The 112357-nt window shown below is 67.2% G+C and carries 104 protein-coding genes, 1 tRNA gene and 1 riboswitch (2 of these 106 cut by a window edge); of the genes, 66 read left to right on the plus strand and 39 right to left on the minus strand.

The window, feature by feature from the left end:
- From WJ12_RS03525 to WJ12_RS03540, 4 genes are all read left to right on the plus strand, one after another.
- Positions 1-4192, plus strand: the 3' portion of a protein-coding gene (locus WJ12_RS03525) for a type I polyketide synthase (RefSeq protein WP_059557304.1). The gene continues 3437 nt to the left of window position 1, outside the view; 4192 of the gene's 7629 nt are visible here — the last part of the coding sequence; the start codon falls outside the window, past its left edge; it ends in the stop codon at positions 4190-4192.
- Entirely contained in the window at positions 4189-5106 is a 918-nt protein-coding gene (locus WJ12_RS03530; protein ID WP_034187198.1) for a UDP-3-O-acyl N-acetylglycosamine deacetylase, read from the plus strand. Before WJ12_RS03525 ends, WJ12_RS03530 begins: the two co-directional genes overlap by 4 nt.
- Before the next feature lie 64 nt (positions 5107-5170).
- Positions 5171-6499 (plus strand): aminotransferase class I/II-fold pyridoxal phosphate-dependent enzyme, encoded by a 1329-nt coding sequence (locus tag WJ12_RS03535; RefSeq protein WP_059557302.1) that lies wholly within the window; start codon positions 5171-5173, stop codon positions 6497-6499.
- Entirely contained in the window at positions 6496-7170 is a 675-nt protein-coding gene (locus WJ12_RS03540) for a GNAT family N-acetyltransferase (RefSeq protein WP_059557300.1), read from the plus strand. The genes WJ12_RS03535 and WJ12_RS03540 overlap by 4 nt, the downstream gene beginning before the upstream one ends.
- Positions 7171-7191: 21 nt before the next feature.
- Here WJ12_RS03540 and WJ12_RS03545 read toward each other — a convergent pair whose 3' ends face one another.
- Together WJ12_RS03545 and WJ12_RS03550 are read right to left on the minus strand one after the other, a co-directional pair.
- On the minus strand, positions 7192-8025 hold the full coding sequence (locus WJ12_RS03545; RefSeq protein WP_059557298.1) for a class II glutamine amidotransferase: 834 nt from the start codon (positions 8023-8025) through the stop codon (positions 7192-7194).
- Between the two features lie 195 nt (positions 8026-8220).
- Positions 8221-8550: a carboxymuconolactone decarboxylase family protein gene (locus WJ12_RS03550; RefSeq protein WP_034187202.1), complete on the minus strand. Its 330-nt coding sequence runs from the start codon at positions 8548-8550 to the stop codon at positions 8221-8223.
- 130 nt (positions 8551-8680) lie between these two features.
- Here WJ12_RS03550 and WJ12_RS03555 point away from each other — a divergent pair, with 130 nt between their 5' ends.
- The 5 genes from WJ12_RS03555 (at position 8681) to WJ12_RS03575 (ending at position 13782) form a co-directional block, all read left to right on the plus strand.
- Entirely contained in the window at positions 8681-9628 is a 948-nt protein-coding gene (locus WJ12_RS03555) for a cupin domain-containing protein (protein ID WP_034187203.1), read from the plus strand.
- A 103-nt stretch (positions 9629-9731) separates the two neighbouring features.
- On the plus strand, positions 9732-10175 hold the full coding sequence (yiaA, locus tag WJ12_RS03560) for an inner membrane protein YiaA (protein ID WP_034187204.1): 444 nt from the start codon (positions 9732-9734) through the stop codon (positions 10173-10175).
- 236 nt (positions 10176-10411) lie between these two features.
- Positions 10412-10732: a hypothetical protein gene (locus tag WJ12_RS36710; RefSeq protein ID WP_231750635.1), complete on the plus strand. Its 321-nt coding sequence runs from the start codon at positions 10412-10414 to the stop codon at positions 10730-10732.
- A gap of 3 nt (positions 10733-10735) precedes the next feature.
- The gene (locus WJ12_RS03570; RefSeq protein ID WP_051700952.1) at positions 10736-11122 is read left to right on the plus strand and encodes a fatty acid desaturase family protein; all 387 of its coding nucleotides are present in this window, start codon (positions 10736-10738) and stop codon (positions 11120-11122) included.
- 851 nt (positions 11123-11973) lie between these two features.
- Positions 11974-13782 carry a coiled-coil domain-containing protein gene (locus tag WJ12_RS03575; RefSeq protein WP_156444761.1) on the plus strand — a complete coding sequence of 603 codons (1809 nt, stop codon included), beginning with the start codon at positions 11974-11976 and terminating at the stop codon, positions 13780-13782.
- A gap of 477 nt (positions 13783-14259) precedes the next feature.
- Here the strand turns inward: WJ12_RS03575 and WJ12_RS03580 are convergent.
- From WJ12_RS03580 to WJ12_RS03620, 9 genes are all read right to left on the minus strand, one after another.
- A tRNA-Lys gene (locus WJ12_RS03580) sits at positions 14260-14336 on the minus strand.
- 108 nt (positions 14337-14444) lie between these two features.
- Complete coding sequence (gene ybgF / locus WJ12_RS03585) at positions 14445-15194, minus strand: tol-pal system protein YbgF (protein ID WP_034187206.1); 750 nt, start codon at positions 15192-15194, stop codon at positions 14445-14447.
- Between the two features lie 19 nt (positions 15195-15213).
- The gene (gene pal / locus WJ12_RS03590) at positions 15214-15726 is read right to left on the minus strand and encodes a peptidoglycan-associated lipoprotein Pal (RefSeq protein ID WP_011883386.1); all 513 of its coding nucleotides are present in this window, start codon (positions 15724-15726) and stop codon (positions 15214-15216) included.
- A 17-nt stretch (positions 15727-15743) separates the two neighbouring features.
- Positions 15744-17039: a Tol-Pal system beta propeller repeat protein TolB gene (tolB, locus tag WJ12_RS03595; protein ID WP_034187207.1), complete on the minus strand. Its 1296-nt coding sequence runs from the start codon at positions 17037-17039 to the stop codon at positions 15744-15746.
- Positions 17040-17147: 108 nt separating this feature from the next.
- On the minus strand, positions 17148-18215 hold the full coding sequence (gene tolA / locus WJ12_RS03600) for a cell envelope integrity protein TolA (RefSeq protein WP_059557295.1): 1068 nt from the start codon (positions 18213-18215) through the stop codon (positions 17148-17150).
- Entirely contained in the window at positions 18212-18661 is a 450-nt protein-coding gene (tolR, locus tag WJ12_RS03605) for a protein TolR (RefSeq protein WP_006484943.1), read from the minus strand. The genes tolA and tolR overlap by 4 nt, the downstream gene beginning before the upstream one ends.
- Before the next feature lie 10 nt (positions 18662-18671).
- Positions 18672-19349 carry a protein TolQ gene (tolQ, locus tag WJ12_RS03610; protein WP_021157170.1) on the minus strand — a complete coding sequence of 226 codons (678 nt, stop codon included), beginning with the start codon at positions 19347-19349 and terminating at the stop codon, positions 18672-18674.
- Between the two features lie 131 nt (positions 19350-19480).
- A complete protein-coding gene (ybgC, locus tag WJ12_RS03615; RefSeq protein WP_034187209.1) occupies positions 19481-19966 on the minus strand; it encodes a tol-pal system-associated acyl-CoA thioesterase in 486 nt (161 codons plus the stop codon).
- 107 nt (positions 19967-20073) lie between these two features.
- A complete protein-coding gene (locus WJ12_RS03620; protein ID WP_034187210.1) occupies positions 20074-20820 on the minus strand; it encodes an SDR family NAD(P)-dependent oxidoreductase in 747 nt (248 codons plus the stop codon).
- Between the two features lie 180 nt (positions 20821-21000).
- Positions 21001-21102, plus strand: a riboswitch (ZMP/ZTP riboswitch).
- 137 nt (positions 21103-21239) lie between these two features.
- Between WJ12_RS03620 and glyA the strand changes: the two genes are divergently transcribed.
- The 7 genes from glyA (at position 21240) to WJ12_RS03655 (ending at position 26031) form a co-directional block, all read left to right on the plus strand.
- Positions 21240-22487 carry a serine hydroxymethyltransferase gene (gene glyA / locus WJ12_RS03625; RefSeq protein WP_034187211.1) on the plus strand — a complete coding sequence of 416 codons (1248 nt, stop codon included), beginning with the start codon at positions 21240-21242 and terminating at the stop codon, positions 22485-22487.
- Positions 22488-22493: 6 nt separating this feature from the next.
- The gene (gene nrdR, locus WJ12_RS03630; protein WP_006476792.1) at positions 22494-22973 is read left to right on the plus strand and encodes a transcriptional regulator NrdR; all 480 of its coding nucleotides are present in this window, start codon (positions 22494-22496) and stop codon (positions 22971-22973) included.
- A 153-nt stretch (positions 22974-23126) separates the two neighbouring features.
- On the plus strand, positions 23127-23690 hold the full coding sequence (locus WJ12_RS03635; protein WP_069245543.1) for a GspH/FimT family pseudopilin: 564 nt from the start codon (positions 23127-23129) through the stop codon (positions 23688-23690).
- A complete protein-coding gene (locus WJ12_RS03640) occupies positions 23687-24097 on the plus strand; it encodes a type IV pilus modification PilV family protein (RefSeq protein ID WP_034187213.1) in 411 nt (136 codons plus the stop codon). Before WJ12_RS03635 ends, WJ12_RS03640 begins: the two co-directional genes overlap by 4 nt.
- Entirely contained in the window at positions 24081-24920 is an 840-nt protein-coding gene (locus WJ12_RS03645) for a PilW family protein (protein WP_156444760.1), read from the plus strand. Before WJ12_RS03640 ends, WJ12_RS03645 begins: the two co-directional genes overlap by 17 nt.
- Positions 24921-25114: 194 nt before the next feature.
- Positions 25115-25588, plus strand: a complete 474-nt coding sequence (locus WJ12_RS03650) for a pilus assembly PilX family protein (RefSeq protein WP_264169511.1) — start codon at positions 25115-25117, stop codon at positions 25586-25588.
- Positions 25585-26031 carry a type IV pilin protein gene (locus tag WJ12_RS03655; protein ID WP_059557293.1) on the plus strand — a complete coding sequence of 149 codons (447 nt, stop codon included), beginning with the start codon at positions 25585-25587 and terminating at the stop codon, positions 26029-26031. The genes WJ12_RS03650 and WJ12_RS03655 overlap by 4 nt, the downstream gene beginning before the upstream one ends.
- 54 nt (positions 26032-26085) lie before the next feature.
- Here WJ12_RS03655 and WJ12_RS03660 read toward each other — a convergent pair whose 3' ends face one another.
- The 3 genes from WJ12_RS03660 to WJ12_RS03670 form a co-directional block, all read right to left on the minus strand.
- On the minus strand, positions 26086-26529 hold the full coding sequence (locus WJ12_RS03660) for a DUF3318 domain-containing protein (protein WP_034187215.1): 444 nt from the start codon (positions 26527-26529) through the stop codon (positions 26086-26088).
- 43 nt (positions 26530-26572) lie between these two features.
- Complete coding sequence (locus WJ12_RS03665) at positions 26573-26962, minus strand: phage holin family protein (RefSeq protein WP_034187216.1); 390 nt, start codon at positions 26960-26962, stop codon at positions 26573-26575.
- A 123-nt stretch (positions 26963-27085) separates the two neighbouring features.
- Positions 27086-27388, minus strand: a complete 303-nt coding sequence (locus WJ12_RS03670; RefSeq protein WP_006494044.1) for an ElaB/YgaM/YqjD family protein — start codon at positions 27386-27388, stop codon at positions 27086-27088.
- A gap of 317 nt (positions 27389-27705) precedes the next feature.
- Here WJ12_RS03670 and WJ12_RS03675 point away from each other — a divergent pair, with 317 nt between their 5' ends.
- Positions 27706-28344 (plus strand): peroxiredoxin, encoded by a 639-nt coding sequence (locus WJ12_RS03675; RefSeq protein WP_034187217.1) that lies wholly within the window; start codon positions 27706-27708, stop codon positions 28342-28344.
- Positions 28345-28467: 123 nt separating this feature from the next.
- On the opposite strand, the gene WJ12_RS03680 is transcribed toward WJ12_RS03675, so the two are convergent.
- The gene (locus WJ12_RS03680; RefSeq protein WP_034187218.1) at positions 28468-29655 is read right to left on the minus strand and encodes an acyl-CoA dehydrogenase; all 1188 of its coding nucleotides are present in this window, start codon (positions 29653-29655) and stop codon (positions 28468-28470) included.
- A 115-nt stretch (positions 29656-29770) separates the two neighbouring features.
- Between WJ12_RS03680 and WJ12_RS03685 the strand changes: the two genes are divergently transcribed.
- Complete coding sequence (locus WJ12_RS03685; protein ID WP_034187219.1) at positions 29771-30562, plus strand: IclR family transcriptional regulator; 792 nt, start codon at positions 29771-29773, stop codon at positions 30560-30562.
- A 143-nt stretch (positions 30563-30705) separates the two neighbouring features.
- Entirely contained in the window at positions 30706-31116 is a 411-nt protein-coding gene (locus WJ12_RS03690) for a GFA family protein (RefSeq protein WP_059557289.1), read from the plus strand.
- 144 nt (positions 31117-31260) lie between these two features.
- On the opposite strand, the gene WJ12_RS03695 is transcribed toward WJ12_RS03690, so the two are convergent.
- Positions 31261-32064 carry an EAL domain-containing protein gene (locus WJ12_RS03695; RefSeq protein WP_034187221.1) on the minus strand — a complete coding sequence of 268 codons (804 nt, stop codon included), beginning with the start codon at positions 32062-32064 and terminating at the stop codon, positions 31261-31263.
- A 352-nt stretch (positions 32065-32416) separates the two neighbouring features.
- On the opposite strand from WJ12_RS03695, the gene WJ12_RS03700 reads away from it, so the two are divergent.
- From WJ12_RS03700 to fahA, 5 genes are read left to right on the plus strand one after another with little or no spacing between them, the layout of a single operon-like run.
- Entirely contained in the window at positions 32417-34078 is a 1662-nt protein-coding gene (locus WJ12_RS03700) for an FAD-dependent oxidoreductase (protein WP_059557287.1), read from the plus strand.
- A gap of 27 nt (positions 34079-34105) precedes the next feature.
- A complete protein-coding gene (locus WJ12_RS03705) occupies positions 34106-34336 on the plus strand; it encodes a DUF2783 domain-containing protein (protein WP_034187223.1) in 231 nt (76 codons plus the stop codon).
- Positions 34333-35694, plus strand: a complete 1362-nt coding sequence (locus WJ12_RS03710; protein WP_059557285.1) for an MFS transporter — start codon at positions 34333-34335, stop codon at positions 35692-35694. Before WJ12_RS03705 ends, WJ12_RS03710 begins: the two co-directional genes overlap by 4 nt.
- Before the next feature lie 15 nt (positions 35695-35709).
- The gene (hmgA, locus tag WJ12_RS03715) at positions 35710-37044 is read left to right on the plus strand and encodes a homogentisate 1,2-dioxygenase (protein ID WP_059557283.1); all 1335 of its coding nucleotides are present in this window, start codon (positions 35710-35712) and stop codon (positions 37042-37044) included.
- Complete coding sequence (gene fahA / locus WJ12_RS03720) at positions 37041-38345, plus strand: fumarylacetoacetase (protein ID WP_069245544.1); 1305 nt, start codon at positions 37041-37043, stop codon at positions 38343-38345. Before hmgA ends, fahA begins: the two co-directional genes overlap by 4 nt.
- Before the next feature lie 78 nt (positions 38346-38423).
- Here the strand turns inward: fahA and WJ12_RS03725 are convergent, their stop codons facing one another.
- The 5 genes from WJ12_RS03725 to WJ12_RS03745 form a co-directional block, all read right to left on the minus strand.
- Complete coding sequence (locus WJ12_RS03725) at positions 38424-39584, minus strand: MFS transporter (protein WP_034187227.1); 1161 nt, start codon at positions 39582-39584, stop codon at positions 38424-38426.
- A gap of 93 nt (positions 39585-39677) precedes the next feature.
- Positions 39678-40847 (minus strand): MFS transporter, encoded by a 1170-nt coding sequence (locus tag WJ12_RS03730; protein ID WP_059557280.1) that lies wholly within the window; start codon positions 40845-40847, stop codon positions 39678-39680.
- Between the two features lie 243 nt (positions 40848-41090).
- A complete protein-coding gene (bluB, locus tag WJ12_RS03735; protein WP_059557278.1) occupies positions 41091-41840 on the minus strand; it encodes a 5,6-dimethylbenzimidazole synthase in 750 nt (249 codons plus the stop codon).
- 111 nt (positions 41841-41951) lie between these two features.
- The gene (locus tag WJ12_RS03740; RefSeq protein WP_059557276.1) at positions 41952-42950 is read right to left on the minus strand and encodes a 2-hydroxyacid dehydrogenase; all 999 of its coding nucleotides are present in this window, start codon (positions 42948-42950) and stop codon (positions 41952-41954) included.
- Between the two features lie 30 nt (positions 42951-42980).
- On the minus strand, positions 42981-43964 hold the full coding sequence (locus WJ12_RS03745; protein WP_034187231.1) for a LysR family transcriptional regulator: 984 nt from the start codon (positions 43962-43964) through the stop codon (positions 42981-42983).
- 753 nt (positions 43965-44717) lie between these two features.
- Between WJ12_RS03745 and WJ12_RS03750 the strand changes: the two genes are divergently transcribed.
- Positions 44718-45929, plus strand: a complete 1212-nt coding sequence (locus WJ12_RS03750) for a pyridoxal-phosphate-dependent aminotransferase family protein (protein ID WP_034187452.1) — start codon at positions 44718-44720, stop codon at positions 45927-45929.
- A 27-nt stretch (positions 45930-45956) separates the two neighbouring features.
- Here the strand turns inward: WJ12_RS03750 and WJ12_RS03755 are convergent, their stop codons facing one another.
- The gene (locus tag WJ12_RS03755) at positions 45957-46892 is read right to left on the minus strand and encodes an AraC family transcriptional regulator (RefSeq protein ID WP_034187232.1); all 936 of its coding nucleotides are present in this window, start codon (positions 46890-46892) and stop codon (positions 45957-45959) included.
- Positions 46893-47026: 134 nt separating this feature from the next.
- Here WJ12_RS03755 and WJ12_RS03760 point away from each other — a divergent pair, with 134 nt between their 5' ends.
- Positions 47027-47917, plus strand: a complete 891-nt coding sequence (locus WJ12_RS03760; RefSeq protein ID WP_034187233.1) for a DMT family transporter — start codon at positions 47027-47029, stop codon at positions 47915-47917.
- Between the two features lie 108 nt (positions 47918-48025).
- On the opposite strand, the gene WJ12_RS03765 is transcribed toward WJ12_RS03760, so the two are convergent.
- Positions 48026-49240: an MFS transporter gene (locus WJ12_RS03765; protein ID WP_034187234.1), complete on the minus strand. Its 1215-nt coding sequence runs from the start codon at positions 49238-49240 to the stop codon at positions 48026-48028.
- Between the two features lie 338 nt (positions 49241-49578).
- On the opposite strand from WJ12_RS03765, the gene xdhA reads away from it, so the two are divergent.
- The 4 genes from xdhA (at position 49579) to WJ12_RS03785 (ending at position 54619) form a co-directional block, all read left to right on the plus strand.
- On the plus strand, positions 49579-51123 hold the full coding sequence (xdhA, locus tag WJ12_RS03770) for a xanthine dehydrogenase small subunit (RefSeq protein WP_059557274.1): 1545 nt from the start codon (positions 49579-49581) through the stop codon (positions 51121-51123).
- 18 nt (positions 51124-51141) lie between these two features.
- A complete protein-coding gene (gene xdhB / locus WJ12_RS03775) occupies positions 51142-53505 on the plus strand; it encodes a xanthine dehydrogenase molybdopterin binding subunit (protein WP_034187236.1) in 2364 nt (787 codons plus the stop codon).
- A 1-nt stretch (position 53506) separates the two neighbouring features.
- Positions 53507-54124, plus strand: coding sequence for a xanthine dehydrogenase accessory protein XdhC (gene xdhC / locus WJ12_RS03780; protein ID WP_034187237.1), 618 nt, complete (start codon positions 53507-53509; stop codon positions 54122-54124).
- A gap of 93 nt (positions 54125-54217) precedes the next feature.
- Positions 54218-54619, plus strand: coding sequence for a hypothetical protein (locus tag WJ12_RS03785; RefSeq protein ID WP_059557272.1), 402 nt, complete (start codon positions 54218-54220; stop codon positions 54617-54619).
- A gap of 11 nt (positions 54620-54630) precedes the next feature.
- Here the strand turns inward: WJ12_RS03785 and WJ12_RS03790 are convergent, their stop codons facing one another.
- From WJ12_RS03790 to WJ12_RS03800, 3 genes are all read right to left on the minus strand, one after another.
- Entirely contained in the window at positions 54631-55578 is a 948-nt protein-coding gene (locus WJ12_RS03790; RefSeq protein ID WP_034187239.1) for a LysR family transcriptional regulator, read from the minus strand.
- 69 nt (positions 55579-55647) lie between these two features.
- The gene (locus tag WJ12_RS03795) at positions 55648-56286 is read right to left on the minus strand and encodes a DsbA family protein (RefSeq protein WP_034187240.1); all 639 of its coding nucleotides are present in this window, start codon (positions 56284-56286) and stop codon (positions 55648-55650) included.
- Between the two features lie 94 nt (positions 56287-56380).
- Positions 56381-57826 carry a TAXI family TRAP transporter solute-binding subunit gene (locus WJ12_RS03800; protein ID WP_059557269.1) on the minus strand — a complete coding sequence of 482 codons (1446 nt, stop codon included), beginning with the start codon at positions 57824-57826 and terminating at the stop codon, positions 56381-56383.
- Between the two features lie 439 nt (positions 57827-58265).
- Between WJ12_RS03800 and WJ12_RS03805 the strand changes: the two genes are divergently transcribed.
- From WJ12_RS03805 to WJ12_RS03815, 3 genes are all read left to right on the plus strand, one after another.
- Complete coding sequence (locus WJ12_RS03805) at positions 58266-58631, plus strand: BON domain-containing protein (RefSeq protein ID WP_059557268.1); 366 nt, start codon at positions 58266-58268, stop codon at positions 58629-58631.
- Positions 58632-58769: 138 nt separating this feature from the next.
- Positions 58770-60860, plus strand: a complete 2091-nt coding sequence (locus WJ12_RS03810) for a D-(-)-3-hydroxybutyrate oligomer hydrolase (protein ID WP_059557266.1) — start codon at positions 58770-58772, stop codon at positions 60858-60860.
- Positions 60861-61472: 612 nt separating this feature from the next.
- Entirely contained in the window at positions 61473-63308 is a 1836-nt protein-coding gene (locus WJ12_RS03815) for a S10 family peptidase (RefSeq protein ID WP_049029236.1), read from the plus strand.
- Positions 63309-63466: 158 nt separating this feature from the next.
- Here the strand turns inward: WJ12_RS03815 and WJ12_RS03820 are convergent, their stop codons facing one another.
- From WJ12_RS03820 to WJ12_RS03840, 5 genes are all read right to left on the minus strand, one after another.
- Positions 63467-64255 carry a sulfite exporter TauE/SafE family protein gene (locus WJ12_RS03820; protein WP_034187453.1) on the minus strand — a complete coding sequence of 263 codons (789 nt, stop codon included), beginning with the start codon at positions 64253-64255 and terminating at the stop codon, positions 63467-63469.
- Positions 64256-64547: 292 nt separating this feature from the next.
- Positions 64548-65987 (minus strand): DHA2 family efflux MFS transporter permease subunit, encoded by a 1440-nt coding sequence (locus WJ12_RS03825; protein WP_059557264.1) that lies wholly within the window; start codon positions 65985-65987, stop codon positions 64548-64550.
- A 138-nt stretch (positions 65988-66125) separates the two neighbouring features.
- The gene (locus WJ12_RS03830; protein WP_034187246.1) at positions 66126-66857 is read right to left on the minus strand and encodes a DsbA family oxidoreductase; all 732 of its coding nucleotides are present in this window, start codon (positions 66855-66857) and stop codon (positions 66126-66128) included.
- Positions 66858-67039: 182 nt separating this feature from the next.
- Positions 67040-67834, minus strand: coding sequence for a helix-turn-helix transcriptional regulator (locus WJ12_RS03835; RefSeq protein WP_059557262.1), 795 nt, complete (start codon positions 67832-67834; stop codon positions 67040-67042).
- Positions 67831-68793: an ornithine cyclodeaminase family protein gene (locus WJ12_RS03840; RefSeq protein ID WP_059557260.1), complete on the minus strand. Its 963-nt coding sequence runs from the start codon at positions 68791-68793 to the stop codon at positions 67831-67833. The genes WJ12_RS03835 and WJ12_RS03840 overlap by 4 nt, the downstream gene beginning before the upstream one ends.
- A gap of 381 nt (positions 68794-69174) precedes the next feature.
- Here WJ12_RS03840 and WJ12_RS03845 point away from each other — a divergent pair, with 381 nt between their 5' ends.
- From WJ12_RS03845 to WJ12_RS03885, 9 genes are all read left to right on the plus strand, one after another.
- Entirely contained in the window at positions 69175-69954 is a 780-nt protein-coding gene (locus WJ12_RS03845) for an ABC transporter substrate-binding protein (protein WP_034187454.1), read from the plus strand.
- Between the two features lie 67 nt (positions 69955-70021).
- The gene (locus WJ12_RS03850) at positions 70022-71266 is read left to right on the plus strand and encodes an NAD(P)/FAD-dependent oxidoreductase (protein WP_059557258.1); all 1245 of its coding nucleotides are present in this window, start codon (positions 70022-70024) and stop codon (positions 71264-71266) included.
- 537 nt (positions 71267-71803) lie between these two features.
- Positions 71804-74080, plus strand: a complete 2277-nt coding sequence (locus WJ12_RS03855; protein ID WP_059557256.1) for a beta strand repeat-containing protein — start codon at positions 71804-71806, stop codon at positions 74078-74080.
- A gap of 284 nt (positions 74081-74364) precedes the next feature.
- Entirely contained in the window at positions 74365-74724 is a 360-nt protein-coding gene (locus WJ12_RS03860) for a COG4315 family predicted lipoprotein (RefSeq protein ID WP_059557254.1), read from the plus strand.
- Between the two features lie 33 nt (positions 74725-74757).
- Positions 74758-75273, plus strand: a complete 516-nt coding sequence (locus WJ12_RS03865; RefSeq protein ID WP_059557251.1) for a sigma-70 family RNA polymerase sigma factor — start codon at positions 74758-74760, stop codon at positions 75271-75273.
- Positions 75270-76052 carry an anti-sigma factor family protein gene (locus WJ12_RS03870; RefSeq protein WP_059557249.1) on the plus strand — a complete coding sequence of 261 codons (783 nt, stop codon included), beginning with the start codon at positions 75270-75272 and terminating at the stop codon, positions 76050-76052. The genes WJ12_RS03865 and WJ12_RS03870 overlap by 4 nt, the downstream gene beginning before the upstream one ends.
- Before the next feature lie 26 nt (positions 76053-76078).
- Complete coding sequence (locus WJ12_RS03875) at positions 76079-76501, plus strand: cupredoxin domain-containing protein (protein ID WP_059557364.1); 423 nt, start codon at positions 76079-76081, stop codon at positions 76499-76501.
- A complete protein-coding gene (locus tag WJ12_RS03880) occupies positions 76498-77130 on the plus strand; it encodes a LolA family protein (protein ID WP_034187254.1) in 633 nt (210 codons plus the stop codon). Before WJ12_RS03875 ends, WJ12_RS03880 begins: the two co-directional genes overlap by 4 nt.
- A gap of 44 nt (positions 77131-77174) precedes the next feature.
- Positions 77175-77690: an SRPBCC family protein gene (locus WJ12_RS03885; RefSeq protein ID WP_034187255.1), complete on the plus strand. Its 516-nt coding sequence runs from the start codon at positions 77175-77177 to the stop codon at positions 77688-77690.
- Between the two features lie 28 nt (positions 77691-77718).
- Here the strand turns inward: WJ12_RS03885 and WJ12_RS03890 are convergent, their stop codons facing one another.
- The 6 genes from WJ12_RS03890 to WJ12_RS03915 all read right to left on the minus strand — a co-directional run bounded on the left by WJ12_RS03890 (position 77719) and on the right by WJ12_RS03915 (position 85489).
- Complete coding sequence (locus tag WJ12_RS03890; RefSeq protein ID WP_059557246.1) at positions 77719-78768, minus strand: ABC transporter ATP-binding protein; 1050 nt, start codon at positions 78766-78768, stop codon at positions 77719-77721.
- 27 nt (positions 78769-78795) lie between these two features.
- A complete protein-coding gene (locus WJ12_RS03895) occupies positions 78796-80394 on the minus strand; it encodes an ABC transporter permease (protein WP_156444759.1) in 1599 nt (532 codons plus the stop codon).
- Between the two features lie 2 nt (positions 80395-80396).
- Positions 80397-81431 (minus strand): iron ABC transporter substrate-binding protein, encoded by a 1035-nt coding sequence (locus WJ12_RS03900; RefSeq protein WP_059557244.1) that lies wholly within the window; start codon positions 81429-81431, stop codon positions 80397-80399.
- A 61-nt stretch (positions 81432-81492) separates the two neighbouring features.
- Positions 81493-82800, minus strand: coding sequence for an iron uptake transporter deferrochelatase/peroxidase subunit (gene efeB / locus WJ12_RS03905; protein WP_059557242.1), 1308 nt, complete (start codon positions 82798-82800; stop codon positions 81493-81495).
- An 11-nt stretch (positions 82801-82811) separates the two neighbouring features.
- Complete coding sequence (locus WJ12_RS03910; protein WP_059557240.1) at positions 82812-83945, minus strand: NHL repeat-containing protein; 1134 nt, start codon at positions 83943-83945, stop codon at positions 82812-82814.
- Positions 83946-84022: 77 nt separating this feature from the next.
- On the minus strand, positions 84023-85489 hold the full coding sequence (locus tag WJ12_RS03915) for a carbohydrate porin (protein ID WP_034187259.1): 1467 nt from the start codon (positions 85487-85489) through the stop codon (positions 84023-84025).
- A gap of 669 nt (positions 85490-86158) precedes the next feature.
- Between WJ12_RS03915 and groES the strand changes: the two genes are divergently transcribed.
- The gene (groES, locus tag WJ12_RS03920) at positions 86159-86452 is read left to right on the plus strand and encodes a co-chaperone GroES (protein WP_004186661.1); all 294 of its coding nucleotides are present in this window, start codon (positions 86159-86161) and stop codon (positions 86450-86452) included.
- A gap of 46 nt (positions 86453-86498) precedes the next feature.
- Positions 86499-88139, plus strand: a complete 1641-nt coding sequence (groL, locus tag WJ12_RS03925) for a chaperonin GroEL (protein WP_021163332.1) — start codon at positions 86499-86501, stop codon at positions 88137-88139.
- A 186-nt stretch (positions 88140-88325) separates the two neighbouring features.
- On the opposite strand, the gene WJ12_RS03930 is transcribed toward groL, so the two are convergent.
- Entirely contained in the window at positions 88326-89192 is an 867-nt protein-coding gene (locus WJ12_RS03930; RefSeq protein ID WP_034187260.1) for a hydroxymethylpyrimidine/phosphomethylpyrimidine kinase, read from the minus strand.
- Positions 89193-89444: 252 nt separating this feature from the next.
- On the opposite strand from WJ12_RS03930, the gene WJ12_RS03935 reads away from it, so the two are divergent.
- The 8 genes from WJ12_RS03935 (at position 89445) to WJ12_RS03970 (ending at position 96057) form a co-directional block, all read left to right on the plus strand.
- Entirely contained in the window at positions 89445-89615 is a 171-nt protein-coding gene (locus tag WJ12_RS03935) for a rubredoxin (protein ID WP_004186709.1), read from the plus strand.
- 104 nt (positions 89616-89719) lie between these two features.
- Positions 89720-91030 carry a FimL-related protein gene (locus WJ12_RS03940; RefSeq protein ID WP_059557238.1) on the plus strand — a complete coding sequence of 437 codons (1311 nt, stop codon included), beginning with the start codon at positions 89720-89722 and terminating at the stop codon, positions 91028-91030.
- A gap of 182 nt (positions 91031-91212) precedes the next feature.
- Positions 91213-91791, plus strand: a complete 579-nt coding sequence (locus tag WJ12_RS03945; RefSeq protein WP_034187262.1) for a YqgE/AlgH family protein — start codon at positions 91213-91215, stop codon at positions 91789-91791.
- The gene (ruvX, locus tag WJ12_RS03950) at positions 91788-92237 is read left to right on the plus strand and encodes a Holliday junction resolvase RuvX (RefSeq protein ID WP_011351144.1); all 450 of its coding nucleotides are present in this window, start codon (positions 91788-91790) and stop codon (positions 92235-92237) included. Before WJ12_RS03945 ends, ruvX begins: the two co-directional genes overlap by 4 nt.
- Entirely contained in the window at positions 92224-92736 is a 513-nt protein-coding gene (gene pyrR, locus WJ12_RS03955) for a bifunctional pyr operon transcriptional regulator/uracil phosphoribosyltransferase PyrR (RefSeq protein ID WP_059557236.1), read from the plus strand. The genes ruvX and pyrR overlap by 14 nt, the downstream gene beginning before the upstream one ends.
- A gap of 73 nt (positions 92737-92809) precedes the next feature.
- Positions 92810-93841 carry an aspartate carbamoyltransferase catalytic subunit gene (locus WJ12_RS03960; RefSeq protein WP_006476735.1) on the plus strand — a complete coding sequence of 344 codons (1032 nt, stop codon included), beginning with the start codon at positions 92810-92812 and terminating at the stop codon, positions 93839-93841.
- A gap of 52 nt (positions 93842-93893) precedes the next feature.
- A complete protein-coding gene (locus WJ12_RS03965) occupies positions 93894-95180 on the plus strand; it encodes a dihydroorotase (RefSeq protein ID WP_034187264.1) in 1287 nt (428 codons plus the stop codon).
- A 19-nt stretch (positions 95181-95199) separates the two neighbouring features.
- A complete protein-coding gene (locus tag WJ12_RS03970; RefSeq protein WP_059557234.1) occupies positions 95200-96057 on the plus strand; it encodes a lysophospholipid acyltransferase family protein in 858 nt (285 codons plus the stop codon).
- Positions 96058-96089: 32 nt separating this feature from the next.
- Here the strand turns inward: WJ12_RS03970 and WJ12_RS03975 are convergent, their stop codons facing one another.
- Positions 96090-96929 carry a symmetrical bis(5'-nucleosyl)-tetraphosphatase gene (locus WJ12_RS03975; protein ID WP_059557232.1) on the minus strand — a complete coding sequence of 280 codons (840 nt, stop codon included), beginning with the start codon at positions 96927-96929 and terminating at the stop codon, positions 96090-96092.
- Between WJ12_RS03975 and WJ12_RS36300 the strand changes: the two genes are divergently transcribed.
- The 14 genes from WJ12_RS36300 to WJ12_RS04035 form a co-directional block, all read left to right on the plus strand.
- Positions 96885-97136 (plus strand): hypothetical protein, encoded by a 252-nt coding sequence (locus tag WJ12_RS36300; protein ID WP_167361857.1) that lies wholly within the window; start codon positions 96885-96887, stop codon positions 97134-97136. The two genes, WJ12_RS03975 and WJ12_RS36300, sit on opposite strands and share 45 nt — an antisense overlap.
- A 136-nt stretch (positions 97137-97272) precedes the next feature.
- Positions 97273-98334 carry a dTDP-glucose 4,6-dehydratase gene (rfbB, locus tag WJ12_RS03980; RefSeq protein ID WP_059557230.1) on the plus strand — a complete coding sequence of 354 codons (1062 nt, stop codon included), beginning with the start codon at positions 97273-97275 and terminating at the stop codon, positions 98332-98334.
- Positions 98335-98345: 11 nt separating this feature from the next.
- Entirely contained in the window at positions 98346-99239 is an 894-nt protein-coding gene (gene rfbA, locus WJ12_RS03985) for a glucose-1-phosphate thymidylyltransferase RfbA (protein WP_059557228.1), read from the plus strand.
- Complete coding sequence (rfbC, locus tag WJ12_RS03990) at positions 99224-99775, plus strand: dTDP-4-dehydrorhamnose 3,5-epimerase (RefSeq protein WP_011544743.1); 552 nt, start codon at positions 99224-99226, stop codon at positions 99773-99775. Before rfbA ends, rfbC begins: the two co-directional genes overlap by 16 nt.
- Positions 99768-100667: a dTDP-4-dehydrorhamnose reductase gene (gene rfbD / locus WJ12_RS03995; RefSeq protein WP_059557227.1), complete on the plus strand. Its 900-nt coding sequence runs from the start codon at positions 99768-99770 to the stop codon at positions 100665-100667. Before rfbC ends, rfbD begins: the two co-directional genes overlap by 8 nt.
- Position 100668: 1 nt before the next feature.
- Complete coding sequence (locus WJ12_RS04000) at positions 100669-101568, plus strand: glycosyltransferase family 2 protein (protein ID WP_082744667.1); 900 nt, start codon at positions 100669-100671, stop codon at positions 101566-101568.
- Positions 101569-101614: 46 nt separating this feature from the next.
- Positions 101615-102397, plus strand: a complete 783-nt coding sequence (locus WJ12_RS04005) for an ABC transporter permease (protein WP_034187271.1) — start codon at positions 101615-101617, stop codon at positions 102395-102397.
- 10 nt (positions 102398-102407) lie between these two features.
- Positions 102408-103160 (plus strand): ABC transporter ATP-binding protein, encoded by a 753-nt coding sequence (locus WJ12_RS04010; RefSeq protein ID WP_034187272.1) that lies wholly within the window; start codon positions 102408-102410, stop codon positions 103158-103160.
- A gap of 42 nt (positions 103161-103202) precedes the next feature.
- Positions 103203-105080 carry a glycosyltransferase family 2 protein gene (locus WJ12_RS04015; RefSeq protein WP_059557223.1) on the plus strand — a complete coding sequence of 626 codons (1878 nt, stop codon included), beginning with the start codon at positions 103203-103205 and terminating at the stop codon, positions 105078-105080.
- Between the two features lie 97 nt (positions 105081-105177).
- Complete coding sequence (locus WJ12_RS04020) at positions 105178-106620, plus strand: mannose-1-phosphate guanylyltransferase/mannose-6-phosphate isomerase (RefSeq protein ID WP_059557221.1); 1443 nt, start codon at positions 105178-105180, stop codon at positions 106618-106620.
- A 113-nt stretch (positions 106621-106733) separates the two neighbouring features.
- Complete coding sequence (gene gmd / locus WJ12_RS04025) at positions 106734-107768, plus strand: GDP-mannose 4,6-dehydratase (protein ID WP_034187275.1); 1035 nt, start codon at positions 106734-106736, stop codon at positions 107766-107768.
- Positions 107769-107772: 4 nt separating this feature from the next.
- Positions 107773-108663 (plus strand): NAD-dependent epimerase/dehydratase family protein, encoded by an 891-nt coding sequence (locus WJ12_RS04030; protein WP_059557220.1) that lies wholly within the window; start codon positions 107773-107775, stop codon positions 108661-108663.
- The gene (locus WJ12_RS35750) at positions 108660-108797 is read left to right on the plus strand and encodes a hypothetical protein (RefSeq protein WP_154233728.1); all 138 of its coding nucleotides are present in this window, start codon (positions 108660-108662) and stop codon (positions 108795-108797) included. Before WJ12_RS04030 ends, WJ12_RS35750 begins: the two co-directional genes overlap by 4 nt.
- Before the next feature lie 6 nt (positions 108798-108803).
- Positions 108804-112357 carry the 5' portion of an FkbM family methyltransferase gene (locus WJ12_RS04035; RefSeq protein ID WP_034187277.1) on the plus strand. Its footprint extends 1381 nt past the window's final position, so the window shows 3554 of its 4935 coding nt (coding positions 1-3554); the start codon lies at positions 108804-108806; its stop codon lies beyond the right edge, outside the window.

Genomic DNA, 112357 nt, shown 5'->3' on the forward strand with positions numbered 1-112357 from the left:
CGCTCGCGTGCTCGCGCGGATCGACCGGCGCAGCCCGCATTCGGTCGTCGCGCATTTCGAATTCCTCGACGCGCAAGGCGCGATCGTCGCGCGGCTCGGCGCTTGCCGGTTCCGGCGCGTCGACCTCGTCGGCCGCCGGCAGAACCTGCCTGCGCGCTTCGTGTACCGCCTCGAAGAGGCGCCGCTGCCGGGCGATGTCGATGCGGCCGGTCTGCCGGCGCCCGACGCGCTGCTTGCGCAGGCGGTCGCCCGGCTCGAGACGGCCGAGGACGACGGCCGCCGCACGCGGCATCTGACCGAAATACTGCCGCTGCTCGACGTGCTCGCGAGTCTCTACGTGCTGCGCGCATTCGATGCGCTCGGCGCGTTCGCCGACACCTGGCAGCCGGCGCCCGGGCGTGCGGCGCTGGCGGCGCGTCTTGCCGACATGCTCGTCGAGGACGGCCTGGCCCATCGCGACGGCGCGCACCTCGTACGCGACGACGCGGCATGCGCGGCGTTGCCGCCGCTCGACGAGCTGTGGCGCGGGCTGCTGGCCGAATCGCCGGCGCACGTGGCCGAGCTGACGCTGCTTGCGCATTGCGGCGCGGCGTTGGCCGACGTGCTGAGCGGCGCGAAGGATGGCGCACGCTGGCTGTCGCCGACCGGCCACAGTCTGGTCGAGCAACTCCTTGCCGCGTCGCCGACCTGGCAGCACGTGCACGCGCTGCTGACGGCCGGCGTCGGGCACGCGGTCGACGCATGGCAGCCGGCACGCCGGCTGCGCGTGCTCGAACTCGGTGCGACGGACGGCGACGTGCTGCAGACGCTCGGCATGCATCTCGCGGCCGCACGTTGCGATCACACGATTGCCGCGACGGCCGGCCAGCTGGCCGGGTTCGACACGGACGCGGAAGCGGCGGTGCGCACGGTGGCGCTGCAGTCGGGCGAGCGATTGTCGCTGTCGGCCGACGACGCCGGGCCTTACGACCTGATTGTCGCGAACCGCGCGCTGAGCGGCCGTCACGACGTGGCCGACGCGCTGCATGCGATGCGGTCGTGGCTGGCGCCCGGTGGATTGCTGCTGCTGGCCGAGTCGCGCCGCGGCCGTTTCTCCGACATCGTGTTCGCCGCGCAGGCGGCGTCGACGGAAGCCGACACGCCCGTGCCGCTGGCGCCGGCCGATCTCGAGGCCGCGCTCGCGCGCGCAGGCTACGTCGACGTTGTGCGGCACGTCGAGCAATCGCTCGACCTGGACGGCACGCCGACGTTCGTCGTCGCGCGCAATCCCGCGAGCACGAAGGCCGCCCAACATGGCAGCGACCCGAGCGATCTCGATACGCTCGCACGCAACGAACACTGGCTCGTGATGCACGCGCCGGGTGCGGTCGGCGGGTTCGGCGGGCAACTGGCCGATACGCTGGTGCGGGCGGGCTATCCGGCCGATATCGTCGACCTCACGCATGCGGCCGACGCGATTGCGTCGTTGCCGGCCGGGCAGCCGGCGCACGTCGTGTTCTGCGCACCGGAAACGCCGCTCGCCGAGGCCGCGACGGGCGACGTCCTGATGGCCGCGCAGCGTCACGGCGCGATCGCGCTGGCGGCACTCGTGCGCGCGCTCGGCGCGCAGCCGAACGCGGCCACGCGGCTGACCGTCGTCACGCGCGGCGGCGCGCCGTTTGCCGGGGCCGCGAATGCGCACCCGGAACAGGCGACGCTGTGGGGCCTCGGTCGCGTGCTCGCGAACGAGCATCCCGAACTCGCGTGCCGCCTGATCGATGTCGACCAGACGGCGGACGGGATTCCCGATGCGCTGATTCGCGAGCTGACCGGCTCGGCGGTCGAGGAGGAAGTCGTCCTGAGCGCACACGGGCGGCGGGTGCCGCGCATGCTGACGGCCGCGCAAGCCGCGGCGCGCAGCAATGGCGCGATCGCGCGCGCGTCGGTGCTCGCGTTCGACGCGCCGGGCTCGTTGCGCAATCTCGAATGGTTTGCGTTGCCCGAAAGCCCGTTGGGCGAGGACGAGGTGGAAATCGAGCCGGTTGCCACCGGCCTGAATTTCCGCGACGTGATGTATGCGATGGGGCTCCTGTCCGATGAGGCGGTCGAAACCGGCTTCGCGGGCGCGTCTATCGGCATGGAGCTGTCCGGCCGCGTCGTCCGGGTCGGCCGCGCGGTGAAGGCATTTGCGCCGGGCGACGCGGTGCTCGGCTTCGCGCCGGCATCGTTCGCGACGCGCGTCAGGACGCGTGCGCAAGCGATCGCGCCGAAGCCCGAACGCCTGTCGTTCGAGGAAGCGGCGACCGTGCCGACCACGTTCTTCACCGCGTATTACGCGCTCGTCGAACTCGCGCGGCTGCGCCGCGGCGAACGCGTGCTCGTGCACGGCGGCGCGGGCGGCGTCGGGATCGCCGCGATCCAGCTCGCGCGCCACTTCGGCGCGGAAGTGTTCGCGACGGCCGGCAGCGACGAGAAGCGCGAATTCGTGCGCCTGCTTGGCGCCGATCACGTGCTCGATTCGCGCAGTCTCGCGTTCGCGGACGAGATCCGCGCGATGACGGGCGGGCAGGGCATCGACATCGTGCTGAACTCGCTGGCCGGCGAAGCGATGGTGCGCAGCATCGACACGCTGCGTCCGTTCGGTCGTTTCCTCGAGCTCGGCAAGCGCGATTTCTACGAAAACAGCCATATCGGGCTGCGGCCGTTCCGCAACAACATCAGCTATTTCGGCATCGATGCCGACCAGTTGATGGGCGCGTTGCCGGAGCTGACCGAACGCCTGTTCGGCGAAGTGATGGCGCTGTTCGCGGCAGGCGTGCTGCATCCGCTGCCGTATCGCGCGTTCCCCGCCGAACGGGCCGAGGATGCGTTCCGCTACATGCAGCAGGCGCGCCAGATCGGCAAGGTGCTCGTGACCTATCCGTCCGGCACGCCGGCGCCGACGCGCGGTGTGACGGGCGCGGGCTCGCTCGCACTCGATCCGCGGGGCGCGTACCTGGTGGTCGGCGGCACGGGCGGGCTCGGCTTCGCGAGCGCGCGCTGGATGGTCGAGCGCGGCGCGCGCCGGATCACGCTGGCGAGCCGCTCCGGCGAACTCGCCGCCGCGGCGCGCGACGAGGTCGCGTGCTGGCGCGACACGCTGGGCGTCACCGTCGATGTCGTGTCGTGCGACGTGACCGATGCCGCGGCGGTCGACGCGATGATCGCCGCGATCGTCCGGCGCGACGTGCCGCTGAAGGGCGTGCTGCATTCCGCGATGTCGATCGACGATGGTCTCGTGCGCAATCTCGACGATGCACGCATGGCCGCGGTGCTCGCACCGAAGGTGGCCGGCGCGTGGAACCTGCATCGCGCGACGCGCGCGCTGCCGCTCGACCTGTTCGTGGTCTATTCGTCGGCGACGACCTATCTCGGCAATCCGGGGCAATCGAACTACGTCGCGGCCAACACCTTCCTGGAAGCGCTGGTCGAACATCGCCGCGCGGCAGGGTTGCCGGGCACGTTCATGGCCTGGGGGCCGCTCGAGGACGTCGGTTTCCTCGCGCGCCACGCCGATACGCGCGAAGCGTTGCAGTCGCGGATCGGCGGTGCGTCGATCACGTCCGACGAGGCGATGGTCGCGCTCGAGCGCACGCTGGTTGCAGGCGCGGCCGGCGAAGCCGTGGTCCGGCTCGACTGGCACGCGGTGGCGCGCGGGATGCCGGCCGCGAAGGCGCGCCGGTATGCGCTGCTGCAATCGCACGCGAGCGGCGGCGATGCGCGCGACGGCGGCACGCAGCTGCGCGAAGAGGTGCTCGCGTTGCCGCGCGACGAAGCGATCGCGCTGGTGGCGCGGACGCTGCAGGCGCAGATTGCGCGGATTCTGCACATGACGCCCGACCGCATCGCGCTCGACAAGTCGGTGCTCGACATGGGCATGGATTCGCTGATGGGGATGGAGCTCGGCCTTGCGGTCGAGGAAGCGTTCGAGGTCAAGCTGTCGGTGATGGCGATTGCCGAAGGCGCGTCGGTGACGACGCTGGCCGGGCGCATCGTCGATTCGATCGGCGCGTCGGCCGATGCCGACGCAGGCTCCGCGACCGATGCCGCGCAGGAGGCCGTCGCGGCGCTTGCCGCGAAGCATGCGATCGACGGTGAAGCGCGCGCGATGCTCGACACCGGGCCGGCGGCCGTTGCCGGTCATGCGTCGCCGCCGCTGGAGGTTGTCCGATGAGCGCACCGGCAGGCTGGGCGACGCGCCAGGGTACGCTGGCACAGCCGCTGACGATCGACGGGCACGGGCTGCACACGGGGCGCCGGGTGGGCGTGCGGATCCTGCCCGGACGCCCGGAAGACGGCGTGACGGGCATTGCGTTCCGCCGCGTCGCGCACGGGCGCGCACTCGCGACGCTGCCGGTCGATCCCGCGCTGCGCCGCGCGCAGCCGCTCTGCACGATGCTGCGCAATGCCGACGGCGTCGGCGTGCGCACCGTCGAGCATCTGCTTGCGTCGCTGCTCGCGTGCGAAATCGATCACGCGATCGTCGAGCTCGACGCGGAGGAGGTGCCGATTCTCGACGGCAGCGCAACGCCGTGGGTCGATGCGATCCGCGCATGCGGCCGCGTCGCGCTCGATGCGCCGAAACGCTTCATCCGGGTGCTGCGGCCCGTCGTCGTCACGGACGGCGAGGGCGACCAGCGGCGTGAAATGCGGATCGAGCCGGCGCCGCGCTACGAACTGAGTGTACGCAACGACCTGCGCGGCTTCGGCGACATGCACTGGGACGGCGCGCTGACGCCGGCCGCATTCGCGACCGAAATCGCGCCGTCGCGCTCGTACGGGCGCGTGAAGTGGGCCGTGCCGGCGATCGTCGCCGGGTATCTGCGCGGCGTGCCGATCCTGCGCGGCGCGCGGCCGTCGTGTACCGCGTCCATCGTCGGCAATCGCGTGCTGGGCGGGATGCGGCTGCCGGAAGAGTTCGTCCGGCATCGCGTGCTCGATCTGGTCGGCGATCTCGCGCTGGCCGGTGCGCCGCTGCTGGCGCGCGTGAGCGCGCTGCGGCCGAGCCACGAAATGAACTTTCGGCTGGTCGATGCGCTGCTCGCTACGCCCGATGCGTGGCAGTGGGCCGACTTTTCCGAGACTTGAAACCACGCTTTTTCAAAATACGCAGCGTAACATAGCGCCTTTTCAGGATACAGCGAAGGAAGCGATGGCACTGGGAGAGCATCTTCGCCAGCAACTGGCGGCGAAAGCCCTGAAACGGCAACTGGAACGCGCGACCGATGCCGCGGCGGCGCCCGGCGTGCCCGGCACGCCAGCTGCGCAGACCGCGTCGGCGCGCAGCCGCTTCGAATCGATGCCGCAGTATCAGCAGGTCCGGATCATGCGCGAGATGGGCGAGAAGCTGCGCGTCGACTCGCCGTTTTTCCGCGTGCACGACGGCGTCGCCGGTGCGACGACGCAGATCGGCGGCCGCGAATACCTGAACTTCGCGAACTACAATTACCTCGGCCTGGCCGGTGACCCGGACGTGTCCGCGCGTGCGAAAGCCGCGATCGACCGCTACGGCACGTCGGCATCGGCAAGCCGCATGGTCGCGGGCGAACGCCCGGTGCAGCGCGACCTCGAACGCGCGCTGGCCGCGTTCTACGAGACCGACGACTGCGTTGCGTTCGTGAGTGGCCACGCGACCAACGTGACCGTGATCGGCGCGCTGTTCGGCCCGGGCGACCTGGTCGTCCACGATGCGCTCGCGCACAACAGCATCGTGCAGGGCGCGCAGCTGAGCGGCGCGAAGCGGTTGAGCTTCCCGCACAACGACTGGCAGGCGCTCGACGAACTGCTGTCGCGCGTGCGCCGCGAATATCGGCACGTTCTGATCGCGATCGAAGGGCTGTACAGCATGGACGGCGATTTCCCCGACCTGCAGCGCTTCGTCGACGTGAAGACGCGCCACGGCGCGTTCCTGCTGGTCGACGAGGCTCACTCGCTCGGCGTGCTTGGCGCGACCGGCAAGGGTATCCGCGAGCATTGCGGCGTCGCGCCCGACCAGGTCGACATGTGGATGGGCACAATGAGCAAGACGCTGGCCGGCTGCGGCGGTTTCATCGCCGGCTGCCAGCCGCTCGTCGACATGCTGCGTCATCTGGCGCCGGGTTTTCTGTACAGCGTCGGACTCGCACCGACGCTCGCCGAAGCGTCGCTGGCCGCGCTCGAACGCCTGCAGGCGGAGCCGGCGCGCGTCGCGCAACTGCAGGCGCGCGGGCGGCAGTTCCTGACCGAGGCGCGCGCCGCCGGGCTGAATACGGGCACGAGTGCGGGTTATGCGGTCGTGCCGGTGATTACCGGGAGCTCGCTGAAGGCCGCGCAATGGGCGAATGCGATGTTCGATGAAGGGATCAACGTGCAGCCGATCTTCTATCCGGCCGTCGAGGAAAAGGCGGCGCGGCTGCGTTTCTTCATCTGCTCGACGCACGAACCGGAGCAGATCAGCCGGACGGTTGGCGTGTTGTCGCGGCTGGCGGGGCGGAGCGCATGACGCAGGCCGCCGCGTTCCCGCGGGCGGTTCCGCGCGCCGGCGAGCCCGCGCGGTTTCGCGCGGCCGATGCGGATGATGCGGCGGCGTGCGGGCCGCTCGTGTTTGCGTCCGGCGTGGCCGAATTCGGGTTCTTTCTCGGCGAAAGCGACGCGCGCTGCATCGCGTTCCTGCAGTGGGCATTCCGCTCGCGTCACGGGCGCTTCTCGTGGCGCCGGCACCGCGTCGCGGTTGCGCAAGACGGCACCGTGCTTGCCGTGATGGCGATTCACGACGGGCATCGGACGATGTTCGACGACGTGCATGTCGTGTGGGCCCTCGCGCGTTTCTTCGGCGTGCGCCGCACGATCGGCCAGTTGCTGCGCGGGCTGATCCTCGAAACGGAACTCCCGGCGCCGAAGCGTTCGCAGATCCTCGTCGCGCATTGCGCGACCGACGAGCGGCAGCGCGGCACGGGTATCTTCAGTGCGTTGTTCCGCGATGCGCTGGACGCCGGTGCGTTGCCGGCCGACGGCAGCCGCGACGTCGTGCTCGACGTGCTGACCCGCAATGGGCGCGCCCGGGCGCTGTACGAGCGGCTGGGGTTCGCCGCGCTGCCGCGGCGGCGCGAGCGTTCGCGCCGGCTGCCGGCCGAGCTCGATTCGATCCGGATGCGGTTCTCGCGCCGCGGCTGACGGCGCGCACGGCGCCGCCCGCTACTTGTGCCGCGGCGCGAACGGCTGCTGCAGCACATCCGCGCCATGCGCGACAATCGCCATCCCCTCCGGCACTTCCTCCCATGCACCGCGCAGGTCGACGAGCGGTTCCGACACGACCATGAACGCGTCGTCGCCGGCTTCGGCGATGCGCGGGTTATGTGGATACAGCTCGTGCAGGTGCTTGAACGACGTGCTGTGGAACAGCGAGCGTGATTGCCGTTCGCTCGAATAGCGCACCGCGATGATCCGGTCGCCGTCGGTCGCGCAGACCGTCATGTTGAGCGGATTGGCCACGCGATGCCGCGTGGCGGTTTCCTCGACCACGCCGACCATTCGTTCGAGTGCCGGCAGCGGCGTCTGTTCGAGGCCGTAAGTCAGCGCCAGGCGGAACATCAGCTCCGAATCGGTCGAGCCTTCGAGCGTCGGGAACCGCGCGGGATCGACCTTCATCGTCAGGTCGCGGCGCAGCTTGTGGAAGTCGCGGATCAACCCGTTGTGCGCGAACAGCCAGCGGCCGTGGCGGAACGGGTGGCAGTTGGTTTCCTGTACCGGCGTGTCGGTCGCCGCGCGGATATGTGCGATGAACATTCGCGAGCGGATCGCGCGCGCGGCTTCGCGCAGGTTGCGGTCGTTCCATGCCGGATGGACGGACCGGTAACGGAACGGGAGCTCGTCGGGGCGCCCGTACCAGCCGATGCCGAAGCCGTCGCCATTGGTGGTCGTGGCGCCGAGTTCCGAATGCAGGCTCTGGTCGATCAGCGAATGTTTCGCGCGGAACAGCACGGTTTCCAGATGGATCGGATTACCCGTATAGGCGAGCCAGCGGCACATGGAACGCTCCTTTACGATGGATCGTTCGCGCATGGTAGCCGACTTCGCGGCATGCCCGCGCCTGCGCGCGGCGCAGCGGCGGCTGCCGGCGCGAGCACGCCGGCCAATCTTCAACCATCGCGAGGTGCGTGGCCACCCGGCCGGACGGCCGGGCGCCACGCAGCAGGGTGGCCCGCGACGGCACTGCGGTGACGGTCAGTCGCCGAGCGCGTCCATCACGCGCGCCGAATAGACGAGCGCCGCGCCTGCATTCAGTGCGATCGCGACGCCGAGCGCTTCCGCCACTTCCTCCTTGGTTGCGCCGTGCTTCGTCGCCTCGGCGGTGTGAACGGCAATACAGCCGTCGCAGCGCGTCGTGACGGCCACCGCGAGCGCGATCAGCTCGCGCGTCTTTGCGTCGAGATGGCCGGTCTTGGCGCCGGCGCCGGACAGCGCCTTGTACCCGGCCAGCGTATCGGGCGACAGCTTGGCGATGTCGCCGATGCGCGTCGAGAGTTCCTTCCGGTATTCGTTCCAGTTCAGCATGATGCGTCCTTTTCGAGAAGAGGTGAGGAGGGCGGCGGGCGCCGCGATCTCGGGCGATGCAGACCTATTCTGATCGTTCGCGCTGAGGGTTTCGATACGCTAGAGTGTCAATTTTTAGCGCAATCGTCTCATGGATGCCTTGAGTCAACTGCTGTCGCTGGGGCGCAGCCATGTCGAGCTCGACGTGCGATGCCTGCTCGACGGGCCATTCGCGATGCCGCACGACCCGCTGCCGCCCGGCGAGGCGGCGTTCCATCTGGTGCTGACCGGCACGTGCCGGCTGCGCACGGCCGACGGGCGCATGCTGCAGCTCGCCGAAGGCGATTTCCTGCTGTTGCCAGCCGGCGGCGCACACGACTTGCTCGACACGGGGCGCGACCGGTCGCAGCCGGTCGTGCCGCTACGCGATTCGGGTGCCGGCGACGGCGCGGTGCTGCCGGTCAAGTCGAATCTCGATCCGGCCGCGCCGCACAGCGCGAGTGTGGACCTGCTGTGCGGACGGTTCGTCTACGCGCGTGGTGCAGGCGAATTGCTGATGCGCGCGTTGCCGCAGGTGCTGCACGTCGGATTGCGTGAGGCCTCGGGGTTCGAGCCGCTCCAACTGCTGACGAGCGTGCTGCGCACCGAGGCGTCGAACGTGCAGCCGGGCGCCGGCGCGATCGTGAACGCGCTCGGCCAGGCGCTGCTCGCGTATGCGTTGCGTGCCTATGGCCGCGGCGCGAGCGTGCCGTCCGGCTGGCTCGCGCTCGCGGCCGACGCGCGGCTCGGCCCGTCGGTCCAGGCCGTGCTGCGGGCGCCGGAGCAGCCGTGGACGGTCGAGTCGCTTGGCGACGCGGCGGCCATGTCGCGCGCGACGTATGCGCGGCATTTCCGCGAGAAAGCCGGGATGAGTGTCGGCGCGTTCGTCGCGCAGATCCGGATGATGCATGCATGCGCGTTGCTGCAGGACACGCAGCGCGGTCAGGCGGAGATCGGGCAGGCGGTCGGTTACCAGTCCGAGGCTGCCTTCGGCAAGGCGTTTCGCGCGGTGCTCGGCATGACGCCCGGGCGCTGGCGCCGCGCGCAGCGCGGCATGTAAGACTGCACCGGCGGCTGTCGTCTCGCGGACCAAAGCTGCTACCATGCGCAAAACGCAGTTCAACGAAAACGATTTCGAACAAGAAGAGAGAGAGGGCAAAGCAATGAACCAGACCACCATCCATCAGCCGTCGTTCGCGTTCGTGGCAGCATCGTGGGCCGCGCTGCTCGCCGGCTTCGCGGCATTCCTGATCGGCCTCTGGAACGCCGGCATGCAGCTCAACGAGAAGGGTTACTACTTCACCGTGCTGGTATTCGGCCTTTACGCGGCGATCTCGCTGCAGAAGAGCGTGCGCGACCGCGCGGAAGGTATTCCCGTCACCGGCATCTACTACGGCCTCAGCTGGATCGCGCTGCTGCTGTCGATCGCGTTGCTGATCGTCGGCCTGTTCAATGCCACGCTGCAACTGAGCGAAAAGGGTTTCTACGCGATGTCGTTCGTGCTCGCGCTGTTCGGCTCGGTGGCCGTGCAAAAGAACACGCGCGACCTGCAGAACGCGAAGCCGCGTTTTGCCGACGCAGAGTCCGCGCCGTCGATCCAGGAGTGATGCTGCGCACGGCGGGCGCCTGATCGGGCCGCCCGCTTCGCGACGAGGGTCGCGGCGGCCCGCTTTCGTCGGCGTGCCACAAGCCTCCTTACTGTCGGTTCATCCATACCGCTGCGCATGACGGCGGAGATATTCCGGATGCCTAACTTCAATGAAGCCGCACCGCGGTCGCTCGTTCCGTGGCGGCGAAGACCGCGCTCGTGCTGGAGACGAACAGCCTGCGTGGCGGCGCGGGCATGGCGCAGACCGTCGACAGCCTGAAGCGCCTCGTGTCTGCGCTGTTGCAACAGACCGTGCCGCCAGCGGCACTGGTGCAATGGGTCATCACGCACCACGGCTTGCCGGCGGATGCATGCGCCGAAATCACCGCGCTGGCCGGCCGCCCGATCGACTTCGTCGAGATCGGCGCAAATACCGCTAACTACGATGCGAAGAACGGCCGCTTGCTCGCTTTTGCGTGCGGGATCGGCTGTGTGACGAGCGTTGTGAAGCTTGCGCGCAGCAAGTTCGCGCATGTGTTGCCGAAGGCCGGAAATTCGCGCGCGTATGCGGCGTGAGGGGTGGCGTTGATGCTGGCCTGCGATGGCTTGCTGTTCGGCGCGCTCGCGTTCGCCGGACGCCCGCTGCTGTATATCGCATTGTGGATCGTGCCGTTCGTCACGCTGGTGTCGCTTGCCGGGCGGGTGCGCGCGATCTTCGAGCGCGCGGGGTTGCCGGCTGGCGAGGGCCGGAGCTGCAACGCGCGCACGATCGTCGAGCGTTCGTGGCAGACGTTCCTGTTCGGCCCGCATGTACGATTCATTTTCATATCGAACGTCACTGTTCGCGCGGATGCAGTTTCATTGCCTGCACGATCGCGCATCGGCAACTCTCGCAGCGGCTGCTGCTGCCTGAGGGCATCTGTGCACGGGATATGGGGTGGGCTGCGGGACGTGAGTGAGCGCTGACGTTTTGTTCGGCAAACTCGTTTCTATTCAAAAAAGCGCGCGAGTCGATTTCGAGTGACGGGTACTGAATCCGGCGCTACTTTCGTTGACGCCTGGGATGAGAGTAGCGGGGCGTGCCTGTCCGCATCCGGCCTAATGCGAGCGGCGGCGCATGCACAAGCGACGGCAGCAATCATTGACATTTGCAGATCGATACGAGGAGCAATGCGTGATGACCATAGAGCAGCAGGGGGGGCGGCATTTTGTGTTACCGAAGCGCTGGATCGTCCGAATGGATTGTCGTCGCGCAGCAGGCGAACTGCTTGTCGGAACCGGAAAGAAGCAAGTCTTGCTATCGCGCGCGAGCCTGGAGCGCCGGCAGCACAGGTGCCGGTTGCGGTGATAGAACTGGAGTCCGCAATGACCGCGGGCGCATGCAGTAGCTTGTGGACTGCCCGTGTTGGCTGTTCCAGTGATTCTGCTTTGAACATAGGCCGATTTTTCGTAACCGTCGCTGCCTCAGTGTGAAGCGTGCATTTGCCCCTTTTTCCTTGATGGCTTGTTGCCCGTCCAATTTCGTCAGCGGATATTCGACCTGCCGAATGGATGAATTTCGTGGAGAAGTGCAAGGAAAGGCAGTAAGATTGCGGTAAGCAAGCGTGTTGGTTTCAGTGCGCGAATATTTACATTGAGAATTCGAATTTGGTTGTTGCAAACCATCGCGAGTGAGGCGGCCTCAGCTTACCCGGGGAGGTGGGTTGATAAAAGGCATGAAATTGAAGAAATTTTCATTGATGTACGGATATTTTATTTCGGCGGGAAGTGGGTCGCAATTCGCGCAACTCAAGTCGATCTGAGTCGGTTATAAAAACATGAAATCTACATTGTTCTTGCATGCGGGTGGCCCTAAAACAGGATCGTCTGCGCTGCAGAGTTTTCTTGAATTCAACTCCGAAAAGCTCGCTGCGCGCGACATAGGGTATCTGAATAAAACCGGGATGGCGTTCGAACATCAGATTTCGAGCGGAAATGGTGAGATGTTGCGTGAGGCCATTTGCGATGAAAGAAATGATGTTTCGATAATTGCTGCTGTAATTAGGTCTTATTTTGTTGAGTATTCAAACGCGATTTGTTCATCTGAATTGTTCAGTGAATTTTCTTCCGAAAATTGGCGTTTGTTAGCCGATGTTTGTCGAGGAGAGGGCATTCGTCTGCGTGTGGTTTTCTACGTGCGAAACGTGATCCCGTTCATGAAGTCAGTCTATGATCAGCTCATCAAGCGTCACGGATTGTGTGAGGATTTCGAGGTATGGGTCGATACGGCTGAATGGTTGCATATATCCACACTCAGATCCCTCTCCGAAGTGTTATCCAGCGATGAAGTAACTGTCGTCAGCTACGAGGCAATCAAAAAGCGGGTGGTTGATTCCTTTGTTGACCTGATTGGAGTTTCTACCCTTGAGAATCAGGATCGAATTGTCAATCGATCCCTGACTGGCGTGGAGCGTAGCCTTCTTCGTAGAATTAATCGGGAGTTTGGTGCTTCGTTCTCCGAGGAAGTTTCGGATCGAATGATTTATGCGGAGCCGTTTGCCAAATCAGAGTCTGTCGAGATGACTGACGAGGTCGAGGGAGGGCTCGAGAAGCGGTATAGGGCCGATATCGACTGGGTCAATAGTCATTTCTTTGGTGGCGCTGATGTTGTTTCGCTTTCCGGCGAGCGTAACAAGACCGATCGCCAAGCCTTAGCCGTTGAGACCTCGCTGAGTATAGAAGGCGAGATGGTCGGCCACGAGGCACGCGTGCGCGATCTGGTGCTGAACTGGGCGTTGGAAAAAATTGCGCTGACTCAGCAGTCCGGCGCCTCGCACGTAGCGAGTGCCTTGTTGAACATCGATTGGCATCTGGCAAATGATCCGTTGATCCCGCAGGATTTTGATCCAATTGCTTACTTGCTTAATAACACCGACATTCTTGCGGCGGGTACGCCCCCCTATGCCCATTTCATTGCCCATGGCCGGTACGAGACAGGACGGATCTGGATGGCAGGGGCGAATGGTGGCTGGTCGAAAGCCAAAGAGGGATTTGCAGAGAAGTCGCAGGAGTTGAATGAACTCAAGGAAGAGTTGGCTCGCGAACGTATCAAATCGGACGCAGAGTGCGCGAAGGTAACGGTGAGCATCCGCGGCGAGGTCGAAGCATTGCTGCGGCAGCAGGCGGAAAGAGAGCGAAAGTACGCAGAGGAACTTGCTCATGCACATTCGAGAATCGATCGAGAGCGCCTTGCTTCGATCGAGGCCGCCGAGAAAACGTACACGCCGCTGATTGAAGAGCATGTGAGGCGCACGAGTGCCCTGGAGAAGCGTCTGCTGGATGCGCAGGACCAGTTGCATAAAGCGCGTCAGGAGATTGAGCTGCTGCTTCGTCAGCAACTGGAGCGCTCGCAAGCCCACGCAGAGCAGATTGCGCGGTTGCATTTGGGTATGGATGAGGCGCGTGCCGTAATGATCGACGCCGCCAATAAGAAGCAGTCGATCTTGGTGGATGAGTTTGAACAGCGGGCCAGCATCCTTGAAAGCGAACTTTCAAGGATGCGAAGTCAATTCGAAGCGTCACGGAGCGAGATCGAGGCGCTGTTACGTAGAACGGCGGACCTTGAGCGGCAATCGACCCATGAATAGACGACGGCCTTGAGTGCCGGATCTGAGTGCCGAGACGCGTTTTAGGGCGTCTCGCGCTCTTGCTATCGAGAATGATCGGCGACCTGCTCGGGGTCGTGTTTGGCCAACGCGGGTTAGGTGGTTCGGGATATGTCAGTGCCGATCGGATCTGGCGGCCCGAGAGGTCGCTCGCCAGCTGATTCGCCGTTGAGCGTAACTAGGTGCTGGATTTTTTACCTCAGGGAATTTGCTGGCGCGGCGAGCGCGGGCTTGCTGATCTCGATAGCCTTTGATACGGCAGTCTTCAAGCGAAAATCGCGTGCATGCGAGCACCGACTTGAAATGAACTGGCGGGCGGCGGAGCTAACCCCTGAGTGGGGCGCGCGTGGCTCGAACGCGCACTCCGCGCAGGTAAGCAGAAATGTCGGATTCGGCACAGGAGCGACAGACGCAAAAAAGCCTCCACGCGGGAGGCTTGAATGCACTATCAAAGATAGTTGGTAGGGTGGGAGGGACTCGAACCCTCGACTCTCTGATTAAAAGTCAGATACTCTAACCAACTGAGTTACCACCCCACGTTCTTGAAACCTGTTGGTTCGTTGCTTTAACAACTTGGCAAGCGACCCAAAGAGCAAAAGATTATAGCGGCGGATTGATGGGGTGTCAACAACCCGCCGCGATAATTATTTGATCGTTTCGAGCTTGCCCTGCGCCGTCTGCGCCGCGTTCGACCCGGCGTACTGCGACACGACTTGCTCGAACGTCTTCTTCGCGGCCGCCTTCTGGCCTTGTTCGAGCTGGTTCGTCCCGATCGCCACGAGGGCATCGGCCGCGCGCGGGTGCTGCGGGAACTTGCTGACGATCCCTTGCCACGTCGCGGTCGAACCGCGGTAGTCGCGCAGCGCGTATTGCGCATTGCCGTACCAGTACTGCGCGGTCGGCTGGTAGGGGCTCTGCGGATACTTCGCGATGAACGCGCGGAACGAAGCCGCGGCCGCCTTGAAGTTGCCGTTGCGGAACTGCTGTTGCGCCGCATTGAGCGCATCCGTTTCACCCGGCTGCACGGTGCCTTCGACACCATCGATCGTCGCCTGCTGCGGCTCGAACTTCTTGAGCCGCGTGTCGAGATCCTGGTAGTACTCCTTCTGCTGCCGCTCGAGCGTCGTCAGCCGGTTCGTCAGATCCTCGTTCTCGCCGCGCAGCGTCGCGACCTGCTGGTTCAGCTGGTCGAGACGGCCGGATTGATCGAGGATCGTACGCTGGGCGGCCGACAACTGGTTCGCCAGGTTGTCGGTTTTGCTACGCAGGTCGAGCACGGCACGGCGCGCTTCGTTGTCGTCGAACACGCCGGCGTGCGCTGGCGCGGCCGACCACGCCGCGCCGGCGACGCAGAGAGCTGCGGCTGCACGCAGCCAGGTTACACGGTGCGTCATACGGCGATTCTTCCGTTACTTACTGTTGGTAGACGAGGTCGGCGCGACGGTTCTGCGCCCACGATGCTTCGTCGTGGCCCGTTGCCTGCGGCTTTTCCTTGCCGAGGCTCACGGCTTCCATTTGCGAGTCGTTCACGCCGAGCAGTGCCATCGCGCGGCGGACGGCTTCCGCACGCTTCTGGCCCAGCGCGAGGTTGTACTCGCTCGTGCCGCGTTCGTCGGTGTTGCCCTGGATCAGCACGTGACGCTGCGGGTGGCTCTTCAGGTACTGAGCGTGCTGCTGCAGCAGCGGCTGGTACTCGTCCTTCACCGAATAGCTGTCGAAGTCGAAGTAGATGCTGCGCTTCGCGAGCGGGCTGTTCGGGTCGTTCAGCGGGTCGACGTTCACTTGCGCGACGTTGTCGGCGCTCGGTTGCGTGCTGACGGCACCCGCGTTGTTCGCCTTGTCGTCGAGCTTCACGCCCGACTTACATGCGGCGAGCGCGCTGATCATCATCACGGCCAGGGCCAGACGAGCTTTATTCGACATCATGGTTACTCTCCTTGTGGTCATTGCATGAAGGGCCCCCACGACGGCTCGCGAACGGAGCCGCCCTGGACGGACAGGATTTGCGGCGGCGCGCTGCCGTCGGAAGGCACTGCGGCCAGAACATTGCGACCACCCGACTGGGTAGCGTACAGAACGTACTGGCCGTTTGCCGCGAAGCTCGGCGATTCGTCGCGATTGGTATTCGTGATGGCGTTCGCCGCGCCGGATTGCAGATCCTGAACGTACAGCTTGAAGCCCCCGCCCGTGCGGGAGATGTAAGCGAGCAGCTTGCCGTCCGGGCTGATCCGCGGACTCGTGTTGTAGCTGCCGGTGAAGGTCACGCGCTGCGCGGCACCGGCGCTTTCGCCCTGTGCGGGCATCCGGTAGATTTGCGGCGCGCCGCCGCGATCGCTCGTGAAGTAGATCCAGCGGCCGTCCGGCGAGTAGAACGGCTCGGTATCGATCGAGCTGCTCTGCGTGAGACGGCGCAGGCCGCCGCCATTCGCGTTGACCGTGTAGATTTGCGTATTGCCCGTCAGCGACAGCGCGACGGCGAGCGTGTTGCCGTCCGGCGACCACGCCGGCGCACTGTTGTTGCCCTTCTGGTCGGAGACCATGTAGCGGCGGCCGGTCGGCAGGTCATGGATGTAGACGATCGGCTTCTTGCGCTCGAACGACACGTACGCGACCTTCGTCCCGCTCGGCGACCACGCCGGCGAGATGATCGGCTCGGTGCTCGACAGCGCGATGCGCGCGTTCTGGCCATCCGAATCGGAGATCTGCAACTGGTAGCGATTACCGGTCTTGATCACGTACGACAGGCGCGTGGCGAATACGCCGCGCACGCCGAGCAGCTTCTGGTAGATGTAGTCGGCGATCTTGTGGCCGGCCGTGCGCAGCGTGGTGTCGGTCGCCGTCAGCGACAGGCCGCCGAGGCTTTGCTGCTTCACGGTGTCGTACAGGATGAAGTTGACCTTGTACTGGCCGTTCGCGTCGCGGTTCACGCTGCCGGCGACGAACGCGTTCGCGCCCTTGGCCTTCCATGCGCCGAGATCGACCGACGCGGTCTCGGGCACGGGCGTGCTGCCGGCGTCGATGTTGGTGAACTTGCCGCTGCGGGCGAGGTCGGCACGAACGATCGACGTGACCTGTTGCGGCAGGCTCGCCTCGTTCGTGAAATTCGCGGTGGCGATGGGGAACTGGGTCGACCCGACACCGGTGATCAGCACGTTGACCTGGGCGTTAGCGGCGCTGCCCGCCGTAATCAGACACGAGGCCACGAGTGCCCTGAAACCTAGCTTTGTCATCAAACTCATGCTTCTGCTTCCCATGTGACTTGGATCGCTGCGCAACCGCAGAGACAGTAAAAATACCCGATTCGTTCCCGTCCGGCAGCGACGCACGGAGTTTAAGCGCATTTGCGCTCACTCCGCCGCCTTGAAGGTAATCGTAATGCTCGACGGGGTATGACCGTCAGTATCGGGCGGTAACGGAACCGACGCCTGGATCGCATTGACGACCGCCTGATCCCACCCGGAATTGCCGCTCGATCGCGAGACCGACACGCTCAGCAGGTCGCCCGAGGGCGTACAGCGGATCTTGACGATGGTCGTGAGCCCCGCGCGCTCGCCGCCCCAGACGATGTTCGGCTTCACGCGGCGGCGCACCTTGTCGGCGTAGCCGGGCGATGCGGCGTTGCCGCCGGAACCCGTGCCGGTGCCGCTTTTCGCGAGGCCCTGGCCGCCGCCTTCACCGGCACCCGCGAGGCCCTGCATCTGCGCGAGGCGCGCATTTCGTTCCCGGTCGAGCTTCGCCTTGGCGGCCGCGTCGGCCTTCGCGTGCGCAGCCGCTTCGGCCTTTGCCTTCGCCTGCGCTTCCGCCTTCGCTTTCGCGGCGGCGTCCGCCTTGGCCTTCGCTGCCTGCTGTGCTTCGAGCTGCGCCTGCTTCTGCTGTTGCAGTTTTTGCTGCTCGAGCTTCTGCTGTTCGAGCTTTTGCTGCTCGGCGAGCTGCTGTTGCTTCAGTTTCGCCGCCTGCTTCTGCTTGTCGCGTTCGGCGGCCCTTTCCGCGGCGAGCGCGGCGGCCTGCTGCGCGGCGAGTTGCGCGCGGCGCGCTTCCTCTTCCTGTTGCTTCAACTGCTGCGCGCGGCGCTGCTGCTCGAGCAGCGCTTCGCGCGCGGCCGCTTCCTGCTGACGTTTCTTCTGTTGCAGCGCGATGTCGGCCTGCTCGTCGCGCACCGGTGGAGCGGGGGGGGCGACCTTCGCGGGCGGCGCGGGCGTGACGACGGGCCGCGGCGCGGGCACGTCGGGCACCTCGGTCCACAGCTCGGCTTCGGCGCCGGCCGGCGTGCTGTTCTGCCACTGCACGCCGTGATAGAGGAACAGCGCGAGCAGCACGTGCATCAGCGCGGCGAGCGCGAACGCGCGCCAGGTGCCGCGCTCGCGGGGAGGCTGAGGCGGGTAGGCGGCGCTGCGCGTGGATTGCTGCCGGTTCATTGCGATTTGACGAGGAGACCGACGCGCTTGACGCCGCGCGCCTTCAGATCCGACATCACGGTCATGACGGCATCGTACTGCACGGTCTTGTCGGCCGCGATCACGACCGGCTGGTCAGGGTGATCGGCCTGCCGGGCCGAGATGAAGCTGTCGAGCTCGGCCTTCGTCATCGTGTCTTCCTGGGTCGCGCCCGAGTCGCCCTTGTACTTGACGCTCATCGTGCGGTCGGCCTTGATGTTGACGACGACGGGCGGCGTCTGCTCCTGCGGCGCGGCATTGCCGACGGTCGGCAGGTTGATGATCGACGGGGCGACGAGCGGTGCGGTGACCATGAAGATCACGAGCAGCACCAGCATCACGTCGATGTACGGCACGACGTTGATGTCGGCCATCGCACGGCGCGAGCGGCCGCCGCGCATGCTGGATCGGATGGGACTTCCTGCCATGGCGCGCTCCTTACTGGGCCTGACGCTGCAGGATGTTCGAGAACTCTTCGATGAAGGTCTCGAAGCGGATCGCGAGGCGGTCGATGTCGTGCGCGTAGCGGTTGTACGCGACCACCGCCGGAATCGCGGCGAACAGGCCGATCGCGGTGGCGACGAGTGCCTCGGCGATGCCCGGTGCGACGTTCGCGAGGGTCGCCTGCTGCACGTTCGCGAGGCCGCGGAACGAGTTCATGATCCCCCAGACGGTGCCGAACAGGCCGATGTACGGGCTGACCGAGCCGACCGACGCGAGGAACGCGAGGTTGGCTTCGAGCACGTCCATCTCACGCTGGAACGACGCGCGCATCGCGCGGCGCGCACCGTCGAGCACGAGGCCCGGATCGCTGATGCGCTTTTCCTTCGCCTTCAGGAATTCGCGCATCCCCGATTCGAAGATCCGCTCGAGCGCGCCGATCGTGTGGCGGTTGTTGGCCGCGCTCTGGTACAGCGCCTGCAGGTCGCCGCCCGACCAGAAATCCTTCTCGAAGCGTTCGGTCTGCGCGCGCGCGCGGCGGATCGCGAACCACTTGCGGAAGATGAAGGTCCACGACATCAGCGACAGCAACAGCAGCAGTCCCATCACGGCCTGGGCGAGCACGCTCGCATTGAGGACGAGGGAAATGATCGACAGGTCTTGAGAAGTGTTCATAGAGGTTTGAGTAACGGCCCTTCGGGGGCGCCCGGTATGCGTGCGGCGCGGCGCGCCGGCCATGCCTGACGCCGAACCTTGCTTAGTATCGAATCAGAACCGCAAGTTCATAGGCTTTGTCTAAACGGCGCTCATGCGAGCTTCGTTGACAATGGAGTGTGCCCGGCGTCGATGACGGGCCCGCGTTGCAGCGCGTCGAGCACGGCCGGCGGGATGGCCGCGGGCCGGATACCGTCGCGGTCGACGCAGCCGAGGCGAATGTGTCCGGCCACGAGCAGCGTGTCGCCGCACCAGGCTTCCTGCGTGAAATCCACCGACGCGCGGCCGATGCGTCCGGGCCGGCTCGTGATCGTCAGCGTGTCGTCGAGTCGCGCGGGCGCGCGGTAGTCGAGCGACGTGCTGCGGACGATGAAGATCGCGCCGGTATCGTCGGCGAGCTGGCGCTGGTCGATGCCGCACGCGCGCAGCCACTCGGTGCGGGCGCGCTCGAAGAACTTCAGGTAGTTGGCATAGAAGACGATGCCGCCTGCATCGGTATCCTCGTAGTACACGCGCACCGGCCAGGTGAAGCCGGACGGCGCTTCCGGGGAGCGGGTAGGCTGAGTCATGGCGCGCATTCTACCGGAAGGCAAAGGCCGGATTCGTAACCGTTTCGTAACGGAATGTAGTGCGTCGTGGCACACCGGGGCCGGCCGCGGGCGGGCCTGCGGCCGCGGGCGACGTGTCAGCCGCGATGGATCGTGAGGCCCGCCGGAGCTTGCGCGACCGGCATCATTTCGATCGTATTGATGTTGACGTGCGCGGGACGCGTGGCGATCCAGTAGATCGTATCGGCGATGTCCTCGGCCGTGAGCGGCTGGACGTTCTCGTAGACGTTCGCCGCCTTTGCGTCGTCGCCGCGGAAGCGGACGTTCGAGAATTCCGTGCCGCCGCACAGGCCCGGCTCGATGTCGGTTACGCGCAACGGCGTGCCGATCAGATCGGTACGCAGGTTCAGACTGAATTGTCTGACGAAAGCCTTGGTTGCGCCGTATACGTTCCCGCCGGGATACGGATAGGTGCCGGCCACCGAGCCCAGATTGAAGATATGGCCGCGACCGCGCGCGATCATGCCGGGCAGCAATGCGTGCGTGACGGTCACGAGGCCCGAGCAGTTCGTGTCGATCATGGTCTGCCACTCGTCGAGGCTGGCCTTCTGGGCCGGCTCGACGCCGAGCGCGAGGCCGGCGTTGTTGACGAGCACGTCGAGCGCCGCGAATTCGGCGGGGAGGGCGGCCGGTACGGCTTCGACGGCCGCGCGATCGCGCACGTCGAGTTCGAACGGCAGCAGCGCGTCGCCGAGTTCGGCCGCGAGCGCGTCGAGGCGATCCTTGCGGCGCGCGGTGGCGACGACGCGATGGCCGCCCTTGACGAAGGCGCGGGAGATGGCGGCGCCGAAGCCGGCGGACGCACCTGTGACGAACACGATCATTGCTGCTCCTGGTCGGTAACGGAATAGCGGGTGGAATCCCGCAAGCCTACTGAGAATGCCGCACCGCGGCAAGACGGCGAAGTGTTTCGGCACGGGCGCGTAGAGTCTGGCCCTTATCGTTTGGAGGCCACTGCCGTGCGGTTGCCTAATCATGACGCATCCAATACACTAATGCGCTCATCACCCCTGCGTGACTGGCGATAGAACCCTTTCGGGGTCAAGGTGGAGCATCCCACCGTGAAGCGCGGGGCGCCGTTTTTGCCGTTCGCCTGGGCAGCCGTTGTGCGCCGTCGCGTGCATCGCCGGTGGCTGTCCTGCCTCGCGTCATACGGATTCTTCCGCCACGTCGAGCTGGTCCCGCCAGCAGCGCACCGTACTAGGCCGCCCCGGTCAACCTGTACACACTTAACGGAAACCGTATGTTTGACAGAGCCCAAAGCACCATCGCGAACGTCGATCCCGAAGTCTTTGCAGCGATCGAGCAGGAAAACCGCCGCCAGGAAGATCACATCGAGCTGATCGCGTCGGAAAACTACACGAGCCCGGCCGTGATGGCCGCGCAAGGCTCGCAGCTCACGAACAAGTACGCGGAAGGTTATCCGGGCAAGCGCTACTACGGCGGCTGCGAGTACGTCGACATCGTCGAGCAGCTCGCGATCGACCGCGTGAAGCAGCTGTTCGGCGCGGAAGCAGCGAACGTGCAGCCGAACTCGGGTTCGCAGGCGAACCAGGGCGTGTTCTTCGCGATGCTCAAGCCGGGCGACACGATCATGGGCATGAGCCTCGCGCACGGTGGTCACCTGACCCACGGCTCGCCGGTGAACATGTCGGGCAAGTGGTTCAACGTCGTGAGCTACGGCCTGAACGAAAACGAAGACATCGACTACGAAGCGGCCGAGAAGCTCGCGCAGGAACACAAGCCGAAGCTGATCGTCGCGGGCGCATCGGCATTCTCGCTGAAGATCGATTTCGAACGCCTCGCGAAGATCGCGAAGTCGGTGGGCGCGTACCTGATGGTCGACATGGCGCACTACGCAGGCCTGATCGCGGCCGGCGTGTACCCGAACCCGGTGCCGCACGCGGATTTCGTGACGACGACGACGCACAAGAGCCTGCGCGGCCCGCGCGGCGGCGTGATCCTGATGAAGGCCGAGTACGAGAAGCCGATCAACTCGGCGATCTTCCCGGGCATCCAGGGCGGCCCGCTGATGCACGTGATCGCGGCGAAGGCGGTGGCGTTCAAGGAAGCGCTGTCGCCGGAGTTCAAGGCATACCAGGAGAAGGTGGTCGAGAACGCACGCGTGCTGGCTGAAACGCTGGTGAAGCGCGGGCTGCGGATCGTGTCGGGCCGGACGGAAAGCCACGTGATGCTGGTGGACCTGCGTGCGAAGAACATCACGGGCAAGGCAGCGGAAGCGGCACTCGGCGCGGCACACATCACGGTGAACAAGAATGCGATCCCGAACGACCCGGAAAAGCCGTTCGTGACGAGCGGGATCCGTCTGGGCTCGCCGGCGATGACGACGCGTGGCTTCGGCCCGGCGGAAGCGGAGCAGGTGGGCAACCTGATCGCCGACGTGCTGGAGAACCCGGAAGATGCGGCGACGATCGAGCGCGTGCGTGCGCAGGTCGCCGAGCTGACCAAGCGTTTCCCGGTCTATCGCTGATCGACGATGCGCTGCCCGTTCTGCCGGCATGACGACACGCAGGTCGTAGACTCGCGCGTGTCCGAGGATGGCGCCGCGATTCGCCGGCGCCGTCGCTGCTCGGCTTGCGACAAGCGCTTCACGACGTACGAGCGGGTCGAGCTGTCGCTGCCGTTCGTCGTGAAGAAGGACGGCAGCCGCACCGAATTCGACCGTCGCAAGATCGTCGCCAGCATGCAACTCGCGCTGCGCAAGCGGCCGGTTGCTGCCGACGCGATCGACGCGGCGGTCGCCCGTATCGAATATCAACTGCTCGCGACAGGCGAGCGTGAAGTGCGTAGCGAGAAGCTCGGCGAACTCGTGATGAACGAGTTGCGCGGCCTCGATACGATCGCTTATGTCCGCTTCGCATCGGTGTATCGCCGCTTCGAGGACGTTTCCGAATTTGCCGACGTGATCGAAGAGTTCCGTCGCGCCTCTCCCGCCAAGACCCCGCGTAAGCGCTGACGCGCTGCGTCCGTTCATCGTTTCCTCCGTTGGTCCAGTTCGCGCCGATTGTGTCGGCCGCGATCGTTTGTCGCCAGTCGGCCGTTCGGCAAATGGCGCGCGTCCGCACGCGTCGCTACAGTCGTCGTCTCATCCTGGTGGAGGACGATTGCGATGGAACTGCGCGCTCATCCCTTTAAAAGTTCGGCGCGACTCGCGGGCGGGTTCACGCTCGTCGAGCTGATGGTCGCGCTCTCGCTGGCGGCCGGGCTCGCGCTCTACGCGGCGCCTGCATTCGACCAGTGGCGCATGCGCGAGCGCGTGGATGCACGCTCGCGTGCGCTGCTCGGCGCGCTGTCGTTTGCGCGTACCGAAGCGACGCGTCTCGGCACGCGTGTCACGCTGTGCCGGGCCGGGAACGACGGCACCTGCCTGCGTGCCGGCGAGCAGGGCGACGCGGCTGAATGGTCGTGCGACTGGATCGTCAGCGGGCAGGTCGACGGGCAGTCGCGCGTGCTGCGACGCGACCCGCGCGATGCCGAAGTGGTCGTCGCGGGCGCCGCGCACGATCTGGCTTTCGCACCGCCGGCCGGTCAGGCCATCGGCGGAATCCGGCGTTTCGAATTGCGACCGCGGCGCGGCGTGTCCGACGCGGAAGACGCACGCGTATCGCGTTGTGTACGGATTGCGGCAGGCGGCCGGGCGCGGGTCGTCGCCGGTCGCTGCGGCTCGGCATGAGCGCGCGGCGCAACGCCATGCGCGGCACGTCGCTGATCGAGGCGACGCTGGCCATCGCGCTGCTCGCGACCGTGATGCTGGCGGTGGCAGGCAGTCAGCTCGCGATGGCGCGCGCTCAGCGAGCGACGATCTGGCGCGAGCGTGCGTTGTGGCTGGCCGATGCGCGTATCGAGCGCTCGTACGCAGGCGCAGGGGCAAACGACGGCCTTGCGGCGCTGGCGGCTGCGTCGTTGCCCGGCGGCACGATGACACTCGACGCCGGGCCGGGCGGTGCCCGCTACGCGGTCGTCGGCTGGCGCAGCGGCAACACGGCTGCGTCGCCGCGTTGCGAAGCCGCGGGCGCGTCGGCGCAGCCGCCCTCGTGCGTCCGGATTCCATTTCGGGAGACTGATGCCGATGCACGCTGATCGTCGTATGCGCGCACACACCTTGCTCGAGGTGCTGATTGCGATGACCGTCGGTTTCCTCGTGCTGGCAGCGGCCGGCGCGCTCCATCATGCACAGCGCATTGCGCAACGGCGTGCGGAAGACGGATTCCGGATGCGCGATGCGGCAGGCACCGCGCTGTTGTTGATCGGCCAGCAGATCCAGATGGCGGGGTTCCGGCCGCTCGATACGGATGGTGCGTCATCGTTGCCGCCGGTGTTCGGCTGTTCGATGGCGCGTGTGCGGGGTGAGGGCGCACTGGCGCAGTGCGAGTCCGCGCGCGCTGCATCGGACGCCCTTCTGGTCCGGTATGTCGGCGATGCGGTGTCGACGTGGTCGACGGTGAACGGCCAGGTGTCGGATTGTCTCGGGCAGGGCGTAGGCGCGCCCGGCGAACGGCCGCAGGTGGAGAACCGCTTCGACGCACATGTCAGTCCGTCGACGGGCGAGCCCGAGCTGTATTGCGAAGGTAGCGGCCGTCCGGGGACGCCGCAGCCCGTCGTGTCGGGCATCGATCAATTGCGCGTGCGCTATTTGCGTCGCGGCGGCGCGCAGTTTGTCGACGCAGACGCGATGCGTGTCGACGACTGGCGCGATGTCGTAGCCGTGCATGTCTGCGTGCGGGCACGCGGCGAACCGATGCGCGAGCCGGCCAGCCATGTCGACTGCAACGGTCGTGTTGTCGTTGCCCGGGACGGCCGCGCAGGTTTGACGCTCGATCGCATCGTCGCGTTGCGGAACGTCGCGCTCGGCTTCGACGCGGCGTTGCCAGATGCAGCGCACACGCGTGAGGTGTTGCGATGAGCGGAGCCGATCGATGCACGCGGGCAATAGCGCGATGCGTTGCAACAGGCAACGCGAATGGGTGTGTCGCCGCAAGCGGCGACGAACGAGGACAGGCTGCGTGCACCAGCGCCGTGGCCGCGAACGCGCACGAGCTACCGCGCATCCGCGTCCGATCAGCACACCGGTCCTGGCGTCGCGACGCAGGGCTCGCATTGCCGGCAGTCATTGCGGTCGGTGCGGCCATTGCAGCGCTGACAGGCACGTGGTTCGAAGCCGCGCTGACGGAAGCGCGCCGTACGCGAGCGCTGTCCGATCGGCTGATCGCATTCCACGCAGCCGATGTCGCGCTGGCGGCGTGCACCGCGCGATTGCTCGGTGGCTCGGCACCCTATGTGAGGGAGCGCGAATCGCACGTGGAGCCGGACAGCTGGCGGCGCATGCCGCCGCTCGCGTCCGCCGAAGCATTCACGCCGTTCGCTGGATGGCCGATGGCCGCAGGGCCGCCGCGGTGTTTGATCGAGGCATGGCGCGGAGCGGGGCCGCCCGGTAGCCGTGCTTATCTCGTCACCGCGCGCGGCATCGGTGCGCACCCATCGAGCGCGGTCTGGTTGCAGCACCAGGTCGCGATACGCGACGCGCGTGTCGTCGCGCTGCGCTGGCGTCGGGTCGCGACTGTGCTGCAATGAACGGTCGCTCTATCGTCTTCCGATCGACGGGATTCACGCTGGTCGAGCTGATGATCGTGCTCGCGATCGTCGCGGTGCTGGCGGGATGGGCCGTCCCGTCGTATCGCGAGCATGTCGCGCGCGTTCATCGCGCGTCGGCGGTCGCCGCGCTGTACCGCGCGGCCCAGTATCTCGAAACGCTGCAGGGTTCTCCGCCTTCGGCGTTACCGGACGCGCTCGCGTTGGCACCGCCGGACGGGCGAGCCGTGTATCGCTTGACGCTGCGGCGGCCGGATGGCGACGATTCGCCGGTGAGCTACGAACTGGAGGCCAGCCCGTTGGACACAGGCCCGATGCACGACGATACCTGCGGTACCTTCACGCTGGATTCGGCCGGAACGAAAGGCAATGCGCGGCGCGATGACGTGGACGAACCGGGCACGGCGTGCTGGGGTGCGCGTTGACTCTGCAGGAACGGCGCGCGACGGCGCATGGCCGCGCGCGCGGGATGCCGGCGGTCAGTCGTCGTGCGTGTCGAGCCCGCGCTCGTCGCGGGACTGCTTCCAGATCCGGTAGACCTCCCATGCGGCGAAGCCGAGCGTGCCCCACTTCAGCGCGGGACCCGCGCTCGCGCGCAGCAGCGAGCGAACGGGCTTCGCCAGCACGAGCGACGCGAGCGAACTCAGCATCGGATACTGGTTGACGAGATTGCCGAGGCTCGCGTTCAGGTTCTTCGCGGACTGGCTGAACTTGTTGGTGGAAAGGCCGGGGATGAACACCTTGAGCCAGCTGAAGCGCGTGACGGCGTGGCGCATCTCGCCGGCGGCTTCCGCGAGTTCGAGTCGCTCGACGTCGGATCGCAGGATCAGCAATTCCTTGCGGAGCGCGCGATGCTGCGACGCACTCCAGTTCGATCGCGACGAATGGGAGCGGGGTGAATTGCCCGTGACGTTCTGGCTCATGGCGCGTCGGCGAAGTAGGTGGATGGGGCGAGCGCGATGGCGCTCACGGCTTGCCGCGGAACAGCTCGCGGTCTTTCTCGAGTTCGGCGAGCGTCGCCTCGAACACGGTCGGCGCATCGCGCAGGCCCGAGCGTGCCTTCAGCGCGCACGCGATGCCGCCAACGGCATACAGCGCGGTGATCGCCGCGAGCGCTTGCCAGCGATAGGTATCCCAGAACGCGATCGCGACCAGCACGGTCAGGCTGATGAGCGCCATCGTCGCGAGCATCATCGCGGCGAGCCCGAGGAACAGCACGCCCATCAGGCGCTCCTTCTCCTCGGCAAGCTCGATGCCCACCAGTTCGAGGCGCGTCTGCAGAAGTCCGATCGCGGAGCCGACGAGGCGGCGCAGCGGTCCTTGGCCGGACGGCTGCGAGGTGGTGTCTGTCGTCATGGATGAGGTGCGTGCGCGTGCAGTGAGCAGCTAGAACAAAGCCGGCCGGCGGATTCCGCAGGCTGGCTTCGACGCCCGCGAGCCGCGTGACGCGGCCCGCGGGACGAAACGGCGCAGAGCCCGTTACTTGCGGTTGATCAGCAGGCCGATCAGCACGCCGACGCCGGCGGCCACGCCGATCGACGTCCACGGGTGCTCGTGCACGTAATCGTCGGTGGCGCGTGCGGCCTTCTTGCCTTTCTCGACCACCACGACCTGGACGTCGGCTGCCTTTTCCTTGGCCTGCTTCAGGCGCGACATCGCCTTCTCGCGCAGCTCGGCCGCACGGTCGCCCGTGCTGCTCGCCGCTTGCTTGAGCAGGTCTTCGGCGTCCGAGAGAACGGTTTTGATATCCGACATCAGTTTCTCCTTGTTGATTTCCGACATTGCAACTCCCTTCATGCTGTCATGCTGCAGGTTCACATCGTAGCGAAACCCCTGCCTGCTGGCGAGCCGGGAAGACACACGGCGGCAGTGCAAGACTGCATGGTAAACGACTTGTAATCATGAACAGAGCGGCAAACGGGGTGAAAAGTTTCCCTCGCGGCCGACTGTCCCGCTCGACACAGGGTAAAAATGACAAAAAAGTATGTATATCAAACGGAATAATCGTTCGCACGGCCCATTGCTTCCCGTAAGCTGATGGACTGTTCCGCGCCGTCAAGCGCGCGGTTTCAACCAGCATCGTTCGAGGAGGGAACATCATGAGTCTGCGTCTTGGCGACATCGCACCGGATTTCGAGCAGGAATCGAGCCTGGGCACCATCAAGTTTCACGACTGGCTCGGCAACAGCTGGGGCGTCCTGTTCTCCCATCCGGCCGACTATACGCCGGTGTGCACGACGGAACTCGGGCTGACCTCGAAGCTGAAGGGCGAATTCGAGAAGCGCAACGTGAAGGTGATCGCGCTGTCGGTCGACGGCGTCGAATCGCACAAGGGCTGGATCAACGACATCAACGAAACGCAGTCGACGGTCGTCGGCTTCCCGATCATCGCCGACGCGGACCGCAAGGTGTCGCAGCTGTACGACATGATCCATCCGAACGCGAACGAAACGCTGACGGTGCGCTCGCTGTTCGTGATCGACCCGAACAAGAAGGTGCGGCTCACGATCACCTATCCGGCCAGCACGGGGCGCAACTTCGACGAAGTGCTGCGCGTGATCGACTCGCTGCAGCTGACCGACAACTACAAGGTCGCGACGCCCGGTAACTGGAAGGACGGCGACGACGTCGTGATCGTGCCGTCGCTGCAGGATCCGGAAGAGCTGAAGAAGCGTTTCCCGAAGGGCTTCAACGCGGTGCGTCCGTATCTGCGCCTGACGCCGCAGCCGAACAAGTAAGCATCGGCGGCCCGCAACCGCGGTTCCGATGAACGACGGCCCGCCCGGCAGTGATGCCGGGCGGGCCGTTTGCTTGGGGAGCGCACACGCGGCACCGCTGCCGCGTGCGTCACGCCCGGATGATCAGAAGAATGCCTGGATGCCCGTCTGCGCGCGGCCGAGGATCAGCGCGTGGATGTCGTGCGTGCCCTCGTACGTGTTGACCACTTCGAGGTTCACGAGGTGGCGCGCGACGCCGAATTCGTCGGAGATGCCGTTGCCGCCGAGCATGTCGCGCGCGAGGCGGGCGATGTCGAGCGCCTTGCCGCACGAGTTGCGCTTCATGATCGACGTGATCTCGACGGCCGCCGTGCCTTCGTCCTTCATCCGGCCGAGGCGCAACACGCCTTGCAGGCCGAGCGTGATTTCGGTCTGCATGTCGGCGAGCTTTTTCTGGATCAGCTGGTTCGCGGCGAGCGGCCGGCCGAACTGCTGGCGGTCGAGCACGTACTGGCGCGCGGTGTGCCAGCAGGACTCGGCGGCGCCGAGCGCACCCCACGCGATCCCGTAGCGTGCCGAGTTCAGGCACGTGAACGGGCCGCGCAGGCCGCTCACGTTCGGCATCAGGTTCTCCTCGGGCACGAACACCTCGTCGAGGACGATCTCGCCCGTGATCGACGCGCGCAGCCCGACCTTGCCGTGGATCGCGGGCGCCGACAGGCCCTTCCAGCCCTTCTCGAGGATGAAGCCGCGGATCGCGTCCTTGCCGTTCTCCTCGAGCTTGGCCCACACGACGAACACGTCCGCGATCGGCGAGTTCGTGATCCACATCTTCGCGCCGGACAGCGCGTAGCCGCCGGGCACCTTCTTCGCGCGGGTGACCATGCTACCCGGATCGGAGCCGTGGTTCGGCTCGGTCAGGCCGAAGCAGCCGATCCATTCGCCGGTCGCGAGCTTCGGCAGGTACTTCTGCTTCTGCGCGTCGGAGCCGAATTCGTGGATCGGCACCATCACGAGCGACGACTGCACGGACATCATCGACCGGTAGCCCGAATCGACGCGCTCGACTTCGCGCGCGATCAGTCCGTAGCTTACGTAATTGAGGCCGGGGCCGCCGTATTCCTCGGGAATCGTCGGGCCGAGCAGGCCGATTTCGCCCATCTCGCGGAAGATGGCGGCGTCGGTGCGCTCGTGGCGGAACGCTTCGGTGACGCGCGGCGCGAGCTTGTCCTGTGCGTACGCCTGCGCCGCGTCGCGGATCATCCGCTCTTCTTCGGTCAACTGCTGGTCGAGCAGCAGCGGATCGTCCCAGTGAAAAGTTGCAGCGGTCATCGTTTCATCTCCTGTTGGCCCGGTCTTCCAGCCGGGCCCCATGCCAAAAGTTCGCTTGACTGCAGTTCCGCTGTGCGGAACAATGTTTTGCAAATCGAGCCAAGTGTAGCACCAGATGACACTTTCAACCATCGACGAAACCACGATCGACGAGCGCAAGTTCGTCGTCGCGCTCGCACGCGGGCTCGACCTGCTGCGCGCATTCCGGCCCGGCGAGACGATGCTCGGCAACCGCGACTTCGCGGAGCGCACGGGATTGCCGAAAGCGACCGTGAACCGGCTCGCCTACACGCTGACCGTGCTTGGTTACCTGCGCTACGACGAGACGCTCGGAAAGTATGCGCTCGACGCCGGCGTGCTGTCGCTCGGCTACGCGCTGCTGGCGGGTTCGGGGACGATCGACCTCGCACGCCCGCACATGCAGGCGCTCGCGCGCGAGATCGGCGCGGCCGTGTCGCTCGGCTGCCGCGACGGGCTCGACATGATCTATCTGGAGACGATCCGCAGCGAGACGGCGCTGACGCTCGGGCTTGCGCCCGGTTCGCGGCTGTCGATGCTGACGAGTTCGATGGGGCGTGCGTACCTGGCCGTGCAGCCGGAGGACGTGCGCCGCGCGCTGTACGCGGAACTGCACCGCGCGGCCGGCGGCGCGGCCGATGCCGATGCGCTCGTCGCGGCCGCGCAGCACGCGGTGGCCGAGTTCTCGGCGGGCGGGTGCTGTTATTCGTTCCGCGCGTGGCACATGGACGTGAACGCGGCGGCCGTTCCGTTTCGCGAGCCGCGCGAGGGGCGCTGGCTGATCCTGAGCTGCAGCGGCCCCGCGTCGTCGATGGGCGAGGACGTGTTCCGCACGCAGGTCGGTCCGAAGCTGAAGGCGCTCGCGCAACGGCTCGGGCCGACGGCCTGAGCAACGCGGCGCGCGGCGCTCGCCGTCGCTCCGCAAGCGCGCCTTCCGCGTCGTGCGTGAGGGCGGGCGACGGCGCTGCCACTTGTACTGTGGCCGGAGCGCGCTCATCATCGTTCGCCTGCTTCCCGACGACGAGGTGTGCGATGCCCGACCCGGAACCGATGGAAGGCGGATGCGCGTGCGGGGCGATCCGCTACCGTATCGCCGACGTGCCGACCGATGCCGGTTTCTGCCATTGCCGGCTCTGCCAGCGCACGACCGGTGCGGCGGTCGTCGCATCGGCATCGGTGCCGATCGGCGCGTTCGAATACCTGCAAGGCGAACCGACCGTCTACGCGTCGAGCGCGTGGGGCGAGCGACGCTTCTGCGGCCGGTGCGGCGCGCAACTCGAATACCGGCTCGCCGAGGCGCCGCAGACGGTCGAGATCAATTACGCGACGCTCGACGAGCCGGCGCGGCTGCGTCCGGCCTGGCACGTCTGGTATCGGGACCGTTTCCCGGGCATCGAGATCGACGACGCGTTGCCCAAGTACGACGATGATGGCGTGCCGTAAGCGGTAACCGTCGACACGGGCGGACAGGCGCGAGTCGACGGCGCGCGCCTGACGGCCTGTTTCTCCCCCGGCCCGCGCGCCACGCGACATCCGGGCCCGGCATCCCGCGCGCCGCTGCCCGCACGCGCGGTCCCCGCCTGCCGATCAGGCCGTCACGACCTTGGCGAACACCGGCCCCTGCATGAACCGCACGTCGTACTGGCGCAGCAGCTCGCACTGCGTCTCGTCGACGACGCCGTCGAAGATCAGCGGAATCCGCACGCGCTGCGCATAGGCGACGAGCGCCTTGACCATCCCGTCGCGCAATGCGATGCCCGCATCCATCTTGATGAAGTCGGGCCGCGCCATGTCCGATTCGACCGCCAGGATACGACCCGGATCGGGCAGCTTGTCCGCGACCTTGAAGCCGTGATGCTGGTAGCTGCGCGTCAGGTAGCCGAGGAAGGTCTTGTGCGCGACCGCGACCGCCGGCAGCTCGATCACGATCCGCTCCGGCGGCAGCCCGAAGCGCTGCAGCACCGACGAGAAGTGCTTGCCGTGGTCGTACTTCACGCTCTTCAGCAGCCGTTCGTGCACGCGCAGGAACAGCAGCCCGTGGCGCTGCGCGCCGAAAAAGTTGATTGCATGCAGCGCGCGCGACAGGCGGTCGATCGCGACCAGCGTCTGGTCGTCGACGGCCGAGTCGACCGGATCGTGCGCCGCCCCCGTGACGACGGTGACCGCCTGGAAGCCGAGCTCGTCGCCGTAGCGCTCGATCGCGTCGGCGAACGACGTCGATTGCGGCGCGCCGGGCATCGTCACGTCGTAGATCGGTTCGTACGCGCTGGCGAGCGTGCGCTCGGGCAGATTCGCGCACGCGGTGCCGCCTTCGGCCAGCGCGAGGTGTTCCCGCAGATACGGCAGTTGCCCGGCACGGGCGACCAGCTCGGGGATGGTGGGCGGAATCATCGGCGTGAAAAGGAAAAATGGCGGCCGAAAGGGCCGCCTCGTCTCTTGATATTAGCAGCGCGCGCCGCGCTCGGCTCGCCGTTTCATTCATATGGTTATCCCATCCCGGGGGCAGCGTCTAGGGTTTACGTTGATTTCACTATTCGTAATTGGTTTTACTATTCGTAAATCCAGAATTTGTCGCCGATCAAGAAATGCGGCATGCGGGCGCCGCGGGACGGCGCCGTTCGCGAATCAACAGGAAGCAAGGAGCGAGACGTGGCGGATGACAACACAGGCGGGCGGGCACGCCGGCAGGAGACGAAAGGAACGACGGGCGCGCCGGTGCGCGCACGGCAGGGTTGACGAGCGGATGGCGACCATGAGCATCGATTACCAGACGCTGAAGTTCGAGTACCGCGCGCGCGCCCATGACGCGGCCGTCCATCCGGTGATCGTCGTCGGCGCCGGCCCGGTGGGCCTCGCGGCCGCGATCGACCTCGCGCAGCAAGGCGTGCCCGTCGTGCTGCTCGACGACGACGACACGCTGTCGACCGGCTCGCGCGCGATCTGCTTCGCGAAGCGCACGCTCGAAATCTTCGACCGGCTCGGCTGCGGCGAGCGCTTCGTCGACAAGGGCGTGAGCTGGCACGTCGGCAAGGTGTTCCTGCAGGACGAGCAGCTGTATGCGTTCGACCTGCTGCCCGAGGAAGGGCATGCGCGCCCCGCGTTCATCAACCTGCAGCAGTACTACGTCGAAGGCTATCTGGCCGACCGCGCGTTCGAGCTGCCGAACATCGACATCCGCTGGAAGCACAAGGTGACGGGCATCGAGCAGTCGGCCGAACACGCGGTGCTGACGATCGAGACGCCGGACGGCGTCGCGACGCTGCGCGCGCGGTACGTGATCGCGGCCGACGGCTCGCGCAGCCCGATGCGCACGATGATGGGGCTCGAAAGCCGCGGCCGCACGTTCAAGGACCGCTTCCTGATCGCCGACGTGAAGATGAAGGCGGAGTTTCCGACCGAGCGCTGGTTCTGGTTCGATCCGCCGTTCCACCCGAACCAGTCGGTGCTGCTGCATCGCCAGCCGGACAACGTGTGGCGCATCGACTTCCAGCTCGGCTGGGACGCCGACCCCGTCGCCGAGAAGCAGCCGGAGCGGGTGATCCCGCGCGTGCGCGCGCTGCTCGGGCCGGATGCCGAGTTCGAACTCGAATGGGTGAGCGTCTATACGTTCCGCTGCCAGCGGATGGACACGTTTCGCCACGGGCGCGTGCTGTTCGCGGGCGATTCCGCGCACGGCGTGTCGCCGTTCGGCGCGCGCGGCGCGAACAGCGGCGTGCAGGACGCGGACAACCTCGCGTGGAAGCTGAAGCTCGTGCTCGACGGCCGCTCGGCCGACAGCCTGCTCGATACGTATGCGAGCGAACGCGAATTCGCGGCCGACGAGAACATCCGCAACTCGACGCGTTCGACCGACTTCATCACGCCGAAGAGCGCGGTGTCGCGCGTGTTCCGCGACGCGACGCTGAAGCTTGCGCGCGACTGCGAGTTCGCGCGCAAGCTCGTGAACAGCGGCCGCCTGTCCGTGCCGGCGGTGCTCGCCGATTCCCCGCTGAATACGCCCGATCGCGGCGGCGACGCGTTCGCGTGCGCGATGCGGCCGGGCGCGGCGGCAGCCGATGCGCCGGTGCGCGTGCAGGGCGCGCCGGGCTGGCTGCTGCAGCGACTGCGCGATGGCTTCACCGGCGTGCTGTTCGGGTTGCCGGGCGATGCGCCCGCGCTCGCGAAGGCCGTCGACGGCCTCGCGCTGCCGGTGCGGCCCGTGCTCGTCGTGCCGGCCGGGCATGCGCGGCCGGCGGCCGGCGTCGACGTCGTGGAGGACGTCGACGGGCTCGCCGCGCAACGCTACGACGCGCAGCCGGGCACCTTCTACCTGCTGCGTCCCGATCAGCACGTCTGCGCGCGCACGCGCACGCTCGACCGTCAGGCGATTGCCGACGCGCTGGCGCGCGCGACCTGCGCACGCTGAATACGATAAAGACACCGGAGACCCGTCATGCCTTCACTCGACACCCGCCCGCGCCTGACCGACCCCGACGCGTTCTATGAAGCGCTGATCGACATGCATCGCGACTTGTCCGACAGCGACAGCCAGCTCGTCAACGCGAAGCTGATCCTGCTGCTCGCGAACCAGATCGGCGATGCCGACGTGTTGCGCGAAGCGATGGCGCTCGCGCGCCAGGGCGTGACGCCGCCCGTGCACCCGGCCGCCGAGGTGGCGCAATGAGCGCGGCGCCGGCCGACGCGCGCGTGCTCGAAGTCGAGCGCGTGATCGACGAGACCCATCGCCCGGGCTTTCACTGGATGCTGCTCGCGTTGTGCGGGCTGTGCCTCGTGATCGACGGTTTCGATGCGCAGGCGATGGGCTACGTGGCGCCGAGCGTGATCGCCGAATGGGGCGTGCCGAAGCAGGCGCTCGGCCCGGTGTTCAGCGCGAGCCTGTTCGGGATGCTGCTCGGCGCGCTCGGGCTGTCGGTGCTGGCCGACCGGATCGGGCGCCGCCCGGTGCTGATCGGCTCGACGCTGTTCTTCGCGGTGACGATGCTCGCGACGCCGTTCGCGGGTTCGATCCCGGTGCTGATGGCGCTGCGCTTCGTGACCGGGCTCGGCCTCGGCTGCATCATGCCGAACGCAATGGCGCTGGTCGGCGAGTTCAGCCCGGCCGCGCATCGCGTGAAGCGGATGATGATCGTGTCGTGCGGCTTCACGCTCGGTGCGGCGCTCGGCGGCTTCATCAGCGCCGCGCTGATTCCGGCGTTCGGCTGGCGTTCGGTGTTCTTCGTCGGCGGCGCGGTGCCGCTCGTGCTGACGATCGCGATGCTCGCGCGGCTGCCCGAGTCGCTGCAGTTCCTGGTGCTGAAAGGGCGCGTCGCGCAGGCGCGGGGCTGGCTCGCCCGATTCGCGCCGCGGGCCGGCATCGACGCGAACACGCGGCTCGTCGTGCGCGAGCGCGCGGCGAGCGGCGCACCGGTCGCCGAACTGTTCAGCCACGGCCGCCTGCCGGTCACGCTGCTGCTGTGGGCGATCAGCTTCATGAACCTGATCGACCTGTATTTCCTGTCGAACTGGCTGCCGACCGTGATGCGCGACGCCGGTTATTCGCCGGGCACCGCGGTGATCGTCGGCACGGTGCTGCAGACAGGCGGCGTGATCGGCACGCTGTCGCTCGGCTGGTTCATCGAACGTCACGGCTTCGTGCGCGTGCTGTTCGTGTGCTTCGCCTGCGCGGCCGTGTCGGTGGGGCTGATCGGCTCGGTCGCGCACGCGCTGCCGTGGCTGCTGGTCGTCGTGTTCGCGGGCGGGTTCTGCGTGGTCGGCGGGCAGCCGGCCGTGAACGCGCTCGCGGGCCAGTATTACCCGACGTCGCTGCGCTCGACGGGCATCGGCTGGAGCCTCGGCATCGGCCGGATCGGCTCGGTGCTCGGGCCGCTCGTCGGCGGACAACTGATTGCGCTCAACTGGTCGAACGGCGCGCTGTTCCACGCGGCCGCGGTGCCCGTGCTGTGCTCGGCGCTGTTCGTCCTCGGGCTCGCGGGCGTAACGCGGCGCAACGGCGTGCAGGCGCCGACCGCCGCCACGAATTGAGGGAGAAAGGAAACGATGACGCTTGACCTGTCGAAACCGGCGAACGCCGGCTACCTGAGCGGTTTCGGGAACGAATTCGCCACCGAGGCACTGCCCGGCGCGTTGCCGCACGGCCGCAACTCGCCGCAGCGCGCGCCGTACGGGCTGTATGCGGAGCAACTGTCGGGCACCGCGTTTACCGCGCCGCGCGGCCACAACCGCCGTTCGTGGCTGTACCGCATCCGCCCGGCGGCCGTGCACCGGCCGTTCGAGCCGTACGCGGGCCCGCAGCGGCTCGTGGCGGAATTCGGCGATTCGGCCGACGTGCCGCCGACGCCGCCGAACCAGTTGCGCTGGGATCCGCTGCCGATGCCGGTCGAGCCGACCGATTTCGTCGACGGGCTCGTGACGATGGCCGGCAACGGCTCGGCCGCCGCGATGAACGGTTGCGCGATCCACCTGTACGCGGCGAACCGCTCGATGCGGGACCGCTTCTTCTACAGCGCGGACGGCGAGCTGCTGATCGTGCCACAGCAGGGGCGGCTGCATATCGCGACCGAATTCGGCCGGGTCGACGTCGAGCCGTTCGAGATCGCGGTGATCCCGCGCGGCGTGCGTTTTTCCGTCGCGCTGCCGGACGGCGACGCGCGCGGCTATATCTGCGAGAACTTCGGCGCGCAACTGCGCCTGCCGGATCTCGGCCCGATCGGCTCGAACGGGCTCGCGAACCCGCGCGACTTCCTGACGCCGCAAGCCGCGTACGAAGACCGCGAAGGGGCGTTCGAACTGATCGCGAAGCTGAACGGCCGCCTGTGGCGCGCGGACATCGGCCATTCGCCGCTCGACGTCGTCGCGTGGCACGGCAACTACGCGCCGTACAAGTACGATCTGCGCCTGTTCAACACGATCGGCTCGATCAGCTTCGACCATCCCGATCCGTCGATCTTCCTCGTGCTGCAGGCGCAAAGCGACACGCCGGGCGTCGACACGATCGACTTCGTGATCTTCCCGCCGCGCTGGCTCGCGGCCGAGGATACGTTCCGCCCGCCCTGGTTCCACCGCAACGTCGCGAGCGAGTTCATGGGACTCGTGCACGGCGCGTACGACGCGAAGGCCGAAGGCTTCGTGCCGGGCGGCGCGAGCCTGCACAACTGCATGTCGGGCCACGGGCCCGACGCGGACACGTTCGAGAAGGCGTCCGCGAGCGACACGACGAAACCGCACAAGGTCGACGCGACGATGGCGTTCATGTTCGAAACCCGCACGCTGATCCGGCCGACGCGTTACGCGCTCGACACCGCGCAACTGCAGGCCGACTACTTCGAATGCTGGCAAGGCATCAAGAAACACTTCAATCCGGAGCAACGATGAGCGACACCCAAGACTGGCGCGCGACGCTCGACCCGGCTCGCAAGAGCTGGCTCGACACCGCGAACGATCCCGCCTGCGATTTCCCGATCCAGAACCTGCCGTTCGGGATCTTCAGCGATGCGCAGCAGCCGGCGCGTCGCGCGGGCGTGGCGCTCGGCGACCAGATCGTCGATCTCGCGGCGCTCGCGCGCGCGGGCCTCGTGACGCTGCCGGCCGGCGCCGACGCGTTCGCCGCGCCGACGCTCAATGCGTTCATCGCGCTCGGCCGCGACGCCTGGCGCGGCGTGCGCGTGCAGCTGTCGGGCCTGTTCTCGCGCGACAATGCGACGCTGCGAGACGATGCGGCGCTGCGCGCGCAGGTGCTCGTCGCGCAGCGCGACGCGACGCTGCATCTGCCGGTCGAGATTCCCGGCTACACCGATTTCTATTCGTCGAAGGAGCATGCGACCAACGTCGGCTCGATGTTCCGCGATCCGAAGAATGCATTGCTGCCGAACTGGTCGGAGATGCCGATCGGCTACAACGGCCGTGCGTCGTCGGTGGTCGTGAGCGGCACGCCGGTGCGGCGGCCGAACGGGCAACTGAAGCTGCCCGACCAGGAACGCCCGGTGTTCGGTGCCTGCCACAAGCTCGACATCGAGCTGGAGACGGGCTTCATCGTCGGCCAGGGCAACGCGCTCGGCGAGCCGATCGCGTGCGAGGATGCGGAAGCGCATATCTTCGGGATGGTGCTGCTGAACGACTGGAGCGCGCGCGACATCCAGCAGTGGGAATACGTGCCGCTCGGTCCGTTCAACTCGAAGGGGTTCGCGACGACGATCTCGCCGTGGATCGTCACGCTCGACGCGCTCGAACCGTTCCGCACCGCGCAGCCCGAACAGTCGCCGCGGCCGCTCGCGTATCTGCGGCACGCGGGCCGGCATGCGTTCGACATCGCGCTCGAAGTGACGCTGCGTGCCGAAGGCGCGGCCGACGCGACGTCGATCTGCCGCACCAACTTCAAGCACATGTACTGGACGATGGCGCAGCAGCTCGCGCATCACACGGTCGCGGGCTGCAACACGCGCGTGGGCGACCTGATGGGCTCGGGCACGATCAGCGGGCCGACCAAGGATTCGTTCGGCAGCCTGCTCGAACTGACGTGGAACGGCAAGGAGCCGGTCGCGCTGAACGGCGGCGGCAGCCGGACGTACCTCGAGGACGGCGACGAGCTCACGCTCGCCGGATGGTGCCAGGGCGACGGTTATCGCGTCGGCTTCGGCCCGTGCGTCGGGAAGATCCTGCCGGCGCGTAACGTGTAACGTGTAACGTGTAACGCGTCGCACGGCAAGACCGAACGGCCCGCATCGTGCGGGCCGTGGTCGTTTCGTCGATACCAATCAGACCGCGCGTTGCAACGCGGCGCGGCGTTCCCACAGCGCGGCCGCGACGAACGCCGCGACGCAGGCGAGCAGCACGCCGACCAGCGCATGGCTGCCCAGTTGCTCCATCAGCGCGCCGGCCACCAGCGGGCCGCCGAAGCTCGCGGCGCTCCACGATGCCGACACGAGCGAGCTCGCGGTGACGAGCGCCGCGCCGCGGAAGCGTTCGCCGCACGCGACGAGCGACAGCGTATAGATGCTGCCGGCCGCCGCGCCGAGCACGAACAGCAGCGGCCAGCACAGCCACGGATTCGCGATGACGAACGGCAGCAGCGGCAGGCCGGCCAGCACGATCCAGCCGGCGCCGAGGTGCACGCGTTCGCGGCCGAGCCTGTCCGCGAGCCAGCCGATCGGGAACTGCATCGCGGTATCGCCGAACAGCATGATCGACGCGAGCAGCACGGCGGTCGCGCTCGCGACGCCGTGATCCATCGCATAGAGCGGCAGCAGCGACAGCGCGAGCGTGTCGAACAGCGCGAAGAAGCCGGTGCCGATGATCAGTGCGGGCATGCGCGGCAGCACGTCGAGCCAGCGGCCGTGCGCTGCGTGATGCGCGTCGTCGCCGGCGAGCGGTGCGCGCCGGATCGTCGCGAGCGTGGGCAGCGCGAGCAGGAACAGCGCGCCGCACAGCGCGAAGCGGATGTGCGTCGCACCGGCGATCTGGCTCACGAGCACGGGGCCCGCCATCTGGAACAGCGTGAAATTGGTGGCGTAGATCGCGACGACGCGGCCGCGCGTCGCATCGTCGGCGAGCTGGTTGACCCACGCTTCGCCGATCGTGAACAGCAGCATCAGCGCGGCGCCGCACAGCACGCGCAGTGCGCCCCACACGATCAGGTTCGACGTGAACTGCATCAGCGCGGTGGCGGCCGCGAGCAGCACGACCGACACGACGATCGCGCGCCGCGAGCCGATATGCCGCGCGAGCGCGGTGACGAACGGGACGATCGCGAGGCCGCCGAGCGCCTGCGCGGCCGTCAGCATGCCGACGACGTTGGTGCCGTGCCCGGCTTCGGTCAGTGCGAGTGCGGTGAGCGGCAGCGTGGCGCCGGTGCCGAGGCCGACGACCGCGACGCTCAGGATCAGCGCGAGGAAATCGCGATTGAGAATGGCTTTCATCGGCCGGGATGCTACACCGCGGCCCTTGAAAGGTCCATGAAGGCCATCAGGATCGAATGGGGTTGTGTCCGCAACGATTGCGGCAGGGTTGCGTTATACGTAGTGGGTCGGCACCGCCACGGGGCGGCGTTCGAGCGATGCCGACCACAGCGTGAGCGCGAGCGCCGCGACGGCCATCGCGACCCCGACCCACGGCAGGTTCACGAGCGAGACGCCGGAGCCGATCGCCATCCCGCCGAGCCATGCGCCGGTCGCGTTGCCGAGGTTGAACGCCCCCTGGTTCAACGTCGACGCGAGATTCGGCGCATCGCTCGCGCGATCGACGATCATGATCTGCAGCGGCGGCACGATCGCGAACGCGAGGATGCCCCACACGAAGATCGTCGCGAGCGCGGCGAACGGCACGTGCATCGTGCCGGCGAACAGCGCGAGGACGATGCCGATCAGCGCGAGCGTCGCGATCAGCGACGGCATCCGGCGCCAGTCGGCGAGCTTGCCGCCGAGCGTGCCGCCGACCGTCAGGCCGAGACCGAACAGCAGCAGCACGTAGGTGACCTGATGCGGCGAGAAGCCCGTCACGTCCTCGAGGATCGGCGTGATGTACGTGAACACGCTGAACAGGCTCGCGGATGCGAGCACGCTGATGCCGAGCACCATCAGCACCTGCGGGTGCTTCAGCACGCTGAATTCGCGCGTGATGCTGGTGTCGGGCATCGCGAGGTGCTTCGGCAGGCACACCGCGAGCGCGGCGGCCGCGACGATGCCGATGCCGGTGACGGCCCAGAACGTCGCGCGCCAGCCGAATGCCTGGCCGAGCGCGGTGCCGAGCGGCACGCCGAGCACGTTCGCGAGCGTGAGGCCGGTGAACATCAGCGCGATCGCCTGCGCGCGGCGGTTCGGCGCGACGAGGCTGCTCGCGACGACCGAGCCGATCCCGAAGAACGCGCCGTGGCAGAACGCGGTGACGACCCGCGCGGCCATCAGCACCGCATAGCCCGGCGCGATCGCGCAGAACAGGTTGCCGGCGATGAACAGCCCGATCAGGCCCATCAGCGCGCGCTTGCGCGGCATCTTCGCGGTGACGACCGCGAGGATCGGCGCGCCGATCGTCACGCCGAGCGCATAGCCCGACACGAGCATCCCGGCGGCCGGAATCGACACACCGAGATCGCGCGCGACATTGGGCAGCAGCCCCATGATCACGAATTCGGTGGTACCGATTCCAAAGGCGGCGACGGCAAGGGCGAAAAGAGGCAAGGGCATCGCGGTAGGCTCGGGAAAAGCCGCCGCTCATGCCGGGCGCGGGATGCGCGGGACGGGCGGACGGTAAGACGGTCGACAGCCGCGATTCTACTTCAGTGAAAACCCCTACGCTCGGGGCCAAAACGGTTGTTGCCGGCGTGCGACGGGGCGCGATGCCGAAAGCTCACAGTGTGGGATCGGGCGGCGATTTTCCGCGTCGGGCCGTATCGGGGCCAGAGCGTAGCCAATTGCGAGGCGCCGCCGTCACGCGATGCGTTCGGGCGCGCCGCCGGGGAGGGCATCGGACGTGTTCGTCACGTCGGCATCCGATTCCGCATTCACGGGAGACGAGGCTGCGCGGGCGCCGTCGATGGCAGCCGGGTCGTCCCAGCCGTTCTCGAACAGGCATGCCTCGATCGGCATTCGCGCGGCCCAGCGCTCCTGTTCGAGCATCGGTTTCGCGTAGAACGCGTCGACGTGCCCGATGCACAGCACGGCGATCGGCTTCGCGCCGTCGGGCATGCGCAGCAGCATGCGCAGCGCATCGACGTCGAACAGCGATACCCAGCCCATCCCGAGCCCTTCCGCGCGTGCCGCGAGCCACATGTTCTGGATCGCGCATGCGGCGGATGCCAGATCCATCTCCGGCAGCGTGCGGCGGCCGAACACGTGGCGCTCGCGGCCGTCGGCGAGCGCCACGACCAGCAGCTCGCCGCATTCGCGCACGCCCTCGACCTTCAGCCGCATGAATGCGTCCTGGCGTTCGCCGAGCGCATCGGCGGTCGCGCGCCGCTCGGCCTCGACCAGCGCGTGGATCGCGGTGCGCAGCGCGGGATCGGTGATGCGGATGAAGCGCCAGGGCTGCATGAAGCCGACGCTCGGCGCATGGTGCGCCGCGCGCAGCAAGCGCGCGAGCACGGCTGGATCGACGGGCGCCGGCGTGAAGTGGCGCATGTCGCGCCGTTCGAAAATGGCGCGGTAGACCGCGGCGATGTCGGAGTCGTCGAAACGCATGAGCGGCAGGAGCAGGGAAGGACGTCGGCGCAACGATAGCAGACCGCGCACGTGCCGCGTTACGTCAGTCGAAACAAAAGGCGGGATTGTTGAGGGGGTGCGTGCGATGCGTCAGCGATTCGCGCTCACGACGTTCGCGGGCGTGCCCGCGTGCCACGCCTCGATGTTCAGCAGCGTCGTATGCGCGATCTCGGCCAGCGCCTCGCGCGTGAAAAACGCCTGGTGCGACGTGACGATCACGTTCGGGAACGTCAGCAGGCGCGCGAGCACGTCGTCCTGCAGCGGCAGGTCGGAGTGATCCTCGAAGAACAGCCCGCTTTCCTCTTCGTACACGTCGAGCCCGAGGTGGCCGAGCCGGCCGCTCTTGAGCGCGTCGACGAGCGCCTGTGCATCGACGAGGCCGCCGCGGCCGGTGTTGATCAGCATCGCGCCGTGCTTCATGCGCGCGAGCGTCTGCCCGTTGATCAGATGGTGCGTCGACGGCAGCAGCGGGCAGTGCAGGCTGACGATATCGGCGTGGCGCAGCAGCTCGTCGAGCTCGACGTAGCGCGCGCCGAACGCGATCAGCTCGTCGTTGTACGGCGGCACGGAGTGCGCGAGCACGTGCATTCCGAAGCCCATCATGATCTTCGCGAACACGCTGCCGATGATGCCGGTGCCGATCACGCCGACGGTCTTGCCGTGCAGGTCGAAGCCGAGCAGGCCGTTCAGCGAGAAGTCGCCCTCGCGGGTGCGCGCGACCGCGCGCGGCAGCCGGCGATTGAGCGCGAGGATCAGCGCGACCGCGTGCTCGGCAACCGCATGCGGCGAATACGCGGGCACGCGCACGACCGTGATGCCGAGCCGCGCGGCGGCCGCGAGGTCGACATGATTGAAACCGGCCGAGCGCAGCGCGATCAGCCGCGTGCCGCCGTCGGCGAGCCGTTCGAGCACGGCCGCGTCGACGGTGTCGTTGACGAACGGGCACACGACTTCATAGCCGTGCGCGAGGATCGCGGTTTCCGCGTCGAGGTGCGACGGCTGGAAATGCAGCCGATAGCCGAACTGCCGGTTGGCGGCGGTAAACGAATCGTCGTCGTACTGCCGGCTGCTGAACAGGATCACGCGCACGCTGCACCTCCGATGGCTGACGCGCGCAGTTTACTGCAGCCCCGTGACGATGTCGGGCCGCTCGGGCCCGCGCGGCGGCCGCAGGAAGCCGTAGTCCGTCCGGTCGCGGGGCGTCGGTGCGCTGAAGTGGTCGAGCGCGTGCTCGACGAAGCTGCGCGTGCGGGCCGGCACGTACTGGCGGTTCGGGTAGACGAGCGACAGTTGCGTGTCGGGATCGTCGATCCGGTAGCCGGCCAGCAGGCGCACGAGGGTGCCGCTGTTGAGCGCGTCGGCGACGCACGGCTCGGGCAGCACCGCGATGCCCGCGCCGGCCACGGCGGCGGCCTGCACCAGCGCGAGCTGGTTGACCGTGCATGCCGGGCGCACCGTGACCGAATGCGCGACGCCGTCGTGGCCGACCAGTTGCCACGATGGCGCATGCTGGTGCGGCGCGAGCGTGACCCAGTCGTGGCCCGGCAGGTCGTCGGGCGCGCGCGGCTCGCCGCGCCGGTCGAGATAGGCCGGCGCCGCGCATGCGACGAACGGGTTCGGCGCGAGCGCATGGCCGATCAGCGACGGATTGCCGTCGAACCGGTTGCCCGTGACGATGCCGACGTCGTACCCCGAATCGAGCACGTCGAGCGGCCCCTCGGCGACGGTCAGCTGTACGCGCAGCTCGGGGTAGCGGAGCCGGAAGCTGCTGACGAGCGGCGTCAGCGCCAGCGGCGACAGCAGCCCCGACGCCACGACGCGCAGCGTGCCGGCCGGCTCGCGCACGGCATGCGTGACGGACGACTCGAGGTGGTCGAATTCCTCGAGCAGCGCGCGGCAGCCGTCGAGGTAGCGCACGCCGGCCTCGGTGAGCGACAGGTTGCGCGTGGTGCGGTGGATCAGCCGTGTGTTCAGGTGGCCCTCGAGCATCGCGATCGAACGCGTGACGAGTGCATTGGACACGCCGAGATGGTGCGCCGCGCGCCGGAAGCTTTGCTGCTCGGCGACGCAGACGAATACACGCATGGTCTGAATCTGGTTCATGGCTTGCGTATTTCTGGCCCGGTTGATTGATTATGGTTGTGATTTTTCGCCATGCGACCTCGAAAGCCTATCGCACGACCCCAGTTCTCCCTCGTATCGAAAAATCGTTTTTTTCGATTCCGCAGACGATTGTTCAATACTGAACCTATATTCGTCAACCTGAGAAAATGGGCGGGTTGCGGAAAATCGAAATCACGGGTAACGGTTAAACGTTGCAATGCAGCATTTGCGTACCGCGCAAAACTGACGCGGTATTGGAATATGCGCCAAGGTGGCGAATATTATCTATGTTAATCAATGGCTTGTCGGGTGATAAGGTGGCCTGGTTTCGTTAATTTGCGGAGTCGTTCCCCAATACATGCTGCGGTAATGGATGTTTTTCGGGTGGGGGCGATATTGCATGCCGCATTCCGGGCGGCGGTTTTTATCGGGCAGCCGGTCTATTTCGACTGACGCGAAAGTCGTCGCATGCCACTGGTATCGGCGAATCGCGGCGTTATTGACGAAGAAAATCACGCGAGGCGGAAGCCGAATGGAACCGTTTCACGACCGGTCCGCCATCCCTTTTCAATCGGGATGGCCATCGCGCGATACGCACGCGGCCGGCTGGCCCGGTCCGGCGACCGGGCCACCGTCGCGCTGTCCGGCCGCGCGTGCCTCTTGCGCGAGGCCGCGGAACGCGGAATGATCGATCAGTTCGCCATGCCGTGCGGCGAGCGTCCGAGCATGTCCTTTCCTCACCTCTTGCCAGCCATGTCCATCGATTACTCGCCGATTCCCTGTCCCGTCGTCGTGCCGCTCGACGCGATCCTGCCCGAAGAACCGCTGCTGATGATGGGGGCCGGCCCGGTTCCGATCCCGGCCGCCGTCGCGAAGGCGAACACGATCGTGATCAACCACCTCGGCGCGACGATGGCGAAGATCATCGAGCAGGTGAAGGAGATGGCGCGCTACGTGTTCCAGACCCGCACGAAGTGGGTGCTCGGCGTCGCGGGCCCCGGTTCGGCGGCGATGGAGATGGCGATCTCGAACCTCGCGTGGCGCGGCACGCGCGTGCTGTCGATCCGCAACGGCTTCTTCAGCGCGCGGATGGCCGAGATGGCCACGCGCGTCGGCGCCGACGTCGCGACGCTCGAGGTGGCCGACCGCGCGGTCGCGAGCCTCGACGAGATCGCGGATGCGATCGCGCGCGAGCGGCCCGAGATCGTCACGATCGTGCAGGGCGAGACGTCGAACACGGTATGGAACCGCGACCTGCGCGAAATCGCGGCGCTCGCGAAGGCGGCCGGCGCGCTGGTCGTCGTCGACGCGGTGTGCACGTTGTCGACGATGCCGCTCGAGATGGACGCGTGGGGCATCGACGCGGTGATCACCGGCGGCCAGAAGGGGCTGTCGTCGATCCCGGGCGTGTCGCTGATCGCCTTCTCCGACGCCGCGTGGGAGCGCATGAAGCATCGCCCCGAGCCGAACGCGCACTGGTGCCTCGACATGGCGCTCGCGGAGAACTTCTGGCACAACGCCGGCTATCACTACACGGCGCCCGTGTCCGGCGTGCTGGCGCTGCACGAGGCGCTGCGGCTCGTCTGCGCGGAGACGCTCGAAAGCCGCTTTGCGCGCCATCTGCGCTGCTCGCTCGCGCTGCAGGCGGGGGTCGAGTCGATGGGGCTCAGGCTCTACGCGCCGAAGGACTGCCGGCTCAATTCGGTGGTCGGGATCGAGACGCCGGAAGGGCTGACGCCCGGCATGGTCTGCGGCCATATCTCGAAGCAGTACCAGGTCGAGATCTCGGGCTCGTTCGGGTTGCCGATCGTACGGATCGGGCAGATGGGCGAGCAGTGCCGCGAACACAACCTGTTCCGCACGCTGCATGCGTTCGGCCGCACGATGGTCGACCTGAAGGTGCCGGTCGACCTGCCGGCCGGTGTCGCGGCGCTCGAGCAGGAACTGTCCCGGCGCGGCGCGTAAGCGGGAAAGCGTGAAAACGGGCCGCGCTCAGCGGCCCTGCATCGCGCGCCGGTACGTATTCGGCGTCGTGCCGTGCGCGTCGCGAAAGCGGTGGCTGAAGTGGCCGGCGTTCGCGTAGCCGCAGTCGGCCGCGACCTGCGCGAGCGGCAATGCCGTCGTGCGCAGCAGCTCGCGCGCCCGTGCGAGGCGCTGCTCGGCCACCCACGCGTGCGGCGCGCGGCCGAACGACAGCCGGAACATCCGCGAGAAGTGGTATTCGGACAGCGCGGCGACCTCGGCCAGTTCGCCGAGCGTCAGCGGTTGCGTGAGATACGTGTCGATGTAGTCGCGCACGCGGCGGCGCACGGCCGGCGCGAGCCCGCCGCGGAACGTCGTGTCGGTGCGCGTCGTGCTCTGCCCGCGCAGCAGCAGGCTCAGCACCTCGTGCGCGGTCTCGTTCACGCGCAGCCGCTCGTCGGCGTCGTCCCAGCCGTCGAGCGCGAGCGAGCGCAGCAGCGCGGCGACGCGCGCATCCTCGAAATAGGTGCGATCGGCGAGCTTCAGCTCGCGCGGCTCGCGGTCGAGTTCGCGGATCGCGCGCTGCGTGAAGTGCTCGGGCAGGAAATACAGGTGGACGAAGTGCATCTCGCCGCGCACCCACCAGCGCGATTCATGGTCGCCCGGCAGCGCGCACAGCAGGCTCGGCGCGCCGTAGCGCGGCACGCGCTGGCGCTCGGTCCGGTAGCCGCCGTCGAGGTAGCACGACAGCGTGTGGTGGCCGGGCTGCTCGTAGACCGTCTCGCTTTCGTCGGTGATCCGCGTCCATTCGGCGATCGCGAGGTGGTCGCCGAGCCACGCGAAGCGCTCGAGCGTCGCGTTCGCCTCGGCGAGGGTGCGGCAGACCGACTGCAGGCCGAACGGCAGATCGCCGCCGGCCAGGGCGGCGGCGTGGTCGACGGGTGGGGCGGAGAGGGAGAGGCTCATGATGGGCCGAGTATAAGCGGGCGCGCGGCAGCGCGTGCGGCGTCCCGAAAAAGACCGCAATTCCGGACAATCGTCCCACCCCGCGCGGCGGCATAGTCGGGATCCCGATTCACCCGATTTTCCGGATTGCCGCCATGAACCTGTCGCTTTATTTCGTCACCGTGCTGATCTGGGGCACCACCTGGATCGCGATCAAGTGGCAGCTCGGCTCGGTGCCGCCGCCCGTGTCGATCGCATGGCGCTTCTGGCTCGCGGCCGTCGTGCTGTTCGCGCTGCTGCGCGTGATGCGCCGGCCGGTGCGCCCGCCGCGCGACGCGTGGCGTTTCCTCGTCGCGCAGGGTTTCGCGCTGTTCTGCGTGAACTTCCTGTGCTTCTACTATGCGGAGCAGGTCGTGCCGAGCGGCCTCGTCGCGGTGATCTTCTCGACCGCGCCGCTCTTGAATTCGATCAACGGCCGGCTGTTCATGGGCCGCCCGCTGCGGCCGTCGGCGATCGCCGGCGCGTTGCTCGGGCTGACCGGCATCGCGTGCCTGTTCTGGCAGCAGATGGCCGGCCATCTCGACGATCATGCGACCTGGACGGGGCTCGCGATCGCGTTCGCGGGCACGATGTGCTTCTCGATCGGCAACCTGCTGTCGAGCCGGATGCAGTCGATGGGGCTGCACCCGCTCGTGACCAACGGCTGGGCGATGCTGATCGGCGCGGCGATCCTGACCGTCGGCAGCGTGGCGGCCGGGATGCCGTTCACGCTCGATACGAGCCCGCGCTATCTGGGGGCGCTCGTCTACCTCGCCGTGCCGGGCTCGGTGATCGGTTTCACCGCGTACCTGACGCTCGTCGGCCGGATCGGGCCGGAACGCGCCGCGTACTGCACGGTGCTGTTCCCGATCGTCGCGCTGGCCGTGTCGACGGTGTTCGAGGGCTACCAGTGGTCGCCGCTCGCGGTGATCGGGCTGCTGCTCGTGGTGGCCGGCAATCTCGTCGCGTTCGACCTGACGCGTCGGCTGTTCTTGCGGACGGCCTGAGCGTCGCGGTCGCCGACGAATAAAAAACGCCTGCGCGATGCAGGCGTTTTTCTTGAGGCGCCGGCGGCGCGACGGGCGCGACCGGCTGCCGTCCGACGCACGACATGGTCAGGCCGCGGCGCCGCTCCCCGCCACGCGCCCCTGCCGCTGGTACAGCATCATCGACAGGGCGACGCCCGCGGCGGCGGCCACCGCCGCGAACAGGAACACCTGCGGATAGCCGAACGCGCCCGCGACATAGCCCGCGAGCGGGCCCGTGATGCCGAGCGACAGGTCGAGGAACACCGAATACGCGGACAGCGCCGCGCCGCGGCTCGCGGGCGGCACGAGCGCGACGGCCTCGACGCCGAGCGCCGGGAAGATCAGCGCGAAGCCGAAACCCGTCAGCGCGGCGCCGACGAGCGCGATGTGCGGTACCGGCGCGAGCCACAGCAGCAACAGGCCCGAACATTCGAAGGCGAACGACACGATCGCGACGCGGAAGCCGCCGTAGGTCTTGATCGTGTTCGCGAACAGCAGCCGCGCGCCGATGAACAGCGTGCCGAACACGGTCAGCGACAGCGCGGCGTTCGGCCAGTGGCGCGCCGCGTAGTACAGCGTGACGAAGGTCGCGATCGAGCCGAAGCCGGCCGAACCGAGCGCCAGGCCGAGGCCGTGCGGCAGCACGCGCGTGAACACGCTCGCATACGACATCCGCTCGCCGTGCACGAGCGGCACCGGGGCGATCAGGCGCGCGAGGTAGAAGCCGCTCGCGGCCAGCGCGATCACGATCACGCCGATCAGCGCCGGGTTCAGCGTATTCGCGATCGCGACGCCGACCGGCGCGCCGAGCGCGAGCGCGCCGTAGGTCGCGATGCCGTTCCACGAGATCACCTTCGCGTTGTGCGCGACGCCGACGCGGCCGATGCCCCACAGGATCGCGCCGGTGCCGCACAGGCTTTCGCCGACGCCGAGCACGAGCCGGCTCGCGACCAGCAGCACGAGGCTCGCGACCGGCCAGCGCGCGAGCAGCAGCGCGACGAGCAGCAGCACGCCCGACGCGCCGCAGCCGATCAGCCCGCGCAGCACCGTCTGCTTCGGGCCGAGCGTATCGGCCAGGCGCCCGGCGAGCGGCCGCGACGCGAGCGTCGCGAAGTACTGGACGCTGATCGCGCCGCCCGCGACGATCGCGGAAAAGCCGAGGTCGCCATGGACGAAGCCCGGCAGCACCGCGAGCGGCAGGCCGATGGTCAGATAGCAGATGAACGTGAAGCAAACGACGGACACGATTTGCAGCGTGACCGCGAACCCGCTGCGCGGCGGTGTGGCGGAATCGGAGGACATGGGGTCGGAACGAATGAACGAAGCAGACGGAAGACGGCGAAAAAGGGAATCGGGATTTTCCCATGGAACCGGTTTTCCCGCAGGTACCATTTAGTTCATCGCGACCTGTTTTCGGCGATGGCGGATGGCTGCGGGGGCGTCGGGCACGGGCGCGGAGTACCGTGCGGAAAGGGCCGCGGGCGGCCCCGGCGCTCATATCGCGGCAGTTATATGGGCCCCATGCGTGATGGGCTATGGGTTGCGAAATTTGATGGTGATAGCGTGCAAACTGTCAGAAAAACGTCGGTCGGGCGCTCCGCGCAGGCCGCCTTGCCCCCCAATTGAAGAACCATCGAGACATGAGTGAGCCGATCCGCTTCTACCATCGTCACGCGATCCGCGAAGTCAGCGGCGCGGACGTCACCCGCACCGTGCTGCAGTACCTGCGCGAGGACGCGCATTGCACCGGCACCAAGGAAGGCTGCGCGGAAGGCGACTGCGGCGCGTGCACGGTCGTCGTCGGCGAACTGAACGACGCCGGCGCGGTCGAGTTCAAGGCCGTCAATGCCTGCATCCAGTTCCTGCCGACGCTCGACGGCAAGGCGCTGCTCACGGTCGAGGACCTGCGCCAGCCGGACGGTGCGCTGCACCCGGTGCAGCAGGCGATGGTCGACTGCCACGGTTCGCAATGCGGGTTCTGCACGCCCGGCTTCGTGATGTCGATGTGGGCGCTGTACGAGAAGCATGGCCACGAAGGCTGTGCCGGCGCGTGCACGAAGGCGAAGGACGTGCCGACGCGCACCGAGATCGCCGATGCGCTGACCGGCAACCTGTGCCGCTGCACCGGCTATCGCCCGATCGTCGATGCGGCCGTGCAGATGTTCGATGCGCCGGCGCCGTCGGCACCGGTCGACACGGCCGCGCTGGCCCGCACGCTCGCGTCGCTCAAGCGCGACGACACGTTCGACTACACGACGAGCGACGGCGCGCGCTTCGCGGCGCCGCGCACGCTCGACGCGCTGGCCGCGCTGAAGGCCGAGCGTCCCGACGCGCGCATCCTCGCGGGCAGTACCGACATCGGCCTGTGGGTCACCAAGCAGATGCGCCGGCTCGACGACCTGATCTACGTCGGCCGGATCGCCGAATTGCAGCGCCTCGCCGAACGCGGCGACTGGATCGAGATCGGCGCGGGCGTGACGGTCGAGAAGGCCTATGCGGCGCTGGCCGGCACGTACCCGGAACTGACCGAGATGTGGAAGCGCTTCGCGTCGCTGCCGATCCGCAACGCGGGCACGATCGGCGGCAACGTCGCGAACGGCTCGCCGATCGGCGACTCGATGCCGGGCCTGATCGCGCTCGGCGCGCGCGTCGTGCTGCGCGGCGGCGACACGGTGCGCGAGCTGCCGCTCGAAGCGCTGTACACGGGGTACCAGCAGAAGGACATGGCGCCGCACGAATTCGTCGTCGGCCTGAAGGTGCCGACCCGCACCGGCGCCCGCGAGAAGCTGCAGTTCCGCACGTACAAGCTGTCGAAGCGGTTCGACTCCGACATCTCGGCCGTGTGCGCGGCCTTCGCGTTCATCGCGGACGGCGACACGATCCGCGAGCCGCGCATCGCGTTCGGCGGGATGGCCGCGACGCCGAAGCGGGCGACCCACACCGAAGCCGTGCTCGACGGCGCGCAATGGCACGAAGCCACCGCGCAGGCCGCGATGCAGGCGCTCGAGCGCGACTACCAGCCGCTGTCCGACATGCGCGCGACGAGCACGTACCGCCTCGATACCGCGAAGAACCTGATGTACCGATTCTGGCTGGAGACGCGCCCGCACGACCCGCTGCCGCCGCAAGCCCTGAATGTGCGTGAAGTGGCCGCCGAAGCCGGCGCCGGCGCGGCGCGCGTCTGAAGACGGAGAACCCCGACAATGAACCAGCAAGCAGAACCGTTCCTGAGCACCCTCGACCCGCAAGCCGACGCCGCGCAGGTCCACGTGTCGCGCGCGCACGAATCCGCGCACCTGCACGTCAGCGGACGCGCCACCTACACCGACGACATTCCGGTCGTCGCGGGCACGCTGCACGCGGCGCTCGGCCTGTCGGCGAAGCCGCACGCGAGGATCGTGTCGATGAACTTCGACGCGGTGCGCGCGACGCCGGGCGTGGTCGCCGTGTTCACGGCCGACGATATTCCCGGCGTCAACGATTGCGGCCCGATCATCCACGACGACCCGGTGCTCGCGAAGGGCATCGTGCAGTTCGTCGGCCAGCCGATGTTCATCGTCGTCGCGACGTCGCACGAAATCGCGCGGCTCGCCGCGCGCCGCGCGCAGGTCGACTACGAGGAGCTGCCGGCGATCCTGACCGCGCAGGAGGCGCGCGCGGCCGAAACCTACGTGATCCCGCCGCTGAAGCTCGCGCGCGGCGACGCGGCCGCGCGGCTCGCCGTCGCGCCGCACCGCGAGTCGGGCGAGATGCTGCTCGGCGGCCAGGAGCAGTTCTATCTCGAAGGGCAGATCGCCTACGCGGTGCCGAAGGACGACGACGGGATGCACGTGTACTGCTCGACGCAGCACCCGAGCGAGATGCAGCACCTCGTCGCGCATGTGCTCGGCGTCGCGTCGCACAACGTGCTCGTCGAATGCCGCCGGATGGGCGGCGGGTTCGGCGGCAAGGAATCGCAGTCGGGCCTGTTCGCGTGCTGCGCGGCGCTCGCCGCGTGGAAGCTGCTGTGCCCGGTGAAGCTGCGTCCGGACCGCGACGACGACATGATGATCACCGGCAAGCGGCACGACTTCCATTACCGCTTCGACGTCGGCTACGACGACGACGGCCGCATCGACGGCGTGGCGCTCGACATGACGTCGCGCTGCGGTTTCTCGGCCGACCTGTCGGGCCCGGTGATGACGCGTGCGGTATGCCACTTCGACAACGCGTACTGGCTCGGCGACGTCGCCATCGCCGGCTACTGCGGCAGGACCAACACGCAGTCGAACACCGCGTTCCGCGGCTTCGGCGGCCCGCAGGGCGCGTTCGCGATCGAGTACATCCTCGACGACGTCGCGCGTTCGCTCGGCCGCGATCCGCTCGACGTGCGCTACGCGAACCTGTACGGCAAGACCGAACGCAACGTGACGCCGTACGGGCAGACGGTCGAGGACAACGTGCTGCAGGAGCTGCTCGGCGAACTCGAGGCGACGAGCGACTACCGCGCACGGCGCGCGGGCGTGCGCGAATTCAACGCGCGCAACGCGGTGCTGAAGAAGGGCATCGCGATCACGCCGGTGAAGTTCGGCATCGCCTTCAACGTCACGCACTTCAACCAGGCCGGCGCGCTGGTGCACATCTACACCGACGGCTCGGTGCTCGTGAACCACGGCGGCACGGAGATGGGGCAGGGGCTCAACACGAAGGTCGCGCAGGTCGTCGCGCACGAGCTCGGCATCCGCTTCGGCCGGATCCGCGTGACGGCGACCGACACGAGCAAGGTCGCGAACACGTCCGCGACGGCCGCGTCGACGGGCTCCGACCTGAACGGCAAGGCCGCGCAGGATGCGGCGCGCCAGCTGCGCGAGCGGCTCGCGGTGTTCGCGGCGAAGCAGTTCGGCGACGGCAAGGTCGAGGCGGCCGACGTGACGTTCGGCAACGACGTCGTGTCGGTCGGCGGCCACGGCGTGCCGTTCGGCGAAGTGATCGCGAAGGCGTACCTCGCGCGCGTGCAGCTGTGGTCCGACGGCTTCTACGCGACGCCGAAGCTGTACTGGGACCAGTCGAAGCTGCAGGGCCGGCCGTTCTACTACTACTCGTATGGCGCGGCCGTGTCGGAAGTCGTGATCGACACGCTGACGGGCGAGATGCGCACGCTGCGCGTCGATGCGCTGCACGACGTGGGCGCGTCGCTGAACCCGGCGCTCGACGTCGGCCAGGTCGAAGGCGCGTTCATCCAGGGGATGGGCTGGCTCACGACCGAGGAGCTGTGGTGGAACAAGGGCGGCAAGCTGATGACGCACGCGCCGTCGACGTACAAGATCCCGACGGTGAACGACACGCCGCCCGAGTTCAACGTGCGGCTGTTCCGGAACCGCAACATCGAGGACAGCATCCACCGTTCGAAGGCCGTCGGAGAGCCGCCGCTGCTGCTGCCGTTCTCGGTGTTCTTCGCGGTGCGCGACGCGGTCGCGGCCGTGGGCGACTACCGGGTGAACCCGCCGCTCGACGCGCCGGCCACCGGCGAGTCGATCCTGCGCGCGATCACGGCAGTGCGTGCGGCCCGCGCCACGCAGGCAGGCTGACATGAACGGCCCCGCACGTTCGCTTCGCACCGCGCCGGCCCCGGCGTTCGCGCAGGGCACCGGCCAGCGCAACCGCGCGAGCGGTGCGCCGGCGCCGATGCACATCGTGCTGTTCGGCGCCGGGCACGTCGGTCACGCGCTCGTCACGCTGCTCGGCGCGCTGCCGTGCGTCGTGCAGTGGGTCGACACGCGCGACGAGCTGTTCCCGGACGAATGTCCGCCGAACGTGCAGCCGGAGCCGACCGACACGCCGGAGGCCGTCGTCGACGCGGCGCCGCCGGGCGCGTACTTCCTCGTGATGACGCACAACCACGCGCTCGACTTCTCGCTCGCCGCGCGGATCATGCGGCGGCGCGACTACGCGTACTTCGGAATGATCGGCTCGCGCACCAAGCGCGTGAAGTTCGAGCGCCGGCTCGCCGCGCGCGGCGTCGATCCGGCGCGGCTCGTGGAGATGGTGTGCCCGATCGGCGTCGCGGGTATCGTCGACAAGGCGCCGGGCGCGATCGCGGTGGCCGTGTGCGCGGAGCTGCTGCAGGCGCGCTCGGGCATGCCGGTGGCCGACGCGAAGGCGCTGGCGGCCGGCCGCGCATGCGACGAGGTGTCCTGCTCGCGGTAGCACCGCGCGGCCGGCGCAGGGCCGCGCGTTTTTGCATACACTGCACGGCAACGCGCGGCATCGGGCTGCGCATCCCGTCACCGTGCACATGCCATGTCCGATCACCCGATCTATCTCGACGCGCTCGATGCGAGCGTCGCCGCCATCGAGCGCTGGCTGTCCGGCATCGACACCGCGCCCGCGGCGCTCGACGCGCTGCTCGCCGCGTTTTCCCCCGGCTTCACGATGATCCTGACCGATGGGTGCGTGGTCGACCATGACGGCACGCGCGCGCTGTTCGCGAAGCTCGTCGGCGCGAAGCCGGGGCTGCGCATCACGCTGTCGGAGATCCGCGTGCTCGCGGCCGACGCATCGCATGCGGTGATCACCTATCTCGAAGCGCAGCACGCGGCGGCGGGCGCGCTGCCTGCGCGCCGCGCGACGGCCGTGTTCGAGCGCGACGCGGCGGGCGTCGTGCGCTGGACCCATCTGCAGGAAACCTTCTGCACGGCCTGAGCGGCCGCGTATCAGCGCTTGCGCGTGCGGGCGACCGTCAATTCGTCGGACACGCTCTGCATCAGCGCGCCCAGCCACGCGATGTCGGTCGGCCGGTCGGGCTGCGGATGCGTGAGCAGGTAGCTCTTGATGCGCGGGAACGGCACGGGCGGTGTGACGACGACGAGCGGCAGCAACTGCGCATAGTGCGTCGCGAAGCGGCGCGTCGTCGTGAAGATCAGGTCCGACTGCAGCAGTACCTGCGGCACGATCCCGAAGTACGGCAGCGTCGTCACGATGCGCCGCGTGAGGCGCGCACGAGCGAGGCCGATCTCGATCGCGTTGCGCTTGTCGCCGGTGTACGGCGTCGGCGCGACGTGCGCGGCCGACGCATACGCTTCGCGCGTGAGCGGCACGTGCGCGAGCGGATGCGTATCGCGCATCAGGCATACGATCGTGTCGGAGAAGAGATCCTGGCGCACGAACCGCGGGTCGGGCTTCGGCCAGTTGCCGATCACGAGGTCGAGCGCGCCCGATTCGAGCGCGCCCGCGTGGTCGAGCGCGGGATTCAGCGAGTCGATTTCCAGATGCGCATGCGGCGCCGCGTCGCGAAAGCGCTCGATCAGCGTCGGCATGAAGAAATCGTTCAGGTAGTCGGGCGCCGCGACGCGGAACGTGCGCCGCGCGGACGACGGATCGAAGTCGCCGTGCGGCGTCGCGATGAAGTCGACCTCGCGCAGCGCGCGCGACGCGGCCTCGAGCAGCGATGCGCCGTATTCGGTCGGCACCATGCCGGATTTGCCGCGCACGAGGATCGGGTCGTTCAGCGTCTCGCGCAGCTTGCGCAGCGCGGTGCTGATCGCGGGCTGGGTCTGGTTCAGCCGCAGCGCGGCCTGCGTGACGCTGCGCTCAAGCAGCAGCGTGCGCAACACGCGCACGAGCCAGATATCGAGCGAGGCGGTACGGTCGTCGTCTTCCATCGGATGGGGGTGATTCGGGTGACGCGTAACCTTACCGCAGCCGCGCGTTGGCGTGCGTGATACCGGCCATCACGCGCGACCCTTCGGCAGCGCACTGATCCGCTTGACCTCGCGCGATTCGAGCCAGTTCGGCGTGCGTGCGCAGTACAGCACCATCGGCAGCGCATCCTCGCCCCAGAACAACTGCTTGTTCATCCAGAACGTCGGCACGCCGAACACGCCGAGCGCGATCGCATCGGCGTTGTTACGGGCCAGTTGCGCGCTCGTTTCCTCGAATTCGATCAGCGCATCGCCATGGCCGACGCCGACGCGCTCGCACAGCGCCGCGAAGCCTTCCGGCGTCGACGGATCGTTGCCCTCGCGCCAGATGAAGCGGAACATTTCCAGCACGGTCGCGATGTCGGCGCGCAGCGCGATCGCGAGGCGCAGCAGCTTGTCGGAATCGAACGGGTGCGCGGGCGGCATCTTGAAGCGAATGCCGAGCTGTTCCGCGCGAAACAGCGCGTGACGGTACGTGAACACGCGCTTGGCCGGCACGTCGGCGCTCGGGCGCTGCCCCCAGTGGCGCTGCAGGTCGAGCAGCGAGACGGCGACGGGTTCGAACGGCACGTCCGGCCATTTGTCGTGCTGCTCGAGCAGCAGATACGAGAACGGCGACACGAAGTCGAAGAACCAGGCAGGTTGGGCGGTATCGAGGCCGGTTGTCATGTCGTTCTCCAGAGGGTGGGGCGTGCGGCGCCTGGCGGCGGCCTCCATGTTACGCGGCGGCACGCGCATGCAGCAATGATCGCGGATCGTCCGCTCACGCGGAACCGGGAGTCGCCCGGGGGGCGCCGTCGGCCGGCGGCGGCGCGGCTTCGGCGCGTGCCGGCGGCGGCCCGCCCGCGCCGGGCGGGGCCGCCGGCGTATCCGGGTCGTGCGACGTGAGCCGCTCGCGCACGAAGCCGATGTGCTCGCGCAGCACGTAGAACTGCCCGGCGTACGCGAGCGGCATCTTCATCCGGTTCACGGCTTCCTCGATGTCGTCCAGCTGGTCGAGCAGCTGGACGCGTTCCTCGGCGGTGTGCTCGCCGAGCGCGCTGCGCTCGAGCGCGATCAGCGCGCCGTACCAGCGGTAGATGCGCGAGCGCACGCGCCAGCCGTACAGCGACGGCACGAGCCGCAGCCCGGGAATCAGGACGACGATCAGCGGCACGACCACCACCAGCAGCCGGTCGACCAGGCTCGCGACCCAGAACGGCAGCCGCCGGTACAGGAAGGTCTTGCCCGACTTGTAGTAGCGCGCGGCGTCGTCGGACAGCGGGAATCCGCGCGTGACGGACGACGGGAACTCGCCCGCGTGCTGCAGGATCGTCGCGTGGCCGTGCACCTCGCGCGCGGCCTCGATCAGCAGGTCCGACAGCGCGGGGTGCAGCGAATCGCGCGCGACGAGTTCGATCGTCGGTGCAACCGTGTGGATGTCGGCCGGCGGCAGGTTGCGGCCGAGATCGTAGACGCCCATCGGCAGCGTGATCGCGGTCAGGTAAGGAAAGCGCCGCGCGTACGCCTCGGCCTGCGTGAACGAGTACACGTGCACGCCCGGCGCACGGAACAGTTTCGCCATCACCGGGATCTGCGTCGAGTCGCCGGACAGGAACGCCGCGTCGATCTTGCCGTCGAGCAGCGCGGTTGCCGCGTCCTCGCCGGCGGTCGGCAGCAGCTCGGTCGAGCCGCCCGGCACGATGCCGTTCATCTTCAGCAGCGCGAGGCTCAGCTCGCGCGCGCCGCTGCCTTCCGCGCCGAGCGCGAGCCGCTTGCCCTTGAAGTCGGACAGGCGCGCGACCACCGGGCCGCGGTACATGATCGCGAGCGGCACGTAACCGATGCTGCCGAGCGACACGAGGTGCTCGTCGCGCTCCTTCGGGCCGATGCCGCTCTGCACGAAACCGACGTCGACCGGCGCGTTCGGGTTGGACAGCCGCGCGATGTTCTGCGCGGATCCTTCAGACGACTGGACGTCGAGCGTGACGCCGTTCTTCGCGAGGATCGTCTTGTACTTCTGCGCGGCGTTCCAGTACGTGCTGCCGGGCGGGCCGGACGAGATCACGAGCGTGGACGGCGGCGCCGGCTGGATCAGCCTGACGGCGAGCCAGACGGCCGCGGCGGCGAGCAGGACGGTCGGGCCGATCGACAGCGCGAGATCGCGCCACGACACCGCGACGAAGCGGGCGAGGATGCGACGAGGCGGACGAGGGCGGGCAGGCTTCATGGGGTCGACGGATGACGCTGGCGTGACGCATCGATGACGGTCGGGCGATTGTCGCGGGCGATGCGGATGCTCGCGGCGATGGTACCCGGTTTCACCGTGCGTGCGCGAATCGGGCAGCCCGGCGCGGCGCGGCGGCGACAGCGGCGGGCGGCCCCGCGTCAAAAGCTTTGCGCTTCCGCGGGCGCTGGATTACATTGTGCGACGCAGCCGCGCCCGATTCGCGCGCGACCCGGCACGCAATGAGACCGGGCGCGTCCGGCCGGCGGCTGTCCGGCCCGGCCGGCCCGCTATCAGCGTGCGCCGGCCGCCGGCCCGTGTCGCCTCTCTCGTATCGCCGTGGAAAACACCGGCTGTCCCGCCCGTTCGCGCGCGGGCCGGCTGTTTTTGGGGGTATCCGGCCGTACTGTGCACGGCCGTTCCGGAGTGATAAGGAGATAGCATGAAGTCGATCGTGTTGAGAGCGTTGGGCGTTGCCGCCGTGGCGGCCTGCCTGTCGGGCAGCGTGTATGCGCAGTCGAGCGACGCAGCGGCAACGGAAGCGCCGGCGGCCGCGACCAGCTCGCCGAAGGCCGCCGCGAAAACCGCGAAGAAGGCCAACCGCAAGCTCGGCTACGCGGTGCGCAAGGCCATTTCGAAGGAACAGGGCGTGAACGTGTCGAACCTCGTCGTTCGTTCGAAGGGCGGCGCGATCACGCTGGAAGGCACGATGCCGGCCCAGGACCAGATCGACAAGGCCGAAGCCGCGGCGAAGGACGTGAAGGGCGTGACGTCGGTCACGAACAAGCTGACGGTTCAGCAGCAGTGACGCCGGGCGGCGGCGCGCGAGCGCCGCGCGCGCCCGTTTCCAGGCGGGCCCCGGCATGCCGGGGCCCGTTTGCGCTTCAGAGGCCGCGGGCCGCGCGCGACGCGGCGGCGGACCGATAACGAAATCGAGGGGGCGGCGATGACGAGACTCGGGTGGGGCAGGCGGATGGGGTGGGGCGCGGTGCTGGCAGCGCTCGCGATGCTCGGTGCGTGCAACGGCGACGATACGGCCGAGCGCAATCGGCTGCCCGGCTTCGTGTCCGGCAGCGTGCGCACGACGGCCTACGACGGCGCGAGCGACGACCTGCTGACGGCCGGCCTCGGCAAGACGGGGCTGGCGGCGGCGAGTGCGCCCGGCTTCGCGAATCCGGCGCGGCCGACGAGCGCCGAGTTGCGCCGCCTCGCGATCTGGTCGAACTACCGTGCGCTCGTCGACATGAGCGCGAACGGCGGTTACGGCCGCTTCTGGGGGCCGAACGTCGATCTCGACGGCAACGACACGCTCGGCGAAGGCAAGATCCCCGGCACCGAATACCTCGCGTACTCCGACGACGGCAGCGGCACCAGGAACGTGACGCTGCTCGTGCAGGTTCCCGCACGCTTCAATCCCGCGCAGCCATGTATCGTCACCGCGACGTCGTCGGGCTCGCGCGGCGTGTACGGCGCGATCTCCGCGGCCGGCGAGTGGGCGCTCAAGCGCGGCTGCGCGGTGGCCTACAACGACAAGGGCGGCGGCAACGGCGCGCACGAGCTCGGTACCGACACCGTCACGCTGATCGACGGCACGCTCGCCAACGCGGTGCTGGCCGGCACCGCGAGCCTGTTCACCGCGAACGTGACGAGCGGCGATCTCGCCGCGTTCAACAACCGCTTTCCGAACCGCTACGCATTCAAGCATGCGCATTCGCAGCAGAATCCCGAGCAGGACTGGGGACGCGTGACGCTGCAGTCGGTCGAGTTCGCGTATTGGGCGCTCAACGAGCAGTTCGGGCCGCTGATCGACGGTTCGCATCACGGCGTGCGCTATCGCGCGGGCGACATCACGACGATCGCCGCGTCGGTCAGCAACGGCGGCGGCGCGTCGCTCGCGGCGGCCGAGCAGGACAGCCGCGGCTGGATCACCGCGGTCGTGGTCGGCGAGCCGCAGATCAACGTGCGGATGTCGCCGAATGCGGTCGTGCGCACGGGCGGCCAGCCGGTGCCGTCGTTCGGCCGGCCGCTGGCCGACTACGCGACGCTCGCGAACCTGCTGCAGCCGTGCGCGGCCGCGTCGGCGTCGCTCGCCGGCGCGCCGTACCTGAGCGCGCTGCCGGCCGCGACCACGCAGTCGATCCGCACCCAGCGCTGCGCGACGCTCGCCGCGGCCGGGCTCGTGTCGGGCGCCGACACGCAGAGCCAGGCGGCCGACGCGCTCGCGCAGCTCCATGCGGCCGGTTATCTGGCCGATTCCGACCTGCTGCAGGCGCCGATGTGGGATTCGCAGGCGATTCCGGCGATCGCGGTCACCTACGCGAATGCGTACACGCGCTCGCGCGTCACCGACAACCTGTGCAACTTCAGCTTCGCGACGACCGATCCGGCGACGGGCGCGGTCGCGGCGCCGGCTGCCTCGCCGATGCCGGCCGTGTTCGGCGTCGGCAACGGCGTGCCGCCGACGGCCGGCATCAACCTCGTGTTCAACAACGGCGCGGGTGTCGACCACCGGCTCGCGACGCCCGATGCGAGCTTCGCGGGCGCGCTGTGCCTGCGCCAGCTGTGGACGAACGGGATGCTCGGGATGCCCGCGAACGTCGATGCGGTACGCGTGAACGCGAACCTGCACGGCAAGCCGGCGATCATCGTGCAGGGCCGCAGCGACGCGCTCGTGCCGGTGAACCACGCGTCGCGCGCATACGTCGCGCAGAACGGCATCAGCGAAGCCGGGCGCAGCCAGCTCGTGTTCTACGAGGTGACGAACGGCCAGCACTTCGACGCGTTCCTGCCGGTTGCGGGCTTCGACACGCGCTTCGTGCCGGTCCACTACTACAACCTGCAGGCGCTGAACCTGATGTGGCAGCACCTGAAGAACGGCGCGCCGCTGCCGCCGTCGCAGGTGATCCGCACGGTGCCGCGCGGCGGCAGCCCGGGCGCCGCGCCGGCGCTGACGAGCGCGAACCTGCCGCCGATCTCGGCCGCGCCGGGCGCGAACGCGATCACGACCGGCGCCGGCGCGATCGACGTGCCGCTCTGACGGCCGCCGCCGCGCCGCCCCCGCCAGGCCGGACAGTCGTCCGGCTTTTTTCCTTTCGTCGTCTGGAATCGGTCCCGTATTGCCTTTTGTCGGATTGGCGAGCGCCGTAACAAATTGTTACTTTACGGCGGAAAATCCGGAACCTATTATGCGCCGGTATTTTCAATTAATTTAATAAATTCCATATACGAGAATATTCCTTTCCGTTTGGTTAATCGATCCTTTCGATTTTGTTAAATCGGCTCGGGCTGCGCTTGGTCGCCGTTTGGCGATTAATCTGCATCTCGCCGAGGGGGTTCGTTCGTCTATCTGAAGCGAAGGTGCCTTGCCGGGCATGCTTTGCGGGGCGTCTTATTGCCGTCGATTTTGTGCAAATGCGGATTGGCGGAATGAATCCGAATTGCTGCGGATTATTGAATTGTCGTTTGCAATGGAATTGCTTCCATTGTGCAGTCGCAAAAAATGGGTGGGGTAAATCATGCCGGTCGATATTCGTCGACCCGGTAAAAAACTCGGAGTGCGTCGCATAACGAATGCATTCCCGGTGCGGAGCGCCGGCGCAAATGATCCTTTGCGGCCGGCGGTATTTATCGTTCTGTTCGAGAGGCAATAATGACGACACGGAAGTCCTTGAAAGACGGTTTCGCGCTATTCGGAACGACCTTGAGCGTGCCGCTCGCCGCCGCAGCGGCCGCGGCGCTGCTCGTCACGGGGTGCGGCGGCGACGACGGGCCGAGCCCGACTGCTTCGGCCGCCGCGGCGGCCGCGACGTCCAGCGGCAGCACGCAGGCCAACACCAATGCGACGGCCGCCGCCGCGGCCGACCAGCCGTACGTCGACACCGACGTGTACGGCACCGGGCCGAACGACGCGGTCACGGATTCGACCGAAGGCGCGGCGGTCGTGCACCGCCAGGTCACGATCGGCGGCAAGACGATCAAGTACACGGCCACCACGGGCCACCTGACGACGATCGATCCGGTCACGTCGGCGCCGAACGCGAAGATGTTCTACGTCGCGTACACGCAGGACAACCCGGATCCGTCGAAGCCGCGCCCGGTCACGTTCTTCTACAACGGCGGCCCCGGCTCGTCGTCGGTCTACCTGCTGCTCGGCTCGTACGGGCCGAAGCGCCTGCAGTCGTCGTTCCCGAACTTCACGCCGCCCGCGCCGTACAAGCTGCTCGACAACCCGGACAGCCTGCTCGACCGCACCGACCTCGTGTTCATCAACCCGGTCGGCACCGGTTATTCGACGGCGATCGCTCCGGCGAAGAACAAGGATTTCTGGGGCACCGACCAGGACGCCCACTCGATCGACCGCTTCATCCAGCGCTACCTGACCAAGTACTCGCGCTGGAATTCGCCGAAGTTCCTGTACGGCGAGTCGTACGGCACCGCGCGCAGCGCGGTCGTGTCATGGGTGCTGCACGAGGACGGCATCGACCTGAACGGGATCACGCTGCAGTCCTCGATCCTCGACTATGCGAACGCGCTGTCCGCGCCGGGCACGTTCCCGACGCTCGCGGCCGATGCGTTCTACTGGAAGAAGACGACGCTCAACCCGACGCCGACCGATCTCGACGCGTACATGATCCAGGCCCGCAACTACGCGGACAACACGCTCGCGCCGCTCGCGCAGAAGCCGAACCCGCAGGACGGCGGCTTCGTCAACGTGCGGCTGAACCTGAACCTGCAGACCGCGCAGCAGATGGGCGCGTACATCGGCACGGATCCGACGTCGCTGATCCAGACGTTCGGCAACCCGGCCGCGCTCGGCAACGTGCCGTCGTCGGACGACAACCCGCCGTACACGTTCTTCCTGACGCTCGTGCCGGGCACGCAGATCGGCCAGTACGACGGCCGCGCGAACTTCACGGGCAAGGGCATCGCGCCGTACATCCTGCCGAACTCGGGCAGCAACGATCCGTCGATTACGAACGTCGGCGGCGCGTACACGGTGCTGTGGAACAGCTACATCAACACCGACCTCAAGTACACGTCGACGTCGTCGTTCGTGGACCTGAACGACCAGGTCTTCAACAACTGGGATTTCAGTCACATCGACCCGACCGGCGCGAACAAGGGCGGCGGCAATACGCTGTACACGGCCGGCGACCTCGCGTCGACGATGAGCGTAAACCCGGACCTGAAGGTGCTGTCGGCGAACGGCTATTTCGACGCCGTCACGCCGTTCCACCAGACGGAGCTGACGCTCGCGCAGATGCCGCTCGATCCGACGCTCAAGGCGCAGAACCTGACGATCAAGAACTACCCGTCGGGCCACATGATCTACCTGAACGACGCGTCGCGGACCGCGCTGAAGGGCGATCTCGCCAACTTCTACGACGGCATCCTCGCGAACCGTACCGCACTGCAGCGCGTGCTGAAACTGCAGGCGCGCACGCAGCAGCTCAAGCAGCAGAAACTGCAGCAGCAGGGGCAGTAAGCGGCGCGGGCGGCACGTCGCCGCCCCGGATGGACGACAGCCCGATCGGCGCAGGCCGGCCGGGCTGTTTTTTCCTGGGTCGCGGAGGATGGGCGGCGTATCGGAGGCGCCCGCCGGGAAAAGGCGCAACCGCGAGGGAAGGGCGACGCCGGAACCGCTTACGCGAGCACGAGCCTGACGCCGACCGCGACGAGCGTCGCGGCGAGCAGGTTGCGCAGCAGCCGCTCGGGTGCGCGCGCCGACAGCAGGCTGCCGATCACGATGCCCGGCAGCGAGCCGAGCAGCAGCGACAGCAGCATCGACCAGTCGACCGAGCCGAGCAGCCAGTGGCCCATGCCGGCGACCAGCGTGAGCGGTACCGCGTGCGCGATGTCGGAACCGACGATGCGGGTCGTCGCGAGCAGCGGATACAGCAGCAGGAGCACGGTGACGCCGATCGCGCCGGCGCCGACCGACGTCATCGACACGAGCACGCCGAGCACGGCGCCCGTCAGCACGGTCGACCACAGCGTGCGCGCGGGGCTCGGCGCGAGCGGGTTGCGCGCGGCGAACGCGGTGAGTTGCGGCCGGAAGATCAGCGCGATCGACGTGAGCAGCAGCGCGATGCCGAGCACGAGCTGGATCATCCGCGCGGTGCCGGGCGCATTCATCCCGTGCGTATGCAGCCACCACAGCGTGATGGCCGCGGCCGGCACGCTGCCCACCGCGAGCCGGCCGGTGATGCGCCAGTCGATCGACCCTTTCAGGCCGTGGACGAGCGTGCCGGTGGCCTTGGTCGCGGCCGCGTACAGCAGATCGGTGCCGACCGCCGTCGCGGGGTGCACGCCGAACAGCAGCACGAGGATCGGCGTCATCAACGAACCGCCGCCGACGCCCGTCAAGCCGACGAGAATGCCGACGAACAGGCCGGACAGGGAGTACAGCAGATCGATATGGGGAAGCGACATCGGAAGCAGGCGGTTATGCGGCGTTCTGCGGCGGCGCGTGGCTGCGGCGCGCGCATCAAAGTCCGCCATTGTCGCAAATGTGGCGCGTCGGCGTACAACTGCGTTAAAAATAGGCCGGGAAAGCCCGCGCGACGGGCGGGCGGACGGCGGGGGCGCGGTCGTTCGGACGGGCGGTGCGGCCGATTGTGTGCGATCGCGCCAAACGCATGACGAATCCGGCGCGTGCCGCGCCCGGCATGCGTAAAAAAGGGCGCGACAGTGCGCGCCCCGGTTCGATGGCGGCGGCCGCCGCTCAGTGCATCGCGGGGCCGGTGCCTTCGACGGCTTCCTGCCGTCGGATCCGCAGCCCGAAGCCGATCAGCGCGGCCACGGCGGCGAACACCGCGCCGAACGCGAATGCCGCGTGGTAGCCGCCGTTCAGCGCGGCGAGCGGCGCGGCCTGCGCGGCCGCGAGCACATCGGTGCGGGCGGCCGCGAGGCTCGCGAGCACCGCGAGGCCGAGCGCACCGCCCATCATGAACGCGGTATTGACGATCCCCGACGCCAGCCCCGAATCGGCCGGATCGACGTCGCTCATCGCGGCGAGCAGCATCGGGTTGAACGCGACGCCCGCGCCGATGCCGAGCAGCGTCATGCCGGGCAGCACGTGCAACACGAAGCCGCCGTCGACCGGCGCGCGCGAGAACAGCGCGAGGCCGCAGGCCGCGATCAGCAGGCCGGCCGCGATCGGGCCACGGATCCCGAAGCGCATCACGATCCGCGCCGACAGCCCGAGCGAGAACGCGGCCATGATCAGGTTCGCCGGCAGGAACGCGAGCCCGACCTGCAGCGGCCCGTATTGCAGCACGCGCTGCATGTACAGCGCCGACAGGAAGAACCACGCGAACATCGCGGCCGCCCATAGCACGGCGATCACGTTCGCGAGCGCGACGTTGCGCGCGGCGAACAGCGAGAGCGGCATCAGCGGATGCGCGCTGCGCGCCTCGATCGCGATGAACAGCGCGAGCAGCATGGCGGCCGCGCCGATCAGCGCGACGGTCTGCGTCGACAGCCAGCCGGCCTCGTTGCCGCCGACGATCCCGTAGACGGCCAGCATCAGGGAAGCGGTCACGGTGATCGCGCCCGCGACGTCGAGCCGCGCGGCGCCGGCCGGCGCACGCCTGCGCGGCAGCAGCGCCGCGCTCATCGCATAAACCGCGATGCCGATCGGCAGGTTGACGAGGAAGATCCAGTGCCACGACAGCGAACTCGTCAGCAGCCCGCCGAGCAGCACGCCGATGCTGCCGCCGCCCGCGCAGACGAAGCCGTAGACGCCCATCGCGCGTGCGCGCTCGCCGGGCTCGGTGAAGAGATTCATGATCAGCGACAGCGAGACGGCCGACACCACCGCGCCGCCGAGCCCCTGCACCGCGCGCGCGGCGATCAGCATCGTCTGCGATTGCGCGAGGCCGCATGCGAGCGACGCGAGCGTGAACGCGACGAGGCCCGCGAGAAACATGCGCCGCTGGCCGTACAGGTCGCCGAGCCGGCCGCCGAGCAGCAGGCAGCCGCCGAACGTCAGCAGGTACGCGTTGACGACCCACACGAGGGCCGTTTCGGTGAAATGGAGGTCGGTGCTGATCGACGGCAGCGCAACGTTCACGATCGTGCTGTCGAGCACGATCATCAGCACGCCGAGACAGAGAACGATCAGCGCGTACCAGCGTTTCTCGCCGTGGATCCCGTGAGTCATGGGCTCGCAGCCTTCTGACAGTTATTTGAAGGGATGCATTGTAGACGTCATCGGTGCGCGCTTCCTGCCGGTTTGTGGCAGGAGCGTCGCGTAGTGGCACGCATCCGCGGACGGGCGGGCCGGACGCATCGACGCGCGTTACGCGCGCGCCGGCAGTGCGCAGCCGTCGGGGCCGCAGGCGGCCGCGCCGGCGCCGTCGAGTTCGACGATGCCGTCGCGCCACGCCTGGTCGAGCGCCTGCGCGAAGGCGTCGGCCGGCTGCGCGCCCGACACCGCGTAGCGGCCGCCGAACACGAACAGCGGCACGCCGCGCCCGCCGATCTGCGCGGCGCGCGCGATGTCGGCTTCGACTTCGTCGCGGTACGCATCGCTGCGCAGCACGGCTTCGACGGCCGCGCGCTCGAGCCCCGCCTCGACCGCGAATTCGGTCAGCGCCGCGTGATCGAACAGCGAGCCGTGTTCGCAGAAATACGCGCGGTACAGCCGTTCGGTCAGCGCGTGCGCGCGGCCCGTCGCTTCCGCGAGCTTCACGAGCCGGTGGCCGTCGAGCGTATCGCCGACGAGCGTGCCGGGCAGGTCGTAGCGCAGTCCGACGCTCGCGGCTGCATCGGTCACCTGGCGCAGCATCTGGTCGACCTGCGCGGGCGACATCCGGTATTTGCCCGCGAGCATGACCTCGACCGGCTCGACCGGCTGGCCGGGCATCAGCCGGTACGCGCGCAGCACGACGTCGACGCGATCGGCGTGCGCGAACGCGGCGAGCGCCTCGTCGAAGCGGCGCTTGCCGATCCAGCACCACGGGCAGATCAGGTCGGACCAGATTTCGACGGTCAGGGTCGGGCGGGCAGTCGGGGCGGGAGCAGTCGTCATGGGCGGTTCCGGGCGGCAATGAAATGTAACCGTGATTGTATCATTTCGTGCTTCGACACCGCCGGTCGCGCGAAGCTTCGTGTGGAGCGGGGGCGCGCCCGGCGTACCACGAAGCATAGACAGGGAAACGGCATCCCGATAGCGACGACCGAGGCGGCCGTCGTGCGCTCGCCGCAGGGCGCTTACGCGTCGCCCTGCGTTTCCTTCAGGTGCTTGAGGTGCTTGTAGACCGTCGCGCGCCCCATCCCGAGGACGTTCGCGACGTAGTTGGCCGCGCTCTTGCCGCGGAACGCGCCTTCCGCGTACAGCGCCTCGACGAGCTCGCGCCGGTGCTCGCGCGTGAGCCCGTTCAGCCCGACCTGCCGCTCGCGCAGCCAGCCGTGCAGGAACGTGTTGATGCGCTCCTGCCAGTCGTCGCGGAACAGCTCGTCGGGCTGCGCGACGATGCCCGCGCCCTTGATGAACAGGTCGAGCGTCGCGCGCACCTCGTCGAACACCGCGATGTTGAAGTTGATGCACATCATCCCGGCCGGGCGGCCTTCGTCGTCGAACAGCACGTTGCTGACGCAGCGCATCCGCCGGCCGTCCCAGTTCAGCTTCTCGTACGGGCCGATCACGCGTTCGCGCGCGGAATGATCGATTTCCTCGAGCGCGGAATCGTCGCCGACCTCGCGCTTGGACAGGTTGTTCGCGAGATACAGCACGGTCTGGTCGTGCAGGTCGTGGATCACGACTTCCGCGTACGGGAAGAACAGCGCGGCGATACCGTCGGCGATCGGCGCATAGCGGGTGAGCAGCAGGTCTTTGACGGGGGATTTCTTCTTGCGCATCGGTGTCGCCATCTCGGGTGGGCGGGGGCCGGGCAGCGCATCGGGCCGGCGCACGGGCATACCGGTGGCCGGCATGCCCGTGCGCCCGCGCGCGGCCGCCGCGGCGGTTGCGCCATTGTATCGGCCCCGCGCGCGCGCGCCGCTCATGCGTGCGTCAGGTGCGTGTACAGCGCGTGCGCGATCGCGATGTCCTCGAGCCCGAGGCCGATCGAGCGGAAGAACGCGTGACGCGTGCGCGACGGCGCCGCGCAGGTGCCGGCGACGAGCGCGGGCAGGTCGCCGACGATCCGCCCGGCATCCCAGCCGTGATCGGCCGTCGCGATCTGCATTTCGCCGGCGCTGGCGGGCGTCGTGTGCCGGTAGTCGCAGTAGACGTCCATGTCGGGCAGCCAGGCGGGCGGGATTTCGTGCGCGCGCGCGACGTTCGTGCTGATCGACGTGACGAGCGCCGGGCGCGTGAGCATCCCGTCGCCGAGCACGGGCGTGCCCGACGACGTGCACAGCATCACCACGTCCGCGTCGCGCACGCAGGCTGCGACGCTCGCCGCCGCACGGGCGCGCGGGTCGAGTTCGGCGAGCGTGGCCTGCAGCGCCGCATTGCCGGCCAGCGCCGGCGAGTACACGCGAATCGTCTCCCAGTCGCGCAGCGCCGCCGTGTGCCGCAGATGCGCGAGACCGACCGCGCCCGCGCCGACGATCGCGAGACGGCGTGCGTCGCGCGGCGCGAGGCAGTCGACCGCCAGCGCCGTCGTGCCGGCCGTGCGTTCGACCGTCAGCAACCCCGCGTCGCACCACATCAGCGGCTGGCCGGTCTGCATCGACATCAGCGCGGTCCAGGCCGTGACGATCGGTTTGCCGCCCGTCACGACGTACGGCGACAACTTCGCGCCGAACACCTGCGCATCGGCGAGCGCGCCGAGATACGTGATGAAGTCGCCGGCCTGGTCGGGAAACAGCGTGAGCGTCTGCGGCGGCTGCACCGCGCGCGCCGCGGCGAGCGACGCGAACATGCGGCGCAGCGTGCCGAGCACGTCGAGCGACGGCAGGGCCGCGCGCACCGCGGCTTCGTCGACGGTCAGTGGCGGGGTCGGGGCGGTTTGCGTCATGGGGACATCTCCGGTCGGGGCCGGACAGGACGGTCTCGAAAGACGGTGTCCGGCGGTGTTCGTGATGGACGAAAAGTCTAATATAGACAAACAAGATCTGGAGAATTTTTCTTTTCGAGACCGTGTTTCGCCGTGGTTTTCCGGGAAAACATAGGTAAATCAACGGTGTTCTTCGTGGCAGGCACATGCGGGGAGGTCACGCGACGACGCACGATTATCGTATCCCCTATAGTCTATAGTAGACTTTGAGTCTATATTTCGGCTGCGGGACACGGCACGTCGTGTTGCGGCGGCCGCCTGCATCGAATGCCGATCCGGTGCCTGTCCGACGGCGTCGTGCGACCGATCTTCCTCGCCTCAATCCGGAACAGAAGGACCGTCATGAACTGGAAGCTTTCCCTTTGCGCCGCTGCGGCGCTCGCGTGCGCGGCCGTCACGGCCCATGCGGAACAGACCACGCTGCGTTTCGGCATCGAAGCCGCCTATCCGCCGTTCGAGAGCAAGACGCCGGCCGGCCAGCTGCAGGGGTTCGACGTCGACCTCGGCAACGCGGTGTGCGCGAAGCTGAACGTGAAATGCGTGTGGGTCGAGAACGCGTTCGACGGGCTGATCCCGGCGCTGCAGGCGCGCAAGTTCGATGCGATCAATTCGGCGATGAACATCACCGCGAAGCGCAAGCAGAGCATCGATTTCACGCCGCCGATCTACGTGGTGCCGATCGTGATGGTCGCGAAGCGCGGCTCGCCGCTGCGGCCCGACGTCGCGAGCCTGCGCGGCAAGCACGTCGGCGTGCTGCAGGGTTCGTCGCAGGAGGATTTCCTGAAGGCGCACTGGGCCAATGCGGGCGTGGCCGTGGTGTCGTACCAGGATCAGGACCAGATCTACGCCGATCTCGTCGCGGGGCGGCTCGACGCGGCCGTCCAGGAAGCGCAGACCGCGCAGGACGGGTTCCTCGACAAGCCGGCCGGCCGCGACTACCAGATCGTCGGCGACGCGCTGAAGGATCCGGCGACGCTCGGCGAAGGCACGGGCTTCGGGATGCGCAAGGGCGACAAGGCGCTGCAGGCGAAGATCGTCGGCGCGCTCGATGCGCTGAAGAAGGACGGTACGCTGAGCGCGCTGTCGCAGAAGTACTTCAAGCGCGACATCATCGCGAAATAAGCGCCGCCGCGCGCCGGCCGCGGTGCCGGCGCGCGGCGCATCGAATCTCGACGCAGGACGGGGAACCATGGATTTCGACGTCATCGTTCTGGGGGCCGGCATCGTCGGCGTGTCGTCGGCGCTGCACCTGCAGGATCGCGGGCTGCGCGTCGCGCTCGTCGATCGGCGCGCGCCCGGCGAGGAAACCAGCCACGGCAATGCCGGGCTGATCGAACGCTCGTCGGTCGTGCCGTACGCGTTTCCGCGCCGGCTCGGCACGCTGCTGCGCTACGCGCGCAACCGTTCGGTCGATCTGTACTGGGACTACCGCGCGCTGCCCGCTTATGCGGGCTGGCTCGCGCGGTTCTGGCGCGAATCGTCGCCGCAGCGGCTCGCGGCCGCCGCACGCGACCTGCTGCCGCTCGTCGCGGCGAGCGTCGTCGAGCACGACGCGCTGCTCGCGCGTACCGATGCCCAGCCGCTCGTGCACGACGGCGGGTGGATCGAGGCGTTCCGCTCGCCCGCGCTGTTCGATGCCGAAGCGCGCGCGCAGCAACGCGTGGCTGTCGCGCACGGCCTGCGGATGGCCGTGCTCGACGCGCGTGCGCTGCGCGAGCGCGAGCCCGGCATCGGCGACGCATTCTGCGGCGCCTTCCACTGGCAGGACCCAAAGACCGTGTCGAGCCCGGGCGGACTGACCAAGGCCTACGCGCGGCTGTTCGAGCGCGACGGCGGCACGTTCGCGCTCGGCGACGCGAGGACCCTCGCGCAGGTGGACGGCGGCTGGCGGGTCGGGTCCGAACACGGGCCGATTTCGGCACGTTCGGCCGTGGTCGCGCTCGGACCGTGGTCCGATCATGTGTTCGCGCCGCTCGGCTACCGCATTCCGCTGCGCGCGAAGCGCGGCTATCACATGCATTACCGGCCGACGCGCGCGCCGCTGAACGTGCCCGTGTGCGATACCGAGGAAGGATTCGTCGTCGCGCCGATGGAGGGCGGCCGCCTGCGGCTTACGACCGGCGTCGAGATCGCGCTGCGCGGTGCGCCGCCGACCGGCGTGCAGCTCGCGCGCGCCGAACCGCTGGCGCGCGACGCGTTCGGCATCGGCGAGCGGCTCGATCCCGAGCCGTGGCTCGGGATGCGGCCGTGCACGCCCGACATGCGGCCGGTGATCGGGCCCGCGCCGCGCCATCGCCATCTGTGGTTCGCGTTCGGTCATTGCCACCACGGGCTCACGCTCGGCCCCGCGACCGGGCGCCTGCTCGCCGAAATGATGACCGGCGCGCCGACCTACATCGATCCCCGTCCATACCGGCCCGCGCGCTTCGGTTGACCGGCGACGCTACGCGGCGAAGCGGCGCCTGCCGCCGCCGCCGTGCGTCGCGTCACGCGCGCCGATCGCGAGAGGGCATTCACAGTATTTCATTCTGCTGTCCGGATAATCGAGAGCCGCGTGATCGAAAATGATCTGCGTAATCGTCAAGAAAGAAAATCGCGAATCAAAAATTAGTAAATCAGCGATTTATCAATGCATTTTCATATCGGTGAAATGCGTAATGGGCAGCCGTCCATGACGGTATCGGGCACCATCGCGACCGGCTGTTCCGGCGCCGCGCGGAATGTACCGGAACACGTTACTGCGGGGCTCGCAAACGTTACGTTACATCCACGCCCTGTCCGCCTTTTTCATCAGACGATTGATGCCCGTCAATCCCTGGGCAACCCCTGAATTTCGTCTGAAATCGATTAAAAAATCGTTATTGCCAGTCAATAGGCTGACGAATCCGTCCTTTTTTTGAATTGGCACGCTTCGTGCAATCCGTCCCCATGCTTTATCAACGTAGTGCCAACCGAGATAGGGAAAATAACGATGAGACACAATCTTAAATTGACGGGTGTGGCGCTGTCGGTCGCGACGGTGTTCGGGGTACTGGCTTCGGGTTCCGCAGTGGCGGGTGCCCTCGATTCGCTGCCGATCCCGCAAGTGATCGTCAACCCGCCGACGAACAGCGTGTCGGTCGGGCTGGTCGCCACGGGCACGTCGCCGCTGGGCTCGGTCACCGTGACGGCGGGCGGGTCGGGCGCGATCCAGACGTCGCTCGGCGATCCGGGACAATTGCTGTCGGGAGCCGTGGGGGCGGTGACGGGCGCACTCGGCGGCGGCACGGTGCAGCCGCTCGCACCGGTCCAGGGTGTGTTGAACCAGGTGACGGGGGCGCTGAATGGCGGCAACCCGGCAAGCGCGCTGACCAGTGCGTTGAATACGGCGACGGGGACGCTGAGCAATGCGGTTGGCACCGTAACGGGCGCATTGGGGAATGTCGGCGGCGGTTCGAACCCGCTGGCGCCGGTGCAGGGCGTGGTGAATCAGGTGACGGGCGCGCTCGGCGGCGGCAATCCGGCCGGTGCACTGACGGGCGCACTGGGCGGCATCGGCGGCGGTTCGAATCCGCTGGCGCCGGTTCAAGGTGTGGTGAATCAGGTCACGGGTGCGCTCGGTGGCGGGAACCCGGCTGGCGCGCTGACCGGTGCGCTCGGCACGGTGACGGGCGCACTGGGCGGTATCGGCGGCGGGTCTAACCCGCTGGCGCCGGTGCAGGGTGTGGTGAACGGGCTTACGGGGTCGATTGGTGGCGGCGATCCGGCTGGCGCACTCACGGGTGTCGTCAACACGGTGACGGGGGCGCTAGGTAATCTCGGCAGCGGCTCGAACCCGCTGGCGCCGGTGCAAGGCGTCGTGAACGGTGTCACGGGCGTACTCGGTAGCGGGAACCCGGCAGGTGCCTTGACCGGCGCACTTGGTACGGTCACGGGGGCACTGGGCGGAATCGGCGGCGGCACGAATCCGCTGGCACCGGTTCAAGGTGCGGTGAATCAGGTGACGGGCGCGCTCGGTAGCGGCAATCCCGCCGGCGCGCTGACCGGTGCCCTCGGTACGGTCACTGGCGCGTTGGGCGGTATCGGCGGCGGCACGAATCCGATTACCCCGATCCAGAACATCGTCAACCAGGTCACGGGTACGCTTGGCGGCGGCAATCCGGCCGGCACGCTGAGCAACGCGGTCAACACGATCACGGGCTCGCTCGGTAACCTCGGCGGCGCCGGGAGCCCGCTGGCACCGGTGCAAGGCGTCGTGACGCAACTCGCGGGCACGCTCGGCAACGGCAATCCGGCCGGCGAGCTGACGAACGCGCTGAACGCCGTGACGGGTGCGCTCGGCGGCGCGAATCCGCTGACGCCGGTGCAGGGCGTCGTGAACCAGGTCGTCGGCACGCTGTCGGGTGCGGGCGGCGGCAGCCCGATCGCGCCGATCACGAACCTCGTCAACGGCCTGCAGAACGCGCTGCCGGGTGGCAATCCGGCCGGTGCGCTGACCGGCGCACTGGGTTCGGTCACGGGCGCCCTCGGCAACCTCGGCGGCGCGAACCCGCTGGCGCCGGTGCAAGGTGTCGTCAACCAGGTCGTCGGCACGCTCGGCGGGAGCAATCCGGCCGGCACGTTGAGCAACGCGGTCGGGACGGCCACGGGCGCCCTCGGCAACGCAGTCGGCTCGGTTGCGGGTGCGCTCGGCGCGCTGGGCGGCACGAACCCGCTGGCGCCGGTACAGGGTGTCGTCAACCAAGTCGTTGGGACGCTCGGCAACCTTGGTGGCACGAACCCGCTGGCGCCGGTGCAAGGCGTCGTGAACCAGGTCGTCGGCGCGTTGTCGGGCGCGGCGGGCAGCAGCCCGATCGCCCCGATCACGAACCTCGTGAACGGCCTGACGGGCGGCGGCAACCCGGCCGGCGCACTGACCGGTGCGCTCGGCTCGGTGACGGGCGCACTCGCGAACGGCCCGGCAGCCCTCGGCCAGGCGGCCGGTGCGCTGTCGGGCGCGGCCGGTTCGACGGCCGCGGCGGGCGGCAGCCTGCTCGGCTCGGGCGCGAACGCGGCCGGCGGCACGGCGGGTGCAGTCGGCTCGCTGCTGACGACGGGCGCCAACGCGACGGCGACGGTCGTCAATGCGGCCGGCACGTCGGTGGGTACGGCGCTCGGTTCCGCGCCGAGCCTGTCGGTGACGCCGCATTCGGGCAATAGCGCGCCGAACAACCCGCTCGCGCCGGTGACGTCGCTGCTCCAGTCGCTGACCGGCGCACTGCCGAAGTAAGGGCCGGATCCGCACGGCGGCGCCGCATGGCCGCCGTGCGCCGCGCTCGCGCAACGCGGCATGACAGCGATGTCATGCCGCGTTGTCTTTTCGGGCTTCCCGCTGTCTTGCGTCGCATGAGCAACCGCCGCCGACTATTTCAACGCGGCATGGAATAACCGGTTCCCGCCGTCCGTTTACCTACCGAGTTCCGGCCCGGCCCGCCGGCGGGATAATGGTCGCAACGAAACCGATCGTCCCGTCCGGCGGCGCCGTGCCGCCAGGCCCTGCCAAGGAGAACGGGAATGAAACGGATGGTCTTTGCCGCCGCGCTGACGGCGGCGATCGTGCGGCCGGCGGCCGCGGAACCGCCTCAGGTGAGCGACGGGAAACTGGTCGACGAGGCACACATGACGCTGTACGTGTTCGATCGCGATGCGCCCGGCAAGAGCGCGTGCGACAGCGCGTGTGCGGCCAACTGGCCGCCCGCGATCGCGGACGCGTACGACAAGGCATCGGGCGCACTGAGTCTCGTCGCGCGGGACGATGGCAAGAAGCAATGGGCGTACCGCGGCCGCCCGCTGTATCGCTGGAAGATGGACCGCAAGGCGGGCGACGCGGGCGGCGACGGGATCGGCGGCATGTGGCACGTCGCGCACCCGTGACCGCGCGGCGATGCGGATGCGCAAGGCTTCCTGATGAGCTACGAATCGGATCTGCTGGTGTGGCTGCCGCGTCTCACGCGCTATGCGCGTGCGCTGACGGGCGACCGCGCGTGGGCGGACGATCTCGTGCAGGACACGCTCGAGCGTGCGCTGAACCGGCCGCCGCGCGACGGCGGCAACCTGCGCGCGTGGCTGCTGACGCTGTTGCGGCACCGTTTCATCGACCAGTTGCGCGCGCGGCGCGAGATCGCGGTCGACGATGCGACCGCGCCGTGGCAGACGATGGCCGCGCCGGCCGGCGAGATCGGTGGGCTGGTGCTGCGCGACGTGCAGCGCGCGTTGTACCGGTTGCCGGTCGAGCAGCGCGAGGTGCTGCTGCTGGTCGCGCTTGAAGAATTGAGCTATCGCGACGCCGCGCAGGTACTCGGCGTACCGGTGGGCACGGTGATGTCGCGGCTCGCGCGGGCGCGCGCGCAGATGCGCGCCTTGCTGTCGGACGAGCCGTCGGCGCACGGCACGGCCGCGTTACGGGTGATCGGGAAAACATGATGGACGATCCGCACAAGCCTTCGAACGGGCGGGACGAGGACGCGTCGGCGCAACTGCTGTCCGCGTTGCTGGACGGCGAGCTGTCCGGGAGCGAGCGGCGCGAGATGCTCGAGCGCCTGCAGTCCGATCCGGAGGAGGCCGAACGATTCGCGCATTACCGCGCGCAGCGCGACGCGCTGAAGGCGCTGTTCCCGCTGCCGGGCGCGGCCCCCGCGCTGTTCGTGCAGCGTCGCGCGCCGCGCCGTCGTGCCTTCGCGTATGCGTTCGCGGGGCTGGCCGCCGGGCTGCTGATCGGCGTTGCGCTGCCTGCGGGCTGGCTGGCGATCGGCCGCGACCCGGCGTTCGCCGCGCGCGCCGATGTCGCGTATGCCGTGTACGCAGCCGATCGCGACCATCCGGTCGAGGTCGGCGCGGGCGATCCCGCGCATCTCGCCGCGTGGTTGTCGGCGCGCGTCGGACGGCCCGTGCGCGCCCCGTCGCTCGACGAATACGGCTACGTGCTGCTGGGCGGCCGGTTGCTCCCCGGCGATGGCGGGCCGGCCGCGCAGTTCATGTACCAGCGCGCGGACGGCGCACGCGTGACGCTTTACGTGACTGCCTACGATGCGCGGCATCTCGCGCCGCAGTCGATGTCGGCCGACGGCCGCTACACGTATTTCTGGTCGGATCGCGGCATGGGTTATGCGTTGTCCGGCCGCGGCGACGAACGGCGCCTGCGCGCGCTCGCGATCGAGGCGTGCGGCGCGCTCGGCGGCCCGACCGACGCGTGGAAGAGCTGACGCGTACCACCGGCAGGGAGCAGGCGATGAAGACGACGATGACGAAGGTGCTCGTGGCGGCGGCGCTCGCCGCGGGTGCGACCCTCGCGCGGGCGGACGGCGACGCGCCCGTGCGCGTGCCGGTCGACGCCGACGGCGTGCAGCGGGTCGCCATCGTCGGCGGCAGCTATTTCTTCCGGCCGAACCATGTGATCGTGCGCGCGCACGTGCCGGTCGAGCTGACCGTGTCGGCGGAGCCGGGCGTCGTGCCGCACAGCTTCGAGATTGCTGCGCCGCCGCAAGCAGGCATGGCGGTGCGCACCGAGCTCGGCACGACGCCGAAGACGTTCCGCTTCACGCCGGCGCAGCCGGGCCGGTTCGCCTACTATTGCATGCATCGGCTGCTGTTTTTCAGGAGCCATCGCGAGCGCGGAATGGAAGGCGTGCTCGATGTCGAGGCGGCGCCGTGATCGCCGCGTTGCTGGCCGCGAGCCTGATAGGAGCGAGCATGACAGCCGACCCCGTGACCGTCGCCCAGGCGCATTTCGACCACGTCCGCTCGTATCGCGCGACGATCCGCTCGTCGGCGCGCGGTGGCGAACACACCGAAATCCGCTACGCCTACCTGAAACCGGGCTTCGTCCGGATGGATTTCGTGTCGCCGCATCGCGGCGCGGTGCTCGCGTACGATCCCGGCGACGGCAAGGTGCGGCTGCGCCCGTTCGGCGCGCACGCGCCGCCCGCGCTGACGCTGTCGCCGTCCAATCCGCTCGTGCGCGACCGCAGCGGCCACCGGGTTGACCGGTCGGACGTCGGCGAACTGCTGCGCAACGTGCATGCGCTGCAGCAGGGCGGCGCGACGGTGACCGAAGGCGAGGAGGCCGTCGGCGGCCGGACCGCGCTGCGCGTGTCGGTCACCGGCGCACCCGCGCACGCGGTCGACGGCGTGCATCGCTACCGGCTGTGGCTGGACGCCGGGGACGGCTTTCCGCTGAAGGTCGTCAGCTTCGCCGACGGCGACGACGTGCCGCTCGAAACCGTGACGCTCGACGACGTCGAAATTGACGTCGCGTTCCCCGAGCGTTTCTTCGCACCTTGACCGACGAGTGGGCGCGTGTCCGTGACGGACAGCCCGGAGGCTGCATGGCGGAATACCGGTTCTCGACGACCTGGCGCGTGGACGCGCCGCTCGCGGCGGTCTGGGACGCGATCTACCAGGTCGACCGCTGGCCCGACTGGTGGAAGGGCGCCGTGCGCACCGTCGAGGTCGAGCATGGCGACGCGCGCGGCGTCGGGGCGCTGCACCGGTATACGTGGAAGGGCGCGTTGCCGTACCGGCTGACGTTCGACATGCGCGTGCGGCGCGTCGAGCGGCCGCATGCGCTCGAAGGCCGCGCAAGCGGCGCGATCGAAGGCGACGGGCGTTGGTCGTTCGCCGGCGACGGCGCGCACACCGTCGTGCGCTACGACTGGCACATTCGCACGCAGGTGCGCTGGATGAACTGGCTCGAGCCGCTCGCGCGCCCGCTGTTCCGCTGGAATCACGACGTCGTGATGCGTGAAGGCGCGAAGGGGCTCGCGCAATTGCTGGGGGCGGCCGTCGAGACGGATGGCCGGACCTTCCGGCCGCTGTCCGGCGCAGGCTGCGCCGATGCGTAGCAGCGCGTGAGGACGCGCGTCGCGTCGGTCAGCGCGCGTACGCCATCACCGCGCCGTCCACCGCCAGCGCGATGCGCTCGCCGACGGCCGGGCACCGGTGTCCCGGCACGCGGATACGCACGAGCACGTCGCGATCGGCATCGAGGCGTGCGAGCACGTCGGCATCCTGGCCCGCGAACTGCGCGGCTTCGACGCGCGCCGTCCGGCCGCGCGCCGCGCCGGCCTGCGCGACCGGCACGATGCCGATCTGCTCGGGACGCAGCATCGCGTCGGCCGGCCCGTCGGGCAGCGGGGCGACGAGCGGCAGCTCGCCGAGCGCACAGGCGATGCGCGCATCGCGCACGTGACCCGCGAGCAGCACGGCCTGCCCGACGAACGACGCGACGTCGCGCGTGACGGGCTGCCGGTACAGCATCTGCGGCGCGGCCGTCTGCACGAGCCTGCCTTGCCACATCACCGCGACTTCGTCGCCGAGCGTCATCGCCTCTGGCTGGTCGTGCGTGACGAGCACCGACGTCGCGCCGGCCGCGGCAAGCGCGTCTGCCACCGCGCTGCGCGTTTCATGGCGAAGCGACGTGTCGAGCGCGGAGAACGGTTCGTCGAGGATCACGAGCGAGGGCTCGGGCGCCAGCGCGCGCGCGAGGGCCACGCGCTGCTGCTGGCCGCCGGACAACTGCTGCGGCGCGCGGCTCGCATACGACGCCGGCAGCCCGACCATCTCGAGCAGTTCGTCGACGCGGTGATGGCGGCGCCGTGCCGCGCGCGGCAGCCCGAACGCGATGTTGTCGGCCACCGACAGGTGCGGAAACAGCGCGCCTTCCTGCGGCACGTAGCCGATCCGGCGCCGTTCGGGCGGCAGGTGCACGTCGGGGGCGGCCACGCGGCGTCCGTCGATCTCGACGGTGCCGCGCTCGGCGCGCTCGAAGCCGCACAGCACGCGCAGCAGCGTCGTCTTGCCGCTGCCGGACGGGCCCAGCAGCGCGAGGCGCGAGCCGCGCCGTACCGTGAGATCGATGTCGTGCAGGACGGTATGCGATCCGAACGATTTCGACAGGCCGTGGATGCGTAGTTCGCTCATGGGCGGTTCCGGGAAAAAGGGCGATGCTCAGTTGCGCACCGACGCGCGGCCGAGCAGCAGGAACAGCAGTCCCGATGCGCCGAGCGATAGCGCGACGAGCAGCGCCGCGTACGGTGCCGCGGCCGCGAACGCGAGCGTCGCCGTATCGCTCCATACCTGCGTGGCGAGCGTGCGTGTGCCGATCGGCGACAGCAGCAGCGTCGCGTTGAGTTCGGTGATGACCGAGATGAACACCATCGTCGCGGCCGCACCGAGGCCGGGTGCCGCGAGCGGCAGCACCACGCGCGTGAGCGTTGCGCGCCAGCCGAGGCCGAGCGAGCGTGCGGTTTCCTCGAGCCGGACCTGCACGTGCGACAGCGCCGCGCGCACGCTCACGACCGCGAGCGGCAGGAACAGGATCGCGTACGCGGCGACGAGCGCCGGTGCGCTCTGGTAGAGCGGCTGCAGCAGCCGCACCGTGATCGACACGATCGCGAGCGCGACGACGATGCCCGGCACGCCCTGCACGGTCATCGCCGTGCGCTCGAGGAGCGTCGCGACGCGGCCCGGATAACGGACCAGCAGGAACGCGAGCGGCAGCGCGAGCAGCGTGGTAACGGCTGCCGCCATCAGGCCGTAGCTGGACGATGCGAGCGTGGCTTGCCACAGCAGTTCGGGCGACACGTCGGCCGGCGTGACGGCGGCGGCCCCTTGTTGCGTGAGCCAGTAGCCGATCATCGCGAGCGGCACGCCGAGCGTCGCGGCCGCGAGCGCGGCGAATGCGACGGTGACGGGGCCGCGCCACCGGCCGAGCGGATAACGCATCGCGACGCGGCGTGCGGCGCGGTGCGTATGACCGTAGCGCGCGTGGCCGCGAGCGCGCGCCTCGATCGCGAGGCACAGCAGGCACAGCGCGATCAGCACGCAGCCGAGCAGCGATGCGCCGCCGCCGTCGAACGCGGTGCGGTACTCGGCATAGATCTCGGTCGTGAACGTGCGAAAGCGCAGCAGCTGGAACGCGCCGAATTCGGACAGCACGCCGAGCGCGACGAGCAGCATCCCGCCGCACAGCGCGGGGCGCAATTGCGGCAGCACGACGCGAAAGAACGTCTGCCACGGCGGGCAGCCGAGCGTGCGCGCGCTTTCTTCGAGCGCGGGGTCGAGCTCGCGCAGCGCGGCGGCCACCGGCAGGTAGACGAGCGGGAAGTACGCGGACGTCAGCACGATCAGCGCGCCGGCGAAGTCCTGCAGGTCGAGGCTCAGCGACACCCACGCGTAGCTCGTGATGAACGGCGGCACCGCGAGCGGGGCCGCGGCGAGCGCGGTCCACAGCGGCCGCGCGGGCAGGTCGGTGCGCTCGATGAACCACGCGGCCGCGGTGCCGAGCAGCGCGCATGCGAGCGTCGCGGCGCATGCGATCGACAGCGTGTTGACGAGCAGTTCGCCGACGAGCGGGCGCCACAGCAGCGCGATCGCATCGTCGACGCCGAAGGTGGCCGCGCGGTACAGCGTGAAGGCGAGCGGCAGCAGGATCGCGAGCGGCCCGCACGCGGCCGCGGCGACGAGCGCGCGCGACGGGCGCCGACGCGTCGCGGGGCGCGCTGCGTCGCGCGCGATGCGCGCCGTGCGGGACACGGCGTCGCTCACGGTCAGAGCAGGCCGGCCTGGCGCAGCAGCTTGCCGGCCTGGCTGTCGTCGCCGAGCTGTTCGAACGTCAGTGCCGGCGGGCTCAGTTCGTTGAACGGCTTCAGGATCGGATCGGGGGCGACGCCCGGATGCAGCGGATACTCGAAGCTGATGTGGCCGTTCGCCATCAGTTTCTGCGCGCGCTCGCCGACAAGATACGCGACGAACTTCTGCGCATCGGCCTGGTGCTTCGATGCCTTCATCACGGCGGCGCCCGACACGTTCACGGCTGCGCCGACGTCATGGTTGCCGAAGTGGTGGATCGCACTTTTCGTCGACTTGTCGCCGAGCTCCGCGTGCAGGCGGTCCCAGTAGTAGTTGTTGATGATGCCGGTTTGCACGCCGCCGCGGTTGACGGCCGCCGTCACGCCTTCGTCGTCGTCGAAGATCTGCGCGTTGGCCTTCAGGCCCTTCAGCCATTGCAGCGTCGCGGCTTCGCCGTGCAGCGCGAGCACCGCGCTCACGAGCGGCAGGAAGTCCGCGTCGCTCGGCGCGACGCCGACCTTGCCCTTCCATTCCGGTTTCGCGAGATCGAGCAGCGACGCGGGCAGTTGCTGCGGCTGGAGTTTCGCGGTGTTGTAGACGAGCACGTTCTCGCGCGCGAGCACGCCGACCCAGTTGCCGTCGGCCGGGTTGAAGCGGGCGGGGACCGCCTGCAGCGTCGCGCCGTCGGTCTTCGCGAGCAGGCCCTTGCGGTCGAGCAGCACGAGTTCCGGCGAGTTCTCGGTGAAGTACACGTCGGCCGGCGTGCGGTCGCCTTCCGCGACGATCTGCGCGGCGAGCGCGGGGCCTTCGCCCGAGCGCACCTTCACGGTGATGCCGCTTTGTGCCTCGAAGTCCTTGACGAGCTGGTTGACGACCTGCTCGTGCTGCGCGTTGTACAGCGTGAGCGTCGCGGCGTGCGCGCGCGTGGCGTGCAGCGCGCCGGTCAGCATCAGCGCGGCGGCGGCCGCGGCGATCAGGTGCCGCAGCGGGCGGCTAACGGGAAAAGTGTTCATGTCGTCGTCGTGAGTTGCATCCGGGCGGGCCGGGGAAATGGGGCGTGGCGTCGCGATGCCGTTACGCTTCGAACAGCGCGGCGCCGATGTACGAACCGGGTTGCGCGCCCGGCGGACACGCGAAGATCGCGCTGCCGACGTGCGTGGTGAACTGGTTCATGATGTCCAGCTTCGCGAGCTTCTCGTTGATCGGGATGAAGCCGCGGCGCGGGTCGCGCTGGTGCGCGACGAACATCAGTCCCGCGTCGTACTCGGTCTGCTGGCGCCACGGCGGCCAGCGCTCGATGTAGAAGTTCGTGCTGTCGTTGTACGAATACGCGCGGCGCAGGATCTGCGCGCCGTTGTTCACCTGAGGCGATGCGAGACGCGCATGCGCGTTGTCGGGGATCACCGGATTGCCGTCCTTGTCGACCGCGTCGAGGTCGAGCGCCTCGAACTCGTGCTGGCCGCCGATCGGTGCGCCGCTGTATTTCTTGCGGCCGAACACCTGTTCCTGGAAGCCGAGCTCAGTGTTGTCCCAGTGTTCGAGCGTGATGCGGATGCGGCGCACGACCGTGTAGGTGCCGCCGTTCATCCACGCCGGGCCTTCGTTGCCGGCCCACACGAATTCGTTCATCGCGGCCGGATCGTCGCGCGACGGGTTCATCGTGCCGTCCTTGAAGCCCATCAGGTTGCGCGGCGTCTCGCCCGGCTTGCCGGACGTGAAGCCGGCCTGGCCCCAGCGCATCTGCACGGCCTTGCCGCCGAGGCGCACGAGCTGGCGCACCGCGTGAAACGCCACCTGCGCGTCGTTCGCGCACGCCTGGATGAACAGGTCGCCGCCGGTCTTCTCCGGAATCAGCTGGTCGCCGTTGAAGCGCGGCAGGTCGACGAGCGCGGCCGGGCGCTGCTTCGCGAGGTCGTAGCGGTCCTTGCCCGCGACCGCGAACAGGCCGGGCCCGAAGCCGAACGTGATCGTCAGCCGCGACGCGCCGATGCCGAGCGCGTCGCCCGAGTCGGCCGGCGCGACGTCGTCGCCGCCGGTCGCCGGCAGCGGCTGCGCGGGGTCGCCGCGCGTGAGGCGTGCGGCCGCGTCGGTCCAGATCTTCAGCAGCGCGATCACGTCCGCGCGTTGGGTCGTGGTGAGGTCGAGCGCCGCGAAATATGCGTTGCGCTGCTGCGGCGTCGTGATGCCGCCCTGGTGCTTGCCGTAGAACGGCTCGATGTCGTCGTCGTGCGCGTGCGCGCCCGGTGCGACCGCGGACGCCGCGTCGGCCGCGCGTGCGGCCGGCATCGTGCCCGCCGCGAGGCCCGCGGCCACTGCGGCGCCGCCGGCCTTCAGGAAGCCGCGGCGCGCGGGGCGCGACGGCGGGTTCAGATCGTCTGCCATGGTCGGCTCCGTTACTTCGCGAGCATCAGCGTGTTGACGTCGTCCTGGACGTAATAGAAGCCGTCGCCGTCGGGCGTCATCGCGATCCCGAACAGGTCGCCGTTGCCGGGCGGCGACTGCGCCTTGTCGGTATCGATCCAGCGCGCATAGAGCTGCTTGCCGGCGACCGGATCGATCTCGACGACCTGGCCGTTCAGCGCGTTGGTCGCGAGCAGATGGCCGTTCGGCGCGGTCGCGAGTGCGAGCGGGCGGCGCAGAAAGCCGTTGGCCGTCACCTGGCGGCCGACGCCCGCGCTCGTGTCGCGCGTGAGCGGATCGTCGATCTCGACGACGCGGTTGCCGATCGCGTCGGAGACGTACAGCTTCTTCTGGTCGCCCGACAGCGCGAGGCCGGTCGGGCCGACCAGGAACACGCCCTTGTCGGCCTGCGCGCCGAGGCCGCTCGCGACGACCGTTTCCTGCTTGATGACGGGCGGCTTGCCGGCCGGCACGTCGACGTCGAGGCGCAGTACCGTCGCCTGCTTGTAGACGGGCGGGTTGCCGTCCGCGCCGCCGACGCCGAAGCCGGCCATGCTGACGAACAGCGTCGCGCTGTCGCCGCGGTCGACCACGGCCATGTTGCCCCACGGGTCGTTGATGTTCGCGCTCGACCACGTCGAGGCGATCCGGCCGTGCGGATCGAGCACGATCAGGCAGCCGGCGCCCTTCGTCGACGTCGTGCCGTCGTTGCTCGGCGTGCTGCCGACGATCACCCAGCCCGACTTCAGCATCGTCATCGCGGTCGACAGGCCGACGCCGCCCGGGCACGCCTTCAGGTCGCGTGGAATCGTCGCGAACAGGCTCATCTGCTTCGTCGACGGCCGATAGTCGACGATCGTGCTGCCGGTGCCCTGCAGGTTCGCCGCGTTGTTGAAGTTGTCGACGAGCACGTCGCCTGCCTGGATCGTGCCGGCCGACACCGGCGCAACCGCGATCGCGTACGGGTTCTGGTCGCCGTTGTCGGGCACCGTGTTGACGAGCAGCGTATGGCGATGCAGCGTCTCGAGGAAGCCTTGCGGCTCGGCGAACGCGCCGGCGGCGGCCGTCAGCGCGACGGCGGCCAGCGCGCCCGTCACGAGGCGGCGAAGCGGGGCGGATTGAATCATCGGGATCTCCTGGGAGGCGCGCCGCGTCGGCGGCGCGCGAAAACGGGTGGCGTGGGCGGACGGCGGGCGCGCGGCGGTCAGAACGTGATCGTCGTGCGTGCGCCGAGCACGAACGTGTTGCGCAGCGGCTGGGTCGCGTCGCTCGGGTTCTGGCCCGCGCCGGCGTTGAACGTGTACTGCGCATCGGCCGCGATCACCCACCACGGGTTGACCTGATACTGGTAGGTCGCCTCGACGGTCGTCTCGCGGGTGCGCACGCCGTACGGGCCGGCTGCAAAGTTGCGCGCGGCCTGATCGAGGTCGGTCACGTGGCTGCCGACCTGGATGTACGTGACGGCGAGGCCGACGCTGTCGTTGTCGCGACCGTCGAACGGCGCCTTCAGCACGATGCCCGCGTTCGCCGCGAAGCTCACGAGGTTGCGGTCGCCCGGCGCGCCCATCACGCGCGCGAACACGCCGAGGCTTTTCGCGCCGGTGGGGTCGGGACGCCAGATCATCTGGTCGGCCACCGCGTAGAAGCTGTAGTCGCCGTGGTGCTGCCGCGCGTTGCCGTTCGATGCGGGATCGGCGAGCGACAGACCGTCGGTGCCGGCGTTCTGGTCCGCGAAGCGGCCGTTGTGATACCACAGGCCGATCTTGTAGGTACCCGGCAGTCCGTTCGAATGGCCGGTGTCCATTTCGCCGTCGGACGGCTGGTTCAGCGCGTACTGCAGCTCGCCGATATAGAGCGTGCCGTTGTGCAGGTTGAAGTTCGTGCCGCTCAGGTTGCCCGGGTTGTTGCCGAGCGGATCGCCGTCGAACACGCCCGCGAGCGCGGTGAGTTTCGGCGTGAGCTGTGCGCGCACGCGTACGCCGAGGCCCGCGAGCGGATACGCGGGGCCGCCGTTCGGCAGATCGTACGACGGCAGCGCGGGCCAGCCGAACATCGTATTGACGAACGTGTTCGCATACGTGCTGACCATGAACTCCTGGTCCAGGCTCTGCTGGCCGATCTTCACGTCGACGCGCTTGTCGAGGAACGATTGCTGGTACCAGAGCTCCCACAGGCGCGTCGTGTCCTGCGCCTCGATGCCGCTCGCGGTGTTGAGCGTGCCGAGATTGCGCGCGCTCAGGTTGCTGCCGTGGATCTGCAGCGCGCTGACGTTGAAGGTGCCGCCGGGCAGGCCGATCGCCTTTTGCGTATCGACCGTCAGCGTCGCGGTCGTCAGCCCGTCATACGTGCCGCCGCGGTTCAGGCCGCCGCGCAGGTTCGCGAGGTATTCGCTGGTTTCGGTGATCTGCAGCGTCGCGCCGTACTTGCCGAGCCACGGGCGGATGCCGCCCATGTCGCCGAGCAGGCTCTGGCGCGTCCAGATGCCGGTCCACATGCCGGCCGGCTTCGCCTGGATCGCGAGGTCGGCCTCGGGCGCTTCGGGCTGCGCGTCGACCGACGCGGCGGCGAACGCAGCGCCGCTCGCGAACGATGCGCACGCGAGGACGGCCGCACAGGCGGCGGGGCGCATCCGGGTGCGGACGCGGTCTCCATGGAACGACGCAACCTTCATATCAAATTCCTGGTTCTAATTGGTTTGGAGTCCTGCTTGTCGGTCGCTGTCCCGACGCTCGGCACCGATCGGCCAGGGCATGAAGAAGAGCGCAACGCGGCGCATCGTAGGAGTGTCGAATGGGAATGTCAATGTAAACGAGAATGATTCGCATCTAAATTACTGAATGTAATGGGAGGGCTTACGGATGGGGGCTGACGGGTGTTTTCCGAAAGAAAAAACGTAAATATCGGCGTAATGAAAATGAATGCTTCGATGCGGAGCGATGGATCGCCGGCAGGGGAGGCGGGACGGGGCACCGGGCGCGTTGTGGCGGACGGAATCGGCGCCTGCGCGGGTTTTTCGATGCGATGTCGCCGGTCGCAGGAACTCCGTGCTTACCCGATGTCCAAACGGGGCTGGATGCGATTCGCGGGCCGCGCGGGCTCGCCCGCCAAGCCGGATAGCGTGGGTCAGGGTTTTGTTTTAAAAGGATTTTTCGTGATTTTCGGGTGTTTTCCCCGCTTCCGTGCCGCGTTGGAAATTCGTCCGGTTTCCCTTCTTGAATTTGTCAAAACCCGTCCATATAATTAGCACTCGCTGCACGAGAGTGCTAACAATTCTCTGCCGGGCGACAAGCCGGGCAGATTCCCTAAGCGTTCTTCAATCTCAGTCAAGAGAGGAGTGAATATGAACCTTCGTCCTTTGCACGATCGCGTGATCGTCAAGCGCCTGGATCAGGAAACCAAGACCGCCTCGGGCATCGTCATCCCCGACGCCGCTGCTGAAAAGCCGGACCAGGGCGAAGTCCTGGCCATCGGCCCGGGCAAGCGCGACGACAAGGGCGCACCGATCGCGCTCGACGTGAAGGTCGGCGATCGCGTCCTGTTCGGCAAGTACGCAGGCCAGACCGTGAAGGTCGACGGCCAGGAACTGCTGGTCATGCGCGAAGAAGACATCATGGCCGTGGTCAACGCGAAGTAAGCGTCCTCCGACGGTACATATTCCCAAGAATTCAAGGAGTTAGAAGATGGCAGCTAAAGACGTCGTATTCGGCGATTCCGCCCGTTCGAAGATGGTCGAAGGCGTGAACATTCTCGCCAACGCAGTCAAGGTCACGCTGGGTCCGAAGGGCCGCAACGTGGTGCTCGAGCGCAGCTTCGGCGGCCCGACGGTCACCAAGGACGGTGTGTCGGTCGCGAAGGAAATCGAGCTGAAGGACAAGCTCCAGAACATGGGCGCGCAAATGGTCAAGGAAGTCGCTTCCAAGACCAGCGACAACGCAGGCGACGGCACGACGACGGCAACCGTCCTCGCGCAATCGATCGTTCGCGAAGGCATGAAGTACGTCGCATCGGGCATGAACCCGATGGACCTGAAGCGCGGTATCGACAAGGCAGTCGCAGCGGCTGTCGACGAGCTGAAGAAGATCAGCAAGCCGTGCACGACGAACAAGGAAATCGCACAGGTCGGCTCGATCTCGGCGAACAGCGACACGTCGATCGGCGATCGCATCGCTGAAGCGATGGACAAGGTCGGCAAGGAAGGCGTCATCACCGTCGAAGACGGCAAGTCGCTGGCTGACGAACTCGACGTCGTCGAAGGCATGCAATTCGACCGCGGCTACCTGTCGCCGTACTTCATCAACAACCCGGAAAAGCAAGTCGCCGTCCTCGACAACCCGTTCGTGCTGCTGCACGACAAGAAGGTGTCGAACATCCGTGATCTGCTGCCGGTGCTCGAGCAAGTCGCGAAGGCTGGCCGTCCGCTGCTGATCATCGCCGAAGACATCGAAGGTGAAGCGCTCGCAACGCTGGTCGTGAACAACATCCGCGGCATCCTGAAGACCGTTGCGGTCAAGGCGCCTGGCTTCGGCGATCGTCGCAAGGCGATGCTGGAAGACATCGCGATCCTGACGGGCGGCCAGGTGATCGCCGAAGAAACCGGCCTGACGCTCGAGAAGGCAACGCTGGCAGAACTGGGCCAGGCGAAGCGCATCGAAGTGGGCAAGGAAAACACGACGATCATCGACGGCGCAGGCGAAGCCGTGAACATCGAAGCACGCGTGAAGCAAGTGCGCGCGCAAATCGAAGAAGCGACGTCGGACTACGACCGTGAAAAGCTGCAAGAGCGCGTGGCCAAGCTGGCCGGCGGTGTTGCAGTGATCAAGGTCGGTGCTGCGACCGAAGTCGAAATGAAGGAAAAGAAGGCACGTGTCGAAGACGCACTGCACGCAACGCGCGCAGCTGTGGAAGAAGGCATCGTGGCAGGTGGCGGCGTTGCGCTGATCCGCGCTCGCACCGCGATCGCAGGCCTGACCGGCGCGAACGCCGACCAGAACGCCGGCATCAAGATCGTGCTGCGCGCGATGGAAGAGCCGCTGCGCCAGATCGTCACGAACGGCGGCGAAGAAGCCAGCGTCGTGGTGGCGGCCGTTGCTGCAGGTACGGGCAACTACGGCTACAACGCAGCAACGGGCGAGTACGTCGACATGGTTGAAGCCGGCGTCGTCGACCCGACCAAGGTCACGCGCACCGCACTGCAGAACGCAGCGTCGGTTGCTGGCCTGCTGCTGACGACGGACGCAGCTGTCGCAGAACTGCCGAAGGAAGACGCACCGATGCCGGGCGGCATGCCGGGCGGCATGGGCGGCATGGGCATGGACATGTAATCGACCTCGGTCGATGGTGTCCGGAACGCGCAGCGATGCGCGTTCCAGCCAAAAGAAAAGACCCGCAGCGATGCGGGTCTTTTTTTATTGGTGCGAGGATCTTGATGTGCGTGCGGGGCGGCCGGAAGTGTTGTGCCCGCAGCGGCGCGGCAGGTGCGACGGCGGGGCATGCCCGCCGTGCCCGCGTCAATGCCGGTGCGACGTCCGCGATACCGGATCGGCCTTCACGGCCGGCGGCGTATCCGATTCTTCATTGCTGCGCGCCCAGAAGAACCGGTCGGGCAGGTAGGCGCCCATGCCGGGCCGGAACGCGTCGCGCACGGCCTGGTACAGGTACTCCTGCGCCTCGCGCACCGCTTCGGGTGGTTCCTGGCCGTTCGCGAGCAGCGCCGCGATGGCCGCGCCTAGTGTATCGGTGATGCCCATCAGCCGGTGCGGCGAGCGATCCCACATGTCCTCGCGAAGCTGGCCTTCCTCGCCGTACAGCGTGTTGACGAGCCGGTGCGAGCCCGTCTCCGACGACAGGATGTACTCGCAGCCCTGCGACAGCAGGTGCGACACGGCGGCGTCGAGATTCGGCGCCTCGGCGTCGCCGTCCGGCTGCGCGAGCGCGATCAGCGTGGCGTGATCGGCGACCAGCAGCGTGGTTTGCGGCGCCAGCAGGTCGGCGATCGACTCGCGCAGGTCGTCGGCCGCGAGCACGTGCTCGTCGTCGAGCGTGAAATCCGGCGCGAGCACGAGCGGCACGCCGTCGTAGTCGGCGACGACCTCGGCGATCGCACTGACGACTTCCGCGCGCGTTGCCGCGCCGATCTTGAACGCGGCGACCGGCATGTCCTCGAGCAGCATGCGCGCCTGGGCGGCGACGACTTCGGGGTCGAGGCCGGTCACTTCGTCGCAGGCGGCGGAGTCGCGCACGGTGTAGCCCGTCAGGACGGACACGCCGTGACAGCCCATGCTCGCCAGGGTCATCAGATCGGCTTGGAGGCCGGAGCCGCCGGTGGGATCGGACAGGCCGAAGGTGAGGACGATCGGAGGGGCGTTGCTGGACATGTAAAAATGGGGCAAGAGAAAAACGGAAAGCGACGGAGATGCGGACCGCGAGGCGAGTGGCCGTTTTCGGCCCTGTGTTGCCCGGCAGGCCGCACTTTTCAGCCATTATGCGGTGGAATCCGGCCCGCACGACGGATTTTTTAGCGCAGCGCAACGTAGTCGCCGTCCTCCAGCGCGATTGCTAGGCAGTCCGGCCCCGACACGGTACCATCATGGCTCCCGAATTTACCGACTTTTCCCGACGCGGCTAAGATGGAATACAAGAGCTGGATGTGCCTGATTTGTGGCTGGATTTACGACGAAGAAGCCGGGCTGCCGGAAGAGGGCATTGCCCCGGGCACGCGCTGGGAAGACGTCCCGATCAACTGGACGTGCCCCGAATGCGGCGCTCGCAAGGAAGACTTCGAGATGGTCCAGATCTGATCGGACCGCTGGCCCACGGACACTCCGCTCCGGCCTCGCATCGGCCCGGCGCTCGCGCGCCGCGGTTCGGGCGAGCGACTTGACGATGACAGGCGCGCGTGTCCATGACGTCCGATCCGGCGAACGTTCCCCACCCTGACGCACTGCCCAACCCGCGCGGCGGGGCCGTGCGCGCGGCCGACGCATGGCTTGCGGCGGCCGCCGACGCATTCGGGCGGCACGACGATGCGGCTGCGCCGCTGTCCGCCGCCGCGGCGGTGCTGGCGGAAGCCGGCTGGCTGCCGGCCGCGCGGTTCGCCGGGCAACTGGCGGCCGCCGCGCCGCTGGTCGCCGCCGAGCCGACGTCGGCCGGCTGGCGTGGCGCGCTGCGCGACTTCCGCGCGGCCGTCGGGCGTCACAACCTGCGCGAGCTCGCGTGCTCGCCCGTTCTCCTCGACCATTTCCGTGCACTGCGCGCGCAAAGCGCCGCCGACCTGCGTGCCAGCGCGCCGCCCGACGCGCTCGCGCTGGTCGGCCGCGCGGTGCCGCCGGCCACGTTGCGCGCGCTGCCCGACGCGTTAGCGGCCCGGATCCGCGCCCGCTACGAGCAGGCGCTGCTCGGGCTGCTGCGCGTAGAGCGCGGCGCGCCCGACGCGGCGCTGGACGAACTCGATGCGATGCAGGTCGCGCTCGCCGACGACGGGCCGTACGATTTCTGGCGGCTCGCGAACGCGTGCCTGCGCGCGCTGCGCGCGCTGCGCGCAAGCGGCGCGCCCGAGCTGAAACGCTTTCTCGCGCGGACCAACCTGCTGCTCGCCGAACAGGTGCGGGGCCGGCGCAGCGCGCCGCCCGAGCTCGTGCGCGAGACGGTGGCGCTGCTGTGGCGCGATTTCGCGCTGTTCGGCGCCGCGGCCGAGGACGTCGCGCTCGTCGAGGTGCTGCACGACTACGGGCTGACGGTCGACTGGCACGTCGCCGGCACGCCGGCGTCCGAGGCGTTGTGGGAAGCCGATGCCGCGCGGGCCGAGCACGATGCGGTCGCCGTCGCGCCGACCCGCGCGCTCGGCGTCGTGACCGTCAACGCGCATGCGTACGAGGATTTCCTGCAGACGGCCGATGCGTCGATGGCCGACCTCGCCGCCGATCCGGCCCGAGCCGACGCAGGCGCCGCCTGGCACGCGTCCGGCGCCGCCTACCGGGTCGGGACGGCCGCGTGCGCGCTCGGGCTCGGCCACGCGGCACTGCTGGCCGATACGCTCGGCCTCGCATGGCGCCGTGCCGCCCACGGCATGCCGCTCGCGGACGGCGGCCTCGACGCGCACGGCCACGCGTCCGACATGCTGCGCGCGGCGCTGCTGAAGATCGCGGCCGGCGTCGCGCCGCCGGACCTCACCGCGGCATCCGGCGCGCTCGGCACGGCGCTCGGCCGGACCTGACGAACGAGGGGACGGGCAGATGGCGGCGCCCCTTGTCGCGCGGGCCTGCAACACGCTGCCGACAGCACCCGCGCGCGTGTTAGAGTGCCGTGTGATCCGCGCGCGTCGTTGCCAGCGTGGCGCGGCGTTGCTTGTTGATCGCGGCCCGGTCAGGTCGCGGCGTCTTTGCTAAAATTCAAACCATGTCAAAGCCTTCCGATCGCATCAATCTCACCAACCAGTTCCTGATCGCCATGCCCAACATGGCCGATCCGACGTTCTCGGGAACGGTGGTCTATCTTTGCGATCACAGCGAGCGCGGTGCGCTCGGCCTCGTCATCAATCGTCCTACCGACATCGATCTCGAATCGCTGTTCAACCGTATCGACCTGAAGCTCGACATCGAGCCGCTGCTGCACATTCCCGTGTACTTCGGCGGCCCGGTCCAGACCGAGCGCGGCTTCGTGCTGCACGAGCCGGTCGAGGGCGCGAACTACAACTCGTCGATGTCCGTCGACGGCGGGCTGGAGATGACGACGTCGAAGGACGTGCTCGAGGCGGTCGCGACGGGCACCGGCCCGAAACGCTTCCTGCTGACGCTCGGCCATGCCGGCTGGGGCGCGGGGCAGCTCGAGGAAGAAATTTCCCGCAACGGGTGGCTGACCGTGGCCGCCGATCCGCGCATCGTGTTCGACACGCCGGCCGAAGAGCGCTTCGAAGCCGCCCTCGGCCTGCTCGGCGTCAGCTCGTCGATGTTGTCCGGCGAAGCAGGGCACGCATGAGCGGCGCGAGCGCGCGCGATGCGACGCTCCTGGCGTTCGACTACGGCGAAAAACGGATCGGCGTCGCGGTCGGCAACGCGCTGACGCGCTCGGCCCGTGCACTCGTCGTGATCCAGAACCTGAATCGCGAACACCGTTTCAAGGCGGTCGGCGACCTGCTGGCCGAATGGCGGCCGGACGCGCTCGTCGTCGGCCTGCCGATGCATCCGGACGGCACGCCGCACGACATGACGCAGCAGGCGAAGCGCTTCGGCAACCAGCTGAACGGCCGCTTCGGGCTGCCCGTCACGTGGGTCGACGAGCGTTATTCGTCGGTCGAGGCCGAGGCCGGGCTGCGCGAGCGCAACGTGCGCGGCCGCGCCCGCGCGGAGATGCTCGATGCCGAGGCCGCCCGCGTCATTCTTCAACAGTATCTCGATCAATTGTCCGATCATGAGCACCATTGATGCCGAGGCGCTTTACCGCGTCCTGCTCGACCAGATCCGCGCCGCGTACGGCACGGCGTTCGCCGAACCGGGCGGCCCGCGGCTCGCCGGCATTCACAGCGGCGGCGCATGGCTGGCCGAGCGTCTCGCACGCGATCTCGGCGCGCCGGCCTTCGGCGTCGTGAACGTCGCGCTGCATCGCGACGACTACGCGAAGAAGGGGCTCCACAGCCAGGCCAGCCCGACATCGCTGCCGTTCGAGATCGACGGCGCGCGCATCGTGCTCGTCGACGACGTGCTGTACACCGGGCGCACCGTGCGCGCGGCGCTCAACGAGCTGTTCGACTACGGCCGTCCGGCCGCGGTCGAGCTCGCGGTGCTGGCCGATCGCGGCGGCCGCGAGTTGCCGGTCGTCGCACGCTTCGCGGGCGGCACGCTCGACGTGCCGGCCGGCGCGACGCTCGTGCTCGCGCGTGACGACGCGCGGTTCACGCTGCGCGTCGATCCGCACGGCGCCTGAACGACACGCGAACCGTATCCCGGGCCGCTGGTTTGCACCGCGGCCCGTTTGCATAGTTGGAATCACGCACACCATGACCACCGACACCACTGGCCGCACCGGCAATCCCGCCGCGGCCGCGAGCCCCGACCGGTTCCGCTACGGGTTCCTGAAGGGCAACCCGCAGCTCACGAAAAACGGCGAGCTGAAGCACCTGCTGTCGATCGAGGGCCTGCCGCGCTCGATCGTCAACCATATCCTCGATACGGCCGAGCAGTTCGTCAGCGTGACGGACCGGGAAGTGAAGAAGGTGCCGCTCCTGCGCGGCAAGTCCGTCTTCAACCTGTTCTTCGAGAACTCGACGCGCACGCGCACGACCTTCGAGATCGCCGCGACGCGCCTGTCGGCCGACGTGCTGAACCTGAACATCAACGCGTCGTCGACGAGCAAGGGCGAATCGCTGCTCGACACGATCAACAACCTGTCGGCGATGCATGCCGACCTGTTCGTCGTGCGCCATGCGTCGAGCGGCGCACCGTACCTGATCGCCGAGCACTGCGCGCCGCACGTGCACGTGATCAACGCCGGCGACGGCCGCCACGCGCACCCGACGCAGGGCCTGCTCGACATGTACACGATCCGTCACTACAAGCGCGACTTCACGAAGCTGCGCGTGGCGATCGTCGGCGACATCCTGCATTCGCGCGTCGCGCGCTCCGACATCCATGCGCTCACCACGCTCGGCGTGCCGGAAGTGCGCGCGATCGGGCCGCGCACGCTGCTGCCGGGCGGGCTCGAGCAGATGGGCGTGAAGGTGTTCCACAACCTCGACGAAGGGCTGAAGGGCGTCGACGTGATCATCATGCTGCGCCTGCAGAACGAACGGATGAGCGGCGCGCTGCTGCCGTCCGCGCAGGAGTACTTCAAGACGTGGGGCCTGACGCCCGAGCGCCTCGCGCTCGCCGCGCCCGACGCGATCGTGATGCACCCGGGCCCGATGAACCGCGGCGTCGAGATCGATTCGCAGGTCGCCGACGGCCCGCAGTCGGTGATCCTCAACCAGGTCACGTTCGGCATCGCCGTGCGGATGGCGGTGATGGGCATCGTTGCCGGCAACAGCGACTGAGCCCGCTTTCGCGCCTCCTTATTCACGCAATCAACGCATTCACTGACAGCGCATGAAGATTCATATCAAAGGCGGCACGCTGATCGATCCGGTCGCCGGCACCGAGCGGCAGGCCGACGTATTCGTCGCGGCCGGCAAGATCGTCGCGATCGCCGAGGACGGCAAGGCGCCAGCCGATTTCAACGCCGCGAAGACCATCGACGCGTCGGGCCTGATCGTCGCGCCCGGCCTCGTCGACCTGTGCGCGCGGCTGCGCGAGCCCGGCTACGAACACAAGGCGACGCTCGCGTCCGAGATGGCCGCGGCCGTCGCGGGCGGCGTCACGACGCTCGTGTGCCCGCCGGATACCGACCCCGTGCTCGACGAGCCGGGCCTCGTCGAGATGCTCAAGTTCCGCGCGCGCAACCTGCACCAGGCGAACGTGCACCCGCTGGGCGCGCTGACCGTCGGCCTCAAGGGTGAAGTGATCACCGAGATGGTCGCGCTGACCGAGTCCGGCTGCGTCGGCTTCACGCATGCGAACGTGCCGGTGCGCGACACGCAGGTGCTGCTGCGCGCGCTGCAGTACGCGAGCACCTACGGCTACACGACGTGGCTGCGTCCGCTCGACGCGTTCATCGGCCGCGGCGGCGTGGCCGCGAGCGGCGCACTCGCGTCGCGGCTCGGCTTGTCCGGCGTGCCGGTCGCGGCCGAGACGATCGCGCTGCACACGATCTTCGAGCTGATGCGCGTGACGGGCGCGCGCGTGCACCTCGCGCGGCTGTCGTCCGCGGCCGGCCTCGCGCTCGTGCGCGCGGCGAAGGCGGAAGGGCTGCCCGTGACCTGCGACGTCGGCGTGAACCATCTGCACCTGATCGACGTCGACATCGGCTACTTCGACTCGCAGTTCCGGCTCGATCCGCCGCTGCGCGGCGAGCGCGACCGCGAGGCGATCCGTGTGGCGCTCGCCGACGGCACGATCGATGCGATCTGCTCCGACCACACGCCGGTCGACGACGACGAGAAGCTGCTGCCGTTCGGCGAAGCGACGCCCGGCGCGACGGGCCTCGAGCTGCTGCTGTCGCTGACGCTGAAGTGGGCGGACGAGACGCGTACGCCGCTTGCGCAGGCGCTGCGCCGCATCACGTCCGCGCCGGCCGACGTGCTGCAGCTGCCGGCAGGTCGCCTTGCCGAAGGCGGCGCGGCCGATCTGTGCGTGTTCGATCCGCGCGCGCACTGGCGCGTCGAACCGCGCGCGCTGAAGAGCCAGGGCCACAACTCGCCGTTCCTCGGCTACGAACTGCCGGCCACCGTGCGCGCGACGCTCGTGTCCGGGCAGGTCGCATTCGAGCGCCACTGAACCACGCCGGATCCTCGCCATGACCGCCTTTCGCAAGCTGCGTCTCGTTTTTCACCTGTTGCGCGGCATGGCGATCGTCGCGCTGCGTTTTTCGCATGTCACGCCCGCGCGTCGCGCCGAGCTGATACGTCGCTGGTCGGTCAAGATGCTGCGGATCTGCGGGATGCGCGTCGTCGTCCACAACGACGCGGCGCGCCTCGACGCGGGTGCGCTCGTCGTCGGCAACCATGTGTCGTGGCTCGACATCTACACCGTCAACGCGTGGCGGCCGACGCCGTTCGTGTCGAAGGCCGAGGTGCGGCAGTGGCCGGTGGTCGGTTGGTTGGCCGAGAAGCTCGACACCGTGTTTCTGCAGCGCGAGAAGCGCACCGAGGCAATGCGGGTGATGCACGAGATGGCGGAACGGTTGCGCAACGGCGGTGTGATGTGCGTGTTTCCGGAAGGGACGACGTCCGACGGCCAGGCGCTGCTGCCGTTCCATGCGAACCTGTTCCAGGCCGCGGTATCGGCCGGCTGCGCGGTGCAGCCGATCTGTCTGATGTACGAGGATGCGCAAGGGCGTCAGTCGGTCGCGCCGGCCTACACGGGCGACCTGTCGCTCGGCAAGTCGCTCGACATGGTGCTGCGTGGCGGGCCGCTCGTCGCGCATCTGTACGTGTGCGATCCGATCGCGCCGGGCGGCGACCGGCGGGCGACGTCCGCGGCGGCGCGCGATGCGATCGCGGCCGCGCTGGCGACGTTGCAGGAGACGGTCGGCAAGCCGTCGGCCGAGGCGCTCGCGGAGTTGCAGAAGCATGCGTATCCGGCGACCGAGCTCGGTGGCGGGGCGGCAGCCGATGCGGCGGCCGATGAGCCGGTGCCGGGGCGCGAGGGTTGACGCGCACCCCGTTTGCGCGAATCGGCGTGTCGTTACTCGCCGCCCGGTGAGCGGCACGCTTCGCACTGCACCTGCGTGACCGTACGCTGCGCGGGGTCGGCCGTCAGCCTGACGGCCGACAACTGGTTCCCCCATACGCATCCCGAATCGAGCGCGACGACGTTGTCGCGCAGCGTCAGGCCAAGCGCGGCCCAGTGCCCGAACACGACCGTCACGTCCTCCGTGCGGCGCCCTGGTACGTCGAACCACGGCAGGTAGCCGGGCGGCGCGCTGTCCGGGCCGCCGTTCGCCTTGAATTCCATGGCGCCGTCGGGCGTGCAGAAGCGTACGCGCGTGAACGCGTTGAAGGCGACGCGCATCCGGTCCCGCTTCTTCAGGTTCGGACTCCATTGATTCGGCTCGTTGCCGTACAGGCCTTGCAGCGTGTCGCGCCAGTCGGGCGCGCGCAGCGCACGCTGCAGTTCGTCCGCGAGTTCGAGCGCGAGCGTGGTGTCCCATTGCGGCAGTACGCCCGCATGCACGAGCAGCATTCCGTCCTCCGCATGGACGAACGGGCGGTGGCGGACCCAGTCGAGCAGCGCATCGGCATCCGGCGCGTCGAGGATCTCGCCGATCGTGTCGCCCGGGCGCTCGGTGCGCAGCCCGGCGGAGACCGCGAGCAGGTGGAGGTCGTGATTGCCGAGCACGACGGTCGCGCGTGGGCCGAGGTCCACGACCGCACGTAGTGCGGCAAGCGATCCGGGTCCGCGGTTGACGACGTCGCCGGCGATCCACAGCGGCGTGTCGGCTGGCGGCGAAAGCTTGTCGAGCAGCGACCGGAAAGCGGAATGACAGCCTTGGATGTCGCCGATGGCGATGGGGGGGAGGGTCATGGGGCGGCGGATTTTGCGTGTATCGATAACGCGGGAAAAATCATCCAATCAATGCAGCGTGGCGCAATTTACATTCTGCGACGGCGGGTTGATTTGGCAAGAAATTTCATGCTCGGAAAGGGTTCGAAGCGCTGTATCAAGTTGTTAGCGGCATGGCTTTTGCAGGGGGCGGCTCCCTATAATTATCATTTTCCCCAACAAAATTAGCATTTCATGACTTTGGAGGCCATGTCGACCGGTTAAAATTCCCGGTCTGACGTAGCAATCACAAGTTACTAGCATTTGCGAATCTGATGTGGCCGGCGCCTGATGACGCCTGCCACACATTATTTGAGGGAGCCTCATGATCCTGGTTACGGGCGGCGCGGGTTTTATCGGTGCCAATTTTGTACTCGACTGGCTGCGCGCATCCGACGAAGCCGTGCTCAACGTTGACAAGCTGACGTACGCAGGGAACCTGCGCACGCTGCAGTCGCTGGACGGGAACCCGAAGCACGTGTTTGCGCGCGTCGACATCTGCGACCGTGACGCACTCGATGCGCTCCTCGCCGAGCACAAGCCCCGTGCGGTACTGCACTTCGCCGCGGAAAGCCACGTCGATCGCTCGATCCACGGCCCCGCGGACTTCGTGCAGACCAACGTCGTCGGCACGTTCACGCTGCTCGAGGCGACCCGCCAGTACTGGAACGGACTGAACGACGCCGACAAGGCTGCGTTCCGCTTCCTGCACGTGTCGACCGACGAGGTGTTCGGTTCGCTGTCGGCCACCGACCCGCAATTCTCCGAAACGACGCCGTACGCGCCGAACAGCCCGTATTCGGCGACGAAGGCGGGTTCCGACCATCTGGTGCGTGCATATCATCATACGTACGGCCTGCCGGTGCTGACGACGAACTGTTCGAACAACTACGGCCCGTATCAGTTCCCCGAGAAGCTGATTCCGCTGATGATCGCGAACGCGCTCGCGGGCAAGCCGCTGCCGGTATATGGCGACGGCCAGAACGTGCGCGATTGGCTGTACGTCGGCGATCACTGCAGCGCGATCCGCGAAGTGCTCGCACGCGGCGTGCCTGGCGAGACGTACAACGTTGGCGGCTGGAACGAGAAGAAGAACCTCGAAGTCGTGCATACGCTGTGCGACCTGCTCGACAAGGCTCGTCCGAAGGCAGCGGGTTCGTACCGCGACCAGATCACCTATGTGACGGACCGGCCCGGTCACGATCGCCGCTACGCGATCGATGCGCGCAAGCTCGAACGCGAGCTCGGCTGGAAGCCTGCGGAAACGTTCGAGACCGGCCTGGCGAAGACGGTCGACTGGTATCTCGACAATCAGGTCTGGGTCGACGAGGTCGCATCGGGCGAGTACCGCAAGTGGGTCGAAACGAACTACGCGAAACGCAACTGAGGAGAGAAGCGATGGCACGTAAAGGCATCATTCTCGCCGGCGGTTCCGGCACGCGGCTGTATCCGATCACGCACGTCGTCTCCAAGCAGCTGCTGCCGGTGTACGACAAGCCGATGATCTACTACCCGCTGTCGACGTTGATGATCGCGGGCATTCGCGACGTATTGATCATCTCCACGCCGCAGGACACGCCGCGCTTTGAAGCGATGCTCGGCGACGGCAGCCAGTGGGGGATGAACATCCAGTACGCGGTGCAGCCGTCGCCCGACGGTCTCGCGCAGGCGTTCATCATCGGCAAGGCGTTCGTCGGCAACGATCCGTCCGCGCTGATTCTCGGCGACAACATCTTCTACGGGCACGATCTGGCGAAGCAGCTGGAGCGCGCGCATGCACAGGAAACTGGCGCGACCGTGTTTGCGTATCACGTGCATGACCCGGAGCGTTACGGCGTCGTCGAATTCGACAAGTCGTTCCGTGCGCTGTCGATCGAGGAAAAGCCGGCGAAGCCGCGTTCGAACTACGCAGTGACGGGCCTGTATTTCTACGACAACCGCGTATGCGACATCGCGGCCGACATCAAGCCATCGCCGCGCGGCGAGTTGGAAATTACCGACGTCAACTCGCGCTATCTCGACAGCGGTGCGCTGAACGTCGAGATCATGGGGCGCGGTTATGCGTGGCTCGATACCGGCACGCACGATTCGCTGATCGAGGCGGCCAGCTTCATCGCGACGTTGCAGAAGCGGCAGGGTCTCGTCGTCGCATGTCCGGAAGAAATCGCCTATCGCCGCGACTGGATCGATGCGGAGCAAGTGCTGAAGCTGGCGCAGCCGCTGGCTAAGAACGCATACGGTCAGTACCTCAAGAACATTCTCACGGATCAAGTCGCATGGCCATCCAAGTAACGGCGACGGCGCTGCCCGAAGTCAAGATCATCGAGCCGAAGGTGTTCGGCGACGCGCGCGGGTTCTTCTACGAAAGCTTCAACGGGAAGGAATTCGCCGAGCAGGTCGCACCTGGCGTCGAATTCGTGCAGGACAACCACTCGCGCTCGTCGAAGGGCGTGCTGCGCGGGCTGCACTATCAGATCCAGCACGCGCAGGGCAAGCTCGTTCGCGTGGTCGAGGGCGAAGTGTTCGACGTGGCCGTCGACATTCGCAAGGATTCGCCGAACTTCGGCAAGTGGGTAGGGGTTGTCCTGTCGAACGACAACCATCGGCAGCTGTGGGTGCCGCCCGGTTTCGCACACGGCTTCGTCGTGCTGTCGGAGGCCGCGCAGTTCCTCTACAAGACGACCGACTACTGGTTTCCGGAACACGAGCGCAGCATCGTGTGGAACGACCCGGAGATCGGGATCGAGTGGCCGATCGATTTCGAGCCGCTGCTGGCGGCGAAGGACGCAGCCGGCAAGCGTTTGAGCGAAGCCGAAGTTTATGCGTGAGGTGGGTGTGACTCCAGAGCCGACGATCCTCGTGACGGGTGTGAATGGCCAGGTCGGGTTCGAACTGCTGCGCTCGCTGCAAGGCCTCGGCCGTGTGGTGGCGTGCGACCGCTCGATGCTCGACCTGTCCGATCTCGATCGGGTACGCAGTGTCGTACGCGGGCTGAAGCCGTCGATCATCGTGAATCCGGCCGCGTATACGGCGGTCGACAAGGCCGAGACGGACGTTGACGCCGCGCGCCGGCTGAATGCCGAAGTTCCGCGCGCTTTTGCGGAGGAGGCGGCGCGTCTCGGCGCAGCGCTGGTTCATTATTCGACCGACTACGTGTTCGACGGGACCAAAGACGGTGCCTACGTCGAAACGGATGCGACCAATCCGCAGAACGTGTACGGGCTGACCAAGCTTGAGGGCGAGCAGGCCATCGCGGCGACGGGTTGCGCGCACTTGATTCTGCGGACGAGCTGGGTGTACGGCCGTCGCGGCAAGAACTTCCTGCTGACGATGCTGAAGCTCGGCAGCGAGCGTCCGGAACTGCGCGTCGTCGCGGATCAGGTTGGCGCGCCGACGTGGTCGAAGACGATCGCCACCGCGACCTCGCACATCGTCACGCAGGCGTTGGCGGCCGATGACGCGGACTGGTGGGCGCAGCGTTCCGGCGTTTATCACTTCACGTCGGCAGGCGCGACGTCGTGGCACGGGTTTGCCGAGGCAATCTTCGCCCACGCGATGGGCGAGCGTGCGCCGAAGGTGTTGCCGATTCCGGCGAGCGACTACCCGGTTCCCGCCAAGCGTCCGTCCAATTCGCGACTGTCGCACGACAAGCTGACCGAAGCATTCGGGCTGCGGTTGCCGGACTGGGCCGATGCATTGAAGCTGTGCCTGAGTGAGTAACTTGAATCAGAATTCCGCGGTTCAGGAGCGGGCCGGTGTCGTCATCGTGTTCTATCGACCAGATAGCGGTTGCGTGGCTCGCGCGAATCGGCTCGCCCAAGTATGGCCCTGCGTGGTGGTGGACAACACGGAGAGCATCAGTGCGCCGGGCGCGCTCGGGCTCGACGCGCGTATCGACTATGTCGCGAACGGCGCCAATCTTGGGATCGCGACTGCGCTCAACCAGGGCATCGAACGCCTGGCTGCGGCGAACTGTACGTCGGTATTGCTGTTCGATCAGGATAGCGAGCCATCGGACGAACTGCTGATCGAACTGCCTCGGACAATGGCGACCGAGCGCATGCGCAATCGTCGCGTGGCACTCGTTGGCCCCGCGTACGAGGACGCACGGCTGGGCGGTGTCGCGCCGTTCGTTCGATTCGGGTACGTGAAGCTGCGCCGGGTTCAGCCGGAGGGTGTGCAGCCGGTCGAAGTCGACTTTCTGATCACGTCGGGGTCGTGCGTGAATCTCGATGTGTGGCGCGACATCGGTCCGATGGACGACTCGTTGTTCATCGACTTCGTCGATCTCGAATGGTGTGTCCGCGCTCGCTCGATGGGATATTCGGTGCTCGGCGCGCCAGCGTTGCGGCTGACGCACGAATTGGGCGGCGAACCGGTCAAGGTGTTCGGGCGAAGCTATCCCGGACACGGCCCGGTTCGGCATTACTATCTGTTCCGCAACGCGATCGCGCTGATCCGGCGCGCTTATGTTCCGTGGAGCTGGAAGTCGACGGAACTCGTCAAGATGCCGGTCCGGCTCGCGATCTATGCGCTGTTCATGCAGCCTCGCTTCGCGCACCTGCGGCTGTCGTTGCTCGGGATCTGGCACGGACTGACCGGTCGTACCGGGGCGCTTTGACGCGCCGGCACCCCATTTTTCAATCTCATTCAACTAGAAAGCTTGCATGCTGACTCTTTCACTTGCTGACCTCAAACAGAGCATTGCCTCGTGGCGGTTGTGGACGCTGCTGGGCTGGCTCGAAATCCGGCAGCGCTATGCCCGCTCGAGAGTCGGACCGTTCTGGCTCACGATCAGCATGGGCGTGATGATTACGTCGCTTGGCGTGGTCTACGGTACGTTGTTCGGACAAAAGATGAACGAGTACCTGCCGTTTCTCGCATCGAGTATCGTGCTGTGGGGGCTTTTCTCGCAGACGATCCAGGAAGGGAGCATCGCGTATATCAGCAGCGGCGCCTACATTCGCCAGGTGCCCACGCCGAAGCTGATCTACATTCTGCAAGTCGTATGGCGGAACCTGATCGTGCTGGCGCACAACTTCGTGATCGTCATCGGTCTTCTGATGATCTTTGGCGTCAAGAGCTGGGAGACGCTGCCGATGTTCATTCCTGGGCTGCTTCTGTATGTGCTGAATGCGATGTGGATCGCCATGCTGACAAGTCTGTTGTCGGCACGTTTTCGCGACCTTCCGCAAATCATTGGTGCGCTGCTTCAGGTCGCATTCTATGTGACGCCCATCATCTTTCGTCCCGACGCGCTGAATCGCTTTTCGTTCATCGTCGAATGGAATCCGCTTGCGTACTTGATCGATGTCGTTCGCGGTCCGCTGATCGGACAAATGCCGAGCGCGCTGACGTGGGGAGTGACCATCGGCATGGCGATCGTTGGATGGCCGATCGCACTGCTCATGACCGGTCGTTATCTGAAACGTCTTCCGTACTGGGTCTGAAGGGAGCGACATGGCACACATTGAACTGAAGAACGTGACGCTGGATCTGCCGATCTATGACGTCCAGGGCCGCTCGCTGAAGAAGCAGGTGCTTCGCATGGGGCGACGTAACCGGATTGCGGAGGGTAATGACGGCGTCATCGTCGTCCGTGCACTCGACGATCTGAGTTTCCGCTTCGATCGCGGCGATCGCGTGGGGCTCATCGGCCACAACGGCGCGGGAAAGTCGACGCTGCTGCGCGCGATGGCCGGCATTTATCCTCCGACGGCCGGCTCGCTGTCGCGAGTAGGCAAGGCCGTGCCGCTGCTCGACATCAGTCTCGGTATGGACGAGAACTCGACCGGCATGCAGAACATCCGGTTGCGCGGCCTGCTGCTCGGCATGACCGACGCGGAGATTCGCAGAAAGCAGAGCGATATTGCCGAATTCAGCGAATTGGGCGACTACCTCGATCTACCTATCCGTACCTATTCGAGCGGCATGAAGATGCGGCTCGCCTTTGCCGTTTCGACGGCGGTCGATGCCGAGATCCTGCTGCTCGACGAAGTCATGGGCGTGGGCGATGCGTCGTTCATGCACAAGGCCGAGGCCCGTCTCGAGGAACTGCACGACCGTGCCGAGATCGTTGTGCTCGCGATGCACTCGAACAAGGAAATCCGCAAGGTGTGCAACAAGGCGCTCTGGATGGAGCGCGGGCGAGTGCGTGCTTTCGGAGAGGTCGACGACGTCGTATCGCAATATGCTGCGTCGGTGGGGGAGTGATGGTTGTGAAGTCGAACGCCAGTATGGCTGGGTGCTGAACCGATGAAGTTGCGCAAAGCACGTTCGTTCGTGAACCGGGTGGCAGGTGACGGTGGATTGCGACTGGTCGTGCGCAAGGCTTACGGCATCTTCCGCCGGGAAGGGGTCGCCGGCGTCAAGAGCCGGATTGCATGGTTGCGCGCGGGCGCTCCGGGTGTCATCGACCCGGTTCTCTACGCAGAATGGGTGCGCCGTTACGATCAGGTTGACGATGCAACCCGGGTGGCCATTCGCGAGCGAATCGCTGGCTTCTCGAATCCGCCGCTGATTTCGGTAGTGATGCCCGTCTACAATCCCGATCCCGCGTGGCTTGCGGAGGCAATTGAGTCCATCCGCGGACAACTTTATCCGCATTGGGAACTCTGCATTGCCGACGACGTGTCGACGAATCCGGCCATCCGCCCGCTGCTCGAACGTTATGCTTCCCAGGACCCGCGGATCAAGGTCGCGTTCCGGCAGAAGAACGGCCATATTTCGGCCGCATCGAATTCTGCGCTCGAACTCGTGGCGGGCACGTGGGTCGCGCTGTTCGATCACGACGACCTGTTGCCGGAGCACGCGCTCTATTGCGTCGCGGATGCGATAGAGCGCGATCCGTCGATTCGGATGATCTATTCTGATGAAGACAAGATCGATGGCTCGGGCAAGCGTCGTGAACCGTACTTCAAGTGTGACTGGAATCCCGATCTGTTCCTTTCGCAGAATATGTTCAGTCATCTAGGGGTATTTCAAAAAGCCCTGCTCGACGAGGTTGGCGGTTTCCGCGAAGGGTATGAAGGGTCCCAGGACTATGATCTGGCCCTGCGTTGTGTCGACCGGGCAGGCGCTGCGGCAATTCATCATATTCCGAGGGTGCTGTATCACTGGCGCGTCCACGCGGAAAGCACCTCGTCAGGAACGGACGCAAAGCCCTACGCGGTGGTGGCCGGCGAGCGGGCACTCAACGACCACTTCGAGCGAACGGGCGTTCGCGGTGTGGCGGAGTACGCAGGAAACGGCTACCGTGCGCGTTATGCGATGCCGGATCCGGTGCCGCTCGTCAGCCTGATCATTCCGACGCGCAACGGGCTGAACCTGATTCGGCAGTGCGTCGCGAGCATCGTTGGCAAGACGACGTACGGAAGCTACGAAATCGTCATCGTTGACAACGGTTCGGACGATCCTGAGACGCTGAACTACCTCGCGTCGCTTGAGAATGACACGCGTTTCCGGGTGTTGCGCGACGATCGGCCGTTCAATTTCGCGGCATTGTGCAATGCGGCCGTCGAGGTTGCGAGCGGTGAGGTCATCGGACTGGTCAACAACGATATCGAGGTGATTTCTCCCGATTGGTTGACGGAAATGGTCAGCATTGCATTGCAACCCGGCGTCGGCGCGGTGGGCGCGAAACTGCTCTATCCGAACGACACTGTCCAGCATGCCGGCGTGGTGCTCGGGCTTGGCGGCGTGGCGGGACATGTGCACAAGCACGTTCCTCGCGGATCGTTCGGGTACTTCGGTCGCGCCAGCCTGATCGGCGCCTTCTCCGCAGTGACCGCTGCATGCATGATCGTGCGCAAGGCGGCCTATCGTGAAGTGGCGGGAATGAACGAACAGGATCTGGGCGTTGCGTTCAACGATATCGATTTTTGTCTCCGCTTGAAAAAGGCCGGCTATCGCAACGTTTGGACTCCGTATGCGGAGCTGTATCACCATGAGTCGGCGACGCGTGGTTACGAGGACGATCCCGTCAAACAGGCCCGATTCGACCGCGAGACCGAGTACATGCAAAAGCACTGGGGAGAACTGCTGCGGAATGATTCCTCATACAGTCCAAATCTGACGCTGAACGAAGAGGATATCGGTCTGGCCTGGCCGTCACGGGCGGGCGCGCTCGTCTGAGCGCATGCCCGGTGATACAGGCCGGATGTCGCTGGAATCAATGAGTCGTACTGATCTGGCGGGCGAAAAAATTGAAGGTATATCGAACGGAGTTGACGTGAACATCTTCCCTGTAGTCCTGTGCGGCGGTAGCGGCACCCGTCTCTGGCCATTGTCCCGGGGTGGTTATCCGAAGCAGTACCTCAAGTTGGCCGGAGAACACACGCTGGTTCAGCAGACCGTGCTGCGTCTGCAGGGCGTGCCCGGTGTCGAAGCGCCGATCATGATCACGAATGCGGAACAACGCTTCATCGTGGCCGATCAGTTGCGCAGCATCGACGTGACTGCGTCGGCGGTCGTCCTGGAGCCGGTCGGGCGCAATACTGCGCCCGCGGTTGCGGCGGCGGCGTTGCTCGCGATGGAGCAGTCGCCGGATGCATTGCTGCTCGTGCTGCCGTCCGACCATGTGATCCTGAGCGAGGCGGTGTTCGCAAATCTGGCCGAGAAGGCGCGCGTTATCGCCAACGGCGGGCATCTCGTCACGTTCGGTATCGAGCCGACCAAGCCGCACACCGGATACGGCTACATCCGCAGCGGCAACGCATTGACGTCGCATGACGACGCGTTTCGTGTCGATGCGTTCGTCGAGAAGCCGGATGCGGATACGGCGGCGCGCTTCGTGTCGGAAGGCGGTTACTACTGGAACAGCGGTATGTTCATGCTGAAGGCGTCGGTGTATCTGGACGAACTCAAGCGATTCGAACCGGCCGTGCTCGAACAGGTTGCGCTATCGGTCAAGCAGGCAAAGCGCGATGAGGATTTCGTCCGACTTAACGCCGATGCATTCGAGGCATGCCCGAACATCTCGATCGACTACGCGGTGATGGAGAAAACTGACCACGCGGTGATGGTCGCGGCAGCCGGCCTGAACTGGAGCGATATTGGCTCGTGGGCCGCGCTTGCAGATATTTCGGATACCGACGATACGGGCAATACGCTGTCGGGTGATGTGCTGACCGACGACGTTTCCGATAGTTATATCCGGGCCGATCATCGAATGGTCACGGCCATCGGCGTCAAGGATTTGATCATCGTCGAAACGGCGGACGCGGTCCTCGTCACGCATCGCGATCAGTCCGAGCGCGTGAAGAAGATCGTTGAGCGCCTCAGTGCATCGGGGCGGCACGAGTCGGTGACGCACCGGAAGGTCATTCGGCCATGGGGTTCATACGAGAGTATCGACCAGGGCGAACGCTTTCAGGTCAAGCGCATCATCGTCAATCCGGGCTCGTCACTCAGCTTGCAGATGCATCACCATCGGGCTGAACACTGGGTCGTCGTTCGCGGTACCGCGCGGGTCTTCAACGGCGACCAGGTCATTTTGCTGAGCGAGAATCAGTCGACCTACATTCCGCTGGGCGTGACGCATCGGCTGCAGAACCCGGGGAAGATTCCGCTCGAACTGATCGAGGTTCAATCGGGCTCGTATCTTGGCGAAGACGATATCGTCCGTCTCGACGACAACTACGGCCGGGATGTCGTTGCTGCGACCGGCAAGTAACCACGATTGGAACGTCCGGCCTGGACTCAGCGTCGTATCGGTCGCCCGCATGGCGTGATCGCGATTGACGATTCGGGTCGGAGCTTCAACACACTGAACAAACTGGAAAGAACATGACTGTTGCGATCATTACTGGCATTACGGGGCAGGACGGTGCGTATCTTGCGGAGCTTCTTCTCGAGAAGGGCTACACCGTTTACGGCACCTACCGGCGTACCAGCTCGGTGAACTTTTGGCGAATCGACGAACTCGGCGTCAGCAATCATCCCAATCTTCACCTCGTCGAATACGATCTGACCGATCTCGGCGCAAGCATCCGTCTGCTTCAGGCGACGCAGGCGACGGAGGTCTACAACCTGGCGGCTCAAAGTTTCGTCGGCGTGTCGTTCGATCAGCCGGCGACCACCGCGGAGATTACCGGGATTGGCGCGCTCAACTTGCTCGAGGCAATTCGAACGGTCAATCCTGCGATCCGCTTCTACCAGGCCAGCACGTCGGAAATGTTTGGCAAGGTACAGGCCGTTCCGCAGGTTGAAACTACACCTTTCTATCCGCGTAGCCCGTACGGCGTCGCAAAGCTTTACGCGCACTGGATGACAATCAACTATCGCGAGAGCTATAACATCTTCGGCTGCAGCGGCATCCTGTTCAACCACGAATCGCCGCTGCGCGGCCGCGAGTTCGTGACGCGGAAGATCACGGACAGTCTTGCCAAGATCCGTCTCGGCAAGCTCGATGTGCTGGAGCTCGGCAACCTCGACGCCAAGCGTGACTGGGGTTATGCGAAGGAATACGTTGAAGGCATGTGGCGCATGCTGCAGGCGGAACGCCCCGATACCTACGTGCTGGCGACGAACCGGACCGAGACGGTACGGGATTTCGTGTCGATGGCGGCACAGGCGGCAGGCATCGAACTCGCATGGCAAGGTGTTGGCGAGAACGAGACGGGCGTCGATACCCGAACCGGCAACGCCGTGGTCAAGGTCAGCCCGAAGTTCTACCGGCCCGCCGAAGTCGATCTGCTGATTGGCAACCCCGAGAAAGCGAGCAAGGAACTCGGTTGGGTGCCGAAGACGACGCTCGAGCAGCTTTGCCAGATGATGGTCGAGGCCGACATTCGTCGGAACGAAGCAGGCTTCTCGTTCTAAGGCCATGGCAAAAGTCTTCGTAACGGGCCTGGACGGATTTACCGGCCGCTATATGGCGGAGGAACTGATCCGCTCGGGTCACGAGGTCTGCGGGATCGTTCACAAGCCGATTTCCGGTGCTCCGTGGCGAACGCACGTGTGCGATCTGCTTGATCTCGACGCGCTGGTTCGTGTGCTGTCCGACGAAAAGCCGGATGCCGTCGTGCATCTGGCGGCTATTGCGTTCGTTCAGCACGGCGACGTCGGTGCGATCTACCAGACCAATGTAGTCGGGACGCGCAACCTGCTTGACGCGCTGACTCGCGCGGCATGCCGGCCGCAAGCCGTGTTGTTGGCAAGCAGTGCCAACGTCTATGGCAATTCCGACCGGGAAGTCATCGATGAAACCACTGCGCCGGCACCCGCAAACGATTACGCGATCAGCAAGCTGGCGATGGAAATGGTCGCACACACGTGGCAGGACAAACTTCCGATCGTCGTCGTGCGGCCGTTCAATTACACGGGTGTGGGTCAGGACGAGCGGTTCCTTCTGCCCAAGATCGTTCGGCATTTCAGCGAGCGCGCGGTGCGCATCGAGTTGGGAAATCTGAATGTCGTACGGGATTTCTCGGACGTGCGCATGGTGGTCGCGGCGTATCGGAAGTTGATCGAAGGCGACTTCGCTGGACGGACGTTCAACGTCTGTTCAGGCGTCGGGTATTCGCTGCAGGACGTCTTGGCGACAGTGCAGGAACTATCCGGGCACGAACTGGAGGTGAAGGTGAATCCGCAGTTCGTGCGTGCGAACGAGGTCCACAAGCTCGTCGGAAATTGCCGGGCGCTCGAACATGCGATCGGTTCGACTCACGCGATACCGCTTCGTAACACGCTTGCATGGATGCTCGAACATCCATGAGCGAACTGACTGTTGACGGCATGTTCGGCGTGGCCGATATGCACGGCACGGTCATGGCCAGAAATGCAGGAAATCGGGGCGGTGCCGATGTTTTCCTCGATACCGACTCGAATTCTCATAGCCCAGGTAAGTGAAAATTTATGCCTCTTGTTTCCTACGCGCAAAATTTCGAAGACGTCATGCTGCATCGCGCGCTGCAGCATGTGATGGCCGGTTTTTACATCGACGTTGGCGCATGGTCTCCCGACGAGCATTCGGTGACTCGAGCGTTCAGTGAGATGGGGTGGAGTGGCATCAATGTCGAACCCAATCCCGTCTATTTTGCTCGACTCGAAAGCCGGCGTCCTCGCGATATCAATCTTCGGGTCGCGGTGGGTGATAGCGCAGGTACGGGGCGTATCCATTTGTTTCAAGACACTGGATTGTCGACGCTCGACGGCCAGATTGCCGGTGAACATGTCGCGGCAGGGTGGAGCGAGAATGTTCAGGACGTTGCGCTGACGACCCTCGACAACATCTGGCGAGAGCACGTCAGTGCTGGGCGAGAGGTTCATTTTCTGAAAGTCGATGTCGAAGGGGCTGAGCGCGCGGTGCTGGCCGGCAACGACTGGAAACGCAACCGGCCGTGGATCGTCGTGGTGGAGGCAACGCTGCCGCTAACCCAGAAGGAATCCCATCAGGAGTGGGAGAGCATTCTTCTGGGTGCGAACTACGTGCATGTCTATTCGGACGGTCTCAACCGGTTTTACGTAGCCGGCGAACGATCTGAGCTCATCGACGCGTTCAAGTATCCGCCCAACGTCTTTGACGATTTCGTGCCTGCAAGGACGGCCGAACTGGCTGGTCAGGTTGAGACCTTGACCGCCCAGGTCGTGGACGCGGAGCAGCGGGAACGCGATGCGGTGGAGTTTGTGCGGCAGACCGAGGTGGAAAAGGTACTTAAGGAGCATGAAGCGAAGTACCAGGAGCTCGAACGCCTGAACAAGGAGTTGATGCGCCAGGCAGCGGCGATGGAAAGCCGGCGGGCGGAGATGGAGCACGAGCACAAGCGTCGGCACAAGGATGCTGAAAACCAGATTGCCGAATTGCGTTCCGCGCTCTCCGGCCGCGACGTGATGGCACAGCAGGCCAGCCACCGGGCCGAACTGGTCGAGCAGCAGTATCAAGCCGTCACGCAATCGATGTTCTGGCGCGCGACGTCGCCGGCGCGCCGGATCGGGGCGATGATGCCTCCATCTGCGCGGGGGCGCGCGCGTCAGGTAGCCAAGGCCGCGTGGTGGCTGGCCACGCCGTGGCGGATGCCGGCACGGCTGGAGTTCTTGCGGCAGCGGCGGGCTACCCTTCTTCGCGAGCAGCAAGCCGTGAGTGATCAGGTCGAAGTCCTGCAAGACAGCGGTATTCCCGGTGCCGCGTCGTCGGGGCGGTACGCGGAATGGATTCGCACAGTCGAAACCCGGTCGAGCGCCGATGCCCGGATCAAGGTTGATGGGCCGCTCGTGAGCTTTTTGCTTGCCGATGTCGATTCGATCGAGAGCGCGTCGAGAACCGTCGGTTCGATTCGCGCGCAATCGTATCGAAACTGGGAAGCCATCGTTGTTCACGCTGACAACGATGCGGCGATGCTGAAACTCGTCGAAGAGTGGACGGGTGCCGATTCGCGCGTGATCGCTGTTGCCGCGTCAGGCGCGGCCCAAGGGCGGCCGGCAAACCTGGCAAGGGGTCTCGATCACGCCAAGGGCAAGTTCGTCGCCGTTCTGGATAGTGGCGATATTCTGGCGCCTAGTGCGCTGAACGATGTCGTTTCAGTACTCGCGAAGTCGCCGCAGGCAGACATCGTCTATGGCGACGAAGACGTGCAGTCGGCATCTCAAACGCGCGAGCGGCCGTACTTCAAGCCGACCTGGTCACCTGATCTTCTCTATGCGTTCAACTACTTCGGGCGGTTGACGTTGCTTCGCCGTGCGTTGGTGACGCAGGCGGGGGGCGTGGACGTTGCTGCCGCGACGGCTGTCGAATGGGATCTCAACCTGCGTGTCAGCGACCTTGCGCAGAACATCGTTCGTGTTCCGAAGGTACTGTGCCATCGCAAGCCGGGCGCATGCCAGGAGCGACCTGCACCCGACACCATCGAAGCCGGTGATCATCGCGCGGCCATCCAGCGATATTGGGAGCGTCACGGCGTTAGCGGTGCGGTGACCGTTGAAACCCAATCAAACGGCACTCAGCATGCCACCTGGCAGATCGAGCAGGCGCCGCTGGTTTCGATTGTCATTCCCACCAAGAACAAGCCAGAGCTGCTCCGGATGTGCCTGGAGGGGCTACTGCATGCAACCGACTATCCGAACAAGGAAGTCATCGTCGTCGATACGGGATCGGATGAACCCGAGACGCTCGCATACTACGAGCAGCTGAAATCCGAGCCGCAGGTTCGAATCGTTCATTTCCGGAACAAGTTCAATTATTCGGCCGCATGCAATTTCGGTGCGGTGAGAGCGCGTGGCGAGTTTCTGCTTTTCCTCAATAACGATATCGAGATCATCAAGAGCGACTGGCTGCAGGAACTCGTCCGGTTTGCGATGCGTCCGGGCGTCGGTGTCGTGGGTACGAAGCTGATCTATCCGTCGCTGGAACTGCAGCATGCAGGCGTGTCGATCGGCATCCACCTCGCCGCATTGATGTACCGGAGCGGCGGCGGTATCGAATGGGATGTATTCGGCTCGCCGGATCATCCGCGAAACTGGCTTGCGATCATGGGCGCCTGCCAGATGGTGCGCAGGAGCGCCTTCGAAGAGGTTGGGGGATTCGACGAATCGTATCTGATTGCGATGAGCGACGTCGCGCTGTGCATGCGGATATGGCGTGCCGGCTATCGTACGGCCTATACGCCGTACGCCTGTCTTGTGCATCACGAAGGGGCGACGAGAGGGAACAGCAATCCGGTCGAGGATATCCGGCGCCTGGCAGACGACATCCGTCATTTGGGCATCGACGAGGATCCGTATCTTCACCCCGAACTGGATGGTCGCCATGCCATTCCGACCCTGCGTCTGCAGGATGGCATTTCCGTACGGGCGGAACTCGACCGGCAGCTTCGAGACTCGGGATCGCTCCCGTTGCCGGCGAGGGCGCTTCGTCTCGACGACGAAGGCATTTGCATGGAAATCGCAGGATTGGCGCGAGACGAAGTCGTGTGGCCCCCGCAACCCGCTCACAAGGTTTCCGATATCTGGAGCGCAGCGCGTTGGTGTCTGGATCTGTTGCGACGCCGGGCCGATCTTCGTGTCCGCTTCCCGCAGGCGCTTTCGGCCGGACGTAACGGCGCGTTTGCGCAATGGCTGCTTGCAGGAGGAGGGCGTGCCCTCGGCTTGACGGATGCGGGCGTCACGGCGATCGGGCAACTGTTCGAGCAGGATTTTGGCGCGCCGGCGCGACAGTTCTTCATGTTCCGTCAGGATGTCCGGGCGCTGATGCCGCACGGGTTGACGCCGGTCGGGCAGACGGATCTGTTCGAGTGGTTCATCCAGCATGGGCGTGTCGACGCGGACCTTCAACTCGAGCAAATCTGGTGGCTCTTCTGGCAAGCGTCAGAAGCGCCGGCTCGTGAACTTGTGGAAGCCTATCGCTTTACACCGGCATGGCAACGACTCCACCCGGACGGCTTGACGATTTTCGGGCGTGCCGCATTTGCTGCATG

The sequence above is a fragment of the Burkholderia seminalis genome (assembly GCF_001718535.1).
GTDB lineage: Bacteria > Pseudomonadota > Gammaproteobacteria > Burkholderiales > Burkholderiaceae > Burkholderia > Burkholderia seminalis.

What these genes read in the sequence shown, in the direction of transcription:
- WJ12_RS03915 (WP_034187259.1), bottom strand. Translation starts at nt 85,489, where the DNA reads ATGAAGGTTGCGTCGTTCCATGGAGACCGCGTCCGCACCCGGATGCGC.
- WJ12_RS04005 (WP_034187271.1), top strand. Translation starts at nt 101,615, where the DNA reads ATGCTGACTCTTTCACTTGCTGACCTCAAACAGAGCATTGCCTCGTGG.
- WJ12_RS03930 (WP_034187260.1), bottom strand. Translation starts at nt 89,192, where the DNA reads ATGTCCAGCAACGCCCCTCCGATCGTCCTCACCTTCGGCCTGTCCGAT.
- WJ12_RS03685 (WP_034187219.1), top strand. Translation starts at nt 29,771, where the DNA reads ATGACACTTTCAACCATCGACGAAACCACGATCGACGAGCGCAAGTTC.
- WJ12_RS03530 (WP_034187198.1), top strand. Translation starts at nt 4,189, where the DNA reads ATGAGCGCACCGGCAGGCTGGGCGACGCGCCAGGGTACGCTGGCACAG.
- WJ12_RS03800 (WP_059557269.1), bottom strand. Translation starts at nt 57,826, where the DNA reads ATGAAGCCTGCCCGCCCTCGTCCGCCTCGTCGCATCCTCGCCCGCTTC.
- WJ12_RS03700 (WP_059557287.1), top strand. Translation starts at nt 32,417, where the DNA reads ATGGCGACCATGAGCATCGATTACCAGACGCTGAAGTTCGAGTACCGC.
- WJ12_RS03750 (WP_034187452.1), top strand. Translation starts at nt 44,718, where the DNA reads ATGTCCATCGATTACTCGCCGATTCCCTGTCCCGTCGTCGTGCCGCTC.
- WJ12_RS03660 (WP_034187215.1), bottom strand. Translation starts at nt 26,529, where the DNA reads ATGAGCCAGAACGTCACGGGCAATTCACCCCGCTCCCATTCGTCGCGA.
- WJ12_RS03855 (WP_059557256.1), top strand. Translation starts at nt 71,804, where the DNA reads ATGAGACACAATCTTAAATTGACGGGTGTGGCGCTGTCGGTCGCGACG.
- WJ12_RS03945 (WP_034187262.1), top strand. Translation starts at nt 91,213, where the DNA reads ATGTCAAAGCCTTCCGATCGCATCAATCTCACCAACCAGTTCCTGATC.
- tolA (WP_059557295.1), bottom strand. Translation starts at nt 18,215, where the DNA reads ATGAACCGGCAGCAATCCACGCGCAGCGCCGCCTACCCGCCTCAGCCT.
- WJ12_RS03535 (WP_059557302.1), top strand. Translation starts at nt 5,171, where the DNA reads ATGGCACTGGGAGAGCATCTTCGCCAGCAACTGGCGGCGAAAGCCCTG.
- WJ12_RS03910 (WP_059557240.1), bottom strand. Translation starts at nt 83,945, where the DNA reads ATGATTCAATCCGCCCCGCTTCGCCGCCTCGTGACGGGCGCGCTGGCC.
- gmd (WP_034187275.1), top strand. Translation starts at nt 106,734, where the DNA reads ATGACTGTTGCGATCATTACTGGCATTACGGGGCAGGACGGTGCGTAT.
- WJ12_RS03705 (WP_034187223.1), top strand. Translation starts at nt 34,106, where the DNA reads ATGCCTTCACTCGACACCCGCCCGCGCCTGACCGACCCCGACGCGTTC.
- rfbC (WP_011544743.1), top strand. Translation starts at nt 99,224, where the DNA reads ATGGCCATCCAAGTAACGGCGACGGCGCTGCCCGAAGTCAAGATCATC.
- WJ12_RS03545 (WP_059557298.1), bottom strand. Translation starts at nt 8,025, where the DNA reads ATGTGCCGCTGGCTCGCCTATACGGGTAATCCGATCCATCTGGAAACC.
- xdhC (WP_034187237.1), top strand. Translation starts at nt 53,507, where the DNA reads ATGAACGGCCCCGCACGTTCGCTTCGCACCGCGCCGGCCCCGGCGTTC.
- WJ12_RS03635 (WP_069245543.1), top strand. Translation starts at nt 23,127, where the DNA reads ATGGAACTGCGCGCTCATCCCTTTAAAAGTTCGGCGCGACTCGCGGGC.
- nrdR (WP_006476792.1), top strand. Translation starts at nt 22,494, where the DNA reads ATGCGCTGCCCGTTCTGCCGGCATGACGACACGCAGGTCGTAGACTCG.
- WJ12_RS03805 (WP_059557268.1), top strand. Translation starts at nt 58,266, where the DNA reads ATGAAGTCGATCGTGTTGAGAGCGTTGGGCGTTGCCGCCGTGGCGGCC.
- glyA (WP_034187211.1), top strand. Translation starts at nt 21,240, where the DNA reads ATGTTTGACAGAGCCCAAAGCACCATCGCGAACGTCGATCCCGAAGTC.
- WJ12_RS03550 (WP_034187202.1), bottom strand. Translation starts at nt 8,550, where the DNA reads ATGCTGAACTGGAACGAATACCGGAAGGAACTCTCGACGCGCATCGGC.
- WJ12_RS03900 (WP_059557244.1), bottom strand. Translation starts at nt 81,431, where the DNA reads ATGAACACTTTTCCCGTTAGCCGCCCGCTGCGGCACCTGATCGCCGCG.
- WJ12_RS03975 (WP_059557232.1), bottom strand. Translation starts at nt 96,929, where the DNA reads ATGACCCTCCCCCCCATCGCCATCGGCGACATCCAAGGCTGTCATTCC.
- WJ12_RS03840 (WP_059557260.1), bottom strand. Translation starts at nt 68,793, where the DNA reads ATGACGCAAACCGCCCCGACCCCGCCACTGACCGTCGACGAAGCCGCG.
- WJ12_RS03940 (WP_059557238.1), top strand. Translation starts at nt 89,720, where the DNA reads ATGACGTCCGATCCGGCGAACGTTCCCCACCCTGACGCACTGCCCAAC.
- groL (WP_021163332.1), top strand. Translation starts at nt 86,499, where the DNA reads ATGGCAGCTAAAGACGTCGTATTCGGCGATTCCGCCCGTTCGAAGATG.
- rfbA (WP_059557228.1), top strand. Translation starts at nt 98,346, where the DNA reads ATGGCACGTAAAGGCATCATTCTCGCCGGCGGTTCCGGCACGCGGCTG.
- hmgA (WP_059557283.1), top strand. Translation starts at nt 35,710, where the DNA reads ATGACGCTTGACCTGTCGAAACCGGCGAACGCCGGCTACCTGAGCGGT.
- WJ12_RS03555 (WP_034187203.1), top strand. Translation starts at nt 8,681, where the DNA reads ATGGATGCCTTGAGTCAACTGCTGTCGCTGGGGCGCAGCCATGTCGAG.
- fahA (WP_069245544.1), top strand. Translation starts at nt 37,041, where the DNA reads ATGAGCGACACCCAAGACTGGCGCGCGACGCTCGACCCGGCTCGCAAG.
- rfbD (WP_059557227.1), top strand. Translation starts at nt 99,768, where the DNA reads ATGCGTGAGGTGGGTGTGACTCCAGAGCCGACGATCCTCGTGACGGGT.
- WJ12_RS03640 (WP_034187213.1), top strand. Translation starts at nt 23,687, where the DNA reads ATGAGCGCGCGGCGCAACGCCATGCGCGGCACGTCGCTGATCGAGGCG.
- WJ12_RS36300 (WP_167361857.1), top strand. Translation starts at nt 96,885, where the DNA reads ATGACAGCCTTGGATGTCGCCGATGGCGATGGGGGGGAGGGTCATGGG.
- rfbB (WP_059557230.1), top strand. Translation starts at nt 97,273, where the DNA reads ATGATCCTGGTTACGGGCGGCGCGGGTTTTATCGGTGCCAATTTTGTA.
- WJ12_RS04010 (WP_034187272.1), top strand. Translation starts at nt 102,408, where the DNA reads ATGGCACACATTGAACTGAAGAACGTGACGCTGGATCTGCCGATCTAT.
- WJ12_RS03970 (WP_059557234.1), top strand. Translation starts at nt 95,200, where the DNA reads ATGACCGCCTTTCGCAAGCTGCGTCTCGTTTTTCACCTGTTGCGCGGC.
- WJ12_RS03870 (WP_059557249.1), top strand. Translation starts at nt 75,270, where the DNA reads ATGATGGACGATCCGCACAAGCCTTCGAACGGGCGGGACGAGGACGCG.
- WJ12_RS03960 (WP_006476735.1), top strand. Translation starts at nt 92,810, where the DNA reads ATGACCACCGACACCACTGGCCGCACCGGCAATCCCGCCGCGGCCGCG.
- WJ12_RS03815 (WP_049029236.1), top strand. Translation starts at nt 61,473, where the DNA reads ATGACGACACGGAAGTCCTTGAAAGACGGTTTCGCGCTATTCGGAACG.
- bluB (WP_059557278.1), bottom strand. Translation starts at nt 41,840, where the DNA reads ATGCGTTTCGACGACTCCGACATCGCCGCGGTCTACCGCGCCATTTTC.
- WJ12_RS03845 (WP_034187454.1), top strand. Translation starts at nt 69,175, where the DNA reads ATGAACTGGAAGCTTTCCCTTTGCGCCGCTGCGGCGCTCGCGTGCGCG.
- WJ12_RS03765 (WP_034187234.1), bottom strand. Translation starts at nt 49,240, where the DNA reads ATGTCCTCCGATTCCGCCACACCGCCGCGCAGCGGGTTCGCGGTCACG.
- WJ12_RS03965 (WP_034187264.1), top strand. Translation starts at nt 93,894, where the DNA reads ATGAAGATTCATATCAAAGGCGGCACGCTGATCGATCCGGTCGCCGGC.
- WJ12_RS03655 (WP_059557293.1), top strand. Translation starts at nt 25,585, where the DNA reads ATGAACGGTCGCTCTATCGTCTTCCGATCGACGGGATTCACGCTGGTC.
- WJ12_RS03935 (WP_004186709.1), top strand. Translation starts at nt 89,445, where the DNA reads ATGGAATACAAGAGCTGGATGTGCCTGATTTGTGGCTGGATTTACGAC.
- WJ12_RS04030 (WP_059557220.1), top strand. Translation starts at nt 107,773, where the DNA reads ATGGCAAAAGTCTTCGTAACGGGCCTGGACGGATTTACCGGCCGCTAT.
- WJ12_RS03885 (WP_034187255.1), top strand. Translation starts at nt 77,175, where the DNA reads ATGGCGGAATACCGGTTCTCGACGACCTGGCGCGTGGACGCGCCGCTC.
- tolB (WP_034187207.1), bottom strand. Translation starts at nt 17,039, where the DNA reads ATGAGTTTGATGACAAAGCTAGGTTTCAGGGCACTCGTGGCCTCGTGT.
- WJ12_RS03825 (WP_059557264.1), bottom strand. Translation starts at nt 65,987, where the DNA reads ATGACTCACGGGATCCACGGCGAGAAACGCTGGTACGCGCTGATCGTT.
- ybgC (WP_034187209.1), bottom strand. Translation starts at nt 19,966, where the DNA reads ATGCGCGCCATGACTCAGCCTACCCGCTCCCCGGAAGCGCCGTCCGGC.
- yiaA (WP_034187204.1), top strand. Translation starts at nt 9,732, where the DNA reads ATGAACCAGACCACCATCCATCAGCCGTCGTTCGCGTTCGTGGCAGCA.
- xdhA (WP_059557274.1), top strand. Translation starts at nt 49,579, where the DNA reads ATGAGTGAGCCGATCCGCTTCTACCATCGTCACGCGATCCGCGAAGTC.
- tolR (WP_006484943.1), bottom strand. Translation starts at nt 18,661, where the DNA reads ATGGCAGGAAGTCCCATCCGATCCAGCATGCGCGGCGGCCGCTCGCGC.
- WJ12_RS03695 (WP_034187221.1), bottom strand. Translation starts at nt 32,064, where the DNA reads ATGATTCCGCCCACCATCCCCGAGCTGGTCGCCCGTGCCGGGCAACTG.
- WJ12_RS03665 (WP_034187216.1), bottom strand. Translation starts at nt 26,962, where the DNA reads ATGACGACAGACACCACCTCGCAGCCGTCCGGCCAAGGACCGCTGCGC.
- WJ12_RS03760 (WP_034187233.1), top strand. Translation starts at nt 47,027, where the DNA reads ATGAACCTGTCGCTTTATTTCGTCACCGTGCTGATCTGGGGCACCACC.
- WJ12_RS03850 (WP_059557258.1), top strand. Translation starts at nt 70,022, where the DNA reads ATGGATTTCGACGTCATCGTTCTGGGGGCCGGCATCGTCGGCGTGTCG.
- WJ12_RS03835 (WP_059557262.1), bottom strand. Translation starts at nt 67,834, where the DNA reads ATGAGCGGCGCGCGCGCGCGGGGCCGATACAATGGCGCAACCGCCGCG.
- WJ12_RS03790 (WP_034187239.1), bottom strand. Translation starts at nt 55,578, where the DNA reads ATGGAAGACGACGACCGTACCGCCTCGCTCGATATCTGGCTCGTGCGC.
- WJ12_RS03680 (WP_034187218.1), bottom strand. Translation starts at nt 29,655, where the DNA reads ATGACCGCTGCAACTTTTCACTGGGACGATCCGCTGCTGCTCGACCAG.
- WJ12_RS03875 (WP_059557364.1), top strand. Translation starts at nt 76,079, where the DNA reads ATGAAGACGACGATGACGAAGGTGCTCGTGGCGGCGGCGCTCGCCGCG.
- tolQ (WP_021157170.1), bottom strand. Translation starts at nt 19,349, where the DNA reads ATGAACACTTCTCAAGACCTGTCGATCATTTCCCTCGTCCTCAATGCG.
- WJ12_RS03620 (WP_034187210.1), bottom strand. Translation starts at nt 20,820, where the DNA reads ATGATCGTGTTCGTCACAGGTGCGTCCGCCGGCTTCGGCGCCGCCATC.
- WJ12_RS03710 (WP_059557285.1), top strand. Translation starts at nt 34,333, where the DNA reads ATGAGCGCGGCGCCGGCCGACGCGCGCGTGCTCGAAGTCGAGCGCGTG.
- WJ12_RS03540 (WP_059557300.1), top strand. Translation starts at nt 6,496, where the DNA reads ATGACGCAGGCCGCCGCGTTCCCGCGGGCGGTTCCGCGCGCCGGCGAG.
- WJ12_RS03725 (WP_034187227.1), bottom strand. Translation starts at nt 39,584, where the DNA reads ATGAAAGCCATTCTCAATCGCGATTTCCTCGCGCTGATCCTGAGCGTC.
- xdhB (WP_034187236.1), top strand. Translation starts at nt 51,142, where the DNA reads ATGAACCAGCAAGCAGAACCGTTCCTGAGCACCCTCGACCCGCAAGCC.
- pal (WP_011883386.1), bottom strand. Translation starts at nt 15,726, where the DNA reads ATGATGTCGAATAAAGCTCGTCTGGCCCTGGCCGTGATGATGATCAGC.
- WJ12_RS03745 (WP_034187231.1), bottom strand. Translation starts at nt 43,964, where the DNA reads ATGAACCAGATTCAGACCATGCGTGTATTCGTCTGCGTCGCCGAGCAG.
- WJ12_RS03670 (WP_006494044.1), bottom strand. Translation starts at nt 27,388, where the DNA reads ATGTCGGAAATCAACAAGGAGAAACTGATGTCGGATATCAAAACCGTT.
- WJ12_RS03690 (WP_059557289.1), top strand. Translation starts at nt 30,706, where the DNA reads ATGCCCGACCCGGAACCGATGGAAGGCGGATGCGCGTGCGGGGCGATC.
- ruvX (WP_011351144.1), top strand. Translation starts at nt 91,788, where the DNA reads ATGAGCGGCGCGAGCGCGCGCGATGCGACGCTCCTGGCGTTCGACTAC.
- WJ12_RS03575 (WP_156444761.1), top strand. Translation starts at nt 11,974, where the DNA reads ATGAAATCTACATTGTTCTTGCATGCGGGTGGCCCTAAAACAGGATCG.
- WJ12_RS36710 (WP_231750635.1), top strand. Translation starts at nt 10,412, where the DNA reads ATGGCGCAGACCGTCGACAGCCTGAAGCGCCTCGTGTCTGCGCTGTTG.
- WJ12_RS04015 (WP_059557223.1), top strand. Translation starts at nt 103,203, where the DNA reads ATGAAGTTGCGCAAAGCACGTTCGTTCGTGAACCGGGTGGCAGGTGAC.
- groES (WP_004186661.1), top strand. Translation starts at nt 86,159, where the DNA reads ATGAACCTTCGTCCTTTGCACGATCGCGTGATCGTCAAGCGCCTGGAT.
- WJ12_RS03755 (WP_034187232.1), bottom strand. Translation starts at nt 46,892, where the DNA reads ATGAGCCTCTCCCTCTCCGCCCCACCCGTCGACCACGCCGCCGCCCTG.
- WJ12_RS03730 (WP_059557280.1), bottom strand. Translation starts at nt 40,847, where the DNA reads ATGCCCTTGCCTCTTTTCGCCCTTGCCGTCGCCGCCTTTGGAATCGGT.
- WJ12_RS03810 (WP_059557266.1), top strand. Translation starts at nt 58,770, where the DNA reads ATGACGAGACTCGGGTGGGGCAGGCGGATGGGGTGGGGCGCGGTGCTG.
- WJ12_RS35750 (WP_154233728.1), top strand. Translation starts at nt 108,660, where the DNA reads ATGAGCGAACTGACTGTTGACGGCATGTTCGGCGTGGCCGATATGCAC.
- WJ12_RS03830 (WP_034187246.1), bottom strand. Translation starts at nt 66,857, where the DNA reads ATGACGACTGCTCCCGCCCCGACTGCCCGCCCGACCCTGACCGTCGAA.
- ybgF (WP_034187206.1), bottom strand. Translation starts at nt 15,194, where the DNA reads ATGACGCACCGTGTAACCTGGCTGCGTGCAGCCGCAGCTCTCTGCGTC.
- pyrR (WP_059557236.1), top strand. Translation starts at nt 92,224, where the DNA reads ATGAGCACCATTGATGCCGAGGCGCTTTACCGCGTCCTGCTCGACCAG.
- WJ12_RS03860 (WP_059557254.1), top strand. Translation starts at nt 74,365, where the DNA reads ATGAAACGGATGGTCTTTGCCGCCGCGCTGACGGCGGCGATCGTGCGG.
- WJ12_RS03785 (WP_059557272.1), top strand. Translation starts at nt 54,218, where the DNA reads ATGTCCGATCACCCGATCTATCTCGACGCGCTCGATGCGAGCGTCGCC.
- WJ12_RS03865 (WP_059557251.1), top strand. Translation starts at nt 74,758, where the DNA reads ATGAGCTACGAATCGGATCTGCTGGTGTGGCTGCCGCGTCTCACGCGC.
- WJ12_RS03820 (WP_034187453.1), bottom strand. Translation starts at nt 64,255, where the DNA reads ATGTCGCTTCCCCATATCGATCTGCTGTACTCCCTGTCCGGCCTGTTC.
- efeB (WP_059557242.1), bottom strand. Translation starts at nt 82,800, where the DNA reads ATGGCAGACGATCTGAACCCGCCGTCGCGCCCCGCGCGCCGCGGCTTC.
- WJ12_RS03795 (WP_034187240.1), bottom strand. Translation starts at nt 56,286, where the DNA reads ATGACAACCGGCCTCGATACCGCCCAACCTGCCTGGTTCTTCGACTTC.
- WJ12_RS03675 (WP_034187217.1), top strand. Translation starts at nt 27,706, where the DNA reads ATGAGTCTGCGTCTTGGCGACATCGCACCGGATTTCGAGCAGGAATCG.
- WJ12_RS03645 (WP_156444760.1), top strand. Translation starts at nt 24,081, where the DNA reads ATGCCGATGCACGCTGATCGTCGTATGCGCGCACACACCTTGCTCGAG.
- WJ12_RS03890 (WP_059557246.1), bottom strand. Translation starts at nt 78,768, where the DNA reads ATGAGCGAACTACGCATCCACGGCCTGTCGAAATCGTTCGGATCGCAT.